Raw genomic sequence first — 109,472 nt, forward strand, 5'->3', positions numbered from 1 at the left:
CGCGCCAGCAGGATGTGCTCGCGCGTCTGCGGCATCGGGCCGTCGGCCGCCGAAACCACGAGGATCGCGCCGTCCATCTGCGCCGCACCCGTGATCATGTTCTTCACGTAGTCGGCGTGGCCGGGGCAGTCGACGTGCGCGTAGTGGCGCGCCGGCGTCTCGTATTCCACGTGCGCGGTCGAGATCGTGATCCCACGGGCGCGTTCTTCCGGCGCCGCGTCGATCATGTCATAGGCCTTGAACTCGCCGAAATACTTCGTGATCGCCGCCGTCAGCGTCGTCTTGCCGTGGTCAACGTGGCCGATCGTGCCGACGTTCACATGCGGCTTGTTGCGTTCGAATTTTGCCTTCGCCATCTTTCTTCTCCTATCGGGCGGTGCGTGAGAACACGCACCCTACTGGGTTGGGGGTAGGGTGCGCGCTCGCGCGCGCACCGACCGTTATGCGTATTTCTTCTGGATCTCGTCCGAGATGTTCTGCGGAACCGCGTCGTAGTGGTCGAACTGCATGGTGAAGACCGCGCGGCCCGACGACATCGAACGCAGGTTGTTGATGTAGCCGAACATGTTGGCGAGCGGCACCATCGCCGTGATGACGTTGGCATTGCCACGGCTGTCCTGGCCCTGAACCATGCCGCGACGGCTGGTCAGGTCGCCGATGATGCCACCGGTGTATTCTTCCGGCGTCACCACTTCCACCTTCATGATCGGCTCCAGCAGCTTCGCGCCGGCCTTCTTCAGGCCCTCGCGCATACCTGCACGGGAGGCGATCTCGAAGGCCAGGACCGACGAGTCGACGTCGTGGAAGGCACCGTCGACCAGCGCCACCTTGAAGTCGATCACCGGGAAGCCCGCCAGCGGACCGGAGTCCATGACCGACTTGATCCCCTTCTCGACGCCGGGGATGTATTCCTTCGGCACCGCGCCGCCGACGATCTTGGACTCGAAGGAATAGCCTTCGCCCGGTTCCGTCGGGGTGATGATCAGCTTGACGCGGGCGAACTGGCCCGTGCCGCCGGTCTGCTTCTTGTGGGTGTAGTCGATCTCGGCTTCGCGCGAGATGGTCTCGCGATAGGCCACCTGCGGCGCACCGATGTTCGCCTCAACCTTGAACTCCCGCTTCATGCGGTCGACCAGGATGTCGAGGTGAAGTTCGCCCATGCCCTTCATGATCGTCTGGCCCGATTCGAAGTCGGTCTCGACGCGGAAGGACGGGTCTTCGGCGGCCAGGCGGGCGAGCGCGAGGCCCATCTTCTCCTGGTCAGCCTTCGACTTCGGTTCCACCGCGATCTCGATGACCGGATCGGGGAAGGTCATGGTTTCCAGAACCACCGGCTTGGCGGGATCGCAGAGCGTGTCACCCGTGGTGGTTTCCTTCAGACCCGCCAGCGCGATGATGTCACCCGCGAAGGCCTCTTCGATTTCCTCGCGGTTGATGGCGTGCATCATCATCATCCGGCCGACGCGCTCGCGCTTGCCCTTCGTGGAGTTCATCATCTGGTCGCCCTTCTTCAGGACGCCGGAATAGATCCGCGTGAAGGTGAGCGAGCCGACGAACGGGTCGTTCATGATCTTGAACGCGAGCGCCGAGAACGGCTGCGCGTCATCGGCAGACCGCTCGATGTTCCGGGTTTCCGTCTCGTCGCCCGGCAGGAAGCCCATGTAGGGCTTCACGTCCAGCGGCGACGGCAGGTAGTCGATCACCGCGTTGAGCAGCGGCTGGACACCCTTGTTCTTGAACGCGGAGCCCGCGGTGACCGGAACGAAGGTCAGCGACAGCGTGCCCTTGCGGATCAGCCCGTGCAGCGTCTCCACGTCGGGCTCGGTGCCTTCCAGGTAGGCTTCCATCGCCTCGTCGTCCTGCTCCACGGCAAGCTCGACCAGGTTGTGGCGCCACTCGTCGGCCAGTTCCTTCAGCTCCGGACGGATCGCCTGACGGGTCCAGGAGGCGCCGAGGTCCTCGCCCTTCCAGGTCCACTCTTCCATCGTGACGAGGTCGATCAGGCCTTCCAGCTTGTCCTCGGCGCCGATCGGCAGGGCGATCGGGCACGGGGTCGCGCCGGTACGGTCCTTGATCATCTTCACACAGTTGAAGAAGTCGGCGCCGATCTTGTCCATCTTGTTGACGAACACGATCCGCGGGACGTGGTAGCGGTCGGCCTGGCGCCAGACGGTCTCGGTCTGCGGCTCGACACCGGCGTTGGCGTCGAGAAGGCAGACGGCACCGTCGAGCACGGCGAGCGAACGCTCGACTTCGATGGTGAAGTCGACGTGGCCGGGGGTGTCGATGATGTTGAAGCGGTACTTGGTATCAGAGGTCCCCTCGGCGGTCGGATCTTCCTGGCGCTGCCAGAAGGTCGTCGTCGCGGCCGAGGTGATGGTGATCCCGCGTTCCTGCTCCTGCTCCATCCAGTCCATCGTGGCGGCGCCGTCATGGACTTCGCCGATCTTGTGGGACTTGCCGGTGTAGTAGAGGATCCGCTCCGTCGTCGTGGTCTTGCCCGCGTCGATGTGGGCCATGATCCCGAAGTTGCGGTATCGCTTAAGTTGGTAGTCGCGTGCCATCAGAATTGCCTCACCAGCGGTAGTGGCTGAACGCCTTGTTAGCGTCGGCCATCTTGTGGGTGTCTTCGCGCTTCTTCACCGCGGTGCCGCGGTTGTTCACCGCATCGGACAGCTCGGCAGCCAGACGCTCTTCCATGGTGTTCTCGTTGCGCTTGCGGGCGGCGATGATCAGCCAGCGGATGGCCAGAGCCTCGCGGCGCTCGGGGCGCACTTCGACCGGCACCTGGTAGGTGGCGCCGCCGACCCGGCGGGAACGCACCTCGACCGAGGGCTTCACGTTGTCGAGGGCTTCGTGGAAGCACTCGATCGGCTCGCGCTTGAGACGGGTCTGAACCCGGTCCAGCGCGTCGTAGACGATCCGCTCGGCAGTCGACTTCTTGCCGTCGATCATCAGGTTGTTCATGAATTTCGTCAGAACCCGATCGCCGAACTTGGCATCGGGCAGGACTTCGCGCTTCTCGGCGGCGTGACGACGGGACATGCTCTATCTCCTCACTTCGGCCGCTTCGCGCCGTACTTCGAACGCCGCTGACGGCGATCCTTCACGCCCTGGGTATCCAGAACGCCGCGCAGAATGTGATAGCGCACGCCCGGAAGGTCCTTCACCCGGCCGCCGCGGATGAGCACGACGGAGTGCTCCTGCAGGTTGTGCTTTTCGCCGGGGATGTAGCTGATCACTTCGTAGCCGTTGGTCAGGCGGACCTTGGCCACCTTACGCATGGCCGAGTTCGGCTTCTTCGGCGTCGTGGTGTAGACACGGGTGCAGACGCCGCGCTTTTGCGGGCACTGCTCCAGGTGCTGCGACTTGGATTTCCGGACGTTCGGCTGCCGCGGCTTGCGGATCAGCTGCTGAATAGTTGGCATACACTTTCCTCGTGTTAAGCCTGTCAATACTCACCCCCGGTCGGGGATGCCGCTTCTCGACATGCTCCGCGGCCTATCCGCAAAGCACCAAAACCGCATTCACCCCCTTCGCGAGGGCGACGCGGTGGAATTCCAGAGGATCGGGGCAAAGGCCCGGATCTTGACCACTTCCGTTCGTGACATGCAGGCAGGGAGGGTCCCCTCGCTGCCCGAAGTGCGCGCCGTATATGGGGAGTCGGGGGGGATGTCAACAGCCGGGGCGGGGGCGGGGCCTTTAGAGCAAGGGCGAAACCCCGCCGGCCATTCCCGACCCGAAACAGGGGGATACAACCCGGCCGAGGCTTCCGCCACCCCGGCCCGAAACAGCGGTGCGCAGCACCACCGGGCCAGCGGCCGTCCGCCCTCAAGGGCGGGCGCGCCTTGGGCCTCACCGCAAGACCCGTAGGGTGCGCATTCATTGCGCACCCTACGGCCTCAGATCATCCGCTTGATCGCCGCCACATGCTCCGCCTTGGCGCCGAGCGCATCGGCCGCCAGCGCCTCCACCTCGGCGTCCAGCGCCGCCTTCGGCACCAGCCGGTCGACGAGGCCCCAGCCCAGGGCCTCTTCCATCGTCACCCGCGCGCCAGCCATCAGGATCAGCTTCGCCCGCGCCGGCCCTATCAGCGCCGCCAGCCGCCCGGGGTCCGAGGGCTGCGGCAGGAACCCCAGCTTCATCACCGGGTAGAAGATCTTCCCGCTCTCCGCCGCTGCCACCCGCAGGTCGGCCGCAAGCACCATCCCCAGCGCGCCCCCGGCGACAGAGCCGTTAAGCGCCGCCACCGTCAGCCCCGGAAACCCCGCCACGGCGGCCGAGAGCCGTTCCCAGATGGGATCGGTGGCAAGCCCCGCCCGCGCCTCGTCCAGATCCGCCCCGGCGGAAAAGACGCTGTCGGTCCCGGTCAGCACCAGCACCCGGGCCCCGGCGGCGCGGGCGGCAGCGACGCCCTCCTCCAGCGCCACCAGCATGGCGCGGGTCAGCGAATTGGCCTTCTCCGGACGCATGATCCGGAGCCGCCAGATGCCATCCCGCGCCTCGGTGACGATCATGCCGGCAGGCCCAGCCGGGCGCGAATCGCAGCGTCGCGCAGCTGGATCTCCTGGCCGCGGAAGGCATCGGCATCGGCGGTAAACATCCAGACCAGCGCCTTCGCCGGCCAGTCGGCGGGAACATGCGCATTCGGGTCAAGGCGGCTGACCGGGTTGATCCCGCTGGCCTTGATCTTCACCTGCATCTCGGTCGCCACCGTTCCCGGCGAAAGCCCCATGACGCGGACGCCGGCAGGCCCGGCCTCGACATGGGCCACGCGGGTCAGCATCGCCGCACCCGCCTTGGCGGCGCAATAGGCGCTCCACCCCTCCAGCGGGTTGTGCGCGGCGCCCGAGCTGACGGTGATGATCGTGCCGGAATGCCGCGCCATCATCCCCGGCAGCACCGCGCGCATGCCGTTGAAGACGCCCTTCAGGTTCACGTCGATATTGCGGCCCCAGGCCTCGGCATCGGTCTCTGCAATATGGCCGATCGGGTCGATCATGCCGGCGTTGTTGATCAGCACGTCGACCGGGCCGAAGGCCGCCTCGACCGCCTCCAGCGCGGCGGCGACCGCCGCAGGGTCGGCCACGTCGCAGGCCACCGCGTGGCCGCCCGTCTCCTCGGCCAGCGCCGCGATCGCGTCCGCGTCGCGCGCCAGAAGCCCGACCTTCGCGCCCTCTGCCGCGAACTCCCGCGCCGCCGCCGCGCCGATCCCCCGGCTCGCCCCGGTGATCACAACGACCTTGCCTGCCAGTTCCGCCATAACACCCTCCGTCCTGCTGCTTTCGGGGCCTGTTAGCCCGTCCCGCGGGCCGAGGGAATCCCTTGACCGGCGCCCCGCCCCGCAAGATGCTGAGGAGAGATCCCTTAATGTATATCCGGAGAGGTTTATTATGAAGTCTTTGCGCCTGCTCGGCGCGGCCACGGTTGCGGCCGCCCTCCTGTCCGGCAGCGCCGCAGCCGCGCTGACGGCAGATGCCGTATGGTCCGCGCTGCAATCCCGCATCGAAGCCCAGGGCAGCAAGATCGCCGTCGGATCGAGGTCGAGCGCCGGCGGCACGTTGCAGCTGAAGGACGTGACGCTCACCACGGCCCATGGGCCGACCACCAGCACGGTCTCGCTGCCCGAGCTCGACCTCGCCGAGGGCGCGGACGGCAAGGTCACCGTCACCGCTGCGCCCGGCGCGACGGTGGCGATTCATGCCGCGCCCGAGCCTGGCAAGAAGGGCCAGGACCGCTCCGCCGACGTCACGCTGAAGCTGAGCCAATCCGGGCTGAAGACCGTGGTCTCCGGCACCACGGACGACCTGACGCTGCAGAGCAGCGCCGCCAGCGTCGGCCTCGCCATCGGCTCGATCGTCGCAGACGGCAAGCCGGTCGACGCCAAGGGCGGGATCACCTTCACCGGGATGGAGAGCACGGCGCATATCACCGGCACGGACCCGGCGATCACCGATGCAAGCGGCTCGGTACAGTCGTTCAAGCTCGCGCTCGACGTCGCAAACCCCGAGAAAAAGGGATCCGCCCATGTCGAGGCGGAGGTCGCAGACCTCAAGGGCACCAGCCATGCCGTGCTCCCGAAGGGCGTCGACATCCAGGCCGACATGGCCAAGGCGCTGGCGGCGGGCTACAGCCTGTCGAGCGCGCTGACCCACGGGCCCGCCAGCCTCAAGGTCGCCTATGTCTCGCCCAAGGGGCCCGGCACGATCACCGGAAGCACCGGCACCGGCACGCTCACCGTCGACATGAGCAAGGACCACCTGCGCTACGGCGCGCAGGACAATGACAGCGAGCTGACCCTGCAGGTGCCCGACCTCCCCCTGCCGGAGGTCAAGATTAGCCAGAAGTCGGGAGAGTTCCAGCTGACCGTGCCGATTGCGAAATCCGACACCCCGCAGGACTTCAGCCTGCTGACCCGGATCATCGGCCTCAGCGTGAACAAGGAGGTCTGGGGCCTCTTCGATCCGACCGGCGCACTGCCCCACACCCCCGCGACCCTGATCGTCGACCTCGCCGGCCAGGGCAAGCTGGGGATGGACCTGCTCGACCCGAAGCTGGCAGAGCATCCGCCGATGGATCCGGGCCAGTTGCAGTCGCTGAAGCTGAACCAGCTTCAGCTGACCGCGCTCGGAGCAGAGTTGACCGGCAAGGGCGCCGTCACCTTCGACAACTCCGGCCCGGCGCCGCGCCCCGTGGGCGATGTCGAGCTGAAGCTCACCGGCGGCAACGCGCTGATGGAGAAGCTGACGCAGATGGGCCTCCTGCCCGAGAACCAGGCGGCAGGGGTGCGGATGATGCTCGGCATGTTCACCGAGCCCGCCGGCGACGACGTGCTGAAGACCAAGATCGAGTTCAAGCAGGACGGCGCCATCCTCGCCAACGGCCAGCGCATCCAGTAGCGGGTTTGGGCGCAAGGAACAAAAGGGCCGCCCCGGGCAACCGGGGCGGCCTTCGCCATCTCAGGCCGCATCTCAGGCCGCAGCCCCGCCCGTCAGCGCCATGCGGAACAGTCCGCCGTCGCGCGCCACCGGCTCGAAACCGCAGGCCCGGTAGACGGTTTGGGCATGCCAGTTCCCGCTCGCCGTGCCGACGGTAAGGAAGCTGCACCCCGCCGCCCCCGCCCGCGCCGCCGCCGCCCGGATCAGCCGCCGGCCAAGACCCTTTCCGCGCGCCACCGGCGCCACGTAGAGGTGATGCAGGTCCATCCCCCGCAGCCCGAACTGCAGCTGCGCCCGCGGACAGAGCGCGGCATAGCCCAGTAGCCCGGTCTCCCCCTCCGCCACCAGCACCTGGAGCCAGGGCGCGGGCCCCAGCACGTCGCGTGCCAGCGCCGCGACATCCGCCCGCGCCGTGTCGCCGTGATGCGCGGCAAGCGCCGCCACCATTGCCGCCAGTGCCGGCAGGTCCCCCGCCGCCACCGCGCGGATCCGCACGCCAGCCCCCGCGTCGTCTTCAGTTTCGATATCGCCTTCCATCTTCCTCTCCATCCTCGGGTTCTGCCCGCCATGGTTCGGAAGAAAAGGCCGCCCCATGGCGGCCTTCGATCACATGCGAAAAGACCACCGCCGCTATCTGCGACGGCCGTAAAAGAGCCCGGTGGTCTGCTGCATCGTGGTCATGGCGGCGATCCTTCGGGCAATCGGGCGCGCTGTCAAGCGCGCCGCGCCCTCGCTCCCCTGCCCTCCTCGCCCTCGAAAGCGCCCGCGGGCGGGTCAGCGCCCCATCCACCCCTCGCGCAGGATTGCCCCATCGGTGCTTGCAGTCCGGGCCCGGCCCCACTAGGTCCGAATGGTCCGAACCGAAAGGCCTGGCCATGCCCGATACGCTTGAATCCCTTGCCCATGCGCTGCTCGAGGCAGCCACGAAGGCAGGCGCCGATGCCGCCGACGCGCTCGCCGTCGAGGGCCGCTCGATCTCGGTCGAAACCCGGGCGGGCAAGCTCGAACAGGCCGAACGCTCCGAGGGCGTTGACATCGGCCTGCGGGTGCTGATCGGCCAGCGCCAGGCCTGCGTCTCCGCCTCCGACACGCGGGCCGAGACCATGGCCGCAATGGCCGAACGCGCCGTCGCAATGGCGCGCGAGGCGCCGGAGGATCCCAACATCGGCCTCGCCGACCCGTCCGAGATCGCGCGGGACTGGGATCTCGCCGCGCTCGACCTCGCCGACCCGGCCGCCGAGCCCGCCGCCGCCGCGCTGGAGGAAGACGCGCTCCGCGCCGAGGCCGCCGCCCGCGCGGTGAAGGGCGTGAGCCAGGTCGACGGGGCGGGTGCCGGCTATGGGCGAAGCGCGCTGCACATCGCGCTGTCGAACGGCTTTTCGGGCGGGTTCGCGCAGACCTCCCGCTCGCTCTCCTGCGTCGCGATCACTGGCACCGGCACGGGGATGGAGCGGGACTGGTACGCCGACGCCCGCACCTACCAGGCCGACCTGATGGATGCAGAAGAGATCGGCCGCCGCGCCGGCGAGCGCGCGGTTTCCCGCGCCGGGGCCCGGAAGCCCAAGACCGGCGCCTATCCCGTCGTCTATGACGAGCGTGTGGCCGGCTCGCTGATCGGCCACCTGATCGGTGCGATCAACGGCAGCGCCATCGCCCGCGGCTCCTCCTGGCTGCGCGACGCCCTGGGCGAACAGGTGCTCCCCACCGGCCTGACACTGACCGAGGATCCGCACCGCCCCCGCGTCAGCGGCTCCCGCCCCTTCGATGCCGAGGGCCTGCCGACCCACGCCCGCAGGATCGTCGATGCCGGCGTGCTGACCGGCTGGACGCTCGACCTCGCCACCGCCCGCAAGCTCGGCCTCAAGAGCACCGCGAACGCCAGCCGCTCCACCTCTGCCCCGCCCTCGCCCGGGACCTCGAACCTCCTCCTCACCCAGGGGACGCAGACCCAGGCGGAGCTGCTGGCCGAGATGGGCACGGGGCTTCTGATCACCTCGCTCATGGGCTCCTCGATCAACCCGACGACGGGGGACTATTCGCGCGGCGCCTCCGGTTTCTGGGTCGAGAAGGGCGAGATTGCCTACCCTGTCAACGAATGCACCGTCGCCGGAAACCTGCGGGACATGCTTAAGACGCTGACCCCGGCCAATGACGGTCGCGACTGGCTGTCTCTCGTCTGCCCGTCGCTCCGCGTCGAGGGGCTGACCCTTGCCGGAGAGTGACCTCCAGCTCCTGACCCGCGCCGCGCGCGAGGCGGGCCAGATCGCCATGGCCCATTGGCGGCATTCGCCGGAGGTCTGGCAGAAGCCCGACGGCGCCGGCCCCGTCACCACCGCGGATATCGAGGCCGACCGCCTGATCGCTACCGTCCTGCGCTCCGCCCGCCCCGACTACGGCTGGCTTTCCGAGGAAACGGAGGACACCAAGGCCCGGCTCGATACCAAGCGCATCTTCATCGTCGACCCGATCGACGGCACGCGGGCCTTCATCCAGGGCGAGGCGGGCTTCGCCCATTCCATCGCGGTCGCCGAAGCCGGCGAGATCACCGCCGCCGTGGTCTTCCTTCCCGCGCTGGAGCTTCTCTACACCGCCTCCATCGACACCCCGGCAGAGCTGAACGGCGCGCCCCTGACCCCTTCGGCCGTGCATCGGGCCGAGGGCGCAAGCGTGCTGACCAGCGGCGGCGCACTGGCGGCAGAAAACTGGCCCGGCGGCGTGCCGGACCTGAAGCGCGCCTTCCGGCCGTCGCTCGCCTGGCGGCTCTGCCTCGTGGCGGAGGGTCAGCACGACGGCCTCGTCACCTTCCGCGACACCTGGGAATGGGACATTGCCGCCGGCGCGCTGATCTGCGCCCGCGCGGGGGTGACGGTGACCGACGGCACCGGCCAGCCCTTGCGTTTCAACCGGGACTCGCCGCTCGGCCCCGGTGTTCTGGCCGCGCCGCCCGCGCTTCACGCCGATCTGCTGTCCCGCCGCCTCGGCCACTGACACGCGCGACCAGCCCCACGCCCAGCACCGTCCCCCGCGCGCTCCGCAAGCCCCCACGCCCCTGCCGCCCTCGTCTTGACCCGGGGCCGCTTTTGGCTAGGGTCGCGGCCAGATCCCCCAAGGAGCAGAACAATGGCCCAGCGTCTCCATCTCGTCTTCGGCGGCGAACTCGCCGACCCGTCCAAGAACGTCTTCAAGGACGTCTCGCAGATCCACATCGTCGGCATGTTCCCCGATTACCAGAGCGCCCATGCCGCCTGGAAAGCCGAGGCCCAGCGGACCGTGGACGACGCCCACATGCGCTACTTCATCGCCCATATCCACCGGCTGCGGGACGAGGAACAGGCCGCCGGCCCGACCGAGGAACTCGGGGCCTGACCCCGACCACCATGCCGCGCCCGGCAGGCCTTTCGCTCTACCTCGCGCTGACCGCCCGGCGCCGGCGCGCCGCGCGGGCCGAGGACGCGGAGCCGGCCCGTCCGCGCGGGCCGCTGATCTGGCTGCACGTGCCGCGGGCCGAGGGGCTTTCGGCAGCGATGGAGCTGGTCCGCCGCCTGTCCGAGGAACGCGCGCGGCTGACGATCCTGCTCACCTGCCCCGCCGATCCGCCCGCCCTGCCGCGGCGCGTGCTCCACCGCCCGCCCCCGGTCGAGGATCCGGCCCGGCTCGCCGCCTTCCTCACCCACTGGCAGCCCGAGGCGATCGCCCAGGTTGGCGGCCCGCTTTCGCCGGTGCTGCTCGCCGGCGCCGGGGCGCAGCGGCCCTTTCACCTGATCCAGCCAGACCTGCCCGCGCCGATGCTGCTGCGGCTGATCCCCGGCCTTTCGCGCGGGTTGATGGGGCCCCTGGCGCGCATCCTCGCCCCCCATGCCCAGGACGCCCGCCGCCTGCGCCGCCTCGCCGGCCCCGGCGCCGCGATCGAGACGCTGGCGCCGCTGGAGCCGGTGCCGGAGGCGCTCCCCTGCAACGACGCCGAGCGCGAGGCGATGACAGCCCAGCTCGCCGCCCGCCCGATCTGGCTCGTCGCCGGCCTGCCGGAGGCGGAGCTGCCCGCCGTCATCACCGCCCATCGCGCCGCGCTCCGGCTGGCGCACCGGCTGCTGCTGATCGTGGTGCCCGAGAACCCCGCCGACGGCCCCCGTTTCGCAAGGGCGCTGGCGGAACCCGAAGGCTGGCTGACCGCCCTGCGCTCCATCGACGAGGAGCTGGGCGAGGAGACCCAGGTCTACGTCGCCGATACCGAGGGGGAGATGGGCCTCTGGTACCGCCTCGCGCCGATGAGCTTCCTTGGCGGCAGCCTTGCCGGGACGGGCAGCCTGCGCTCGCCCTACGAACCGGCCGCGCTCGGCTCCGCCATCCTGCATGGCCCCCGGCACGGCGGGCACGACCCGGCCTTCGCGCTGCTCGCCCGGGCGCACGCCACGCGCGAGGTTCGCTCCGCCGCCGAACTGGGCGAGGCGGTGGGCGATCTTCTCGCCGCCGACCGCGCCGCGGCGCTGGCGCATGACGCCTGGGCCGCAACCACGGCCGGGGCAGAGGTGACGGACCGCGTTGCCCGGCTCCTCCTTGGCGCGGTGGAGCCGCCGAAGGACGCGCAATGACGCCGCCCGGCTTCTGGCAGAACCCGCCCTCCGCGCCGGGCTGGCAGGCCCGGGTGCTGGCGCCTCTCGGCACGCTCTATGCAATGGGGACCGCCCGGCGGCTGCGGCAGGGGCCGGGGGAACGCGTCGGCCCGCCGGTGATCTGCGTCGGCAACCTCAACGCCGGCGGCACAGGCAAGACGCCGACCGCCATCGCGATCGTCGAGCGGCTGAAGGCCCGTGGCCTGACCCCGCATGTCGTGTCCCGGGGCTACGGCGGCAGCCTCACCGGCCCGACCCGTGTCGACCCCCGCCGCCATCGCGCCGCGGAAACCGGGGACGAGCCACTGCTGCTGGCCGGCTTCACGCCCTGCTGGATCGCCCGCGACCGCGCCGCCGGCGCCCGTGCAGCGGCGGCCGGAGGGGCAGACATCATCCTGCTCGACGACGGCTTCCAGAATCCCGGCCTCGCCAAGGACCTGTCGCTCGTCGTCGCCGATGCCGCGCTCGGCTTCGGCAACGGCCGCTGCCTTCCCGCCGGCCCGCTGAGAGAGCCCGTCGCCACAGGCCTCGCCCGCGCCGACCTGATGCTGACGATCGGCGGACCCGAAGCGCAGGACCGCTTCACCCGAACCTGGGGCGCCGCCACCGCCACGCTCCCCCGCCTCACCGGCGCGCTGGCGCCGCTGGAGATGGGGATCGACTGGCAGGACCACCCCGTCATGGCCTTCGCCGGCATCGGCCATCCGGAAAAGTTCTTCGCCACGCTCCGCAGCCTCGGCGCCCGGCTTCTTCGGACCGAGGCGCTGGCCGATCACCAGCCCCTCTCCGAAGGCCTGATGCGCCGCCTCGACGCCGAGGCCCGAGCGGCGGGCGCCCAGCTCGTCACCACCGAGAAGGACGCCGTGCGCCTGCCCGAAAGCTTCCGGATGCGCGTCCTCGCCCTGCCGGTACGGCTTCAGCTTGACGACTGGGCGCCCCTCGACGCGGCATTGGACCGCATCCTGCCGATCCGCTGAGGCCGCACCCGCCGCGGGGGACGACCGGGACCGGGTGCATCGGAAACGCCGCGCAACGTCATCAGGTCAGGGAAAGGTCCCCCGCCTCTCAGTTCAGCTGGAACTGCAGCGGGTAACGGCCGTCCTGAAAATCGCCGAACAGCTCGGGCAGGTCGGGGTGGTCGACCGGCTCGCCGGTCTCGTCCGGCACCAGGTTCTGCTCCGAGACATAGGCCACGTAGTAGCTCTGATCGTTCTCGGCCAGCAGGTGGTAGAACGGCTGGTCCTTGGAGGGGCGGCTTTCTTCCGGGATGGCCTGGTACCAGTCCTCGGTATTGGCGAACATGGCGTCCACATCGAAGACGACCCCCCGGAAGGGGTGCTTGCGGTGGCGCAGAACCTGGCCGATATGATACTTCGCTTGCGTGGCCAACATCATGAACTTCGTCCCCTGAACTGGTTTACTAATCCTCACGCGTATTCCTGTCCATCCGGCGAAGTTGAAAAAACCAACGCCGATTGTGGTACGAAACCCGACAGTTACCCTCCTGCCGCCTCATCCGGGTCAGCATTTGACCCGGTCATTGACCAAGAATTCGCCCCACGTCCGCGACGCGGGCATTCCCTTGCCACCTCATTTTCGTTATTCTTAACACAAAATAAGAATGTGAGAGGCAGATGGGCAAGTTCTTGCGGGCAGCGCTGCTGCTCACCATTTTGGCATCCTGCGGCTACCGGGCACCGCCGCAGAATCAGGACGACGCCTGCGCGATCGCGCGGGAAAGGCCAGGATACATGCGCGACATGATGGCAACGGAACGCCGCTGGGGCGTGCCCGTCGCGGTGCAGATGGCCACGATCTACCAGGAATCCGGCTTCAGGCGCGGCGCGCGCACGCCCTACCGCTGGGCGCTCGGGATCATCCCGATGGGCCGGGCGTCCTCGGCGCTCGGCTATGCCCAGGTGCTGAATTCCACGTGGGACGACTACCGATCGCAGACCGGCCGCTACGGCGCCAGCCGCAAGAACTTCCGCGACGCGTCGGATTTCATCGGCTGGTACATGGACCGCTCCTACCGCCAGGCGGGCATCCCGAAATCCGATGCGCGGGACCAATACCTGGCCTACCACGAGGGCATCGGCGGTTACCTGTCGCGCAGCTACCGCTCCAAGGGCTGGCTGATCGGGGTGGCAAACCGGGTGGAATCCCGCGCCAAGCTGTACAACACCCAGCTTCTGTCCTGCGGCTGGTACTGAGGGCCCGCCGCAGCCTTCCTCCTTCGCCAACCCGCCGGGCGCGGCGCTAGCGGCCCAGCCGCTTCTGCGTCTCGGCGCGGATGTCGAACAGGCTGTCGGGCAGCGTCATCCCGGTCTTCAGCGCCGAAAGCTGCACCTCGGTCCGCCCGCCGGAGGCATCGGTGATGATCCAGCCCTTCAGCGTGATCGGATCGGCAGCGAAGTAGAGCGCGATCTGCCCGTCGTCGGGATGCGCCGGATCCTGCGCCACCACCTCGGTCAGCCCCCCCGGCGTCTCGCGATGCGACACGACCATCTTCGCCTCCCCCAGGTCGATCCGCGGCGCCAGGATCAGCGCCAGCGGCGTGCGGCCCAGCGGGTACTGCTCCGGCGGCTGGTTCGACTTCGGATCGAAGACCGCAACCGATCCCGCCCCCGCGATTACCAGCGCCTTGTTCGGCGGGTCGTACTGGAAACGCATCCGGTAGGGCCGGTGGATGAACAGCTCGCCGTTGGAGACGGTCCCGTCGGAATTCTTCTGGGCGAAGGTCGCCTTGGCGGTGTCGAGCGCGTTGAGATAGGCCGAAATCGCAGGCAGCGGGATCTCGGCGGCGCCTGCCGCGGCGGGGCTTGCCAGCAGGGCGCAAAACAGGGCCACGGCACAGGCACGAAGGGAACGGAGCATGGTCATGGCCTCGATCTAGGGGCGGGGGCGGTCACAATCCATCCCCCACCGGTCACGGCCTGCGGAACACGCGGCTGGATGGGCGGCGATCCGCCCTATTGCTCCGGCACCAGGATCTCGCGCTTACCGACATGGTTCGCCGGCGTCACCAGCCCCTGTTCCTCCATCTGCTCGACCAGGCGCGCGGCCTTGTTGTAGCCGATGCCCAGCTTGCGCTGGATGTAGGAGGTGGAGCACTTGCGGTCCTTCAGAACCACCTGCACCGCCTGATCGTAAAGCGCATCCTCGCCGTCGGTGTTGCCGCCGAGGCCGAGAACCAGGTCGATGTCGTCGGCCTTGTCGTCCTCCGGCCCGTCGACCACGCCCGACATGTATTCCGGCGGGCCGAAGCTCTTCAGATGGGTCACGATCTCCTCGACCTCCTCGTCAGAAACGAAGGGGCCGTGGATCCGGGTGATCCGCGCGCCGCCGGCCATGTAGAGCATGTCGCCCATGCCGAGAAGCTGCTCGGCCCCCTGCTCGCCAAGGATGGTGCGGCTGTCGATCTTCGACGTCACCTGGAACGAGATCCGGGTGGGGAAGTTCGCCTTGATCGTGCCGGTGATGACGTCGACAGAGGGCCGCTGCGTCGCCATGATCAGGTGGATGCCCGAGGCCCGCGCCATCTGCGCCAGCCGCTGGATGCAGGCCTCGATCTCCTTGCCGGCGACCATCATCAGATCGGCCATCTCGTCGACGATGACGACGATATAGGGGATCGACTTCGGCTCGAACTCCTCGGTCTCGAACACCGGATCGCCCGTATCCTCGTCAAACCCCGTCTGGATCGTGCGCTTGAACATCTCGCCCTTGGCCAGCGCCTCGCGTACGCGGCCGTTGAAGCCCTCGATGTTGCGCACGCCCATCTTGGACATCTTGCGATAGCGTTCCTCCATCTCGCCGACGACCCATTTCAGGGCCACGACCGCCTTCTTCGGATCGGTCACGACGGGGGAGAGGAGATGCGGGATACCGTCATAGACGGAAAGCTCCAGCATCTTCGGGTCGATCATGATCAGCCGGCATTCCTCGGGCGAAAGCTTGTAGAGGAGGCTGAGGATCATGGTGTTGATGGCGACCGACTTGCCCGAGCCGGTGGTACCGGCAATCAGCAGGTGGGGCATCTTGGCGAGGTTGGCGACGACCGGATCGCCGCCGATGTCCTTGCCGAGCGCCAGCGGCAGCTTCATATGGCTGTCGCCGAAGTCGCGCGCGGCGAGGATCTCGCGCAGCACCACCTTCTCGCGGCTGGCGTTCGGCAGTTCGATCCCGATGACCGAGCGGCCCGGCACGGTCGAGACCCGCGCCGACAGCGCCGACATCGAACGGGCGATGTCATCGGCCAGCCCGATCACGCGGCTGGCCTTCAGCCCCGGTGCCGGTTCCAGCTCGTATTGGGTAACGACCGGGCCCGGGCGGACCGAGACGATCTCGCCCTTCACGCCGTAGTCGTCCAGCACGCTTTCCAGCATCCGCGCGTTTTCCTCCAGCGCCTCCTGGGAAAGGTAGTGGCGGGTCACGTCGGCGGGGTTGGTCAGAAGGTTGAGCGGCGGCGCCTCGTACGCGATCCCCTCCGGCGCATCGAAGCGCAGCGCGGGCTGGGCCTCGGCGCGGGCCTGGCGCGAAGGCTGGGCGGGCTTGGCCGCCGGGGCCTGCACAACACGCCGGGGCTCGGCCTGGGAGGGCAGGAAGCGCGGCGTCTCCTCATAGTCCGGATCAACGTCGTAGGGGTCGAGCGGCTCGAGCATCTCGTCGGCCGGTTCCTCGGCGAAAAGCGTCGGCTGGGCGGGCGCCTCGCCCGCGGTCACCCGCGGCTGCGGCGGCAGGCCGGTGCCGGGCCCGCCCCGGCCCATCACGGGCGGCTCCATCCGCGCGGCGGCGGCGGCCGGCGCAGGCGACAGGACGAGCGGCTTCGGTCCGCGGAAGCGCGGCGCGGTCGGCTCGACCGGCGCCGGGGCCGGGCGGCCGCGGGCGCTGATCGCATGAGCGATGCGGGCGCGGATGCGGTCCTCGCTCGGCGCATCGGACCATTCGTCCTCGGCGAAGGTCGGCGCCACCTGCTCCGGCTCCGGCGCCGGGCGGCGCTTGAGCGGCGACATGCGGCTGAGGAACGAACCGCGCGCGGGCTGCGGCGCCGGCGCGGGGGCCGGGGCGGCGGCATAGGCCGGGGCCTCCGCCATCGGCACGGCATGGCGGCGCGCGATCAGCGGCTCGGGCCGGCCATAGCCGTCCTCCTCGCCACGTCCCAGCGCCGCGTCCATCATCTCGGCCTCGCGCCGCGCGGCCTGCCGGTCGCGGATCGCCGCGGCGGCCTTGACCGAGCCCACCGCCCCGGCCTGGGCCGCGCGATAGGACCCCGCGGCGCCGTGGCGGGTCATCCGCAGGATCATGTCATAGGTCCGGATCGTGCCGACCAGCAGGAACCGCCCCACCACGCCCAGTTCCGCCAGATCGAAGCCCAGAACGAAAAGGCTCATGCCGATGAACCCCGCGCCGACCAGGACGGACAGCAGCTTCAGCGACAGCCCCACGCCGAAGGGCAGCATCCCGATCAGCGTGCCAAGCACGGTGTCGCCGAACAGCCCGCCAAGGCCGAAGGCATGGCCCCAGTCCGCCGCCGGCGTATAGGTCGAGGCGAAGATCGAGGTCAGCGCCACCGCGATCGGCGCGAAGATCACCCGGTTCATCGCCCGGTCCTCGCCGCGATGGGTGACCAGCCGCGCGCCCCAGGTCAGCAGCGCCACCGGCACACCCCAGGCACCCATCCCCGCGATGACGACAAGCGGCGAGGCGACGGTGGCGCCCAGCGTGCCCAGAAGGTTCTTCGTCGGCGCATGTGTGTCCGACATCCAGCCCGGATCGCCCGGCGCGTAGGACCCGAGCAGGATCACCGCCAGCACCCCGAGCGCCAGCAGCGCGAGGCCGATCAGCTCCTTGCCGCGCCGTTCCAGCAATGCCTGGGTGTCCTGATCCAGAAGCGGATCGCGCTGCCTCATCTGATAGGATGCCATGCCGTGCCTCGTCCTCACTTGTATAGACAGTCGCGAAGCTGGATCAGCCCGCGGCGCATCTCGTCTCTCGGGGCGACCATTGCGACGCGAATGTAGCCCCGCCCCGGATTGCCCCCCTCGACCTCGCGGCCGAGATAGGCCCCCGGCAGCACCCTGACCCCGGTCTGACGCCAGAGCTTCAGGGCCGCCTGTTCCCCATCTTCCACCGGCAGCCAGAGGAAAAAGCCCCCCTCCGGCGCCTGGTAGGCCTGAAGACCGCCGAAGACCTCGTCGGCGATCCGGTATTTTTCCTGGTAGAGCGCGCGGTTCTCCACCACATGCGCCTCGTCGGACCAGACCCGCTCCGCCACCCGCTGCAACGGCAGCGGCAGCGGCGCTCCGGCATAGGCCCGAAGCTGCCGGATCCGCGCCATGCCGCGCGGGCCGCCGGCCACGAAGCCCGAGCGCAGCCCCGGCAGGTTCGACCGCTTGGAAAGCGAGTGGAACACATAGACGCGCTCCGGATTCGCGCCGATCTCGGCCGCGACCTCAAGCGCGCCGGTCGGCGGCGCATCGCGGTAGATCTCGGAATAGCATTCATCGGCGAAGATGATGAAATCGTGCTTTTCCGCCAGCCCGATCAGCTCGGCGAGGTATTCCTTCGAGGCCACGGCCCCCTGCGGGTTCGAGGGCGAGCAGAGATAGGCCACCGCCACCCGGTCCAGCACCTCGGCAGGCAGCCCGGCATAATCCGGCAGGAACCCGGTCGCCGCCGTCGCGGGCACGAAGACCGGCTCGGCATCGATCGCGATCGCGGCCACGGCGTAGACCTGGTAGAACGGGTTCGGCACGAGGACGAGCGGCCGCCGCCCGGCCTTCGCTTCCGGGCAGAGCGCGATGAGCGCGCCGAAAAGGCCCTCGCGCGTGCCGTTCAGCGCCATGATGCCCTCGGCCGGAACATCGGCCCCGAAGCGCCGCTTCACCCAGGCCGAGATCGCCGCCAGCAGCTCCGGCGTGCCGTCGTTTGGCGGGTACTTGCCGAAGCCACCAAGGTTCGCCGCCAGGACCTCGCCCACGAAGCCCGGCGGGGCATGCTGCGGCTCGCCGATCGTCATCGCAATAGCCGGCCCGCCCGGCTCGTGATGATCGAGCAGGCTCCGCAGACGCGGAAACGCGTATTCTGGCAGGTTCGAAAACCGCTCTGGAAAGTTCATATCTGCCTCAAACCGGGATCGTGTCGCCCCGTGTCGCCCGAACGATACCGTCCGATCCGGCCCGCGTCCAGAAAGGGCTTTGCCTTCCGCCGCTTGTCAGGCGAAATTGTGGCTTTTCCGCCGGATACCCAGCGCAGCCTCGGCCGCAAGCCCCGTCCGCAGCAGGCTCTCCTCGCCCATCGGCGCCCCCATGAGCATGATCCCGGTCGAGGGGATTCCCGTCGGCAGGGTCAGCGCGGGAAGCCCCATGAGGTTCGCCACGCGCGTGTTGCGCAGCGTCAGCAGGTTCTCCGTCGTATAATGCTCCGCGTCCGTCAGAAGCCGGGCGGCCTTTGGCGGCAGGATCGCGCAGCTCGGCGCCAGGACGGCATCATATCCCGCCACCCGCGTGGCCCAGATGCGGCGCAGCGCGCGCAGCCGCCGCCACGCGGCGATGTGATCGGCGGCAGAGACGCTTGCGCCCCCTTCGAACCGCTCACGGATACGGTCGAACATCTTCTCCGGTGCCGCCCGGATCACGTCCCGCCAGATCGCCCAGGCCTCCGGCCCGAAGGTCGCCCCGGCAAACCCCATCGCCTCGTCGAGCTCCGGCACCGCGACCCTCTCGATCACCGCGCCCGCCTCGGCAAAGGCAGCGAGGGCCCGTTCGAACCCCTGCCGCGGCGCCTCGCGCAGATCGTCCAGCACCACGTTCTCCAGCACCATCAACCGCGCGCCCTTCAGGCTCGCACCCCCCAGATCGGCCGGCTTTGTGCCCTCCAGCACGGCCAGCAGCAGCCCCGCATCCTCGACCGAGCGGCAGAGCGGCCCGACCGTGTCGAAACTCTCCACCAGCGGCACGACACCGGCCGAGGAGACCCGGCCATGCGTCGTCTTCAGCCCGACGAGATCGTTCCAGGCCGAGGGCACCCGCACCGATCCCCCGGTGTCCGACCCGATCCCCGCCGGCGCCAGCCCGAAGGCCACCGAGGCCGCGGCGCCCGAGGAAGATCCCCCCGGCACCGCCTCGGCATCGTTCACGCAGGGCGGCGTCGCGGTCACGGGGTTGAGGCCGAGGCCGGAGAAGGCGAGCTCCGACATGTGCGTCTTGCCAAGACAGACCAGACCCGCCGCCGTGGCATTGCGAAGCACCTCCGCATCCGTCCCCGGCACCCGGCCCGCGAGCAGCGCCGAGCCCGCCTCCGTCGCGACGCCGGCGGTGTCGAAAAGGTCCTTCCAGCTGACCGGCACGCCGTCCAGAAGCCCGCGCCGCAGCCCGGCCTTCGCGCGCTCCGCCGCTGCGCTGGCCTCGGCCAGCGCCCGGTCCTCGGTCAGGCGGGCATAGATTCGGTCGCCCAGATCATGGGAACGGATCGCCTGCAGATAGGCCTCGGTCAGCGCCACAGGGTCGATCGCCCCGGCACCGATCCCGCGCCCCAGATCCGCCGCCGTCATCCACAGCCAATCCGCCGACATGCCCGCCTCCCGTTTCCGCCTGCCCCCTCTGCCTAAAGCGCAATCGCGGTAGGGGGAATAGGAGAAAAGCCACCGCCCCTTCGGCCCGAAACAGCGGGGCGCGAGCCCCGCCGGGCCAGCGCCCGTCCGCCCCCCCAAGGGCGGGCGCTTCTGCCCCTCCTCTCCGCGCAGGGTGCGCATTCATTGCGCACCGGCCCTCCGACACCCCCCTGCCCAAACCGACGCATGGACAATCCCGCGCAACTGCCCATATTGCCCCCCATGACAACGGACTGCGACGTGATCATCCTCGGCGGCGGCCTCAACGGCCCGCCCCTCGCCCTGGCCCTCGCCCAGGCCGGGCTCTCCGTCACGGTCATCGACGCCCTGCCCCAGGCGATCCGCGCCGACGACGCCTTCGACGGCCGCGCCTACGCGCTGGCGCTCGCCTCGCAGCGCCTTCTTGCCGCCGTGGGCGTCTGGCCCGCCGTCGCCGCCAAGGCCCAGCCCATCCTCGGCGTCCGCGCCTCCGACGGGCGGGTGGGCGAAGGGCCCTCGCCCTTCTTCCTCGACTTCGCAAATGGCGAGCTGGAGGAAGGCCCGATGGGCTTCATGCTGGAGGACCGCCACCTGCGGCAGGCCTTCCTCGCCGCGATGGGGACGACCCCGGGCATCACCCAGATCTCCGGCGATACCGTGGTCGCGCAGGAGACCGGCCCCGGCGGCATCACCGTGACGCTCGCCTCCGGCCGGACCCTTTCCGCCCGGCTCCTCGCCGGCTGTGACGGCCGCGCCTCCGGCACTGCGCGGCGCGCCGGCATCTCGCGCAGCGGCTGGGGCTACGGCCAGACCGCGCTGGTCTGCGCCATCGCGCATGAGAAACCGCACGAGGGCATCGCCCAGCAGTTCTTCACCCCCGCTGGCCCCCTCGCCATCCTGCCGCTGACCGGCAACCGCTCCGCCATCGTCTGGTCGGAGCGGGAGGAAACGGCGAGGGCGATCCAGGCGCTCGACGACGAGGGCTACCTCGCCGCGCTCCGCGAGCGGGTCGGCGACTACCTCGGCACGCTGCGCCTCGAGGGTAAGCGCTTCACCTACCCGCTGAACCTGACGCTGGCCAACAGTTTCGTGGCCGAGCGCGTCGCGCTCGTGGGCGACGCGGCGCATGGCGTCCACCCGATCGCCGGGCAGGGGCTGAACCTCGGGCTGCGCGACGTAGGGGCCCTGGCAGAGGTCGTCATCGAGGCCCAGCGCATCGGCGAGGATATCGGCGCGCTCGACGTGCTGGAGCGCTACCAGCGCTGGCGGCGGTTCGACTCGACGGCGCTGGCACTCGGGATGGATACGGTCAACCGGCTGTTCTCGAACGACAACCCGCTGCTGCGCGCCGCGCGGGACATCGGCATGGGAACGGTTAATGCCTTCCCGGGCCTGCGCCGCCGCTTCATCCGGGAGGCCGCCGGCCTGACCGGGGACCTCCCCAAGCTCCTGCAAGGCCGCGCGATCTGACACCCCTCCCCCGGCCCGAAACAGCGTCGCGCAGCGACGCCGGGCCTGCGCCCGTCCGCTCCGAAGGGCGGGCACCGGCTCTCCTCCCCACGTAGGGTGCGCATTCATTGCGCACCAAACCGCCCCCGCGTCACATGCCCAGCCGGTCCGCCAGCTCCCCCATCCCCGAGACGACGAAATCCCAATCCTCATCCGGCACCAGGTCCGTCACCTGCCCCGGCCCATGCTCCTCGGGCCGCAAGACAAACGCCGTCCGCATCCCGCACCCGCGCGCCGCCGCCAGGTCCCCGTTATGCGCCGCCACCATCAGCACGTCGGCACAATCGAGCCCCAGGGTCTCCGCCGCGCCGAGATAGACCTCCGGCGCCGGCTTGTAGGCCCGCGCCACCTCCGCCCCGAGGATCGCGTCCCAGGGCAGCCCCGCGCGCCGCGCCATGTTCACCATCATCCCGATGTTCCCGTTCGAGAGCGGCGCCACGATCATCCCAGTCTTCATCCGGGCGATCCCCGCCACCGCATCAGGCCAGGGATCGAGCCGGTGCCAGGCCTGGTTCAGGTCCTCCAGCTCCGCATCCGCGAACGCTCCGGGCGAGAGGCCGAACTCCACGAGGCTCGCCTCCAGGTTTTCCCGATGCAGCACGTCGAGCCGCACGAAGCCGCGCCTTCCGGAACCGATCTCCGCCATCGCCGGCCCGTAGCGCCGCCGCCAGGCATCGGCGAAGGCGAAGGCATCGACCCCCTGCACGCCGTGGCGGGCCAGGAAGGCGGCCACATCCCGCGCCACGCCGGAACGCCAGTCGACCACTGTCCCGAACACATCGAAAATCGCAGCCTTCATCCCGGCTCCCTCTCCCGTTCCCGGCGTGGAGCTTAACGCCTGCAACGTCGGTAGGATACGGTGGCCATGCGGTGCGGTTACGGTGCGATTGCGGTATGGTTTAACGGTTGAACCAGTTTGGCCCCACCGAAGGTCCCGCGGACCACCCCCGGCCCCCTTCTTCTGTCCGCAAATATCGTCCGGGAGCGCGAGGGGCAGACAGCCCCTCGCCCCCGGCACCTCCGCCTCACGGGCGAAAGGGTTCAGTCACAGAATTCGGTGTAAAGCGTGCCGATCACCCGCCGCGTCCGCTCGCCCTTCAACGAATATGTGATCGAGCGGCCATCGCGGCGGAATTCAACAAGGTCGTCGTCCCGCAGCCGCGCCAGCTGCTTCGAGACGGCCGATTGCGGCAGGTCGAGGAAGGCCTCCAGCTCGCCCACAGTCAGCGGCCCTTCGGCGAGCTTGCACAGGATCACCAGCCGCGCCGGATGCGACAGCGCCTTGAGGAAATCCGTGGTCCGCTGCGCATTTGCCAGCATGTGGCTGGCGGTGTGAGGCGGGGCGACCGGTGCCGTGGTCTCGCCCTGGAATTCGGTCAGGCTCATACAGTCCTCCTTCCGATGACAGGGACCGATGGCTCCGCTCTAATCTTTTCTCGCGCTTGCAGCAACATAACAAACGTTAATGGCCGGCTGCCGTCCGGCTCAGACCGCCAGGCGGGTGAGGCTGAGAAGCGCCGCCACCCCGGCGAACCCTGCCCCCAGCGCCAGCGCCAGGTCGGTGCCGACCATGCCCATCCGGCCCAGAAGAAGCGCCACCAGCGCCGCGCCGATCGACTGGCCGGTAAGCCGTGCGGTGCCCAGCATTCCGTTGGCCGCGCCGCTGCGCGCCTTGGGGGCAGACCCGATCAGGATGCGGTTGTTTGGCGCCTGGAACATGCCGAAGCCAAAGCCGCAGACCGCCATCCGCCAGGCGATGTCCCATTGCACCGGATGGCTCGGCAGCATCGCCAGCAGCGTCAGCCCGATGCAGAGCGCCACCAGCCCGATCCCGCCCAGGATCGCCGGCGAATGCCGGTCGGCCAGCCAGCCAGCCACCGGCGCCGTCACGGCAAGCACAAGCGGCCAGGGCATCATCAGGATCCCCACCATCTCCGGCGGATAGCCCGCGACGGTCTGGAAGGCGAAGGGCAGCGACACGAAGGCCAGCATCTGCGCCGTGAACGCGGCGGTTGAGGCGAAGATGGACAGGCTGAAGATCGGCCGTGAGATCAGGTCGAGCGGCAGCATCGGCCGGGCCGAGCGGCGCGAGCGATGGACCAGCGCCCAGCCGGCCAGCACCATGCCCAGCGCCTGCGGCAGAAGCTCCGCCAGGCCAATCTCGTGGCCGAGCGAGTCGATTGTGGTGATCAGAAGCCCGATCGCCGCGGCGGAACAGATCGCGCTCAGCCAGTCGAACGGATGATCCGTCCGGTCGCTCTCCGGCAGGTTCTTCCAGCCAAGCGCGATGGTCAGAAGCCCCAGAGGAATGTTCAGCGCGAAAAGCCAGCGCCAGCTCGCCACCGACAGGATCACCCCGGCGATCACCGGCCCGGCGGTTGCGGCAGAGGCGACGACAAGGCCGTTGATCCCGATCGCCACGCCGAATTTCGCCTGCGGCACCGTGTAGCGCAGCACGGCCGCGTTCACCGCCATCAGACCCGCCGCGCCGAGCCCCTGCACGATCCGCGCCGCGGTCAGCATGCCGAGCGAGGTCGCTTCCATGCAGAAGAACGATGACAGGGTGAAGAGTGCGATTCCGGTCAGGTAGACCCGGCGGTAGCCGAACTTCTCGCCCAGCGACGAAAGCGGCAGCAGCACCATGACGATGGCAAGCTGGTAGCCGTTCACGATCCAGATCGAGGTCGACGCAGGGGCATTGAACTCCTGCGCGATGGTCGGCAGCGCCACGTTGGCGATCGTCCCGTCGAGCACCGCAAGCGTCAGCCCGACGATGATGGTCGCCCAGGCCAGCGCGCGGCGGGGCATCGGCAGGCCATCCGCTTCCACCGGGCGCCGCCCCTTCCGGGCCGCTGTTGCATCCTGTTCCACCACGCGATCCATGCCCGTTCCCTCGTGCAAGCCGGCGGCCCCGGCACCGACGACTCGTGCGCAACATATTCCCGGCCGCGCCAAGGTCCAGCCCTCTTGCCGGATTTCCGGAGGCGACCTCCGCATCCCTTGGCGCCTGTTGTGCGGGCCCGCGTCCGGAGGCTGGACCTGCCGCGCAGGCCCGCTTAGGCTCCGCGTCGGAAAGGGGGGCCGATGCTGAGCTTCGTGCTGTCGCGCCTGGGATCGCTTGCGCTCAGCCTGGTCGTCGCCAGCCTGGTGATATTTGCCGTCGTGCAGATCATCCCGGGCGACCCCGCGACTTTCATGATGGGGCTGAACGCGACACCGGCGTCGGTGGAGACCCTGCGCAAGGCCCTGGGGCTGACGGGGTCGCTGCCGGTCCGCTACCTGCATTGGGTGGGCGGCATGCTGAGCGGTGATCTCGGCACCTCCTATACCTACCGCGTCCCGGTCGCGGGTCTGGTGCTGCAACGGCTTCAGGTCTCGCTGCCACTGACGCTCTTTGCGCTCTTCCTGTCCCTTGCGCTGGCGCTACCGGCCGGGATCCTCGCCGCCGCACGGCGGGGGCGCGGGGCGGACCTCACCGTCATGGGCTTCACCCAGCTCGGCATCGCGGTGCCGAACTTCTGGTTCGCCATGCTGCTGGCGCTGCTTTTCGCGCTGAAGCTGCACTGGCTGCCCGCCGGGGGCTTTCCCGGCTGGAAGGCGGGGGTCCTTCCCGTGCTCCGCTCGCTCACGCTTCCGGCCATCGCGCTTGCCCTGCCGCAGGCGGCCATCCTCGCGCGGGTGATGCGCTCCTCGCTGATCGACACGCTGGGGCAGGATTTCATCCGCACCGCCCGCGCAAAGGGGCTCTCGAGCGGGCAGGCCGTGCGCCGCCATGCGGTCAGGAATGCGCTGATCCCGGTCCTGACGATCCTAGGGCTGCAGTTCTCCTTCCTCCTCGCCGGCGGGATCATCATCGAGAACGTGTTCTACCTGCCCGGCCTCGGCCGGCTGATCTTCCAGGGCATCACCCAGCGCGACCTGATCGTGGTGCAATCGGTGGTGATGCTTCTGGTCGCCGCCGTGATCGTGGTGAATTTCGTCGTCGAGATCGCCTATGCGCTGATCGACCCGCGGCTGAGGCGGCAGGCATGAGGTCCGGCGCATGAGGGGAAGGGGACGCGCCACGCTCTGGATCGGCGCCTGCCTCGCCGGGTTCTTCCTGGCGCTGGCAATTCTGTCCTATGTCTGGACGCCCTATCCCTATGCCGCGATGGACATCGCGCAGAAATTCCGCCCGCCGGGGCCGCTGCACTGGCTCGGCACCGACCAGTTCGGGCGCGACGTCGCCTCCCAGCTGATGGTCGGCGCCCGCACGTCGATCGCCGTCGCCGTCGTCGCCGTGGCAATCGGCATGGCCGGGGGCGTGCCGCTCGGCCTCTGGGCTGCCGCCCGCCGCGGCAGCCTGACCGACGAGGTGATCCAGCGCGGCGGCGACCTGGTCTTCGCCTTCCCGGCCATCGTCATCGCCATCCTGATCACCTCGGTCTTCGGGCCCTCGGCGCTGAACGCGATCCTCGCCATCGGGATCTTCAACATCCCGGTTTTCGCCCGCGTCACCCGGGCCGGCGCGCTGAGCCTCTGGACGCTCGACTACATCCGCGCGGCGCAGGTGGCGGGCAAGCGCCGGGCCCGGATCTCGGTGGAGCATATCCTGCCGAACGTGGCGAACCTCCTGATCGTGCAGGGCACCATCCAGTTCTCCCTCGGCATCCTCGCCGAGGCGGGGCTGAGCTATGTCGGCCTCGGCGCGCAGCCACCCACGCCCTCCTGGGGCAGGATGCTGGCCGACAGCCAGACGATGATGGCCTTCGCGCCGCAGCTCGCCATCTTCCCCGGCCTCGCCATCGTGCTGACGGTGCTGGGGCTGAACCTGATGGGCGACGGGCTGCGCGACCTCCTCGACCCACGGCTGAGGCGCCGGTCATGACGCTCCTCTCCGTCCGCGATCTTCAGCTTTCGATCCACCGCGCCCCGATCCTGCACGGCCTCGACTTCGACATCCGCGCGGGGGAGGTCTTCGGCCTTGTCGGCGAGTCGGGCTCCGGCAAGTCGATGACGGCGCTGGCCCTGATGCAGCTCCTCCCCTACGGCGGGACAAGCACGGGACGGGCTGCGATGGGGGGCGAGAACCTCCTCGCCCTCTCGGAACGCCGGATGTGCGCGCTTCGAGGCCGTGAAATCGGCATGATCTTCCAAGAGCCGATGACAGCGCTGAACCCGGTCAAGACCATCGGCGACCAGGTGGCGGAGACGCTGATGATCCACGGCGCCGCCAGCCGCCGCGCGGCGCTGGAGGTGGCGCGGGAACGCCTCGACCGCGTCGGGCTCTTCGAGGAACGCTTCCCGCTCGACCGTTTCCCGCATGAGCTTTCGGGCGGCCAGCGCCAGCGCGTCTGCATCGCCATGGCGGTTGCCCTCCGCCCGAAGCTGCTGATCGCCGACGAACCGACGACGGCCCTCGACGTGACGACGCAGGCGCAGATCCTCGACCTGCTCAAGGGGCTGGTGGAGGAGGAGGACATGGCGCTGATGCTGATCACCCATGACCTCGCCGTGGTGGCTGGCATGGCCGACCATGTCGCCGTGATGCAGGCCGGCCGGATCGTGGAGGCCGGGCCGACCGAGGCCCTTTTCCGCACCCGGGCGCATGACTACACCCGCCGGCTTTTCGCCGCCTCCGACCACGCCCCTGCGCGGCAGGTGACGCGGACGGAAAAGCCGCTTCTCGAGGTCGCGGGCGCAGAGCGCGCCTACACCCTGCCCCGCACCCGCCCCTTCGGGCCGCAGTCCCATTTCCGCGCGGTGAAGGGGGTGAGCTTCACGCTCCACGAGGGCGAGAGCCTCGGCCTTGTCGGTGAGTCCGGCTGCGGCAAGTCCACCCTCGCCCGCGCCATCCTCGGCCTCGACGTCCTGCAAGGCGGCACGATCCGGCTGGGGGGGGAGGCGGTCCGCGCCGGCCACCACATGCACCGGACGATGCGCGCCAAGATGCAGGCGGTGTTCCAGGACCCCTACGGCAGTTTCAACCCGCGCTGGACCGTCGCACGCCTCGTGGCCGAGCCGCTGCACCTGCTGCATGAGCCGCCGGCCGACCCCGCCGCGCGGGTAGCCAGCGCGCTGGAGGAGGTCGGCCTCGTCCCCGCCGATGCCCGGAAGTACATCCACGAGTTCTCCGGCGGCCAGCGCCAGCGCATCGCCATCGCCCGCGCGCTGATCCTTCGCCCCAGGCTGATCGTGCTGGACGAGGCGGTCTCCGCCCTCGACGTGCGGGTCCGCGCGCAGGTGCTGGACCTGCTGGCCGAATTGCAGTCGCGCCACGGCCTCGCCTATCTCTTCATCAGCCACGACCTTGCGGTGGTCCGTGCGATCACCGACCGTGTTCTGGTTATGCAGGCGGGCGAGATCGTGGAGGAAGGCGAGACGGGCCGTGTCTTCGACGCCCCCGCCCATGCTTATACGAAGACCCTGGTGGCGGCCTCGCCGCGCCTGCCGCCCGACTGGAGGGAAGACGATGCCGCTCGACAGACTGTGGTTTGACCCCGCGCAGATGTTCATCGGCGGGCGCTGGATTGCCGCCGCCGCGACCCTGCCGCTGGAGGATCCCTCCACCGGCCTCGGCATTGGCACCATCGCCCGGGGCGGCAGGGACGAGATCGACGCCGCCGTTGCGGCCGCCGAGGGCGCGCTTCTGGGCGACTGGGGCCGGATGAGCGCGGCCGAACGTGGGCGCATCCTCGCCCGCATCGGGCAGCTGGTGCTGGCGCGGGTGGACGACCTCGCCGTGCTAGAGGCCACCGATGTCGGCAAGCCGCTGAAACAGGCCAGGGCCGACGCGCTGGCGCTGGCGCGCTACATGGAGTTCTACGCCGGCGCCGCGGACAAGGTGATGGGCGAGACGATCCCCTATCTCGACGGCTACACCGTCTACACGCTGCGCGAGCCGCATGGGGTGACGGGCCATATCATCCCCTGGAACTACCCGATGCAGATCATCGGCCGCTCGGTCGGCGCGGCGCTCGCCATGGGCAATGCCTGCGTGCTGAAACCCGCCGAGGAGGCGTGCCTCACCGCCCTCGCCTTCGCCCGGCTGGCGGAGGAGGCGGGCCTGCCCGCCGGCGCGCTGAACGTCGTCCCGGGCCTGGGCGAAGAGGCGGGCGCGGCGCTTTCCGCCCATCCCGGCGTGCGTCATCTGAGCTTCACCGGCTCCGTCGCGGTGGGTCAGCTGGTGCAGGAGGCTGCCGCGCGCAACGTCGTGCCGGTGACGCTCGAACTCGGCGGCAAGTCCCCCCAGGTGGTCTTCGCCGATGCCGATCTCGACAAGGCCCTGCCCTTCCTCGTCAACGCCGGGATCCAGAACGCGGGGCAGACCTGCTCGGCCTCCTCCCGCATCCTGGTGGAGCGCGCCCGCTACGCCGAGGTGGTGGAGCGCATGGCCGCCCGCTATGCCGCGCTCCGCGTCGGCCCGGCAATGGCGGATCTCGACGTCGGCCCGCTGATCTCCGCCCGGCAGAAGGAGATCGTGGAGGGCTTCCTCGCCCTCTCCTCCGACCTCACCGTCGCCGCGCGCGGCAGGATCGTGGAAGACGCCCCCGCGGGCGGCCATTACGTCGCCCCCATACTGCTGGCCGATGTCCGCCCCGACCACCGGCTGGCGCAGGACGAGATCTTCGGCCCGGCGCAGGTCGTCATCCCTTTCGAGGGCGAGGAAGAGGCCGTGGCGATCGCCAATGGCACCGGCTACGGCCTCGTCGCCAGCTGCTGGAGCGAGAACGGCGGCCGCGCGATGCGGATGGCGCGGCGGCTCCGCGCCGGGCAGGTGTTTCTGAACAACTACGGCGCCGGCGGTGGGGTGGAGCTGCCCTTCGGCGGCATCGGCAAGTCCGGCCATGGCCGCGAGAAGGGGTTCGAGGCGCTCTACGGCTTCTCGACACTGAAGACCGTGGCGGCGCATCACGGCTGAGAGGCGCAGGACAGAGGAAACCGCAGGGGAGGCAAGGATGCGGCTGGAGGGAAAGACGGCAATCGTGACGGGCGGCGGCTCGGGCTTCGGGGCGGGTATCGCGCGCGCCTTCGCGGCAGAGGGCGCGCGGGTCATGGTGGCCGATATCAACGCCGAAGCCGCCCGGGCCGTTGCGGCGGACATCGGCGGGCTCGGCCAAGTGGTAGACGTGAGCCAGGACGCCTCGGTCCGCGCCATGGGCGAGGCGGCGATGGCGGCGTTCGGCAAGATCGACATCCTGGTGAACAACGCCGGCGTCACCCATCTCCCTGCGCCGATGGAGGAGGTGAGCGAGGCGGATTTCGACCGCGTCCTCGCCGTCAACACCAAGTCCGTATACCTCGCCGCCCGCCATATCGTGCCGCGGATGAAGGCGGCCAATGCCGGGGCGATCCTCAACGTCGCCTCCACCGCCGGGCTGTCGCCCCGGCCGCGGCTGAGCTGGTACAACGCCTCGAAGGGCTGGATGATCACAGCCACGAAGTCCATGGCGGTGGAGCTGGCGCCGTTCGGCGTGCGGGTGAACGCGATCTGCCCGGTGGCGGGGGAGACGCCGCTTCTGAAAAGCTTCATGGGAGAGGATACGCCCGAGATGCGGGCGAAGTTCCTCGCCACCATCCCGATCGGGCGCTTCTCGACCCCGGCAGACATGGGTGCGGCGGCGCTCTATCTCTGCTCGGACGAGGCCTCTATGGTGACGGGGGTCGCGCTTGAAGTCGACGGCGGGCGGTGTATCTGACGGGTCCCGCCAGGGGCGCCGCCCCCTGACCCGCGGAACATTCTTGCCAGGATGAAAGACAGGGCCGATGCGCCCGAGGGAGAGAGCAATGCCGATCACCGTCCAGTTCGCCGCCGGGCCCGACCTCTGGCCGGCATACCGCGCGCCGCTGGCAGAAGCCTTCGCCGAGGCCGGGCTGGACGTGGAGATGGCCGAGAAGATCGCACCGGAGCAGGTCGACTATATCGTCTTCGCCCCGGGCGGCACGATCTCGGATTTCGCGCCCTACACCCGCTGCAAGGCGGTGCTGAACCTCTGGGCGGGGGTGGAGAAGATCGTGGGCCTACCGGGGCTGACGATGCCGCTCTGCCGCATGGTCGACCCGGCGCTGACCGAGGGGATGGTGGAATATGTCGTGGGCAACGTGCTGCGCCACCACCTGGGCCTCGATACCCATGTGCTGAACCAGGACGGCATCTGGCGCCACAACCTGATCCCGCCGGTAGCGCGCGAGCGGAAGGTGACGATGCTCGGGCTTGGCGCGCTGGGGGCGGCCTGCGGCCAGGCCCTCGCCGCGCTGAACTTCCCCGTCACGGGGTGGAGCCGGACGCCGAAGGAGGTGCCGGGCCTCACCTGCCTCAGCGGGCCGGAGGGGCTGGCCCGGGCGCTCACGGGAGCGGAGATCGTGGTGCTGCTGCTGCCGCTGACGGCGGAGACGACGAACCTGATCGATGCCGGGCGCCTCGCGCTTCTCGCGCCAGGGGCCGCGCTGATCAACCCCGGCCGCGGGCCGCTGATCGACGACGCGGCGCTTCTGGCCGCGCTCGACGCGGGCCGGCTCGGCCATGCCACGCTCGACGTCTTCCGCACCGAGCCGCTACCGCCGGAGCATCCGTTCTGGGCCCACCCCCGCGTCACCGTCACGCCCCATATCGCCGCCGACACGCGCCCCGCCAGCGCCTCGCGCGTGATCGCCGAGAACATCCGCCGCGGCGAGGCGGGCGTGCCCTTCCTCCACCGCGTCGACCGCGCCCGGGGCTACTGAGCCGCCGGAACCCCGGCGGGCCGCGCGATCCCGCTTGACAGGGCTCGGGCCGAGCGGGCAGCCTCGGCGCAAAGGTCCGCGGGATCTCCCGCTGCCGCTCTGCGGGTCGGTCCTCTCCCCTGTTGCCGCTGCCGCGAGGGCCCCGGCGCGGACGAAGCCAGGCGACATCCGGGAACGGCCAGCCGGGCGGTCAGCCGCCGGACGCAAGCGCGCAAGGGGGAATGACATGGCCGGCAATCTGAGCTTCGAGGATCTGAAGGCGGAGGCGGCCGCGGGCCGGATCGACACCGTCGTACTCTGCATGGTGGACATGCAGGGCCGCCTGATGGGCAAGCGCTTCCACGCCAGCCACTTCATCGAAAGCGCCCATGAAGAGACGCATTGCTGCAACTACCTGCTGACCGTCGACATGGATATGGTCCCGGTGCCCGGCTATGCCTCCGCCTCCTGGGCGGGCGGCTACGGCGACTACACGCTGAAGCCCGACATGAAGACGCTGCACCGCGTGCCCTGGCTCGAGGGTACGGCGATGGTCCTCGGAGACGTCTTCGACCACGAGACGCACGAGGAGGTTGCCCAGTCCCCCCGCGCGATCCTGAAGAAGCAGGTCGCCCGCGCCAAGGCGATGGGGTTCGACGCGATGATGGCGACGGAGCTGGAGTTCTTCCTCTTCGAGCAGAGCTACGCCCAGCTCCGCGACGCGAACTGGCGCGACCCGAAGACGCTCGGCGCCCATAACATCGACTATTCCATCTTCGGCACCACGAAGGAGGAAGAGGTGATGCGCGCCGTCCGCAACGGGCTTTTCGGCGCCGGCATCCCGGTCGAATGCTCCAAGGGCGAGGCCGAAGTCGGCCAGGAGGAGATCAACGTCAAGTATTCCGACGCGCTCGACACCGCCGACAACCACGCCATCGTCAAGAACGCGGTGAAGGAGATCGCCTTCGCCAGGGGCCGCTCTGTCACCTTCATGGCGAAATACGATCACGCCCGGGCGGGATCCTCCTCGCATGTCCACCAGTCGCTCTGGAAGGACGGCAAGCCCGCCTTCCGCGACCCGGACGGCCCGCATGGCATGTCGAAGGTGATGGAGCACTACCTCGCCGGGCTTCTCGCCCATGCCGAGGAGATCACCTATTTCCTCGCCCCCTACGTCAACAGCTACAAGCGCTTCGTCGTAGGCATGTTCGCGCCGACCAAGGCCGTCTGGAGCTTCGACAACCGCACCGCGGGGTTCCGCATCTGCGGCGAGAACACCAAGGCGATCCGCGTCGAATGCCGCATCGGCGGGTCGGACCTGAACCCCTATCTGGCGCTCGCCGCCATGCTCGCCGCCGGCCTCGACGGCATCGAGCGCAAGCTGGAGCTGGAGCCGATGGCCTCCGGCGACGCCTACCACGCCGCGAACGTGCGCGAGATCCCGAAGACGCTGCGCGCCGCGGCCGAGCGGCTGCATGGCTCGAAGATGCTCCGCGCCGCCTTCGGCGACGGGGTGGTGGAGCACTACACCCGCGCCGCCACCTGGGAGATCGAGGAGATGGACCGCGTGGTGACGGATTTCGAGCTTCAGCGGGGGCTGGAGCGGGCCTGAGATGATCGAGGCGATCGACCACCTGGTCCTGACCGTGCGCGACCCGGACGCCGCGGCGCGCTTCTACGCCCGGGTGCTGGACATGGAGCCTGTGACATTCGGCGACGGCCGCCGCGCCTTGCGCTTCGGCGCGCAGAAGATCAACCTGCAGAGGCTTGGTCAGGAGACCCGCAACCATGCCTGCATCGGCTCGGGCGATCTCTGCCTTCTCACCCGCTGGGCGCCGCAAGCGGTACTCGACCGGCTCGGCGCGGAAGGCGTTGTGGTCGCCGAGGGCCCGGTGCAGAAATCCGGGGCAAGAGGGCCGATCACCTCGATCTATTTCAACGACCCGGACGGGAACCTGATCGAAGTCAGCAGCTACGGCTGATCCCGGCCCGGACCAAATGAGGACACCATGACCAAGACGATCGAACTGATCTCGCCCGTGGACGGGCGGGTCTATGCCGAGCGGCAGACGCTTTCGCACGAGGATGCGCAGGCGGCGGTGGACCGCGCCCGCGCGGCGCAGCCGGACTGGGCGGCGCTGCCGCTGGCGGAGCGGGTCGCGAAGGTGAAGGCCGGCATCGCCGCGCTCACCGCGATGAAGGACGCCGCGGTCGAGGAACTCGCCTGGCAGATGGGCCGTCCGGTCCGCTTCGGCGGCGAATTCGGCGGCGTGAACGAACGCGCCGACTACATGGCGAGCATCGCCGAGACCGCGCTCGCCCCCACCGTGGTCGAGGCCTCCGACCGGTTCGAGCGGCGGATCGAGCGCGAGCCGCTGGGCGTGGTCCTCGTCCTCGCGCCCTGGAACTACCCCTATCTCACCGCGATCAACACCGTCGTCCCGGCGCTGATCGCCGGCAACGCCGTGATCCTGAAGCACGCGAGCCAGACGCTGCTCGTCGGCGAGCGCCTCGCGCAGGCGCTGCACGAAGGCGGCGTTCCGGCCGATGTCTTCCAGAACGTCATCCTCGACCACGCCACGACCGAGGATCTGATTGCCGACCGCGCGTTCGACTTCGTGAACTTCACCGGCTCGGTCGCGGGCGGGCAGGCGATCGAACGCGCCGCGGCGGGCACCTTCACGCCCTTGGGGCTGGAACTCGGCGGCAAGGACCCGGGTTACGTGATGGACGACGCCGACCTCGACGCCGCCGTCGACGGGCTGATGGACGGCGCGATGTTCAACGCCGGCCAGTGCTGCTGCGGGATCGAGCGGATCTACGTCCACCAGAGCCTCTACAGCGCCTTCGTCGAAAAGGCGGTGGAGTGGGTGAAGAAGCTCCACCTCGGCCATCCGATGGACGAGGCGACGACGCTTGGCCCGATGGCGCACACCCGCTTCGCCCATGTCGTGCGCAGCCAGATCGCCGATGCGCTGGCCGAGGGCGCGACCGCGCTGATCGACCCGCACCTCTTCCCCGCCGACGACGGCGGCGCCTACCTCGCCCCCCAGATCCTCATCAACGTGAACCACGAGATGCGGGTGATGCGCGAGGAAAGCTTCGGCCCGGTCGTAGGCATCATGCCAGTGAAGAACGATGACGAGGCGGTGGCGGTGATGAACGACTCGCCCTACGGCCTGACCGCCTCGCTCTGGACCTCGGACCCGGAACGCGCCGCCGCGGTGGGCGCCCAGATCCAGACCGGCACCGTCTACATGAACCGCTGCGACTACCTCGACCCGGCCTTGTGCTGGACGGGCTGCAAGGATACCGGCCGGGGCGCCTCGCTCTCCGCGCTCGGCTACATGGCGGTGACGCGCCCGAAATCCTACCATCTGAAGAAGGTGACGAAATGACCCCGCCCACCGCCAACTGGTCCTATCCCACCGCCGTCAAGTTCGGCCCCGGCCGGATCCAGGAGCTTGCCCATTTCTGCAAGGAAGCGGGGCTGAAAAGGCCGCTCCTGGTGACCGACCGCGCGCTGGCCGCCCTGCCCATCACCGCCCAGGCGCTCGGGATCATGGAGGCCGCCGGCCTCGGCCGCGGCATGTTCTGCGAGGTCGATCCGAACCCGACCGAGGCCAACATGAAGGCCGGCATAGCCGCCTTCAAGGCCGGCGGGCATGACGGGGTGATCTGCTTCGGCGGCGGCTCCGCGCTCGACCTCGGCAAGATGATCGCGCTGATGCATGCCCAGACCGTCAGCGTCTGGGACCTCGAAGATGTCGGCGACTGGTGGACCCGCGCCGACGCCGCCAGGATCGCCCCCATCGTCGCCGTGCCCACCACCGCCGGCACCGGATCGGAGGTCGGCCGCGCCGGCGTGCTGACCAACACCGAGACCCACAAGAAGAAGATCATCTTCCACCCGAAGCTCATGCCCGCGGTGACGATCTGCGACCCGGAGCTGACTGTCGGCATGCCGAAGGCGATCACCGCCGGAACCGGCATGGACGCGCTGGCCCACTGCCTGGAGGCCTACTGCTCGCCGCATTACCACCCGATGAGCCAGGGCATCGCCCTCGAAGGCATGCGGCTGGTGTTCGAGAACCTGCCCAAGGCCTATGCCAGCCCGGATGACCTCGAAGCCCGCGCCCATATGATGAGCGCGGCCGCGATGGGGGCCGTGGCCTTCCAGAAGGGTCTCGGCGCGATCCACTCGCTCTCGCACCCGGTCGGCGCGGTCTACGGCACGCATCACGGCACCACCAATGCCGTGGTGATGCCGATGGTGCTGGAGTTCAACCGCCCCGCGATCGAGGAGCGGATCGCCCGCGCGTCCGCCTATCTCGGCATCCCCGGCGGCTTCGGCGGCTTCCACGAGGCGGTGCTGGAACTGCGCGCCACCCTCTCCATCCCGGAAAACCTCTCGGCCATGGGCGTGGAATATTCCCGTCTCGACGAGCTGACCGAGATGGCGCTGGAGGATCCCTCCTGCGGCGGCAACCCGGTCACGATGACGCGCGAGAACACCCGCGCCCTCTTCGACGCCTGCATGTAAGCCATGGCCGCGCGGGAGGCAGAAGTCGCAATCGTCGGGGCCGGCGTGGTCGGCCTCACCCTCGCGCTCCGGCTCGCCCGGGCGGGGCGGGAGGTCGTTCTGATCGACCCGAACCCGCCCGGTTCGGGTGCGAGCTTCGGCAATGCCGGCACCATCGCGGATTACGCCGTGATGCCGGTCGGCACGCCCGATGTGCTGAAATCCCTGCCCTCGCTCCTGTTCGACCGGAACTCGCCGCTCGCGATCCGCAAGGCGGCGCTGCCGACGCTCGCCCCCTGGCTACTGCGCTTCGCGGCGCAGTCGCTCCCCGGCCCGGCCCGCCGCAATTCGGCCGTGCTGGCCCGGCTGCTCTCGGACGCGGGCGCCCGCTGGCGCGATCTCGCGGCAGAGGTCGGCGCGGCAGAGGGCCTCGGGCAGACCGGCAACCTCTACCTCTACGACACGCCCCGCGACGTCGAGGCCGCCAAGGCCGACCTCGCCCACCGCCGCACCCTCGGCGTAACGGTGGAAATCCTTACGGCCGACGAGCTTGGCCAGCTGGAGCCGAACCTGCCACGCCGCTTCGCCGGCGCCGCCTTCTTCCCCAACACCTGGTTTCTCTCCGACCCGGGCCGCACCGTCACGGCGATCGCAACGGCCGCCCAGGCCGCCGGCGCCCGCATCGTCACCGCCGAGGCTCGGGCGCTGCGCCGGGAGGGCGGCGGCGTCACCATCGAAACGCAGGGCCCCGAAGGCCCCCGCACCCTCGGCGCCGCCCGCGCCGTCATCGCCGCCGGCGCCCGCTCCCGCGCGCTCGCGCGCTCGGCAGGCGACCGCATCCCGCTCGACACCGAACGCGGCTACCATGTCGAATGGGACATGGCAGAGGCCCCCGTCGCCCGCCCCAGCTGCCCGGTTTCCCGCGGCTTCTACTTCTGCCCGATGTCGGGGCGCCTGCGCGCCGCCGGCACGGTGGAACTCGGCGGGCTGAATGCCCCGCCTTCTCCCCATCGCATCGCGCGGATCATCGAGGGCAGCCGCGCGGTCTTCCCCGACCTGCCGGCGCCCTCGCGCACCTGGCTCGGCTTCCGCCCCTCGATGCCGGATTCCCTTCCGGTCATCGGCCCGTCGAAGGCCGGCCCCGAGATCCTCCTCGCCTTCGGCCACGGTCATATCGGCCTGACCCTCGCCCCCCGCACCGCCGCGCTGATCGAGGGGCACCTCGCCGGCACCCCGCCCGACCCGGCCCTCGCCGGTGTCCTTCCCGCCCGGTTCTGACCGGCCCTTTTTCCTGGCGCAAATACTCTCGCCGGGGGCGCGGCGGACGGGCCGGGCGCCCGGCGGGAGTATTTCGACCAGGCAAAAGCCCAGGCCCCCGGCTTGACCCCGGCCCGCCCGCGCCTAAGGTGGCCGCGCTTTCCAGGGAGGCCCAGATGACCCGCACCGCCCTCGTCACCGGCTCGGCCGGGTTCATCGGCTACCACCTCTGCGCGCGTCTGCTGGCCGAGGGGTTCGAGGTCACCGGCTTCGACGGCATGACCGATTACTACGACCCCGCGCTGAAGCGCCGGCGGCACGAGATGCTGGCAGAGAACCCCGCCTTCCGCCCCGTCGAGGCGATGCTGGAGGAGCCCGGCCGCCTCCGCGCCCTGATGGCGGAAGTCAGGCCCCAGGTCGTCGTCCACCTCGCTGCCCAGGCGGGCGTGCGCTACTCGATCGAGGCGCCGCAATCCTACGTGACCGCCAACCTGCAGGGCACATTCGAACTGCTGGAGGCCGCCCGCGCCCATCCGCCCGCCCATATGCTGATGGCTTCCACCTCCTCGGTCTACGGCGCCAATACCGAGATGCCGTATCGCGAGACCGACAAGGCCGATGCCCAGATGTCCTTCTACGCCGCGACCAAGAAGGCGAACGAGGCGATGGCCCATTCCTACGCCCATCTCTACGGCCTGCCGGTGACGATGTTCCGCTTCTTCACCGTCTACGGGCCGTGGGGGCGCCCGGACATGGCGCTTTTCAAGTTCACCCGGGCGATCCTCGAAGGCCAGCCGATCGACATCTACAACCACGGCGAGATGATGCGCGATTTCACCTATGTCGACGACCTCGTCGAGGGCATCCACCGCCTGATCGGCGCCATCCCCGGCGCGGGCGCGCCAGTGGCCGGCGACAGCCTTTCGCCCGTCGCGCCCTGGCGGGTGGTCAACATTGGCAACGGCGCGCCGGTGAAACTGCTGGATTTCGTCGCCGCCGTAGAGGCCGCCCTCGGCCAGCCCGCGCAGCGCAACTACCTTCCGATGCAGCCCGGCGACGTGCCCGCCACCTGGGCCTCGACCGACCTGCTGGAAGGCCTGGTGGGCGCGCTCCCCAAGACAGACATCCGAGAGGGCGTGCAGAAATTCGTCGACTGGTACCGCGGCTTCTACGCGGTCTGATCCGCCTCAACCGGCGAACATCTGCGATAGATAGAACGTCCCGCAGAAGCTCCCCCGCCGGTCGAACCCGAACCCTGTCCCGCTCCACCGGAAGGCCGGGTTGAGGATGTTGCGCCGGTGGCCGGGAGAGGCCATCCAGTTCGCCACCACCTCGGCGGCGAGACTTGCGTAGCTCTGCCGCGGGATCGCGTGGCCATTCATATCGCGGAAGTCGCAGGCCCCCGGCCCCAGCCGGATCCGCCGGTTGTCGATCCGGTAGGCCGAGACGGTGGCGATGTTCTCACCCCCCGTCCGGTATTCGATCCGGCTCGCCGCCAGCCGGGCGCGCAGGCTCGTGAGCCCCGGCGGCCCGCCGTTATGCGTCAGCCGCTGCCGGATCGCCATCCAGCGCCCCTGCGCCATGGCCACCTGCCGCAGCGACGGCGCAGGCCCCAGCGCGGCCACACCCGCCCGGCAGCGCGCGTAATTCACCTGCATCAGGATCGCCAGATCCAGCCGCGCCGCGTCGATCGCCGCCGCCTCCGGCAGTTGGGCCGCGGCCCCCGAGACAGGCACAAGCCGGCAGGTCGCCGCCAGCGCCGGCCCCGGCAGGGCCAGCAACACCACGATCAGCAGGCGGCACATCCGCAGCATCGAACGCCTCCCCGGCGGCGGGATTCGCCCCGCCTCCCGGCGCGGCGATTGACAGCCTACACCGGATCGCGCAGGACCGGTACGACTTGGCCTGAGGAGTGTTTCATGAAGATTGCGATGATCGGGACGGGCTACGTGGGCCTGGTGTCCGGGGTGTGTTTCTCCGATTTCGGCCATGAGGTGACCTGCGTCGACAAGGACCCCCGCAAGATCGAGATGCTGGAGGCGGGCGAGGTGCCGATCTACGAGCCCGGGCTCGACGAGGTCATGGCCCGCAACGTCGCCGCCGGGCGGCTCTCGTTCACCACCGCCCTTGCCTCTGCCGTCGCCGGGGCCGATGCCGTCTTCATCGCTGTCGGCACGCCGACCCGGCGCGGCGACGGCCACGCGGACCTCACCTACGTCATGGCCGCGGCAGAGGACATCGCGAAGGCGCTGACCGGCTACGCCGTCGTCGTCACCAAATCGACCGTCCCCGTCGGCACCAACGCGAAGGTGGCCGAGGTCATCCGCGCCGCCAACCCGCGGGCGGACTTCGACGTCGCCTCCAACCCCGAGTTCCTGCGCGAAGGCGCCGCGATCGACGATTTCATGCGCCCCGACCGCGTGGTCGTCGGCGTCGAGACGCCGCGGGCTCGGGAGGTGATGGCTGAGGTGTACCGCCCGCTCTTCCTGCGCGAATTCCCGATCGTCTACACCGACCTCGAGTCGGCGGAGATGATCAAATACGCCGCCAACGCCTTCCTCGCGACCAAGATCACCTTCATCAACGAGATCGCCGCGCTCTGCGAACGCGTCGGCGCGGACGTGAAGGACGTGGCCCGCGGCATGGGGCTCGACGGGCGGATCGGCAACAAGTTCCTGCACGCCGGCCCCGGCTACGGCGGCTCCTGCTTCCCGAAGGACACCCGCGCGCTGGCCCGCATCGGCCAGGAATATGCCGTGCCAATGCAGATCACCGAGACGGTTATCAAGGTCAACGACGAGATCAAGCGGCGCATGATCGACCGGATCATCGACCTCTGCGACGGCACGGTGAACGGCAAGACGGTGGCCGTCCTCGGCGTCACCTTCAAGCCCAACACCGACGACATGCGCGAGGCGCCGTCGCTCACCATCGTGCCGGCGCTGGTCGGCGGCGGCGCGCGGGTCCGCGTGGTCGATCCCCAGGGCCGCAAGGAGGGCGAGGCGCTGCTGCCCGGCGTCACCTGGGAGGAGGACGCCTATGCCGCCGCCAAAGGCGCCGATGTCCTCGTCATCCTGACCGAGTGGAACGAATTCCGCGCGCTCGACCTCTCCCGCATCGCCAGGGGGATGACACGCCCGGCCATGGCCGACCTGCGCAACATCTATTCCGCCAAGGATGCGGAGAAGGCCGGCTTTACCGCCTACGTCAGCGTCGGCCGGTAAGCGCCACAGCGCCCTATCCGGCCCGCCGCAAAGCCGACGCTACGGCCGAGACCGCGAAGATCCCCGCCGCCACCGCGACGATCGAGGGCCCGGCCGGCGTGTCGAACTGCAGCGAGGCGCCCAGCCCGCCCAGCGCGGAGATGGCCGCCACCCCCATCGCGCCCACCGCCATCGCCTCAGGCGTCCGGGCCAGGCCGCGCGCGGCGGCGGCCGGTATGATCAGCATCGCCGCGATCAGGAGCGCCCCCACCACCTTGATCGCGACCGCGACCACGACGGCGAGCGCCAGCGTCAGCACCAGCCGCTCCCGTCCCGGGCTGACCCCGGAGGCCTGGGCGAGGTCCTCCGACAGCGTCGCGGTCAGAAGCGCCGACCAGCGCAAGCCGATCAGCACCGCCACCAGCGCCGCGCCGGACCAGATCACCACCAGATCGGATTTCGAGACGGCGAGGATATCGCCGAAAAGATAGGCCTCCAGGTCCACCCGCACGCCATGCACGAAGCTGATCGCGATCAGCCCCAGCGCCAGCGCCGAATGCGCCAGCACCCCCAGCGTCGTATCCACCGCCCAGCCGCGCCCGGCCAGCGTGGAGACCAGAAGCGCCATCAGCAGCGCCGCCCCCAGCGTCCCCGCGAAGATCGAGGCCGCGAAGGCCAGCGACAGCGCAACGCCCAGGATCGCCGCATGCGCCGTCGCATCGCCGAAGAAGGCCATCCGCCGCCAGACGACGAAGCAGCCCAAAGGCCCCGCCGCCAGAGCAAGACCCAGCCCCGCAAGCGCGGCGCGGACAAGGAAATCGTCAAGCATCCTGGCCCCCTTCGGCGTGATGCGGATGGGCGTGATCGTGGCCGTGGCCGTGATCATGCTCGTGGTCGTGGTCATGCGCGTGCCGGTAAAGCGCCAGCGCCCCCTGCGTTCCCAGCCCGAAGAGCGCGCGGTATTCCGGCGCGTTGGACACGACCTGCGGCGTCCCCTCGCAGCAGACATGCCCGTTGAGGCAGATCACCCGGTCCGAGGCCGCCATCACCACATGCAGGTCATGGCTCACCATCAGCACGGCGCAGCCCATCTCTCGGCGGACCTCGTCGATCAGCCGGTAGAACCCAGCCTCGCCCGGCTGGTCGAGGCCCTGTGTCGGCTCGTCGAGGATCAGGATCTCTGGCGCCATGAGAAGCGCGCGCGCCAGCAGCACCCGCTGGAACTGCCCGCCGGAAAGATCGGCCATCGCCCGCGCCTCGGCGCCCGGCAGCCCGACCCGCGCCAGCGCCGCCGCCACCTCTGCCGCACCGCGCCGCCGCGGCAGCGACAGGAATCGCCCGACCGGCATCGGCAGGCCCCGGTCGATATGCAGCCTTTGCGGCACATAGCCGATCCGGAGCCCGGGCTTGCGTCTCACCTCCCCGGTCGAGGGCACGATACCCAGAAGCGCCCGCAGCAGCGTCGACTTGCCCGACCCGTTCGGCCCGACCACGGTGACGATCTCCCCCGGCTCGACGGCGAAATTCACCGCCTCCAGCACCGTGGCCCCGCCAAAGCGGACCGTAAGGCCCTTCGCCTCGATCAGCTTCATGCCGCTGCCGCCTCCCGGCAGGACGGGCAGAGGCCCAGCGCCTCCACCGTCGCGCGCTCCACCTGGAAACCGACCGCGCCGGCCGCCGCCTCCAGCGCCACGCGGACCGGGTCGGCCTCGGCCTCCGCAACCGCGTGGCAGGCGCGGCAGATCAGGAAGGCCGCGGAATGCGCCTCGCCCGGGTGAACACAGGCCGTGAAGGCGTTGAGCCGCGCGATCCGATGCGCCAGCCCCTGCTCCACGAGGAAATCGAGCGCCCGGTAGGCCACCGGCGGCTGCTTGCCGAAGCCCTCGGCCGACAGCCGGTCGAGCACCTCATAGGCCCCCATCGCCCGGTGCGCCTCCAGCAGGATCTCCAGCGCACGGCGGCGTACCGGCGTCAGCCGCGCGCCGCGTGCGGCACTCACCGCCTCGGCCCGGGCCAGCACCTCTCCGGCGCAGGCCTCATGGTCATGCGCCGAGAAGGCCCGCGCGGCGGCGCTGTCGGTCGTCTCGGGCGTGTCGCGATCGGTCATCTCACCCTCGCACGTTATAGAATAACATATCTTGACATGTTATCTCGTAACGTATTTGAGGGAAGCCCGAACAGCAAGCCCCATCCGCAGCCCCCGGAGGCCCCAATGCGCCGCTTCGCCCTCGCCCTCTCCGCCCTGCTCCTTGCCGGACCCGCCTGCGCCGCTGTGCCGAGGGTCGTCACCGATTTCGCGCCGATCCAGTCGCTCACCCTGCAGGTGATGGGCAATCTCGGCACGCCCGTCATGCTCAACAGGGTCGGCGGCGACCCGCATGACTTCCAGCTGCGCCCCTCGCAGGCAGAAGCGCTGGCGCGTGCCGACGTGGTGTTCTGGGACGGGCCGGAACTGATGCCCGGCCTCGCCAAGGCCCTGAAAACGCTGGGCGCCAGGGCGCAGTCGGTGCCGCTTCTCCATGACGGCGGCGGTCATGTCCGCCAGCTCGACGGCGGCGGCGGCACCGACCCGCACGCCTGGCTCGACCCGACCAATGCCGAGGCCTGGCTCGGCACCATCGCGGCGACGCTGGGCAGGCTCGACCCGGCACATGCCACCACCTACAACGCCAATGCCAAGGCCGCGCAGGCCAGGCTCCAGGCCCTCGACGCGAAGCTCATGGTCCAGCTGGCCCCCGCCCGCGGCAAGCCCATCGTCGAGTTCCACGACGCCTTCGGCTATTTCGCCGATCACTACCACCTGACCGTCGTCGGAACGATCGAGCTTGGCGATGCCGCAGCACCATCCGCCGCCCGCCTCGCCGCCATCCGCAAGGTGATCCGCGACGGCAAGGCCGTCTGCGTCTTCCCCGAGGTCGGCCGCGACCCGCGCTACATCGCCGCCGTGACCGAGGGCACGGGCGTGAAGATCGGCGCCGGCCAGGATTTCGCCGGCACCGCGGCGGCGGACGTACCCTCCCCCGGCCTCTACGCCCGGCTCCTCACCAACCTCGCGAAGACGGTTGCCGACTGCGTGACCGGCTAGGGTATGCCGGCCCCGCCCCCGCCCCTTGAACTCCCCGGCGCGCCCGCCCATTGTCGCCGCCGGAGGGTTCCAAGCATGTCTCACGTCCCGTTTCACCGCCCCTGCGCCGAGCCGCGCGCATGAGCGCCCCGCTCGCCCCCGCACCCGTCCGCCCCGACTGGATCGCCGTCGACTGGGGCACCTCGCGGCTGCGCGCCTGGGCGCTCGACGCCGAGGGCGGCATCGCGGCCGAGGCCAGCTCCGACGCGGGGATGAGCCGAATGGAACCCGGCGGGTTCGAGGCCGCCCTTCTGGCCCTGATCGGCGACTGGCTGCCCCCGGGTCGGGTGACGCCGGTCCTCGCCTGCGGCATGGTCGGCTCCCGTCAGGGCTGGGTCCAGGCGCCGTATCGTGCGGTGCCCTGCACGCCGCTCGTCGCCGGCAGCTTCGCCGAAGCGCCGGTGCAGGATCCGCGCCTCGCCGTCCACATCCTGCCCGGCCTGAGCCAGCCCGTGCCCGCCGACGTGATGCGCGGGGAAGAGACGCAGATCGCGGGCTTCCTGGCCGGCACTCCCGATTTCGACGGCGTCCTCTGCCTGCCCGGCACACATACCAAGTGGGTCCGCATCAGCGCGGGCGAGGTGGTGAGCTTCCAGACCTTCATGACCGGCGAGCTTTTCGCACTGCTCGCCAACCAGTCCGTCCTGCGCCATTCGGTGAAGACCGCGGGCTGGAGCGATGACGCCTTCGCCATGGCCGTGGACGATGCCCTCTCCCGCCCGGACCGGCTGGCCGCCCGGCTCTTCGCGCTGCGGGCGGAGGGGCTTCTGGACGATCTCCCGCCGGAAACCGCCCGCGCCCGCCTCTCGGGTGCCCTGATCGGGGCGGAACTGGCCGCCGCCAAGCCCTACTGGCTGGGGCAGGAGATCGTCATCATCGGCGCCGAGGAGGTGAGCGAGGCCTATGCCGCCGCCCTCACCCGCCAGGGCCTCGCGCCGCAATGGGTGTCAGGCGACACCGCCGCGCTGGCCGGCCTCGCCGCCGCCCGCGGCCTGCTGAGGCAGGGCAAATGACCCGGAACACCCCCCGCACAAAGGCCCGGACATGAGCGAGATCTTCGACGCCACCCCCTGCGAGCTGGGCGAGGGTCCGCTCTGGCATCCGGAACGTGAACAACTGTTCTGGTTCGACATCCTGAACAACCGCCTGCTGACCCGTGAGCAGGGCGAGACCCGCCACTGGGCCTTCGACGAACGCGTGTCCGCCGCCGGCTGGATCTCCCGCGACAGCCTGCTGGTCGCCTCCGAGACGGCGCTGTTCCGGTTCGACCTCGCCACCGGCGCCCGCCGCAATGTCTGCGCGCTGGAGGCCGACAACCCGGCCACCCGCTCCAACGACGGGCGCGCCGACCCGCTCGGCGGCTTCTGGATCGGCACCATGGGCAAGAAGGCCGAGGCCGGCGCCGGCGCGATCTACCGCTACCACAAGGGCGAGCTTCGCCGCCTTGTCCCCGGCCTCTCCATCCCGAACGCCATCAGCTTCGCGCCGGATGGCAAGTCGGCCTGCTTCTCCGACACCGCGATCGGCAAGGTCTGGCGCGTCGCGCTGGATGCAGAGGGCTGGCCCGCGGCGGAGCCGGAGCTGTTCCTCGACCTCTCCCCCGAGGGCCTCAACCCCGACGGGGCGACCTTCGATGCCGAGGGCAACCTCTGGCTCGCCGAATGGGGCGCCTCCCGCGTCGCCGTCCACGCGCCGGACGGCAGCTTCCTGCGCGCCGTCACCTTCGGCGCGCCGCAGACCTCCTGCCCCGCCTTCGGCGGCCCCGACCTCTCCACGCTCTTCTGCACCTCCGCGCGCGAGGGGATGTCGGCCAGGGCACTGGCCGCCCATCCACTCAGTGGCAGCACCTTCACCGCCCCCGCGGGCGCGCGCGGCCTGCCCGCGCCGCGGGTCCTATTGTAAACATTTATTCGGAAATCCGCTCATGGCATCGACCCGCTCCTTCGGCACCACCGCTTCCGGCGACAGGATCGAGGCGATCCGCCTGGCCGCGGGCGAGCTTTCCGCCACGATCCTGACCCGCGGCGCGATCCTGCAGGACCTGCGGCTCGCCGGCGTGCCCTACAGCCTGACGCTCGGCTCCGGCACGCTCGCGGCCTATGAAGGCCCGCTGGCCTATGCCGGTGCCGTGGTCGGCCCGGTCGCGAACCGGATCGGCGGCGCGCAGGCGCAGATCGGCGGGAAAAACTTCCGCTTCGAGGCAAACGAGGGCCCGAACCTCCTCCACTCCGGCGCCACGGGCACCCATGCCCGCACCTGGCGCATCGTGGAGGCCACCGGGGCCGGGGCGACGCTCGCGCTCACCCTGCCGGACGGGCTCGGCGGTTTCCCGGGCACCCGAGAGATCTCGGCCCGCTTCGCCCTCGACGGCCGGGCGCTGACGCTCGAGCTGACCGCCACGACCGACGCGCCGACGCTGATGAACCTCGCCAACCACAGCTACTGGGCGCTCGACGGCCGCGCCGACATCGGGGGCCACCGGCTCCGCGTCGCGGCGGACAGCTACCTGCCCGTCGACGCCGCCCTGCTGCCGCTCGGCGCCCCCGCCCCGGTGTCCGGCGCCTTCGACCTGCGCACGGGCCGGGTGCTGGACCTGAGCGAAGGGTTCGACCACAACTTCTGCCTTGCCTCCGCCCGCCGCCCCCTCGCCTTCGCGGCAGAGCTGACGGGCCGAAGCGGCGTCACCATGACAATCGAAACGACCGAGCCGGGCCTTCAGGTCTACGACGGCGCGGGCCTGAAGACCGCTCCCTACCTCGGCCATTCGGGCCAGCCCTACGGCCACCACGCCGGCATCGCGATGGAGGCCCAGGGCTGGCCCGACGCGGCCGCGCATGACAGCTTTCCCCCGGTCACGCTGGCGCCGGGCGAAACCTACCGCCAGACCACGCGCTGGACCTTCGGGCGCGCCTAGAGGCGGGGGCCGCAGGCGCTCAGATCAGCGCGTCCCAGATCAGCTTGCCGCCGGTGGCGACCAGCAGCACGTAGGTCAGCGCGAAGAACACCTTCTCGGGCACCGCGTGATGCGCCTTGACCCCCAGCCATGCGCCGATCAGCGCCACGGGGGCCAGCATCAGGTCCGCCAGCAGTGTCTGATGCGTGGCGATGCCCAGGCTCAGGAACGGGATGAACTTGATCAGGTTCACGATCCAGAAGACGATCACGTTGGTCGCCTGGTACTCGGTCTTCGTGACGCCCTTCAGCAGCAGGTAGACCGCCGCCGGCGGGCTGCCCGCATTGGCGACGAAGCTGGTGAACCCGGTCCCGAAGCCCGAGACGAGCCCCGCCCGCGGCCCCACGCCATGCCCCTCCAGCCGCAGAAGGCCGGTGGAGCGCGCCATCTGGAAGGCGACGAACCCGATCGAGATCGCCCCGATGAGCAGCTTGAAGACATTGGGATTGGTCAGATGGTAGATCGCGGCGCCAAGCGCGATGCCGGGCAGCGCGCCGATCAGCAGCAGCTTCGCCGCGGTGCCGTCCCACTTGCCCCAATAGGGCTTCAGGGTGGCCACATCCATCATCATGAGAAGCGGCAGCATCAGGCCCACGGCGTGGCCGGGCGCGATCACAAGCGCCAGAATCGGCGTCGACGCAAAGGCCCCGCCACCGGCAAAACCGCCCTTGGAGACACCCGCGAACAGGACCGCGGGCACCGCCACGGCGAAGAACAGAAGATCGAAATGCATGCCCCCCCGCCTCGTGCCGCCCGGGGATTTGCCCAGCGGGCCTTGCGGCTTTAGCGCAAACATGACGGGCCCGCCAGCCCGGCCCCGTTTCGCCGCGCCGCGGCGCACTTGCGCGGACCTTCCGATGGGTCTACCCATCGCGCGTCATCAACCGACCGGAGGTTTCCCATGGCCAGACCCAAGATCGCGCTCATCGGCGCCGGCCAGATCGGCGGCACGCTCGCCCATCTCGCCGCGACCAAGGAGCTGGGCGACGTCGTCCTGTTCGACATCGCCGAAGGCACGCCGCAGGGCAAGGCGCTCGACATCGCGGAATCGGGCCCGATCGGAAAGTTCGACGTCACCCTCAAGGGCGCCAACGACTACGCTGACATCGCCGGTGCCGATGTCTGCATCGTCACCGCCGGTGTGCCCCGCAAGCCGGGCATGAGCCGCGACGATCTGCTGGGCATCAACCTCAAGGTCATGAAGGCCGTCGGCGAAGGCCTCAAGGCCCATGCCCCGGACGCCTTCGTCATCTGCATCACCAACCCGCTAGACGCGATGGTCTGGGCGCTGCGCGAATTCTCCGGCCTGCCGCACGAGAAGGTCGTCGGCATGGCCGGCGTGCTGGACAGCGGCCGCTTCCGGCACTTCCTCAGCGTCGAATTCGGCGTCTCGATGCGCGACGTCACCGCCTTCGTGCTCGGCGGCCACGGCGACACGATGGTGCCGCTCGCCCGCTATTCGACGGTCGCCGGCATCCCGCTGCCGGATCTGGTCAAGATGGGCTGGACCACGCAGGAAAAGCTCGACGCCATCGTCCAGCGCACCCGTGACGGCGGTGCCGAGATCGTGGGCCTGCTGAAGACCGGCTCCGCCTTCTACGCCCCGGCGGCGTCGGCGATCGAGATGGCCGAAGCCTACCTGAAGGACCAGAAGCGCGTCCTGCCCTGCGCGGCCTACGTGAAGGGCGCCCTCGGCCTCGACGGTCTCTATGTCGGCGCGCCTGTCGTGCTGGGGGCCGGCGGTGTCGAACGTATCGTCGACATCAAGCTGAACCCGGACGAGAACGAGATGTTCCAGAAGTCGGTCAGCGCCGTGAAGGGTCTCGTCGAAGCCTGCAAGGGCATCGAGCCGAGCCTGGCCTGAGCAGGCCGCCGCGCGCCGGGCGAAGGCCCGGGGCACGCCGCACCGCCTGCTTTCCTTAAGAATTGATGCAAACGAATCAGCGCCCTCGCGGCGCTGATTTCTTTTGTGATCACACTTTTTCAGACCGTGATCACAAAATCCGCTATTTTCCCCCGAAACCCGCTCATCGCGTCGAATTGCGTTTATGGCCCCGGCCCGTTGTGCCAAGCCTCCGCCAAACTTCACCAGACGGGACGGTTTCATGAACATTCACGAATACCAGGCGAAGGCGCTCCTGCGCGAATTCGGCGCCCCGGTCTCCGACGGCCGGGTGGTACTCAGGGCCGACGAGGCCAAGACGGCTGCCAGCGCATTGGAAGGCCCGCTCTGGGTGGTGAAGGCACAGATCCACGCCGGCGGGCGCGGCAAGGGCCACTTCAAGGAGGCCGCGGCCGGCGAGAAGGGCGGCGTCCGCCTCGCCAAATCGGTCGAGGAAGCCACCGAGATGGCGCATCAGATGCTCGGCCGCACGCTGGTCACGCATCAGACGGGCCCGGCTGGCAAGCAGGTCAACCGGATCTATATCGAGGATGGCTCCGACATCGAGAAGGAGTTCTACCTCGCCCTCCTGATCGACCGCGTCACCTCGCGCATCTCCATCGTCGCCTCGACCGAGGGCGGGATGGACATCGAGGAAGTCGCGGCCAAGACGCCGGAGAAGATCCTGTCCTTCTCCATCGACCCGGCCACCGGCTTCCAGCCCTACCACGGCCGCCGCGTCGCCTTCTCGCTGGGCCTCACCGGCAAGTCGGTCGGCAAATGCGTCGACCTGGTGAGCAAGCTCTACACCCTCTTCGTCGAGAAGGACGCGGAGATGGTCGAGATCAACCCGCTCATCCTGATGCCGGGCGGCGATCTGAAATGCCTCGATGCCAAGGTCGGCTTCGACAACAACGCGCTGTTCCGCCACGCCGACATCCTCGCGCTGCGCGACGAGACGGAGGAGGATCCGAAGGAACTCGCCGCCTCGAAGTTCGACCTGAACTACATCGCGCTCGACGGCGAGATCGGCTGCATGGTCAACGGCGCGGGCCTTGCCATGGCGACGATGGACATCATCAAGCTCTACGGCGCGGAACCCGCCAACTTCCTGGACGTCGGCGGCGGCGCCACGAAGGACAAGGTGACCGAGGCCTTCAAGATCATCACCTCCGACCCGAACGTGAAGGGCATCCTGGTGAACATCTTCGGCGGCATCATGCGCTGCGACATCATCGCCGAGGGCGTGATCGCCGCGGTGAAGGAAGTCGGCCTGAAGGTGCCGCTGGTCGTCCGGCTCGAGGGCACCAACGTGGAAAAGGGCAAGGAGATCATCCAGAACTCCGGCCTCAACGTGATCGCTGCGGACAATCTCTCCGATGCCGCCGAAAAGATCGTCAAAGCGGTGAAGGGATAAATCTGATGGCCATTCTCGTCGACGAAACGACCCGCGTCATCTGCCAGGGCCTCACCGGCTCGCAGGGCACCTTCCACTCCGAACAGGCCATCGCCTATGGCACCAAGATGGTTGGCGGCGTGACGCCCGGGAAGGGCGGCACCGAACACCTCGGCCTGCCGGTCTTCAACTCTGTGCACGAGGCCCGCGCCGTGACCGGCGCCAACGCCTCCGTCATCTACGTGCCGCCGCCCTATGCCGCCGACTCGATCCTCGAGGCGATCGACGCGGAGATGGAGCTGATCGTCTGTATCACCGAAGGCATCCCGGTTCTGGACATGATGAAGGTGAAGCGCGCGCTCGACGGCTCCGCTTCGCGCCTGATCGGGCCGAACTGCCCGGGCGTCATCACGCCCGACGCCTGCAAGATCGGCATCATGCCCGGCCACATCCACAAGCGCGGCAGCGTCGGCGTCGTCAGCCGCTCCGGCACGCTCACCTACGAGGCCGTGAAGCAGACCACCGACATGGGCCTCGGCCAGTCGACCGCGGTCGGCATCGGCGGCGACCCGATCAAGGGGACCGAGCATATCGACGTGCTCGAGATGTTCCTCGCCGACCCGGAAACCACCTCGCTGATCATGATCGGCGAGATCGGCGGTTCGGCCGAAGAGGAAGCCGCCCAGTTCCTCAAGGACGAGGCGAAGCGCGGCCGGGCCAAGCCCTGCGCAGGCTTCATCGCGGGCCGCACCGCGCCGAAGGGCCGCCGCATGGGTCACGCGGGCGCCATCGTCGCCGGCGGCAAGGGCGATGCGGAGAGTAAGATCGAGGCGATGCGTTCCGCCGGCATCGTCGTGGCCGACAGCCCGGCGACGCTGGGCGAGGCCGTCATGAAGGCGATCAAGGGGTAGCCGGGGCCATGCAGCCGGGCGCGATGCCAGAGCCGGAGCTTGGGCGACAGGGCCGTTGGGCCTCTGCCGCGCTGGCCCTCGGCTTGGCCATCGCGCCTCAGGCCCCGGCCCAGCCGCTGCCCGACAGCGCGGCCAAGTCCCCGCCCAGCCTGCAGGCGGTCCTGGCCGCCTGCACCGCGCCCGACGCGCGCTATGACACGACGGTAAAGGCCGTCGCTGCGATGGGCTGGCAGCCCGTCACCCCGCCTGCCAAGCCGCCAAGCCAGGACGGGCGCTTCATGGCGCTGGCGAAGTCCGTTGGCCTCTACATCGCCCAGACGAAGACCGCGGCCGAGATCGGGGCCTTGTCCACGCCGCAGGGCGTGGCCCTCGCCCTCGGGCTTCAGGCGCTGCAGAGCATGGCCTTCCCCGGCACCAAGGCGGCCCCTGCCGCGGCCCGCTCGGTCTCCTTCTCCGGCCCCGGCGTCTCCATCAGCGTCGCCCGCCCGTCGGAGCGGACGGCGAACCTCATCCGCCGCTATTTCGAACCGCAGCACTACCTGCCCGCCTCCGCCGGGGTCGCCTGCACCCTCGCCCTGGCCCCGGCCGACGAGGCGCTGCTGACCGGCCTGCCGGGCCTCGTCCGCGACCCGGGCGCCGCCAGCGGCGCCGTGCTCGGCGCCGGCCGGTTCGAGGCCGCGGCCGGCCGCTCCTCGCTGCAGGGCAGCTACTATCTCTACGATCTCCCGGGTCTCTGGAAAGTGGCGGGCGCCGATCCGCAGTCGCCGCCGCCCCCGACCCTTCTCATCCTCAAAACCAGCTCAATTCGCGCGAACCGGTAGGGTATCCCCATGACCGAACACTCCCCCAACGACGCCTTCCACGCCTCCTCCTTCCTGCAGGGGGCGAATGCCGAATACGTGGCCCAGCTCGAGGCGCGATACGCCGCCGATCCGGCCTCCGTCGACGCGCAATGGGCGGAATTCTTCGCCGCGCTCGGCGACAGCGAGGCCGAGGCCCGCCGCCAGGCCGCAGGCCCCTCCTGGGCCCGCACCGACTGGCCGCCCGTCCCGACCGACGAGCTGACCGCCGCGATGACCGGCGAATGGCCGATGATCCCGGCCAAGGACGTGAAGGCCGCCGGCGACAAGATCGCCGCCAAGGCCGCCGAGAAGGGCGTCAGCCTCTCCGACGCCCAGCTGCAGCGCGCCGTGCTCGATTCGATCCGCGCGCTGATGATCATCCGCGCCTACCGGATCCGCGGCCATCTCGTCGCCGATCTCGACCCGCTGCGCATCTCCGACAAGGGCACCCATCCGGAGCTGGAGCCCAAGTCCTACGGCTTCGCCGAGGCCGACATGGACCGGCCGATCTTCATCGACAACGTGCTGGGGCTGCAGACCGCCTCCATGCGCCAGATCCTGGAGATCGTGAAGCGCACCTACTGCGGCACCTTCGCGCTGCAGTACATGCACATCTCCGACCCCGAGGAAGCCGCCTGGCTGAAGGAGCGGATCGAGGGCTACGGCAAGGAAATCAGCTTCACCCGCGAAGGCCGCCGGGCCATCCTGAACAAGCTGGTCGAGGCCGAGGGCTTCGAGAAGTTCCTCCACGTCAAGTACATGGGCACCAAGCGCTTCGGCCTCGACGGCGGCGAAAGCCTGATCCCGGCGATGGAGCAGATCGTCAAGCGCGGCGGCGCGCTGGGGGTGAAGGAGATCGTGATCGGCATGCCGCACCGCGGCCGCCTCTCGGTCCTCGCCAATGTGATGCAGAAGCCCTACCGCGCGATCTTCAACGAATTCCAGGGCGGCAGCTTCAAGCCCGAGGACGTCGACGGCTCGGGCGACGTGAAATACCACCTCGGCGCCTCGTCCGATCGCAGCTTCGACGGCAACACCGTCCACCTGTCGCTCACCGCCAACCCCTCGCACCTGGAAGCCGTGAACCCGGTCGTGCTCGGCAAGGCCCGCGCCAAGCAGGACCAGCGCGCCGACACCGACCGCCACCAGATCCTGCCGATCCTGCTGCATGGCGACGCGGCCTTCGCGGGCCAGGGCGTCGTCGCGGAATGCTTCGGGCTTTCCGGGCTGAAGGGCCACCGCACCGGCGGCACCATCCATATCGTGGTGAACAACCAGATCGGCTTCACCACCGCACCCAGCTTCTCGCGCTCCTCGCCGTACCCGACCGACATCGCCCTGATGGTCGAGGCGCCGATCTTCCACGTCAACGGCGACGACCCGGAGGCCGTGGTCCACGCCGCTAAGGTCGCCACCGAGTTCCGCCAGAAGTTCCACAAGGACGTGGTGATCGACATCTTCTGCTACCGCCGCTTCGGCCACAACGAGGGGGATGAACCGATGTTCACCAACCCCCTCATGTACAACCGGATCAAGAAGCAGAAGACCACGCTCCAGCTCTACACCGAGCGGCTCGTCAAGGACGGGCTGATCCCGGAGGGCGAGATCGAGGACATGAAGGCCGCCTTCCAGTCCCACCTCAACGAAGAGTTCGAGGCTGGCAAGGACTACCGCCCGAACAAGGCCGACTGGCTGGACGGGCGCTGGTCCGGCATGGGCCGCGAGGGCGAGGAATACCAGCCCGGCCAGACCGCGATCGCCCCCGAGACGCTGAAGGAGGTCGGCGCGGCGCTTACCCGCGTGCCGCAGGGCTTCGACCTGCACAAGACCGTCGGCCGCCTGCTCGAGGCCAAGGCCAAGATGGTCGAGACCCGGCAGGGCTTCGACTGGGCCACGGCCGAGGCGCTCGCCTTCGGCAGCCTGCTGACCGAGGGTTTCCCGGTCCGCCTGTCCGGACAGGACTGCACCCGCGGCACCTTCTCGCAGCGCCATTCCGGCTTCGTCGACCAGTCGACCGAGGAACGCTACTACCCGCTCAACAACATCCGCAACGGCCAGTCGCGCTACGAGGTCATCGACTCGATGCTCTCCGAATACGCGGTGCTCGGGTTCGAATACGGCTACTCGATGGCAGAGCCCAACGCGCTGACGATGTGGGAAGCCCAGTTCGGCGACTTCGCCAACGGCGCGCAGATCATGTTCGACCAGTTCATCTCCTCGGGCGAGTCGAAGTGGCTGCGGATGTCAGGCCTCGTGATGCTCCTGCCGCACGGCTACGAGGGTCAGGGCCCCGAGCACTCCTCGGCCCGGCTGGAACGCTGGCTGCAGCTCTGCGCCCAGGACAACTGGATCGTCGCCAACTGCTCGACGCCGGCGAACTACTTCCACATCCTGCGCCGCCAGATCCACCGCAGCTTCCGCAAGCCGCTGGTGCTGATGACGCCGAAGTCTCTGCTGCGCCACCCGCTGGCGATCTCGGATGCCGCCGATTTCACCACCGGCTCCGCCTTCCACCGCGTCCTCTGGGACGACGCGCAGAAGGGGCATTCGGACACGACGCTGGTCGCCGACGCCAAGATCAAGCGCGTGGTGCTCTGCTCCGGCAAGGTCTACTACGACCTGCTGGCCGAGCGCGACAAGCGCGGCATCGACGACGTCTACCTGATGCGGATCGAGCAGTTCTACCCCTTCCCGGCGATGGCGCTGTCGAAGGAACTCGACCGCTTCAAGCAGGCGGAAATCGTCTGGTGCCAGGAAGAGCCGAAAAACCAGGGCGCCTGGACCTTCATCGAGCCGAACATCGAATGGGTGCTGACGCGCCTCGGCTCGAAGCACCAGCGCCCGCGCTACGTCGGCCGCGCCGCCTCGGCCTCGCCCGCCACTGGCCTCATGAGCCAGCACAAGAGCCAGCAGGAGACGCTCGTTAACGAAGCGTTGACCATCGGAGAATGAGCATGACGACGGAAGTCCGGGTTCCGACCCTTGGGGAAAGCGTGTCGGAGGCGACGGTCGCCACCTGGTTCAGGAAGGTGGGCGACAACGTTGCCGAAGACGAGATCCTCTGCGAGCTGGAAACCGACAAGGTGACGGTGGAAGTCCACGCCCCGTCCGCCGGCAAGCTGATCGAGATCGTGGCGCCGGAAGGCGCCACGGTAGGCATATCCGCCCTTCTGGCCCAGCTCGGGGCCGCAGAGGAAGGCGCGAAGGACAATCAACCGCCAAAGGCGGCCGCGAAGGCCCGGGCCAATGGCGCAGGAGAGGCGAAGATGATCGACGTGATGGTGCCGACCCTCGGCGAAAGCGTGACCGAGGCAACCGTTGCCAGCTGGTTCAAGAAGCCCGGCGACCATGTCGCGCAGGACGAGATGCTGTGCGAACTGGAAACCGACAAGGTCTCGGTCGAGGTTCCCGCCCCCGCCTCGGGCGTGCTGAAGGAAATCATCGCCGAGGAGGGCGCGACCGTCGCCGCCTCCGCCAGGCTCGCCGTGATCGCCGAGGGCGAAGCGGGCGACGCGCCCGCCGCCGACACCGCTTCGGCCCCCGCCCCGGCCAGGGCCGAGGAGGCCCCGGCCCCCGCCGCAGCGCCCGCGCGCTCTGACGTGGAAGACGCGCCCTCGGCCAAGAAGGCCATGGCCGACGCCGGCCTCGACCGCGCGCAGGTCCAGGGCACCGGCCGCGACGGCCGCGTGATGAAGGAAGACGTGGCCCGCGCCGTCTCGGCGACGAAATCCGCCCCGCCGCCGCCCGCCGCCGAGGCCCCGGCCCTGCCGCGCGGCCCGGTCTCTGCCGATGACGCCGCCCGCGAGGAACGCGTGAAGATGACCCGCCTGCGCCAGACCATCGCGCGCCGGCTGAAGGACGCGCAGAACTCCGCGGCGATGCTGACGACCTACAACGAGGTCGACATGTCCGCGATCATGGAACTGCGCAACGAATACAAAGGCGTCTTCGAGAAGAAGCACGGCGTGAAGCTCGGCTTCATGTCCTTCTTCGTGAAGGCCTGCTGCCATGCCCTGAAGGAAGTGCCCGACGTCAACGCCGAGATCGACGGCACCGAGGTGATCTACAAGAACTACGTCCACATGGGCGTGGCCGTGGGCACCCCCTCGGGCCTCGTCGTCCCGGTGGTGCGCGACGCCGACCAGATGGGCTTCGCCGCGATCGAGAAGAAGATCGCCGAACTGGGCACCCGCGCTCGCGACGGCAAGCTCTCGATGGCCGAGATGCAGGGCGGCTCCTTCACCATCTCCAACGGCGGCGTCTACGGCTCGCTGATGTCCTCGCCGATCCTCAACCCGCCGCAGTCGGGCATCCTCGGGATGCACAAGATCCAGGACCGCCCGGTCGTGGTCGGCGGCCAGATCGTCATCCGCCCGATGATGTATCTCGCGCTCAGCTACGACCACCGCATCGTCGACGGCAAGGGCGCGGTGACCTTCCTCGTCCGCGTCAAGGAAGCGCTCGAGGATCCGCGCCGCCTGCTGATGGATCTGTGAGGCGGCCATGCTCGCCAGGCTGACCGCGAACTGGGTCTATGGTGGCGCGATGGCGGGGATCCTGCTCCTCGTCCTCGCGCCGCTTCTCACCCGCGCACTCGGCCCGGCGGGCACGCTCTGCTATCTCGCCCTGCCGGTCTACATGCTCCACCAGTGGGAGGAGCATGACGGCGACCGCTTCCGCCTCTACATCAACGGAACCGTGGCGAAGGGCCGGGCCGGGCTGACCCACGGCGACGTCTTCATCGTCAACATCGTCGCCGTCTGGGCCCTTTTCGCCGCCGCGCTCTGGCTGACCGAGGACGCCGGCCCCGGCTGGGCCCTCGTTCCCATCTGGCTGATCCTGGTCAACGGCGTCATCCATCTCCTGCCCGCGGCGTTCAGGCGCCGTTACAACCCCGGGGCCTGGACCGCGCTCGTCCTCTTCCTGCCCTTCGGCCTCTGGAGCCTCGCGCGGCTCGCGCCGCAGGCCGGCGCCGGGGCCGAGGCCGGCGCACTGGCCCTTGCCCTCGCCATTCATCTCGCCATCATGGCCCGGGCAATGCGCCCCGTTGCGGCGCGCCCCTAGACGGAGCCCAAAGATGCTCACCCACGAAATGACCATCCTCGCCCTCTACGGCCTCCTGGTCGCCCTCACCCTTCTCGGGCAGGCCACGGGCGCCGCGACCCAGCTCGACATGGGCTACCTGCTTTCCTCCCGCGACGAGAAGCGGACGCTGGAGGGCATGGCCGGCCGCTTCGACCGCGCGCTGAACAACTCCGTCGTCGCCATGGCGCTCTTCGCCCCGGCAATCCTGATCCTGAACGCGAACGACGCCTTCAGCCCCGACACGCTGATCCTCGCCCAGCTCTTCCTCGGCGCCCGCGTGCTCTACCTGCCGGCCTATGTCTTCAACCTCGTCGGCTTCCGCACCCTTTTCTGGCTGATCGGCTTCGCCTCCACCGTCCTGCTGCTGCTCCTCGCCCTCTGAGCCGATGACGCGACAGCCGCACAACACCGCTTTTTCTTGGCACAAATACTCCGGGGGTCCGGGGGCAGAGCCCCCGGCCCCGACACAGAAAGGACCCCTCCCATGGCCAGCTATGATGTGATCGTGATCGGTTCCGGACCGGGGGGCTACGTCTGCGCGATCCGCTGCGCCCAGCTCGGCCTCAAGACCGCCTGCGTCGAGGGCCGCGAGACGCTCGGCGGCACCTGCCTCAACATCGGCTGCATCCCCTCGAAGGCGCTGCTGCACGCCTCGCACATGGTCCACGAGGCCGAAACCAGCTTCGCCGAGATGGGCGTGAAGGTCTCCGCCCCCAAGGTCGACTGGGCCAAGATGCAGGCCTTCAAGGAAGACGTCGTCTCCCAGAACACCAAGGGTGTGGAGTTCCTGTTCAAGAAGAACAAGATCGACCGGCTCACCGGCTGGGCCTCGATCCCCGCCGCGGGCAAGGTGAAAATCGGCGACGAGGTCCACGAGGCGAAGCACATCGTCATCGCCTCCGGCTCCGAAGCCTCCAGCCTGCCCGGCGTGACGGTGGACGAGGAGAGCGTCGTCACCTCCACCGGCGCGCTCAGCCTGCCGAAGATTCCCAAGACCATGGTTGTGATCGGCGGCGGCGTCATCGGGCTGGAACTCGGCTCGGTCTACTCCCGCCTCGGCACCAAGGTGACCGTCGTGGAATTCCTCGACACGCTGATCCCGGGCTCGGACGCAGAGGTCCAGCGCACCTTCGCGCGACTCCTGAAGAAACAGGGGCTGGAGATCATCACCGGCGCCGCGGTCCAGAAGGTCGAGAGCACCAAGACCAAGTCCAAGGTCAGCTACAAGATGCGCAAGGACGGCAAGGAGGCGGTGATCGAGGCAGAGACCGTGCTCGTCGCCACCGGCCGGCGCGCCTACACCAAGGGCCTCGGGCTGGAGGCGCTGGGCGTGACCCTGACCGAGCGCGGCCAGATCGCGACCGACAAGAGCTGGCGCACCAACGTGCCGGGCGTCTACGCCATCGGCGACGCCATCGCCGGCCCGATGCTCGCCCACAAGGCCGAGGACGAGGGCATGGCCGTGGCAGAGGTCATCGCCGGCCAGCATGGCCATGTGAACTACGGCGTCATCCCCGGCGTCATCTACACCTCGCCCGAGGTCGCATCCGTCGGCGAGACCGAGGAAAGCCTTAAGGCCGCGGGCCGCGCCTACAAGGCCGGCAAGTTCTCCTTCATGGGCAACGGCCGGGCGCGGGCGACCTTCTCCGCCGAGGGCTTCGTGAAGATCCTCGCCGACAAGGAGACGGACCGCATCCTCGGCGCCCATATCATCGGCCCGGCGGCGGGAGAGCTGATTGCCGAGATCTGCGTCGCCATGGAATTCGGCGCCGCGGCAGAAGACGTCGCCCGCACCTGCCACGCCCACCCGACCTATTCGGAAGCGGTGCGCGAGGCGGCGCTCGCCTGCGGCGACGGCGCCATCCACGCCTGATCGGCCGGGGACGGCCGGCTCGCCGAAGGGTGCGCATTCATTGCGCACCACCCCACCGTAACGCCCCGCCCCCCTTTCCATGGGGGGCGCAGCCCCCCGCCCGATAAGGCGGCGCTACCGCCCGCCGAACCGCCGCCAGAACCCCTTGGCCCGGTCGTCTGCTTCGTCCAGCACATCGGCCACATCCGCCAGCACCGGCGCCACCCGCCGCCGCTGGAACCGGATCCACCAGCGCCGGATGAACAGCAGCAGCAGCGCCAGAAGCGCCAGCACGATCACGCTGGTCCAGGGAAAGACCGTCACATCGGGGCCAGAGACCTTCCGGATGCTCAGCGCATTGGGAAAGATCGTCAGCAGCTGGCTGCGCCAGCCGTAGAAGGTCACCATCGCCCAGACCGGCTGGTCGGTCTTGGAGACCAGCTCCTGCGCCCGCGTCTGCAGGTTGAACGTGTCGAATTTGAAATAGGGCGGCCAGCCCCAGCCGGTATCCTCGTTGCGGAACACCATTGGCTCGCCGTTCGGCTTCACCGTCTGGATGAACTTGATGTCGCGCCCCTGCCCCGGCGCGTTCGAGCCCTTCGTCCCCGCGTCGGGAGAGGCGAAGAACCAGCCGTTGATCCCCATGTCGATCCGCTGGCTGGTGACGCCCACGACGCGGACGACCTGGTGGCTCGGCAGGGTGTAATCGAGGAACGCGATGACGATCAGCGCCAGCCCGAGCAGGAAACCCCATTTCACATATCGCATCGCACCCTCGGTCTGCCCGGTTCCGGCCATCTCGGCCCTGCCCCAATCTAGGCACCATGCGGCAGCGCGGCAATCACCTCCGCCGCGCGGGCGAGATCAGCGAGACGACAAGCACCGGCGCCCAGACCAGCCCCGCCATCCCGCCCAGCCCCGCGAAGTGCCGGAACGCCGCGCCCGGCTCCGCCCGCGCGAAGGTCAGCACGCGCGGGTCCTGCAACGTGTAGAGGAGCAGGAAATAGCCCCCCGCCAGCGCCACCAGCAGAACGGCCGAGGCCGCGGCATTCACCGCAAGCGCCCAGGGCCGCCGCCCCAGCCGCCGCTCGATCAGCCGCGGCAGAAGCGCGGCCACCACCACCAGCACCGCAAGCGGCAGGATCATCCCGGCAATCAACGCGGCCATCACAGCCCTCCCGGCCGCCACCCTCCCCGCCCGGGCAGCCCGGCGCAAGCCCCGTTGCAGGACGCCCGGCGCCGGTCTACCGTCGCGCCATGCTGAGCGCTGACACCCGCCTTGCCGCCGAGATCGCCGCCCGCCGCGCGCGGCTTATCGCGCTGACCCAGGGCCTCATCCGCATCCCCACGCTGAACCCGCCCGGCCGGAAGTACCGCGAAATCTGCGACTACCTCGCCGCCGAGCTCGCGCCCGCCGGCTTCACCTGCCAGTTCCTCCGCGCCCGGGGCGCCATCGCCGACAGCGATACCTACCCGCGCTGGAACCTCCTCGCCCGGCGCGAGGGCACGCGCCCGGGCGAGACGGTGCATTTCAACGGCCACCACGATGTTGTCGCCGTCGGCCACGGCTGGACCACCGATCCCTTCGGCGGCGAGCTGAAGGACGGGAAGATCTACGGCCGCGGCGCCTGCGACATGAAAGGCGGCATCGCCAGCGCCGTCGTCGCGGCAGAGGCCTTCCTCGCCGCCTTCCCCGACTTCTCCGGCGCGATCGAGATCTCGGCCACCGCGGACGAGGAATCCGGCGGCTACGGCGGCGTCGCCTGGCTCGCCGAACAGGGCCATTTCGCCCCCGAGCGGGTCCAGCACGTCATCATCCCCGAGCCGCTTAACAAGGACCGCATCTGCCTCGGCCATCGCGGCGTCTGGTGGGCGGAGATCGAGACCAGGGGCCGCATCGCCCACGGCTCCATGCCCTTCCTCGGCGACAGCGCCATCCGCCATATGGGCGCCGTGCTGGCCGAGATGGAGGAGACGCTCTACCCCCTGCTCGCCACCCGCACCACCGCCATGCCCGTGGTTCCCGAGGGTGCCCGCTCCTCCACGCTCAACGTCAACTCCGTCCACGGCGGCGAGCCGGAGCAGGACGAGGATTACACTGGCCTGCCCGCCGCCTGCGTCGCCGACCGCTGCACCATCACCATCGACCGCCGCTTCCTGATCGAGGAGGACATCGGCGCGGTGAAAGCCGAGATCGCCGCGCTGATGGAGCGGGTGAAGGCGCGCCGGCCGAGCTTCGCCTACGAGATCCGCGATCTCTTCGAGGTCCAGCCGACCATGACCGACCGCGCCGCGCCGGTCGTCCGCTCCACCGCCGCCGCGATCGAGACGGTGCTGGCCCGCCAGCCCGATTACGTCGTCTCGCCGGGCACCTACGACCAGAAGCACATCGACCGGATCGGAAAGCTCAGGAACTGCATCGCCTACGGCCCCGGCATCCTGGACCTCGCCCACCAGCCCGACGAATGGATCGGGGTCGACGACATGGCGGATGCGGCCCGCGTCATGGCGCTGGTTCTGGCCGAGCTGCTGATTGACGCGCCGCATTGACCGCGCCGGCCGGCCCCGGCACCGTCGGGGGCAGGAGGTATCCGCCATGATCGACCATCTCGGCTTCCCCGTCGCCGATTATGCCCTCTCCCGAACCTTCTACGAACGCGCGCTGGCGCCCCTGTCGCTCTCCGTCGTGATGGAGGTCACGCCCGAGCAGACCGGCGGCGAGCGCTTCTGCGGCTTCGGCGCCGAACACCGCCCGTTCTTCTGGATCGGCACCGGCAAGCGCCCCGGCTCCGGCATGCACGTGGCCTTCGCCGCGAAGACCCGGGCCGAGGTCGACGCCTTCCACAAGGCGGCGCTGGCCGCCGGCGGCCGCGACAACGGCGCCCCGGGCCTGCGCCCGCAGTATCACCCGAGCTACTACGGCGCCTTCGTCCTCGACCCCGACGGCAACAACGTCGAGGCCGTCTGCCACGCCGAGGAATAGCCACTCCTCCCCGTAGGGTGCGCATTCATTGCGCACCGCCGCACGCTCAACCCGTTGCGCAAACCGCCACACCACCGTCCCGAAAGACGGTACATTACGGTGCGAAAGCGGTGCCAAATCGGTGTTGAATCGGCACCCCGATTTTCCGGCCCCGCCAGGGCTTTGCCGATCCCGCGGCAGCCCTCCCCCGGTTTAACTTGATTGGCCGCCCCATCCCGTGGAACATGCCCGGGCCGCAGCCCGGCCAGGATCCAGGGAGAGCCTCATGTTGAAACGCCTCATGCTCGCCGCGGCCGCCGTGGCGCTCACGGCCGGCGCCGCCTTCGCCGTGAAGGACACCATCACCATCGGCATGCAGCTCGAACCGCCGATCCTCGATCCCACGGCCGGCGCCGCCGCCGCGATCAAGGAGGTGACCTACGCCAACATCTTCCAGGGCCTCACAAAAGTCACCGAGAACGGCTCCATCGCCCCCGACCTCGCCAAGAGCTGGGACGTGACCGACGGCGGCAAGGTCTGGACCTTCCACCTCCACTCCGGCGTCACCTTCCAGGACGGCACGCCGTTTTCCGCCTCGGATGTGAAGTTCAGCTTCGACCGCGCCCGCGGCCCCGACAGCCCCAATGCCCAGAAGCCGAAATACGAGGATATTGAAAGCGTTACGGTGGTCGACCCGACGACGGTGCGCTTCACCCTGAAGAACCCCGACGGCAATTTCATCTTCCTCACCGCGCTCGGCGACTCGGTCATCGTCTCTCCCAAGACGGTCGCGGAGGACAAGACCCACCCGATCGGCACCGGCCCGTTCGAGTTCGTAGACTGGGTGAAGGGTGACCACATCGACCTGAAGCGCTACCCCGGCTACTGGGGCAAGAAGCCCGCGCTGGCCAAGGCCACCTTCAAGTTCGTCTCGGACCCCAACGCCGCCTTCGCCGCCGTCATGTCCGGCCAGATCGACGCCTATCCCGCCTTCCCGGCGCCCGAGACGCTGCAGCAGTTCAAGTCGAACCCGGAGTTCAAGGTCATCGTCGGCACCACCCAGGGCGAGACGATCATGGCGATGAACAACCGCAACCCCCCGCTGAGCAACATTAAAGTCCGCGAGGCGATCGCCCATGCGATCAACCGCAAGGACATCATCGACGGCGCGATGTTCGGCTACGGCACGCCCATCGGCACCCATTTCCCGCCGACCGATCCGAACTACGTCGACCTCACGGGTCTGTCGAAATACGACCCCGCGCTGTCGAAGAAGCTCCTCGCCGAGGCCGGGGTGAAACTGCCGCTGAAGCTCCGCCTTGCCCTGCCGCCCCCCTCCTACGCGCGCCGCTCGGGCGAGATCATCCAGAACGAGCTGAAGGCCGTCGGCATCGACGTGACCATCACCGACATGGAATGGGCGCAATGGCTGGACCAGGTCTTCAAGCGGCATGATTTCGATCTGTCGATCGTCAGCCACACCGAGGCGAACGACATCGATATCTATGCCCGTCCGAACTATTATTTCGGCTATAACAACCCGAAATTCCAGAAACTGATCAAGACCTTGCAGGCCACCTCCGACCCGGCCGAGCGCGGCAAGCTCCTGAAGGAAGCGCAGACGATCATCGCCAAGGATTACGTTAACGCCTACCTCTTCCAATATCCCAAGCTCGGGGTGGCGAACGTGCATATCCACGGTCTCTGGGCCAACCAGCCGAACCAGTCGAACGACCTGACCGGCGTCTATTGGGACCAGTGAGGCCAGCATGCCCCACGCCTACCGCCTGAGCCGCGAGGGCTGCGCGCCGGAAACCTCGCGGCCCGATCCGGCAAGGCTTCTCTCCGGCGATCCGGTCCACACGACCTGGAACGTGGAGGAGCGCGAGGGCCTCTTCGCCGGGCTCTGGCAAAGCACGCCGGGCGCCTGGCGGGTGGAGTATACCGAGTGGGAATACTGCCGGATCCTCTCCGGCCGGTCCGTGCTCAGCGAGGATGGCGGGGAACCGCTGCTCCTCGGCCCGGGCGACGCGGTGGTGATCTGGCCGGGGTTCCGCGGGGTCTGGGAAGTGGTCGAGACGACCTTGAAAGATTACGTCATCCGGGTCTGAACCGGGGTTATGGGAGAGAATGAATGGCAATCATCGTCATGCTGATCGTGGGCGCGGTCGCAGGCTGGCTCGCCGGCAAGATCGTCGACGGCTACGGCTTCGGGCTGATCGGCAACATCGTCGTCGGCATTCTCGGCGCGCTCGTCGCGGGCTTCGTGCTGCCTGCGATCGGGCTCGGCATCGGCGGCGGGCTGATCGCGGCGATCATCCGTGCCACGATCGGCGCGGTGATCCTGCTGTTCCTTATCAAGCTCGTCAAACGCGCCTGACCGGCACCGGGGCCGCCCTGGCGGACGACCCCGGCCCGCCTCTCACCCGACGACGTTGAACGCCGGCCCGTAGGGATAGCCGGTGATGTCCTCCGCGCCGTCCTCGGTGATCACCAGGATATCGTGCTCGCGATACCCGCCCGCGCCGGGCTGGCCGGCGGGAAGGGTCAGCATCGGTTCCATCGAGACGACCATGCCCGGCTCCAGCACCGTGTCGATATCCTCGCGCAGTTCCAGCCCCGCCTCGCGCCCGTAGTAATGCGACAGCACGCCGAAGGAATGGCCATAGCCGAATGTGCGGTATTGCAGCAGGTCGCGCTCCTCGAGGAAGGCGTTGATCTGCGCCGTCACCTCGGCGCAGCTCACCCCCGGCCGCAGCAGGCTCATCCCGTATTCATGCGTCTCCACGTTGGCCTGCCAGATCGAAAGCGACGCCGCATCGACCTCGCCCACGAACATCGTCCGCTCCAGCGCGGTGTAGTATCCCGAGATCATCGGGAAGCAGTTGAGGCTCAGGATGTCGCCCTGCTTCAGCTTGCGCCCCGTCACCGGGTTATGCGCCCCGTCGGTGTTGACCCCGGACTGGAACCAGACCCAGGTGTCGCGGTACTCGGCCTCGGGGAAGCGCTTGGCGATCTCCGCCTCCATCGCGTCGCGGCCGGCCATGGCGATGTCGATCTCGCGTGCACCCGCGCGCACCGCGTCGCGGATCGCGTGGCCGCCGTGGTCCGCCACCGCGGCCCCGGCACGGATCAGCGCGATCTCGGCATCCGATTTCAGCATCCGCTGCTGCATCGTGGCGGGCGCGATATCCATGCCCCGCGCGGGTTTCAGGAACGCGCCGAGCTTTTCCGACTGCACCAGCGTCAGGTGGTCGGCCTCCACCCCCACGGCCTTGCCCTCGCCCACGACATGGGCGACCGCGCGCCAGAAGTTGTCGCGCTGCCAGTCGGAATAGGTGAGGTTGTCACCCACCGACCGCCGCCACGGCTGGCCCGCATCGATCCCGGCGCTGATCGTCACACAATCCTCGCGCGTCACGACACAGGCATAGGGCCGCCCGAAGCTGCAGTAGAGGAAGCCCGAGTAATAGGCGATGTTGTGCATCGAGGTCAGCACCGCCGCGTCGAGCGAATGCATCTCGAGGATGTCGCGCAGCCCGGCCAGGCGCTCCTCGTATTCCTCCACGGCGAAGGGAAGGGTAGCCTTCTCGCCGTTGTGGATGCGGTAGAAATCAGGGCGTTGCGTTGCCATGTCAGACCTCCGGTCAAGGGGTCCCCGCGGACCCCGAAAGATCCCGGCGTGCAGGACGATGGCGGATGATCCGCGAGCACGGGCCAAGGGCCCTGTGGCGACGCCATCGCCACGGCTCGGCCGCATCCTGCGCCAAGCGCCGCGCCAAGGCAAGCACTGGAAGCGTCAGGCGGAAAGGCGCAGCACGGCCATGAAGAAGCCGTCGATCCCGCCGGTCTCCGCCCAGTGATCCGGCCTCGTGCGGATGCCGCCGCCGGGCGCGCGCCACCCCTCGGGCACACCGGGGGAAAGGGTGTCTTCCACCCCCAGCCCGGGATGGCGGGCAAGCGCGGCGGCAAGCTGGCCCTCGCCCTCTTCCGGCAGGATCGAGCAGGTGCAGAAGACAAGCCGCCCGCCGGGTTTCAGCATCGCCACCGCCCGGTCGATCAGCCGGGATTGCAGGTCGACCAGCCCGGCAAGCTCCGTCCCGTCCTTCACGAAGGGCAGGTCGGGATGCCGCCGGATCGTGCCCGTGGCCGAGCACGGCGCGTCGAGCAGGATCGCGTCGAACGGGTCAGCCGTCTCCCAGTCGAGCGCATCGGCAACCACCACGTCGGCGGCGAGGCCCGTACGGGCCAGGTTCTCGCGCACCCGCTCGATCCGGTGCGGCGAGACATCGAGCGCCGTCACCCGCGCCCCCGCAGCGGCAAGCTGCAGCGTCTTGCCTCCGGGCGCCGCGCAGAGGTCGAGCACGCGCTCGCCGGGCTGGGGGGCCAGCATCCGCGCCGGCAGCGCGGCGGCGGCGTCCTGCACCCACCAGGCGCCAGCCTCGTAGCCCTCGAGCGCGCTCACCTGCCCGCCCGCGGCGCGGCGCAGGCTGCCGGTGGGCAGCACCTCCGCCTCCAGCCGCGCGGCCCAACCGGCGGGGTCCTCGCCCGCGCGCAGTGTCAGGTCGAGCGGTGGCACGCCGGCCTGAACGGCCTCGATCGCCGCCACGACCTCGCGACCCCAGAGATGGACGAGCGGCTGGCGCAGCCAGCGCGGCAGCCGCTGCGGCGGGAGCTTCGCGAAAGCGTCCCCCGCCTCGGCGACCTTCCGCAGAACGGCATTGGCGAGGCCTGCAAGCGCCGCCGTCCGCCGCCCGGCGCGCAGGATCTCGACCGCCGAGCTTACCGCCGCATGGGGCGGCGTGCCCTCCACCAGCATCTCGACCGCGGCGAGCCGCAGCACATGCAGCGCCGTGCCCGGCGGGGGCTTGCGGAGGTATTCCTGCAAGATCCGGTCCACCGGCTCGACATGGCGCAGCACCGACAGCGCCAGCCGCTGCGCCCGCGCCCGCTCGGCCGGCGAAAGCGCGGCGAGCGGACCCTCGCCCGCCACCAGCTCCGAGAGCATCCGCCCCTCGTCGATCACCCCTTCGACCAGCGCCACCGCCGCCTGCCGCGTCTTGTCCGCCCTCGCCATCCCGCCTCCGGCCTGTCGCTTCCGCGCGCCCTCGCCTATATCAGGGTCAGAGATCGCACAAGGAAGCCGAGAGGACCGGGGATGACCGAGACGCCGAAGACCGAGCTGCCGCCCGCCGCCCAGCGTGCCCTGGCGGAGGCCGAAGCCCGCCGAAAGGCCGCCGCGAAAGAGGCAGGCCTGCCGACCGAGTTCGGCGGCCGCGACGGGCCGGAGCCGGTCCGCTACGGCGACTGGGAGAAGAAGGGCCTCGCCATCGACTTCTGAGGCCCCGTTTCTGAGGCCCGGCGACCGGCCTCAGCCGAAGCGCACCGCGTCGGTATTGGCGCCGCAGACGAGAACGGCCACGCGCTCGCCCTTCGCCGGGCGGTACTTGCCGGAGGCGAGCGCCGCGAAGGCCGCAGCGCCCCCCGGTTCCGCCACCACCCGCGCCTCGGACCAGAGCCGCGCCTGCGCCGCCCGTATATCATCGTCCGAGACCAGCACCACCGGCCCGGCATGGTCGCGCGCCAGCGGGAAGGTCATCTGCCCGATCTGCCGCGGGGCAAGAGAATCGGCGGCCACCCCCTCGGTCGGCGCATCGACCGGATGGCCTGCCGCCAGCGCCATGGCGAGCGATGGCGCGCCCTCCGGCTCCACCGGCACAATCTTCTTCGCGCCCTGGAACCAGGCCGAGATACCGCCGATCAGCCCGCCGCCGCCCACCGCGACGAGGAGCGTGTCGAAATCCGGCCGGTCGCCCGCGATCTCGCGCCCAAGCGTCCCCTGGCCCAGCAGCGTCTCGAGCTGGTCATAGGCATGGATCTCGGTCGCGCCGCTTTCGGCCACGAAGGCGCGGCTCGCTTCCAGTGCGTCCGAATAGCGCGCCCCGCCCACCACCAGCCGCGCGCCATAGCTGCGGATGCGGTCGAGCTTGGCGGGAGAGGCCACCTCCGGCACGAAGATCGAGGCCGGGATGCCGAGCTTCTGCGCCGCATAGGCCACCGCCGCCCCGTGATTGCCGCCGGAGGCCGCAACCACGCCGGCCGCAGAGATCTCGCGCGTCAGCAGGTTGGCGAAGGCGCCGCGCACCTTGAATGACCCGGAGTGCTGAAGAAGCTCAAGCTTCAGCGCCACCGGATGGTCGAGCCCCTCGAAGCCTGCCGCGTCAAGCTCCAGCCAGGGCGTGTGGCGCACATGCGGCGCGATCAGCTCCGCGACGCGGGCGATCTCGGCAGGGGCAAGCGGGTCGGTGGTCATGGCGGTCTCCGGCAGTCTGACTGAGACCTGCCTAGAGCGCGCGGGGGACCGCCGCAAGGGAGCGTTCGGCGGAACGCCAGGCCCGCCGGGCTGGTGGCGCTCAGAGCCCCAGCACGTCCATCATGTCGTACTGTCCGGGCTTCTTGTCCTGCCCCCAGAGCGCCGCCTTCAGCGCGCCGCGGGCGAAGATCGCGCGGTCGGTCGCGACATGGCGCAGCACCACGCGCTCGCCGTCGGCGGCGAAGATCACGTCATGCTCTCCCACCACGTCGCCGCCGCGGATCGAGGCGAAGCCGATATGCCCCCGCTCGCGCGCGCCCGTGATCCCGTCGCGACCCCGGTCGGCCACATCCGCCAGCGCCACGCTCCGGCCCTTCGCCGCAGCCTCGCCCAGCATCAAGGCGGTGCCGGAGGGCGCGTCGACCTTCATGCGGTGATGCGCCTCCACCACCTCGATATCGAAATCGGCGTCGAGCGCGGCGGCGACCTTTTCGGTCAGCCGCACCAGAAGGTTGACGCCAAGGCTCATGTTCCCGGCCCGCACGATCACCGCATGACGCGCGGCGGGTTCCAGCGCCGCGATCTGTTCGTCCGAGAACCCCGTGGTGCCGATCACATGCACCGCGCGCGCCTGTGCCGCCAGCGCCGCGAAGCCCAGCGTCGCCTCGGGCGCGGTGAAGTCCAGCACCGCCTGCGCCCTGGAGAATGCCTCAAGCGCGTCGTCGGTCACCGTCACGCCGAGGGGCGCCCCGCCCATCGCCTCGCCGATATCGCGTCCGATCCAGGGATGGCCGGTCCGTTCGACGCAGGAGACGAGCCGCGCCCTGTCGCTTGCCGTCACCACCTGCACCAGCATCTGCCCCATGCGCCCCGAGGCGCCCGTGACCACGATCCCCGGACCTTCCGCCATATCACCACTCCCTGACTGTCGGCCTTCCATAGCCGACCCGCTGGCCTGGGCAAAGCCCCGGTTGCGGGCGGCGCCGTCCTGCCCTATCTCAGCCGGCATGGCACGCCACCACACCACCTCGGCCCATGGCCCCTCTCAACGTCAGCTTCGCGTCGGCGAGCTGATCCGCCGCAAGCTGTCTGAGGTACTCTTGCGCGCCGAGGTTCACGACCCGGATCTCAACCGGATCCCGATCACCGTTGGCGAGGTGCGCTGCTCTCCCGACCTGCGGCACGCGACCGCCTTCATCATGCCGCTCGGCGGCGGGCAGCGGCAGGAGGCACTGACGCTCCTGCGCCGCCACAGCCGCGAGCTGCGCCACCTTGTCTCGCAGGACCTGACGCTGAAATACGCCCCCGATCTGCGCTTCGAGCTGGACGAGACCTTCGACCGGATGGACGAGACCCGGCGCCTGCTGAACGAGGACACCGTGCGCCGCGACATCGTCGGCGATGACGGGGCCGATGAAGAGGCGGATGACTGAGGGGATCGCCGCGCGCGCCGCGCTCGGCCTCACCCTGTTCCTGGCGCTGCCCGCCTCCGCCGATCCCGGCCCAGCCTGCCGCGACCTGACCTTCGACGGCACGCCCTATACCGTCTGCGAGACCCGCTTCAGCCAGGACGAGCTGAGGATCTGGCAGGACGGGCCGGACGGCGCCCTGATCGGCACCTTCGGTCGCCTTTCCGCCCTTCTGGCGCAGACCGGAAAACACGTCGGATTCGCGATGAACGCCGGGATGTACGCGCCCGACCGCCGCCCGCTCGGCCTTGCCATCATCGACGGGCGGCAGATCGCGCCCATAGTCACCCGCGAAGGGCCGGGGAACTTCGGCCTTCTGCCGAACGGCGTCTTCTGCATCGGGCCCGAGGGCTATTCGATCACCGAAAGCCGCGCCTTCGCAGCCCAGCCGCCCGCCTGCCGCTATGCCACCCAATCCGGACCGATGCTGGTGATCCACGGCAAGCTGCATCCGCATTTCCTGCCGGGTTCACCCTCCGTCCACATCCGCAACGGCGTCGGCGTCTCGGCGGACGGGCGGCGCGCCGTCTTCGCCATCTCCGACGCTCCGGTGAACTTCGATGCCTTTGCGCGGCTCTTCCGCGACGCCCTGCACCTGCCCGAGGCGCTCTACCTCGACGGCAGCATCTCGCGCCTCGACGCGCCGGGGATCGGCCGGGCGGACGGCGGCCTGCCGATGGGGCCGATCATCGGTACGGCGGTTGACGGGGCGGGGCCTTCGCAGTAGCAGGCGGGCCTCGCAACTTCGGGACGGACGATGGGACGCAAGCGCAAGGGCCGCGCGATTTCGGGATGGCTGGTGGTCGACAAGCCCGCCGGGGTGACCTCGACGGCGGTGGTCAACAAGGTCCGCTGGGCCTTCGACGCGCAGAAGGCGGGCCACGCCGGCACGCTCGACCCGGCCGCGACCGGCGTTCTCGCCGTCGCCCTCGGCGAGGCGACAAAGACCGTCCCCTACATCACCGAGGCGCTGAAGTGCTACCGCTTCTCGGCCACGCTCGGCGCGGCCACCACCACCGACGATGCCGAGGGCGAGGTGATCGAGACCTCCGCCGCCCGCCCGAGCGATGCCGAGATCGCGGCCGCCCTGGCCCCCTTCCGCGGCGAGATCCAGCAGGTCCCGCCGCAGTTCTCCGCCGTGAAGGTCGACGGCGAGCGCGCCTATGACCTTGCCCGCGAAGGCGAGCGGCTGGACCTCGCGCCGCGCCCGCTCTGGGTCGAGAGCCTCGAGCTCGTCGCCCGCCCCGATGCCGACCATGTCGAGCTGGAGATGGTCTGCGGCAAGGGCGGCTATGTCCGCTCCATCGCCCGCGACCTCGGCCGCGCGCTCGGCTGTCTCGGCCATGTCCAGTGGCTGCGCCGGGTCTGGTCCGGCCCGTTCGAGGCAGAGGAGGGCGTGAGCCTGGAGCTGATCGATGCGCTGGCGAAGACCGAGGCCCTCGACGCCCATCTGAAGCCGCTGGCGCTCGGCCTCGCCGACCTGCCAGAGCTGAAGGCCACGCCAGAGGGCGCCGCACGGTTGAAGAACGGCAACCCCGGCATGGTGATCGCCTCCGACGTGGAATACGGCGAGGAGGCCTGGGCCAGCTACCAGGGCCAGCCCATCGCCGTCGGTCACTACCGGTCGGGAGAGCTGCACCCTTCCCGCGTCTTCAACCTCTGAGCGCGGCGCGGGCCGAAAGGCCGCATGAGTATTTCAGCGAGGAAGAAGCCCCCGCGCATCGCGTGGGCCCCTTCACCCTGATTCAGGAATCCCCGCCAGAGGCGCCTTCAGCCCCAGTCGAGCACGACCTTGCCGGACCTGCCCGAACGCATCGCCTCGAACCCCTCACGGAAGTCCTCGGCCGGGAAGCGGTGGGTGATAACCTTGCGGATATCGAGGCCGTTCTGAAGCATGGCGATCATCTTGTACCAGGTCTCGAAGATCTCGCGGCCGTAGACGCCCTTGATGGTGATCGCCTTGAACACGATCCGGGACCAGTCGACCGGAGACTTCCCCGGAGGGATGCCGAGAAGCGCGATGCGCCCGCCCATCACCAGGGCCTCGACCATCTGGTCCATCGCCGCCTGGCTGCCCGACATCTCAAGACCCACGTCGAAGCCCTGCCGCATCTTCAGCCGGGCGATGACGTCCTTCAGATCCTCCTCGGCCACGTTGACCGGCACCACGTCCGCCACCTCGGCGGCCAGCGCAAGCCGCGCCGGGTTCACATCGGTGATCACCACGTGCCGGGCGCCGACATGCCGCGCCACCGCCGCCGCCATGATCCCGATCGGACCGGCGCCGGTGATCAGCACGTCCTCGCCCACGAGATCGAAGGACAGCGCGGTATGGACGGCGTTGCCCAGCGGATCGAGGATCGCGCCGATCTCGTCGTCGATCTCGTCGGGCAGCGGCACCACGTTGAAGGCGGGAAGCCGCAGGTAGCCGGCGAAGGCGCCCTGCTCGTTCACGCCGATGCCGCGCGTCTCGGGGTCGAGGTGAAACTTCCCCGCCCGCGCCTGGCGGGAGAGATGCCCGATCAGATGCCCCTCGCCCGAGCAGCGCTGCCCGATGGCAAGCCCCTCGACATCGCGCCCCATGTCGACGATCTCGCCGGCGAACTCATGGCCCGTGACAAGGCCCAGGGGCACGGTCCGCGCGGCCCATTCGTCCCAGTTCCAGATATGCACGTCGGTGCCGCAGATGCCGGTCTTGCGGATGCGGATCAGCACGTCGTCCGGCCCGATCTCGGGCACCGGCCGATGCTCCAGCCACAGCCCCGGCTCGGGTTTCGCCTTCACCAGCGCCTTCATCTCGTTGGTCATAGCGCGCCAACCTCCCTGCCGGCCTCGGCAAAGGCCGAGAGCGCGAAATCCAGATCCTCCCGGCTCAGCGCCGCGTTCATCTGCGTGCGGATCCGGGCGCGGCCCTTCGGCACCACGGGGAAGAAGAACCCGGCGACATAGACCCCGCGGGCGTAAAGCGCCGCCGCCATCTCCTGCGCCAGCCTTGCCTCGCCCAGCATGACGGGCACGATCGGGTGCTCGCCCTCCAGCAGGTCGAACCCCGCCGCCTTAAGCCCTGCCCGCCAATAGGCGGCATTGTCGAAAAGCTTCGCGCGCAGATCGTCCGCCGCCTCGACCAGGTCGAGCGCCGCCAGCGCGGCGCCGACCACTGCGGGCGGCAGCGCGTTGGAGAAGAGATAGGGCCGCGCGCGCTGGCGCAGCAGGTCGATCACCGGCTGCGGCCCGGCGATATATCCCCCCAGCGCGCCGCCAAGCGCCTTGCCGAGCGTGCCGGTGAGGATATCGATCTTCACCCCGTGATGGGCGGGTGTCCCGCGCCCCTGCGGCCCCATGAACCCGGTCGCGTGGCAATCGTCCACCATGGTCAGCGCCCCGTATGTCTCGGCCAGCGCTGCGATCTCCGGCAGCTTGGCGAGATAGCCATCCATCGAAAAGACACCGTCGGTCGCGATCAGGATGTGCCGTGCGCCATCGGCCCGGGCGGCCTTCAGCTGCGCCTCCAGATCGCCCATGTCGGAATTGGCGTAGCGGTAGCGCTTCGCCTTGCAGAGCCGGATCCCGTCGATGATCGAGGCATGGTTCAGCGCATCCGAGATCACCGCGTCCTCGGGCCCCAGAAGCGGCTCGAAGAGCCCGCCGTTGGCGTCGAAACAGGCGGCGAAGAGGATCGAGTCGTCCGTGCCCAGGAACCCTGCCAGCCGGGTTTCCAGCTGCCGGTGCAGGTCCTGCGTGCCGCAGATGAAACGGACCGAGGCCATGCCGTAGCCGTGGTCGTCCATCGCCTGCTTGGCGGCGGCGATCAGGGCCGGATGATCGGCGAGGCCGAGGTAGTTGTTGGCGCAGAGGTTCACCATGCGCCCGGCACGGCCCTCCACCGAAACCCACCCGCCCTGCGGCGAGGTGATCAGCCGCTCGCGCTTCATCAGCCCCTCGGCCTCGATCCCGGCGAGTTCGGTTTCGAGATGGGCGAGGAAGGATGCCCGGTTCGCCATGGATGATATTTCCGCCATAAAAGATGTGCCTCCGCTTTGGCGGACAGACTGCCCGCAGATCCGCGATCAGTCAAGATGGCGGAACGAGCATCCGCCAAAGCGGACGCTCAGCCGTTCTTCACCACCAGGATCGCCCGCGCCGCGCCGCCCTCGGCGCGGATCTCGTGCGGCCGGTCGGCGGCATAGCGCGCCGTGTCGCCGGGGCCGAGCCGCTCGCTCTCGCCACCGGAGGAGACCAGCAGCGTGCCCTCCAGAACGGTCAGCTGCTCCTGGCAGCCCGGCCCGTGTGGGTCGCTGACCAGCGCGCCGCCGGCAGACAGGTCGAGATCGTAGACCTCATGGGCTCCCGCCTCCTCCGGTGGGCTGAGAATGCGGATGCGCACGCCGTTGCCCCGCCCCTCGATCAGCGGCGCGGCGCCGGCGCGCATCACCTCTATCCCCGGCGCGGTCCGACCCTCCCAGAGCCCGGCGAAATCGACATGCAGCGCCTGGGTCAGGTTCCAGAGGGTAGAAATCGTCGGACTCGATTCGCCCCTCTCGATCTGGCTGACCATCGAGCGGCTGACGCCAGAGAGCTTTGCCACCGCATCGAGGCTCAGCCCCTTGGAGCGGCGCGCGGCCTTCAGGCTGGCGGCAAGACGGTCGTGGATGTCTGGGCGGTGGTTCATCGTGCCAGAACCTGAAGCCCCCGCGGCCAGGATGTCAACGCCCCGCCCCTCGCCGAAGCCCGGCCCTTCCGGCTTCTTCTTGGCCCAAATACTCCAGCGGCCCCTCCGGCCCACCTCCGCCCCCAGGCCCCTTGCGCGCCGCGCCGCCGCGCGGCAAGCCTGCCGCATGATCGCACGCCATCATCGCCGGGGGGAGGTCGCCTCCTCCGCGCTCTACTCGCCCTGCGAGGCCTATCGCTACGCGCTGACGCGGGAATGGCAACCGGGCGGCGGGCGGCTCCTCTACATCCTCCTGAACCCTTCCACGGCGACCGAGGAGCGCAACGACCCGACGGTCGAACGCTGCGAGCGCCGGGCTCGGGCACTCGGCTACGGCGGCTTCAGGGTCTGCAACCTCTTCGCCTGGCGCGCGACCGACCCGCGAGACCTGAAGCGCGCGGCATTGCCCATCGGCCCGGCCAATGACGCGGCGCTTCTGGAGGGCGCGGCCTGGGCCGACCGGGTGATCTGCGGCTGGGGCACGCATGGCGCGCATCTCGACCGCGGCGCGGCGGTGGAGGCGCTGATGCGCTCCGCCGGCGCGTCGCTCTGGCACCTGGGGCTGACCCGCGCCGGCGCGCCGCGGCATCCGCTCTACATCGGTTACGCCCGCCAGCCGGAGCCCTGGGCCCTTCTCGCCTGATGCCGGGGGCCACCGTGGCCCGCCCCGGCCCGCCCCTTGCCCAAGGGGATTTCCGCTTTCCTTATCGGAGAAATTCCCCTATACGCCCGCATCCGCCCCGTGTGGAACCTCCAAGGGCCCTGCTGGACGACATCCCGGCTTGCGCCATCACCCTCAACCAGGAGACCCCGATGTCGATCACTGCCGAAGAAAAGACCCGCCTGATCAAGGAATACGGCACCAAGGAAGGCGACACCGGTTCGCCGGAAGTCCAGGTGGCAATCCTCAGCTCGCGCATCGCCACGCTCACCGAGCACTTCAAATCCCACAAGAAGGACAACCATTCCCGCCGTGGGCTTCTGATGATGGTGGCGCAGCGCCGCAAGCTGCTGGACTACCTCAAGAAGACGGACGTGTCGCGCTACCAGTCGCTGATCGAGCGTCTCGGCCTGCGCCGCTGATCCTGTCCAGACGGACGACCGGACGCCCGCCCCGAAAGGAGCGGGCGTTTCGCTATTCCGGGGCCACCAGATGCCGATGCAAGGCCACCGCCTGCAATCCCGCTTCCCAAACCGCCGCGTTTCCTGTATGGCCCCCGCCATCTGAGACGTGACGCCTTCGGCCCCCGGGCGCGTGCGAGAGGATTGGGGGCGGCGGCAATGGGGCCGCCATTCAAACGGGAGACCCGGCAGGGGCCGGGAGCGCTCCCAAGAGGATACGCTAGATGTTCCATGAAGTGAAAAAATCCATCCAGTGGGGCGAAGAAACGCTCACGCTGGAAACCGGCAAGGTTGCCCGTCAGGCCGACGGCTCTGTCATCGCCACGCTCGGCGAGACCTCCGTCATGGCCAACGTGACCTTCGCCAAGGAACCGAAGCCGGGGCAGGACTTCTTCCCCCTGACGGTCCACTACCAAGAGAAATACTACGCCGCCGGCAAGGTCCCGGGCGGCTTCTTCAAGCGCGAGGCCCGGCCTTCCGAAAAGGAAACGCTGACCGCGCGCCTGATCGACCGTCCGTGCCGCCCGCTGTTCGTCCCCGGCTTCAAGCATGAAGTGCTGGTGATGTGCACGGTGCTGAGCCATGACCTCGTCAACGAGCCCGACATCGTCGCGATGATCGCGGCTTCGGCGGCTCTGACGATCTCCGGCGTGCCCTTCATGGGCCCGATCGGCGCGGCGCGCGTGGGCTTCTCGGGCGGCAAATACGTGCTGAACCCGGCGGTCGACGACCTGCAAGGCCTGCGCAACAACCCCGACCAGCGCCTCGACCTGGTCGTCGCCGGCACCAAGGACGCCGTTATGATGGTCGAATCGGAAGCCTACGAGCTTTCCGAGGCCGAGATGCTGGGCGCCGTGAAGTTCGGCCACGAGGCGATGCAGCCGGTGATCGACCTGATCATCTCGCTGGCCGAAATGGCCGCCAAGGAACCCTTCGACTTCACCCCGCCGGATTACTCCGAGCTCTACGGCAAGGTGAAGGCCGCGGGCGAAGCGCAGATGCGCGCCGCCTTCGCGATCAAGGACAAGCAGGAGCGCACCAACGCCATCTCCGCCGCGCGCGACGCCATCAAGGCCGCGCTGTCGGAAGAGGACCTGGCCGATGCGAACCTCGGCTCTGCCTTCAAGAAGCTGGAAAGCTCGATCCTGCGTGGCGACATCATCTCGGGCGGTGCCCGGATCGATGGCCGCGACACCAAGACGGTCCGCCCGATCGTCTCGGAAGTGGGCCTGCTGCCGCGCACCCATGGCTCGTCCCTCTTCACCCGGGGCGAAACTCAGGCGCTGGTCGTGACCACGCTGGGCACCGGCGAGGATGAGCAGATCATCGACGCCCTGCACGGCAACTTCCGCTCGAACTTCCTGCTGCATTACAACTTCCCGCCCTATTCGGTCGGCGAGGTTGGTCGCGTGGGTTCGCCCGGCCGTCGCGAGATCGGCCACGGCAAGCTGGCCTGGCGCGCGCTGCAGGCGGTTCTGCCGCCGGCGACCGACTTCCCCTACACGATCCGCATCGTGTCGGAGATCACCGAGTCGAACGGGTCGTCTTCCATGGCCACGGTCTGCGGTTCGTCGCTGTCGATGATGGACGCGGGCGTGCCGCTGAAGGCGCCGGTCGCCGGTGTCGCCATGGGCCTCATCCTCGAGGATGATGGCAAATGGGCGGTGCTGACCGACATCCTCGGCGACGAGGATCACCTCGGCGACATGGACTTCAAGGTCGCGGGCACCGAAAGCGGCATCACCTCGCTGCAGATGGACATCAAGGTCGCCGGCATCACGCCCGCGATCATGGAGCAGGCCCTCGCCCAGGCGAAGGACGGCCGGATGCACATCCTCGGCGAGATGGCCAAGGCGCTGACCGAGGGCCGGAGCGAGTTCTCCGCCCACGCGCCGCGCATCGAGACCATGCAGATCCCGACCGACAAGATCCGTGAAGTGATCGGCTCGGGCGGCAAGGTGATCCGCGAGATCGTGGAAACCTCGGGCGCCAAGGTCGACATCAACGACGACGGCATCATCAAGATCGCCTCGGCCAATGCCGAAGCGATCAAGAAGGCCTATGACATGATCTACTCGATCGTGGCGGAGCCCGAGGAAGGCCGGATCTACACCGGCAAGGTCGTGAAGCTCGTCGACTTCGGCGCCTTCGTGAACTTTTTCGGCAAGCGCGACGGGCTGGTTCATGTCAGCCAGATCGCCAACAAGCGCCTGACCCATCCTTCGGAAGTCCTGAAGGAAGGCCAGGAAGTGAAGGTGAAGCTCCTCGGCTTCGACGACCGCGGCAAGGTCCGGCTCGGCATGAAGATGGTCGACCAGGAAACCGGCGCCGAGATCGTCGAGAAGAAGAACGAAGAGGACGCGGAGGCCTGAGGCCTTCCCTTCCCGCACGAAATCGAAAGGCCCCGGCGTAACCGCCGGGGCCTTTTGCTGTCAGGATCTGGGGCATGCCCGCCGTCAACGGCGGCTTGATGATCTGACGCTGCCCTTAAGGCCCGTCGATAGCGGGACCCGGGACGGACAGGCCGCTGGGCCCCGGCCGGGACCCAGCGACCGGCCCGATCAGACCGGCGACTTCGCGAAGCGCAGGTAGGGCAGCTTGATGTCGAGGTTGCCGTATTTCTCCTGCGCCTGGTCGTTGTTCAGGCTGGTGGCCACCACCACGTCCTGCCCCGGCACCCAGTTCGCGGGCGTCGCCAGCGGCACGCCGTCGGTGATCCGGACCGCGTCGAGCGCCCGCAGGATCTCGGCGAAGTTGCGGCCGACCGACATCGGATAGGTCATCGTCAGCCGCACCTTCTTGTCCGGCCCGATGATGTAGACGGTGCGCACCGTGGCCGTATGGGCGGGCGTGCGGCCGTCGGGCAGCACCGCCTCTGCCGGCAGCATGTCATAGGCCTTGGCGACGGTCAGCGAGCTGTCGTCGATGATCGGGAAGTCGGCCGAGGTGCCGGCGAAGGCCTCGATATCGCGCTTCCACTTCTTGTGGTCGTCGACGCTGTCCACCGAGACGCCGATCACCTTGGTCTTCCGCTTCGCGAATTCCCCCGCGAGCTGCGCGACGGCCCCGAATTCGGTGGTGCAGATCGGGGTGAAATCCTTCGGATGGCTGAACAGGATCGCGTAGCCGTCGCCGATCCAGTCATGGAACCGGATTGTCCCCTCGGTCGACTCGGCGGTGAAGTCGGGGGCGATGTCGTTGATACGCAGACCCATGGGGTGTCCCTTTCATGGTAAGGATGTCTTCCGGCAGACATAAGCCGCCCGGGCCGCGATGGCGAGTCCCCCGCCCGGCCGGACCGCGGCGGCCCGCCCGAAAACGACGCGCATCGCCGCCCGCATGTCGCACCGGGCCCGGGCAGGCGGGCGGGGGCGGCCCTACGATCGGGTCAGACCGCCCGTCGGAACGCCAGCCCGGGAGCCCGCCGATGTCCGCCACCCATCCTCATCTCCTCTCCCCGATCAGCCTGCGCGGCCAGACCCTGCGCAACCGCGTGGTCTTTGGCGCCCATACCGCCAACATGGCAGAGGCGGGCCTGCCCGGCCCCCGCTTCGGCGCCTATCTCCTTGAACGCGCGCTCGGCGGGGCGGGGATGATCGTCGCCGAACCGATGCCGGTCCACCGCACCGCCGTCTTGACCCGCGGCAACTTCCTGCCCGGCACGGACAAGGTGATCCCGCATTTCCGAAAGATCACCGAGCCGGTGAAGGAAGCGGGCGCGGTGATCCTGCAGCAGCTCTATTCCGTCGGCCAGCACGCCGACCAGGACCTTAGCTTTGCCCCCGGCTGGGGTCCTTCCGGCCTTCCCTCCTACCACGACAGCGACGGCTCCCACGCCATGAGCGAGACGGAGATCGAGGAGATCATCGACGCCCACACCGCCGCCGCGCTGCGCGCCCAGGCCTCCGGCTTCCAGGGGGTGGAGGTCTGGGCCGCCTACCATTCGCTGCTCGACCAATTCTGGACCCCTTGGTCCAACCGGCGGGACGACAAGTGGGGCGGCAGCCTGGAGAATCGTACCCGGCTTTCCAGGACGATCATTCATAATATCCGGCGCGCCTGCGGTGACGATTTCATCATCGGCCTCGCGATCTCGCTGTCCGACGCCTATGACGTGCTGCTCTCGCGCGAGGCGCTGGCAGAGATCGTCGCCCTCCACGACGCCACCGGCGAGGTCGATTACGTCACCTGCGGCCATGGCGGCTATCTGGATTTCGAGCGGCTGATGCCGACCTTCCTCTACGGCGAAAAGCTCACCGCCCCCTTCACGGAAGAGCTCAAGGCGATCGTGAAACACGCCCGCATCACCTCCGAGGCGCATGTGCGCACCCCGGAGAATGCCGAGGCGATCATCGCCTCCGGCCAGGCCGATCTCGTCTCCATCGTCCGCGGCCAGATCGCAGACCCGCACCTGGCCCGCAAGACCGCCGAGGGCCGGGCCGAAGACGTGCGCGGCTGCATATCCTGCAACCAGATGTGCTGGGGCCGCCGGGCGCGGGATTACTGGATCTCCTGCCTCATCAACCCCTCGGCGGGGCGGGAGTTCGAATGGGGCGGCGACCGCTTCACCCGCGCCAAAACGCCAAAGCGCGTGCTCGTCGTCGGCGCCGGGCCCGCGGGGCTGGAAGCCGCCCGCGCCGCGGCCGAGCGCGGGCATCAGGTGGAAATCGCCGAGGCCTCTGCCCGCATCGGCGGCCAGTTCCGGCTGGCCGGAGAGCAGCCGCGCCGGGGCCAGATCCTCGACCTGCTCGACTGGTACGAACGCCAATTCGCGAAGCTGCAGGTGAAGCTGAGCCTCAACGCCTACCTGGAGGCAGAGGACATCCGCGCCCGCGCGCCCGATGTCGTCCTCCTCGCCACCGGCTCGCTGCCCGATCCCGACTTCACCCAGCGGTGGCTGCCGCAGGCCGCCGAACTGCCGGGCCTTGCCCGCGGCCAGGTCTTCGCGCCGGAGGAGGTGATGCGCCGCGAGGCGAAGATCGGCGGGACGGTGATCCTATACGACGAGGGCGGCCACTGGCGCGGGCTCGGCACCGCCTGGCATCTCGCCGAGCAGGGCAAGCAGGTCACCATCGTCACGCCGGAACCCTACCTGGGCAAGGAGCTGACCCGGACCTCGGCCGACATCCCGCTGCGCCACCGTCTCGCCCGTCTCGGCGCACGCAGCCTGACGGAGCATGTTATCACCGAATGGCACGGCGACGGCGCCACGGTGCGCTCCATGCTCACCGGCGCGGAGGAACGGATCGCCGCCTCCGCGCTCGTCATGTCGACCACCAACCGCGCCTTCGATCCGCTCTCGGCCGACCTCTCCGATCTCGACATCCGCCTGATCGGCGACGCCGCCGCCCCCCGCCTTGCCCCCTTCGCCTTCCACGAGGGGCGCAAGGCCGCGCTGGAGATCTGAGGGGCGCGCTTCTTCCTGGACGAAACACTCCCGCCGGAGGCCCCCGGCCCAACCGCCCGCCGCCTCCGGCGGGAGTATTTTCACCAAGAAGAAATCAGAACGGCGCCGGGGCCGAGAAGGCGAGCCCGCGACCGCCGTCGGGGTGGTTGATCTTCAGGCTCTCGGCATGAAGCATCAGCCGGGGAAAGTCGCGGGCCGGGCCTTCCGCGTAGAACGGGTCGCCGAGGATCGGGTGTCCGATTTCCTTCATATGCACACGAAGCTGATGGCTGCGGCCGGTCTTCGGCATCAGCCGGACGCGGGTGGTGCCGTCTTCGTGCCGCACCACCCGCCAGTCGGTCACGGCGGGCCGGCCGGTCTCGAAATTCACATGCTGCAGCGGGCGGTTCGGCCAGTCGACGATCAGCGGCAGGTCCACGGTGCCGGTCCTCGGCTCTAGTTCGCCCCAGAGCCGGGCGAGATAGACCTTCTTCACCCGCCGCTTCTCGAACTCGAGGCTCAGGAACCTCTGCGCCGCCTTCGTCAGCGCAAAGACGATCACGCCCGAAGTGTCGCGGTCGAGCCGGTGAACCAGCAGCGCCTCGGGGTAGACCCGCTGCGCGCGGGCGATCAGGCAGTCGGCCAGATGTTCGCCCTTGCCCGGCACCGACAGCAGGCCGGAGGGCTTGTCGAGCACCAGGATATGCGCATCGGCATGCAGGATGCGCATCGGCTCGTCCGGGGGGGCGTATTCGTCCATGCCGCCGTGGCTAGGCGTGCCGGGCAGGGGCGTCAAGGCCCGCGCGCCGCAGGGCTCAGTCGACGATCAGCCGCAGCGCCAGCCCGCCGAACATCAGCGCCGCGATCCGGTTCAGCAGGGCCATGCGACGGCCGAGCGCGTGGCGGACATGGCCGGCGAGAATGCCATAGCCCATCGTCACCAGCGTGCCGGTGAAGGCGAAAATTCCCCCCAGAAGCACGATCTGCTGCCAGACCGGGCCGAGCGCGGGGTCGGTGAACTGCGGCAGGAACGCGATCATGAACAGCATCGGCTTGGGGTTCGTCGCATTCGACAGGAAACCGCGGCGCACCGCCTGCCAGCCGCCGCCCGCGCCGCGCCCCTCGGGCAGCGTGCCGCTCGCCCGCCAGGACTTCCAGGCGAGAAAGACAAGGTAGACTGCGCCGATCCAGCGGATCGCGCTCAGCGCCTCGGGCCAGGCGGCGATCGCGGCAGAGAGGCCGAGCGCCGCCAGCGTCACGTGCCAGATCGCGCCGATCCCCACCCCGAGCCCCGCCAGCGCCCCGATCCGCGGGCCGCCCCGGATGCCAGAGGCAGTGGCGAAGATCACGTCCGCCCCGGGCGCGAAGTTCAGCACCAGCCCCCCGGCGATGAAGGCGGCGAGGTGACCGGGTGGAAAGGCAAAGAGGAGATGCAGCATCGAAACGGGCTCCGAACCTGCGGCCATCTAGACGCGCGGGCCCCCATCGCGCAAGCTGCCGCGCACAGGGCGCGACGGCGAGGGGGCAGGGATGGATTACGACAGGGTGGATGCGGTCACCTTCGGCCAGGCGCTCACCGGGCTGACGGTAAACCTGCTAGTGCCCTCCGTGGCGCGCGAGGCGGAATTCCTTGCCGGCGTCTTCGGCCTGGCGCTGCACCAGCCGAGCGGCGATTTCGCGATCGTCCGCTATGGCGCCCAGACCTTCCAGCTGCATGCAGACGGAACCTATGCAACCCACCCGCTCCATGCGCTTCTGCCGGCCCCGCCCCGCGGGCTGGGCATCGAGCTGCGCCTGCACGAGACCGACCCCGACGCCGCCGTGGCGCGCCTGCCCGATTATCCGGACGCGGTCCTCCTCCAGCCGCCGACGGACAAGACCGCCCACGGGCTGCGCGAGGCGGTGATCCTTTCTCCCGCGGGCTATGCCTGGGTGCCGAGCCGGCGCCTCTGAGCTCCCCCTCAGGCGCCCGGCGTCTGCGGCAACCCGTCGTCAATCGCGTAGTAATCGCCCTTCCCGGCCGTGAAGATATGGCCCGCGAGCCGCCCTCCCGTGGCCCCCTCGACGCAGCCGCCCTCCACCGAGAAACTGCCATCCGGCGCGCGGAACCAGAGGCTCGACCCGCAGGCGCCGCAGAATCCGCGCTCCGCCCCGCCCGGAGTGCGGCAGGTCCGTAGCGTCTCCCGCGCCAGCCAGTCGACCGCCGCCTCCGCGACATCGAAGGAGGCCGCGTAATGCCCCGAGAGCTTGCGACACTGGCTGCAATGGCAGGCCGTGGCAGGGCCAAGCGGCAGCGGCAGGCTGAAGCGGCAGGCACCGCAGATGCAGGACGCCGCGGCCCGGCCACGGACCTCGGCCGCAGGCGGTGGCGGGCCCTCGGGGCTGTAATAGTCACCCGCTTCCTCCGGCAGGAGGTGCTGGATCACGGCGAGCCCGGTCACCCCGTCCAGACTGCCGGCGGCGAAGGACATCCGCTCCTCTCCGTCCGGCTTCCAGAAAAGGCTCGCCCCGCACGCGCCGCAGAACCCGCGCCGCGCGGCGGGCGAGCTGCGGTACCAGGCCAGCCCCTTCTGCCGTGTCAGCCGGAAGTGCGAAAGCGGGGCCGAGGTGGCAGCGAAAACATGGCCCGACCAGGCCCGGCACAGGCGGCAATGGCAGACGATGACCGGGCGGAGTGGCCCTTCCACCTCATAGGCGACGGCGCCGCAGAGGCAGCTGCCCCGATGCGTCTGCGTAGCCGGATCAGCCACCGCGCACGCCCGCGAAGGCGTCGTCGAGGATCGCGGCGAGGGCCGAGGCATCCTCGGCCGTGAAGGCCGCCGGGCGGTCGCTGTCGATATCCAGCACGCCGATCAGCGCGCCGTCGCCGCCGCGCACCGGCAGCACGATCTCGGACCGGGTCGAGGCGGCGCAGGCGATATGACCCGGGAAGGCCTCCACATCGTCGACAAGCTGGGTTTCGCCCGTGCGCGCGGCGGCGCCGCAGACGCCTTTGGAGAAGGGGATGACGAGGCAGCCATGCCCGCCCTGGTAGGGGCCGATCTTCAGAAGCTCGGGACCCACGACCCGATAGAAACCGGTCCAGTCGAAGCGGTCGTCCGCGGCGTGGATCTCGCAGGCGAGCGTGGCCATGATGGCAACCGCATCGGTCTCGCCCTCGGTCAGGGCCTGGATGCGGGCGGCAAGGGCGGGATAGTCGGTCATCGTCGGGCTTTCTTGGTGGGGAGGAAGGAGGCCGTCTGCCCCCTCGCCGCTGGCGCGGCTCACCCCCGAGGATATTTCGGGACGGAAAGTGGGCAAGGGGTCAGACGCGCTCGATGGCGATGGCGGTGCCCTCGCCGCCCCCGATGCAGATCGCGGCGATGCCGCGCGTCAGGCCGCGGGTCTCGAGCGCGTTCAGAAGCGTCACCATGATCCGTGCGCCGGAGGCGCCGATCGGATGGCCGAGCGCGCAGGCCCCGCCGTTGACGTTCAACCGGTCGAGGCTGACGCCGGTCTCGCGCGCAAAGGCCATGGGGACGACGGCGAAGGCTTCGTTCACTTCCCAGAGGTCGACATCGCCGACCGACCAGCCGAGCTTTTCCAGAAGCTTCCGCGCCGCCGGGATCGGAGCGGTCGGAAAATCGGCCGGCGCCTGGGCGTGGCTGGCATGGCCGAGGATGCGGGCGCGGATGGGCAACCCCTCCGCCTTCGCAAGATCGGCCGAGGCGAGCACCAGCGCCGCCGCCCCGTCCGAGATCGAGGAGGAATTCGCCGCCGTCACCGTGCCCCCTTCGCGGAAGGCGGGCTTGAGCTGCGGGATCTTCTCCGGCCGGGCGGTAAGCGGCTGCTCGTCCTGGCCGACCTCGGAGACGCCCGCACGGGTCTTCACCGTGACCGGCACGATCTCCCGCCCGAAGGCGCCGGAGGATTGCGCGGCCAGCGCGCGCGACAGCGAGGAAAGGGCGTAGTCGTCCTGCTGGCCCCGGGTGAACTGGAAGGCCGCGGCGCAATCCTCGGCGAAGGTGCCCATCAGGCGGCCCTTGTCATAGGCATCCTCCAGCCCGTCGAGGAACATGTGGTCCACCGCCTGCGCATGGCCGAGCCGCGCGCCGGCGCGCATCTTCGGCAGCAGGTAGGGCGCGTTCGTCATGCTCTCCATGCCGCCCGCGACGACAAGCCCGGCGGCGCCGAGCGCGACCTGATCGAAGCCCAGCATCGCCGCCTTCATGCCGGAACCGCACATCTTGTTCAGCGTGGTCGCGGGCACGGACTCTGGCAGGCCCGCCTTGAAGCCCGCCTGCCGTGCGGGCGCCTGTCCCTGGCCCGCCGGCAGAACGCAGCCCATAAGCAGCTCCTCCACCCGCGCGGTCGCGATGCCGGCCTGCGCCAGCGCGCCGGCGATTGCCGCACCGCCGAGCGTGGCCGCGTCGAGCCCCGACAGAGCGCCCTGGAACCCGCCCATCGGCGTCCGCGCCGCCCCTGCGATCACCACTTCCGGCATCCGCCGCCTCCCGTGAAATCCGATGTCCACCGAATCGTAAGGATCGCGGCCTAGCCTGCCCAGCGCAAGACCGGAAGGAGGGGCCGATGGACCTGCGGCTGGAAGAACGCGGAACCACGCTGATCGCGCAGGTGGCAGATCCCCGCATCGACGCTGCCGCGGCGATCCAGTTCAAGGAGGCGATGCGCGCCGCCATCGCCCGGCCGTCGGCGCGGGTGATCCTCGATCTCTCCCGCGTCGAGTTCCTCGATTCGAGCGGGCTCGGCGTCGTGGTGGCGGTCATGAAGCTGCTGCCGCCCGACCGCCCGCTGGAACTGTCGGGCCTGACGCCCACAGTGGCGAAGGTCTTTAGGCTGACCCGGATGGACAGTGTCTTCACCATCCACGCCACCCTGCCGGAGATGGATACGGAGATGGAGGCGCCCGGCCGCGCCCATGCCGTCTGATCCCCCCACCCAGCGCCCGGTGCTGCTGACCCGGCCCGGGGCGGAGGCGCGGGGCACAATTGATACGGAGGCGCCTTCCCGCGTCCTCCACCGCCGCTTCCGGGGAGAGGCGCTGGCCGTGCGCGCCGCGCTGCGCGAAAGCCTCGCCGCGCTCGCCCCTCACCTGCCCTCGGCCGAGCTGCGCGGCACGGTTGAGATCGTGCTTGCCGAGGTCCTGAACAACATCGTGGAACACGCCTATGGCAACACCCCCGGGCCGGTGGAGCTGCAGCTTCGGCCCGGCCCCCGCGGCCTCGAGGTCTTCGTCGCCGACGAGGGGCGACCCTTCCCGCAGGGCCATCCGCCCCGGCCCGACACCCGCACCACGGGCGACGCTCTGCCCGAGGGGGGATTCGGCTGGCCACTGATTCACAGCCTGACCCGGGACATCGCCTACCGCCGCCACGCGGGGCGAAACGAGCTTCGATTCCGCCTTTCCGCCATCCAATCAGGCGCCTTTGACTGAACCGTTCCCGCACCGGAAACACTGCCCCGAGAATGCCCCACATTCAGCAAATCGCCGCCGCAGGGCAGGTCGAAACAGGGTCTCGTAGCTTAAACGGCTTCCCTCGGCGCCGCAGCCAACAGCCCCCACCCAGTTTGCGGCGCCGAGGACTTACCCCCCTTCACATCGCCCGACCCCCAGCCTAGTCTCCCGTCGCTTCACGCGAGGGGGGATGCGATGCGCGACTTTCAGAAACCGGGCCGGTCAGAGGTCTATGCCCAGAACGGCATGGCCGCGACCTCGCATCCGCTGGCCGCCCGCGTGGCGGTGGAACTGCTGCAAGCCGGCGGCAACGCGGTCGACGCCGCCATCGGCGCGGCGGTGCTGCTGGGGATCTGCGAGCCCGGGATGACCGGCCTCGGCGGCGATTGCTTCGTGCTGCTGAAACCGGCCGGGGAAGAGCGCATCGTCGCCCTCAACGGCTCCGGCCGCGCACCCGCCGGGCTTTCGGCCGCCGAGATGCGCGGCCGCGGCCTGTCCAGCGTGCCGCTCCACGGTCCGGAGGCGGTGACCGTCCCCGGCGCGGTCGACGCCTTCTGCCGGCTCTCGGCCGACTGGGGCCGCCTTGGCCTCGCCGCCAGCCTCGCCCCGGCGATCCGCTACGCGGAGGAGGGCGTGCCCGTCGGCCCCCGCACCGCCTTCGACTGGGCAGAGGGCGAGGAGGTGCTGAAGGGCGACGCCCGCCGCTTCTACCTGCTCGACGGCAAGGCCCCGAAGGCCGGCCAGGTCTTCCGCGCCCCCGGCCAGGCAGAGGTGCTGCGCCGCATCGCCCGCGACGGCCGCGCCGGCTTCTACGAGGGCGAGGTGGCAGAGGATCTCGTCGCCTCCCTCCAGGCCCTCGGCGGCACCCATACGCTGGCGGATTTCGCCGCCACCGCCTGCGATTACGCCGACCCGGTCTCGGGCCATTACGGGCCCGTGGAACTGGTCGAGCATCCGCCAAACGGCCAGGGCGCGACGGCGATCCTGATGCTGAACATCCTCAAGCACTTCGACCTCGCTAGCCTTGACCCGTTCGGCGCCCGCCGCGCGCATCTGGAGGCCGAGGCCGCGAAGCTCGCCTATGACGCCCGCAACCGCTTCATCGCCGATCCCGACCGCACCACCCGCCTGGCCCATATGCTCGCCCCCGAAACGGCGGAGCGTCTCGCCGCGCTGATCGACCCGGGCCGCGCTATGGCAGACCCCGCGAAGCTGGCCGAGGCGGTGCATCGCGAGACGGTCTACCTGACGGTGGTGGATCGCGACCGCATGGCCGTGTCGATGATCTACTCGATCTTCCACGGCTTCGGCTCCGGCCTCGCCTCGGCGCGCTTCGGGATCAATTTCCAGAACCGCGGCGCAGGCTTCACCCTGGCCGAGGGCCACCCGAACGAGGCCACGGGCGGCCGCCGTCCGATGCATACGATCATACCCGCGATGCTGCGACGCGCCGGGACGGTGGAGATGCCCTTCGGCGTCATGGGCGGCGCCTACCAGCCCAATGGCCACGCCCGCGTCGTCACCAACCTCGTCGATTACGGCATGGATCTTCAGGAGGCGCTCGACGCCCCGCGCAGCTTCTCCGGTGCCGAGGGGATGGAGGTGGAACGCGGCTATGGCGACGCGATCCGCGCCGAGCTGGCCGAGATGGGGCACAAGGTGCATGTGCCGAAGACGCCGATCGGCGGCGCACAGGCGATCCGGATCCTCGACAGCGGTGTGCTGGAAGCCGCCTCCGATCCCCGCAAGGACGGCTGCGCGCTCGGCTACTGACCGGGGAAACTCCCCTTCCCTTTCCGTCCGGAAATATCCCGGGGGTGCGGGGGCAGCGCCCCCGCTATTCCTGTGCCCGAAGGATCCGCGCCGGCCGCGCCGAGAGCGGCCTTAAAGCAAAGAGCGCGCCTGCCGCCAGAACCGCGAGCACGCCGCCCAGAACAATGGCGATGGCAGAGCCCGCCTCGAACACATAGGGCGCCTTCATCACAAAGCGCATGACCGCCCAGCCGGCGATACCGCCTGCAAGGATCGCCACCACACCCGCCGCGGCGCCGAGGATCGCGGCGCGAAGCGCGAAGCTCGCGAGGATCCGCCCCCGCGTCGCGCCGAGCGTCTTCAGCACCGCCGCCTCGTAAAGCCGCCCGCGCTCCCCCGCCGCCGCCGCGCCGATCAGGACCACGAAGCCCGTCAGCAGCGTCGCCGCCGCCGCCCAGGCCGTGGCCGAAGCGATGGCGGAAAGCGCCTGGCTCACCTCCGCGATCACGTCGCGCACCCGGATGGCGGTGATGTTCGGATATTTCGTGGCCAGATCGCGCAGCAGCGGCGCCTCCGCCGCGGGGGTGCAATAGACCGTGGCGATATCGGTATGCGGCGCCCCCGCCAGCGCCGCCGGATCCATCGACAGGATGAACCCCATCCCGGCGCTGCGGAAGTTCACGTCGCGGAACGAGGTGATGGTGCCGGTGATATCCCGCCCGAGGATATTCACCGTCATCGTATCGCCGAGCTTCAGGCCCATCTCCTTCGCCTCGTCGGCGGCAAAGCTGATCTGCGGCGGCCCGGCGTAATCCGGTGGCCACCACTTGCCCGCGACGACCTTGGTATTCGACGGCGGCGTGGCCGACATCGTGACCCCCCGGTCGCCCTTGAGCACCCAGTGATTGCCCGCCACCTCCTTCGCCGGGCGGCCATTGATCCGGGTGATGATCCCGCGCAGCATCGGCGCGGTCTCGACCCGGCTCACGCCCGGATCATTCTGCACCCGGTTCAGGAACCCCGGCAGCTCGTCCGGCTGGATATCGACGAAGTAATAGGACGGCGCGCGCTGCGGCAGGTCGGTCCTGATCGCCGCCCGCAGGTTGCCGTCGATCTGCCCCACCGCCGCCAGCACGGCCAGCCCGAGGCCGAGCGACAGGATGACCGAGGCCGCCTCCTCCCCCGGCCCGCCGATGGCGCCGAGCGCGAGGCGCAGCGCCGTGCGCCCCTGCATGATCCGCGCCCGCGCCAGCAGCCGGGCAAGACGGCGCAGCGCGGCGGCGGCCAGCACTAGCACGCCCAGCGCCGCCAGAACGCCCGCCGCCGACCAGAGCGCCAGCTTCACCTCGCCCGAAAACCACGCCGCCCCGCCGATCAGCACCGCGGTCAGCGCGCCCAGCGCCAGCAGGTATCGCGCCCGTGGCCGGCGCCCGCCGGTCCCGCCTTCGCGGTAAAGCGCCGCCGCGCGCACCGTCTCTGTCCGCGCCAGCGGCCAGAGCGTGAAGATCAGCGCGGTGAGGGCCCCGTAAAGCGCGGCCTCCGCCAGCGGGCCCGGGTAGGCCGCGAAGGCCACCGGGAAAGGCACCAGCCCCGCGATCACCGGCGCCAGTGCCGCCACGGCCCCGGCCCCCAGCGCCACGCCCAACGCCACCCCCACGACCGTCAGCACCCCGATCTGGATCAGGTAGGTCAGGAAGATCGTCCCCCCTTCGGCCCCAAGCACCTTAAGCGTGGCGATGGTCGCGGTCTTCCGCTCAAGATAGGCCCGCACCGCCGCCGAGACGCCGACCCCCCCCACCGCCAGCCCGGCAAGGCCGACCAGCACCAGGAACGATCCCATCCGCGCCACGAATTGCGAGATCCCCGGCGCCGCGTCGCGCTTGTCGGTCCAGCGCAGGCCGGTGTCGCGAAAGGCCGCCAGCGCCGCCGCCTTCAGACGCGGCAGGCTCTCGCCGGGTTTCAGCAACAGCCGGTATTTGCTGTCGAAGAGCGTGCCCGCCCGCAGCAGCCCCGACGAGGCAAGCGCCGCCTTCCGAACGATCGTTCGCGGCCCGAAGGAAAACCCGGCAGAGGCGCTGTCGGGCTCCTTCACCAGCACCGCCGAAAGCCGGAACGCCTGCGTGCCCAGCCGGAAGGTATCGCCCGGCTTCAACCCCAGCCGCGCACTCAGCACCCCGTCCATCACGGCGCCGGGAAGGCCGCCCTTCCTGGCCAGCGCCGCCCTGATCGGCATCGCGGGCTTCAGGGCCACATGGCCGGTCAGCGGGTAAAGATCGTCGACCGCCTTCACGTCGGTCAGCGCCCGCTCCGCCGACGCGCCCTGCCCCACCACGGCCATGGAGCGGAAGGTGACGACCTCCGACACCTTCGTGGCATGCGCGGCCATGAAGGCCCGCTCCTTCGCATTGGCCTCGCGATAGGTGAACTGCATCTGCGCATCGCCACCAAGGATCACGGCGCCCTGCGCCCTCAGCCCCGCGCCGATCGAGGCCTTGACCAGCCCCACCGCCGCGATCGCCGCCACTCCCAGCGCGAGGCAGGCGAGGAAGACCCGGAAGCCCGCGATCCCGCCCCTCAGCTCCCGCCGGGCGATCCGCGCCGCGAGTGCCAGCCTCATGGCCCGGCCCGCCGCGCCGCCGCGCCCGCGGCCGGGCCGTCTGCCGTCTCGCCGCCCTCGATCCTCCCGTCGGCGAGTTGCACGACGCGGTCGCAGCGCTCCGCCAGCTCCGGCGCATGGGTGACGAGCACAAGCGTCGCCCCATGCCGGTCCCGCAGCCCGAAAAGCAGGTCCATGATCGCCGCCCCGTTGCCGCTGTCGAGGTTGCCGGTCGGCTCATCGGCCAGAAGGATCGCGGGCTCCGGCACTGTCGCGCGCGCAAGCGCCACGCGCTGCTGCTCGCCGCCCGAAAGCTGGCCCGGGTAATGCCGGGCCCGCGCGGCAAGACCCACGGCCTCCAGAGCCGCCTCCGCCCGGGCGAAGGCATCGGCCGCGCCCGCCAGTTCCAGCGGCAGCGCCACGTTCTCCAGCGCGGTCATCGTCGGAATCAGGTGGAAGGACTGGAACACCACCCCCATATTCCTTCTGCGGAACCGCGCCAGCGCGTCCTCGTCCATCGCCGTCAGGTCATGGCCGAGCGCGCGGACGCTGCCGCCGGTGGCGCGTTCCAGCCCGCCCATCAGCATGAGGAGCGACGACTTGCCAGACCCCGACGGCCCGACCAGCCCCAGGCTCTCGCCCCGCGCGACGTCAAGCGTGATGCCGCGCAGGATTTCCACCATGCCGGCGTTTCCCCGCAGGCTCAGGCGCGCCGCGTCTAGGGACAGGACGGGGTCGGTCATTGCGCGCCTCCTCAGGATCCTTTCATGGGCATATGGGACATTCGCGGGCCGGGGCAACAGAACTCTCGCCAGCGTGCTTGCGCTGGCGCTTCTGGCGCTTCCTGCCGCCGCCGCGCCGCAGAAGCTCATCGCCTTCGGCGACAGCCTGACACAGGGCCATGGCCTCGCCCCCGATCAGGGGTTCACCGCGCAGCTGCAGGACTGGCTCAGGGCGCACGGCCATGACGTGACCGTGGAAAACGCCGGCGTCTCCGGCGACACCTCGGCCGGCGGCGCCTCGCGCATCGCCTGGACCCTCGCGGGCGGCGGCGATGCCATCATCGTGGAGCTTGGCGGCAACGACATGCTGCGCGGCATCGACCCGGCCACGACGAAGGCCAACCTGAACACGATCCTCAAGGCTGTAGCGGCAAAGGGTCTGCCGGTCATGCTCATCGGCATCCCCGCGCCGCCGAACTACGGCGCCGGCTACCAGAGCGCCTTCGACGCGATCTACCCCACGCTCGCCGCCCGCTACCACGCGACGCTTGTGCCCGATTTCTTCGCCCCCCTCCTCGGCACCGGGGAAACCCGCACCCAGGCGATGGAGGCCTTCATGCAACCCGACGGCATCCACCCCAATGCCGCCGGGGTGAAGCGCATCGTCGCCTCCCTCGGCCCGAAGGTCGTGGCGCTGCTCGCCCGTGCCGCCGCGCCCGGAACCAACTGAGCCCGCTTGCGCCCCCCGGGCCGCCATGGAAAGCTCCGCCCGCGAGGGAGGGAGTGACCATGGATCTGATCGCGGAACTGAAGGCGCTGCTGGGCGATGGCCAGGTCCTCACCGGCAAGGAGGTGGCCGACCGCGGCCAGGACCACGACGCCACCGGCAAGCGCCGCTGGGCACCGCTCGCCGTCGCCCGCCCGGCCGATACCGCGGGCGTGGCAGAGGTGATGAAGCGCGCCAGCCGCGCCGGCGTGCCCGTCGTGCCGGTCTGCGGCAACACAGGCCTCGCGGGCGGCACCCTGGCCGAGGGCGCGCTGATGCTCTCGCTCGAGCGGCTGAACAGGATCCGCGAGATCCGGCCCGAGGCCCGCGTCGCCGTGGTGGAGGCCGGGGTGATCCTCTCGCGCCTGCATGACGCGGCGGATGCAAAGGGTCTGTACTTCCCGCTCTGGTTCGGCGCGCGCGGCTCGGCGATGATCGGCGGCGCGCTTTCCACCAACGCCGGCGGTTCCAACGTACTGCGCTACGGCAATACCCGCGCGCTCTGCCTCGGGCTGGAGGTGGTGCTGGCCGACGGCCGGGTGATGAATCTGATGGGCGCGCTGCACAAGGACAACTCCGGCTACGACCTGAAGGACCTCGTCATCGGCGCCGAAGGCACGCTGGGCATCATCACCGCCGCCACGCTGAAGCTCGTCCCGAAACCGGCGGCCCATGCCACGGCGATGGTCGCAGCCCCCTCGCTGCCCGCCGCGCTGGACCTCCTGAACCGCTTGCAGAGCGCCTCCGGCGGCGCGGTCGAGGCTTTCGAGTACATGCCCCGCAGCTACATGGAGCGTTACCGGATCTGCCACCCGGACGAACGCCCGCCCTTCGAGACCACGCATGACGTGACCCTCCTGGTCGAACTTGGCGCAACCGCCCCGCGCGACGCGACGCCCGGCCCCGACGGCCAGCCCCCGGTGGTGACCCTGCTGGAGGAGACGCTGGCAGCGATGATGGAGGAAGGCCTCGTCCTCGACGCGCTGGTCGCCCGTTCCGAGGCGCAGCGGATGGAAATGTGGGCCCGGCGAGAGGCCGCGGCAGAAATCACCTTCTCCCGCCAGCCGCTGGTCGACAACGACATCGCCGTGCCGCTCGACCGGGTGGAAAGCTTCGTCACCCGTATGGCCGAGCGCCTGCCCCGGATCGACCCGGGGGCGGAGGAGATCACCGTTGCCCATCTGGGCGACGGCAACCTGCATTACACCGTCTGGCCGACCGCGGCCGACCCCGCCCTGCATGACCGGATCCGCGAGGGGGTGGAGGATGTCGTGGCAGAGCTCGGCGGCAGCTTCTCGGCCGAACACGGCGTCGGCGTCTCGAAACTGCCGACGATGTCGCGGCGGAAGGACCCCGTTGCGCTTGCCGTGATGCGCTCGATCAAGCAGGCGCTCGACCCGCAGGGCCTGCTGAACCCCGGCAAGGTCATCCCCGGAGGAGGCGCGGCTTAGACCTCGGTCCAGACCCCGCCGGCCTTTGAAGACCGCACCGCCGCCTCGATGAAACGCATGCCGTCCAGCCCGTCCCGCACGGTGGGATAGACGACATCCGCCGGCACCGGCTCCCCCGCGCGCGCCGCCAGGATCGCCGACGCCGCCTCGGAGTAGATATTGCCAAAGCCTTCCAGGTAGCCCTCCGGATGCCCTGCCGGCACCCGCGTCAGCCGCGCCGCCTCCGGCCCCGATCCGGCCCCGCCGCGGGTGATCCGCCGCGCCGGCTCCCCGAAGGGGCTGTAGGTCAGGACGTTCGGATCCTCCTGGTGCCAGTCGAGCCCGCCCTTGGTGCCGTAGACCCGCAGCCTTAGCCCGTTCTCGTTCCCCGGCGCGACCTGGCTCGCCCAGAGCATCCCCTTCGCCCCGCCCTCGTAGCGGATCAGGATCTGCACGTCGTCGTCGAGCTTCCGCCCCTGAACGAAACTTGTCAGCTCGGCACAGAGCTGCCTTGGTCTCAGGCCGGAAACGAAGCTCGCAAGGTTCATCGCATGGGTGCCGATGTCCCCGATCGCCCCGCCTGCGCCAGAGCGTGCCGGATCGGTCCGCCATTCGGCCTGCTTCGATCCCTCCGCCTCGGCCCGCTCAGTCAGCCAGTCCTGCGGATATTCCGCCTGCACCAGCCGGATCTCGCCCAGCACCCCGTCGCGCACCATCGCGCGCGCCTGCCGGATCATCGGATAGCCGGTGTAGTTATGCGTCAGCACGAAAAGCTTGCCGCTGGTCTCGACCAGCTCCACCAGCCCCTCCGCCTCGGCGACCGAAAGTGTCATCGGCTTGTCGCAGATCACGTGGATCCCGGCGTTCAGGAAGGCCGCCGCCGCTGCCGCGTGGACGTGGTTCGGCGTGACGATCGCCACCGCCTCGATCCCGTCCTCGCGCGCGGCCTCCGCCGCGGCCATCTCGGCGAAGCTGGCATAGGCGCGCTCCGGCGCCAGGCCTAGCTCTGCCGCCGAGGCGCGCGCGCGCTCCGGCGTGGAGGAGAGCGCGCCGGCCACCAGATCGTACCGCCCGTCGATCCTCGCGGCGAGGCGGTGGACGGCGCCGATGAAGGCGCCCTGCCCGCCACCGACCATGCCCAGGCGGATGCGATTGGAGTGCGCGGATCCTGTCATGTTTCCCTCCGGATCAGTCGAGGCCGAGGATTCGGCGGTTGGCGCTTTCATCCGTACCCGATCCAGCGAAATCGTCGAAGGCATGCTCGGTCACCCGGATGATATGGGCGGCGATGAATTCCGCCCCCTCCCTTGCGCCGTCCTCGGGGTGTTTCAGCGCGCATTCCCATTCCAGCACCGCCCAGCCGTCGAAATCATGCGCCGTCAGCTGCGAGAAGATGCGCTTGAAATCCACCTGCCCGTCGCCAAGCGAGCGGAACCGCCCGGCCCGGTCCACCCAGCTCTGGTAGCCGCCATAGACGCCCTGCCGGCCCGAGGGGACGAACTCGGCATCCTTCACGTGGAAGGCGCGGATCCGCTCGTGGTAGATCTCGATGTAATCGAGGTAGTCGAGCTGCTGCAGCACGAAATGCGAGGGATCGTAAAGCAGGTTCGCCCGCGCATGGTTGCCCACGCGGTCAAGGAACATCTCGTAGCTTGCCCCGTCGTGCAGGTCCTCGCCGGGGTGGATCTCGTAGCAGAGATCGACGCCGTTCTCCTCGCAGGTATCGAGGATCGGGCGCCAGCGGCGGGCCAACTCGTCAAAGGCGGTCTCGACCAGCCCCGCGGGCCGCTGCGGGAACGGGTAGAGAAACGGCCAGGCCAAAGCGCCCGAGAAGGTCGGAAGCGCCGAAAGGCCCATCCGGCGCGAGGCGCGCGCCGCCCGGCTCACCTGGTCCACCGCCCATTCCTGCCGCGCCTTCGGATTGCCATGCAGCCGCTTCGGCGCAAAGCCGTCCAGAAGCTCGTCATAGACCGGATGCGCCGCCACGAGCTGGCCCTGCAGGTGGGTCGAAAGCTCGGTCACGGCCAGCCCATGCTTTGCCGCTGTCCCGGTGATCTCGTCGCAGTAATCCTGCGAGTCGGAGGCCTTCTCGAGGTCGATGAACCGGCTGTCCCAGCTCGGGATCTGCACGCCCTTGTAGCCGAGCCCCGCGGCCCAGCCGCAGATCCCGTCAAGGGTGTCGAACGGCGCCGCATCGCCCGCGAACTGGGCAAGGAAGATGGCGGGGCCCTTGATCGTTTTCATGCAAATTCTCCATCGGTATCAGGTTGACGGGCGCGGCCGGGACCGGACCCGCGCGTCTCAGGCGACCGGCCGCAACAGGGCCGAGGCCGCCTCGATCCCCAGCGCTTCGGGCCGGGTGCAGGTGGTGGTCAGGTCGATGAACCGCCCCTCTTCGCCGGACCTGAGGATCGAGGTCATGATGTCGACACCGTGCAGCGCCCGGTCGATCGAACAGCGCGCCTCGCGCCCTTCGATCAGGGCCAGCACCATGTCTGCAAGGCCCGCGGTGCGGTAGTTCGCCATCATGCCCTGCTTGTGCTGCTGGTTCGGAATGCCAAGCGGGTGGCTCCAGTCGGGCAGCGCCCCGATCGGCCCGTCGCGGCGGCTCATCTCCACCTTGCCGCCGAAGAAGTTCGGATCCGGCAGGAAAAGCGATCCTTCCGTGCCGTAAAGCTCCATCGGCACGTGGCGGTGGGCCCAGACGTCCCAGCTCGCCGACAGCGTGACGCTCGCGCCCTGCTCGAACTCCAGCAGCGCCTGGATCGTCGTCGGCGTCTCGACCGGGATCACCTCGCCCTTGCGCGGCTCGGACAGGATCGTCCGCGTCGGCGTCGCCATGGAGGTCAGCGCGCCCACCCGCTTCACCGGCCCGATCAGGTTGATCAGCCCGGCAATGTAATAGGGCCCCAGGTCGAGGATCGGCCCTGCCCCCGGCTGGAAGAAGAAATCCGGGTTCGGGTGCCAGTGCTCCATCCCGTGGCTCATCACATGCGCGGTGCCGGCGGTGATCGTGCCGATATCGCCCGCATCCACCACGGCCCGCGCATGCTGCCAGGCGCCGCCAAGGAAGGTGTCGGGCGCGCTCCCGACCGAAAGCCCCTTCGACTTCGCCAGATCCCGCAGCGCCTTGCCGTCCTCCAGCGAGATCACCAGCGGCTTCTCGGTATAGACGTGCTTGCCCGCCTCCAGCGCCGCCTTGGTCACGCCGTAATGCGCCGCCGGGACGGTCAGGTTGATCACCACGTCCACTGCCGGGTTGGCGAGCAGTTCCTCGACACTCTGCGCCGTCACGCCGTATTCGGCCGCCCGCGCCTCGGCGGCAGCAGCCGAGATATCGGCACATGCGACCAGGTTCAGGCCCTTAAACAGCGGCGCGAAGGTGAAATAGGTGGTCGAGATATTGCCGCAGCCGACGATCCCGACGCCAAGTTCCTTGCTCATGATGATCCTCAGTACTTGCTGGCAGCAGCGATCGAGGCGCGCGCGAAGCGGCCGTCATCGCTGGGCTTGTCGTGTTCCATGACGAAATGCTTCGCGGGCGTCGCCCGCAGCGCTTTCATCAGATCCGGCCAGGGCAGCACGCCGGTGCCGACATCGGCCCAGCCGTCCTCATCCGCCTTCTCGCCCGCGGGAGCGATGTCCTTGACATGGACGGCGGTGATCCGCGGCCCGAAGCGCTCGATGAAGGCGAAGGGATCTGCCCCGCCGCGCGCGACCCAGGCGATGTCCGCCTCCCAGGACAGGTCGGGCGCCGCCTCGAACATGTGCTCGATCGGCAGCGACCCGTCGGCAAGCGGCTTGAATTCGAAATCATGGTTGTGCCAGCCGAAGGCGAGCCCCGCGTCGAGAAGCGGCCTCCCCGCCTCGTGAACCCGGCGGCCGAAGGCCGCCCAGCCCGCCGCGTCTGCTGGCCGATCCGCCGGCATCAGGAAGGGCGCGTAGACCGCGCTTACACCCAGCGCCTTGGCGATGGCGATGGTGCGGACCGGATCGGTCTCGATCAGGTCGAGCCCGAAATGCCCCGTCGGCATCGAAAGGCCAAGGGCGTCGAGATCGGCCCGCAGGCGGGCAAGGTCGTCGGCGCCAAGCCTGTCGTAAAGCGCGCCGAAGCCCTCCACGCCGGCATAGCCGGCCGCCGCCAGCATCTTCAGGGTCTCCGGCAGCGGCCCGTGGTTGCGCGAGCAGTAAAGCTGGTAGTTAAACGCGGTCATCTTCCTATCCTTGGTCTGGCGCCCCTCCAGGGCGCTTCGGTTGGTCGGTCGGCCCCCGCCCGCCCCGGGCGCGGGCCCGGGTGTCAGAGACGGTGCTGCCCGTCTGCGTCGAACAGCGAGGCGCGTGTCATGTCGAAGGCCAGCGGCACCCGGTCCCCGGGGTGGTAGCGCTTGCCGGAGGAGCAGCGCACCGACATCTGGCCCTCGCCGAGCGCCAGCCAGACGAGGCTGTCGGCACCCATCGGCTCCTCCAGCTCGACCCGGCCCTCCACCGCGCCCGGCCGCCCGGCCGCCGCCTCGGCAAAGGGCACATGCTCGGGGCGCACCCCGAGGATCACCTTCTGTCCCGCGGCCAGCGGGCCGGAGGTCTCGTAGCCATCGACCGGAACCTCCAGCCCCTGCCCCTTGAAGGCAAGGCCGCCACCGGCCTCGACCAGCGCGCCGTGGAAGAAGTTCATCGCGGGCGAGCCGATGAAGCCCGCCACGAACAGGTTCTTCGGCCGGTTGTAGATGGTCAGCGGATCGTCGAGCTGCTGGATCGCGCCGCCCTGCATCACCGCGATCCGGTCGGCGAGCGTCAGCGCCTCGATCTGGTCGTGGGTGACATAGACCATGGTGTTCTCGAGCCGCTGGTGAAGCCGCTTGATCTCCACCCGCAGATCCACCCGCAGCTTCGCGTCGAGGTTCGAAAGCGGCTCGTCGAACAGATAAACCTGCGCATCCCTGACCAGCGCCCGGCCGATGGCCACCCGCTGCCGCTGCCCGCCGGACAGGTGCGAGGGCTTGCGCTTCAGAAGCGGCTCGATCTGCAGGATCTCCGCCGCCCGCGCCACGCGCTTGGCGATGTCGTCCTTCGGATGGCCCGAGACGCGCAGCCCGAAGCTCAGGTTCCGCTCCACCGACATCTGCGGATAAAGCGCGTAGGACTGGAACACCATGCCGATGCCGCGGTCCTTCGGCTCCGCCCAGGTCACGTTCTTGCCCGAGATCCAGACCTCGCCGTCGGAGACGTCGATCAGCCCGGCGATGGCGTTCAGAAGCGTGGACTTGCCGCAGCCCGAGGGGCCAAGCAGGACAAGGAACTCCCCGGGCTGGATGTCGAGCTGCAGATCGCGCATGACGTCCAGCGCGCCGTAGCTGATGCGAAGGTCACGGATGCTGACGGAAGGTTCCATGGGCCTATCCTTTCACGGCGCCGGCGGCGATGCCGCGGACGAACCAGCGGCCAGAGACGAAGTAGACGATCAGCGGAACCATGGCCGTGAGGATCGTGGCGGCCATGTTCACGTCGTAGGCCTTCGTGCCGGTCGTGGTGTTGACGATGTTGTTCAGCTCGACGGTCATCGGCAGGTTGTCCCGGCCGGCGAAGATCAGCCCGAACAGGAAGTCGTTCCAGATCCCCGTCACCTGCAGGATCGCGGCGACGACGAGGATCGGCCCCGACATCGGGATCATCAGCCGGAAGAAGATGGTCCAGAACCCGCCCCCGTCGACCCGCGCCGCCTTGAAGAGGTCGATCGGCACCGCAACGTAGTAGTTGCGGAACAGCAGCGTCATCACCGGCAGCCCGAAGATGGTATGGACCGCGATGATCCCCGGCAGGGTGTTGTAAAGCCCGACCTGCGAAAGCATCCGCACCAGCGGGTAGAGGTACACCTGGTAGGGGATGAACGCGCCCAGAAGGAGGATGGCGAAGATCACGTTGCCCCCCTTCGGCCGCCAGAAGCTCAGCGCGTAGCCGTTGATCGCGCCCAGCAGGATCGACACGAAGGTGGACGGGATCATGATCTTGAAGGAGTTGATGACGCCGACCCGGATCCCGTCGCAGTTGACCCCGGTGCAAGCCTTGGCCCAGGCGATCACCCAGGGCTCGAAGGTGGGCTTTTCCGGCAGGGCGAAGATATTGCCCTTCAGGATCTCCGGCATACCCTTCAGCGAGGTCACGACCATCACGTAGAAGGGCAGCAGGAAGAAGGCCGCGGCGATCACGAGGAAGGCATAGATGCCGATCCGGCTCGACGTCAGGCGCTTCGGCTTCGGGCCACGGGCGTTTTCCTGATGGCTCATTGCGCGCCCCTCCCCTTGCGGAAGTACTGGCTGTAGAGCCAGGGTCCGAGCACGACGAGCACCGCCACGAACATGACCGAGGCCGCCGCGGTGGCCAGCGCGATGTTCTGGCGGTTGAAGAGATAGTCGATGACGAATTTCGCCGGCACCTCGGTCGAGATCCCGGGCCCGCCGCCCGTCATCGCCACCACCAGGTCGTAGAGCTTCACCACCGCGATGGCGAGAAGCACTATCGCGGTCACGAACATGCTCGACAGCATCGGGATGACGATCGAAAGGTAGACGCGCCAGGCCGGGATCCCGTCGACCCGCGCGGCCTTCCAGATGTCCTCGTCGACGCCCCTGAGGCCGGCGAGCAGAATCGCCATGACAAGCCCCGCCGCCTGCCAGACCCCGGCGATCACCAGAAGGTAGATCGCCCGGTCCCCGCGCGACAGCCAGTTGAAGGTGAAGGAGGTCCAGCCCCAGTTCTCCACCGCCCGCTGGATGCCGAGCGTCGGGTTCATGATCCAGGCCCAGACCAGGCCGGTGACGATGAAGGACATCGCGTAGGGGTAAAGGAAGATGGTGCGGAACCAGCTCTCCCCCTTGATCCGCTGGTCGAGGAAGACTGCCAGCAGGAAACCCAGCACAAGGCAGCCGACGATGAACAGCACGCCGAAGATCGCGAGGTTCTCGACCGAGATCGACCAGCGCTGGCTGTGGAACAGACGGTCGTATTGCTTCCAGCCGACGAAGTCGTAGCGCGGCAGGATGCCGGAATTGGTGAACGAGATGCGGATCGTCCAGACGATCGTGCCGATATAGGCGAAGATGACGATCGCCCATGTCGGGATCAGCGCGACCTGCGGGGTCAGATTGCGCAAGCGAAGGGGCTTCACGGGCGTCCTCCTGCTCGTGGGACCGGATGAAAGGGTGCGCGGGACCAGCCCGGGCGCCCCTTTCGGGGGCGCTCGGGTCGGGGGCCGGGGCGTCCGGGCAGGCGGGGAGAGATGCCCGCCCGGGCCCCGGACCGGCCTCAGCCGCCGATGATGCTCGCGAACTTGTCGGCGAACTGCTGCGGCGTCTGGCTCTTGTCGGTGAAGAACGAGGCCACGAGGTCGGTGATCGAACCGGTCACGTCCGGCGAGATCAGGATATCCGAGCTCGGCACGTAATCCCCCTTCTGCAGAAGCGCGATCCCCTGCTGCGCGCAGGCGTCCATGCCCGCGGTCGACACGTCGGTACGCACCGGCACGGAGCCCTTCTTGTCGTTGAAGGCAACCTGAACCTTCGGCTCCAGCATCACCTTGGCCAGCAGGTCCTGCGCCGACTGCTCGGCCTTGCTCTTCACCTTCGGGAAGACGAAGACGTCGCCGCCGATCCAGTAGACGTGATGGCCAAGCCCGGCGATGCAGCCGACATCCTTGCCCGGCACCTTGCCGTCATGGGTGATCTCGCCCTTGGCCCAGTCGCCCATGAAGTTGAAGCCGGCCTTGTTGTTGATCACCAGCGCGATCGCCTGGTTCCACTGCCGACCCTGCATGCCGTTGTCGACGTAATTGCGCAGCTTGCCGAAGGTCTCGGCCACCTTAAGGAACTCCGGCGACTTCACCGCGGCCACGTCGCGGTCCTTGATCACCTTCAGGTAAAGGTCCTTGCCGCCCTCGCCGACCAGCACGTTGAAGAAGGTCAGAACCTGGGTCCAGGCGTCACCGGACTGCGCCAGCGGGATCAGCCCCTGCTTCTTCAGCGCGTCCATGTCGGTGAACAGGTCGTCCCAGGTCTTCGGCGGCTCCACCCCGGCCTTCTTCAGCGCCTCGTTGGAGTACCACAGCCAGGTATTCGAATGGATGTTCACCGGCACCGCGTACATGTGGCCGTTGCGGGTCACCGCGCTCAGCACGACCGGGTTGATAACCTTCTTCCAGCCGTATTTCGCGGCCAGCGGGTCGAGGTTGCGCAAGAGCCCGTTGGAGACTAACTCGTCGAACTGCTTTCCGGTGTTGAACTGCATCGCGGTCGGCGGGTTACCCCCGATGATGCGGTTGATGCCGTCGGTGCGGGCCGCGTCGCCGCCGCCCCCGGCCACCGCCGCGTCGACCCACTTGCCGCCCTGGGCGTCGAAGGCCTTCTCGAATTGCATGACGGCGGCATGCTCGCCGCCCGACGTCCACCAATGGATCACTTCCGCCTTCTTCGCGGCGCTCGCCGGGCCCGCAGCCGCAGCGGCGAGCACAATGCCGGCGATGCCGGCAACACGCCGGCCTGCAAGAGATTTCATGTAATCCTCCCTGAGTTTTTGGTAGTCCCTCGATTGCCTCCTCACTTGCAATCGATTGCAGAAGTTATAGCCTCAGAAGCAATCGATTGCAACCTTTTCGTGTCCTGCCCTATACCGGCTCGTCCCCGCGACCGGGGCTTCCCGGCCGGGGCAGGCGGCGATAGGAACGGCCGGACGGCCGGAAAGGCGAGTGACATGAAGGACAAGGCGGCAAAGCCGGGCGGCCGGGCGGCACCGGCACAAAAGCGCCCCGCGCATCGCCTGACCATGGCCGACGTGGCCCGCCGCGCGGGCGTGTCGACGGCCACGGTCTCGCGCGCGCTGACCCGTCCCGACCAGGTCAACGAAAAGACCCGCGACCTCGTCCGCGGCATCGCCGAGGAACTCGGCTTCCGCCCCAACCTGATCGGCCGCCAGCTCCGCGTCCGGGCGGCGACCTCGCTCCTTATCCTCGTGCAGGACCTCGACAATCCGTTCTATGCCGAGCTGATCAAGGGCGCCGAGGCCGTGGCCCGCGCAAACCATCTGTCAGTGATGGTCGGCGGCACCGACGGCCTGGAAGAGGTCGAGCAGCTCTATTCCGAACAGTTCCTCGGCCGCCGCGTCGACGGGCTGGTGATTCTCTTCGGCCACCTGCCCGCCGGGATCTCGCCCAAGATGGCCGAGCACAGCCCGATCGTTCTGGTGTCGGAGGACAACCCCGCCCTGAACCTCTCCTCGGTCCTCGTCGACAACGTCGGCTGGGCAGAGCGGGCCATGGGCTACCTGATGGAGCGCGGCCACCGCCGCATTGCCCATATCACCGGGCCTCTGGCGCGAATCATCAGCCGCCAGCGGCAGGAGGGCTACTGGAACGCCCTCGCCAAGGCGGGCCTGCCGCAGGATCCGGCGCTGGAGGCGCTCGGCGATTTCAGCTTCGAGCGGGGCCGCGCCGCCGCGCGCGAACTGCTCTCGCTGCCCGACCGCCCCACCGCGATCTTCTGCGCCAATGACGAGGCCGCCGTCGGCGCCATCCTCGGCGCGGCCGATCTCGGGCTATCGGTGCCGAGCGATGTCTCCCTCATCGGCTTCGATGACATCATGCTGGCCCAGATCTCGCAGCCGCCGCTCACCACCATCCGCCAGCCGCGCCAGCAGATGGGGGCCGCCGCGGCCCAGCTCCTGATCGACATGATCGAGCATGGGCCGGGCAAGCGCGCGCACAAACAACTGGATTGCGAACTGATCGAGCGGAGCTCGGTGCGCTCGATCTGAAAGGCCGGCTCAGCCCAGGAACCCCTCCGGCGCCCGCGCCAGCAGCCGCGCCGCCAGGTCCCGGCCCAGCGCCTCGGCATCCGCCAGAGGCGCCCGGCCCTCGTCGGCGATCCGTTCCGACCCGTCCGGCCGCAGGATCTCGCCCCTGAGCCAGATCTCGCCATCCTCGATCAGCGCGAGCCCGGCGATCGGCGTCTCGCAAGAGCCGTCGAGCCGCGCGAGAAAGGCCCGCTCCGCCGCCAGCCGCAGCGTCGTCGGCGCGTCGTTGATCGCGGCCAGAAGCGCCGCCGTCTCGCTGTCGTCGGCGCGGCGTTCCACTCCGATCGCGCCCTGCGCCACCGCCGGAAGCATCTCCTCCGGCGCGATGGCGGCGCGGGCGACATGGTCGAGCCCCAGACGGTTCAGCCCGGCCATCGCGAGGAAGGTCGCCGCCGCCACCCCTTCGTCCAGCTTCTTCATCCGGGTCTGCAGGTTGCCGCGGAACTCCACCACCTGCAGGTCCGGCCGCGCCAGCTTCAGCTGCGCCCGCCGCCGCAGGCTGGAGGTGCCGACCACGGCCCCTTCCGGCAGATCCGCCAGCCGCTCCGCCACCGGCGAGACGAAGGCATCCCGCACATCTTCGCGCGGCAGGAAGCAGTCCAGCGCCAGCCCCTCGGGCTGCAGCGTCGGCATGTCCTTCATCGAATGCACCGCGATGTCGATCGCGCCGGAGGCCAGCGCCTCCTCGATCTCCCTGGTGAACAGGCCCTTGCCGCCGAGTTCGCGAAGCGAGCGGTCCTGCACCCGGTCGCCAGTGGTGCGGATGATGACGATCTCGAAGGCATCCTCCGACATCCCATGCGTCACCCGCAGCCGCTCGCGCGTCTCGTTGGCCTGGGCCAGCGCCAGCGGCGAGCCGCGGGTGCCGATGCGGAGCGGGATCTTGCGCAAGGGTATCATGGCCCAGCCATAGGCGGAGCCGCGGGCCGTTTCAATGCCCCGTCACTCGGTCAGAAGCGGCCAGAGCGAAGCCAGCAGCAGAAGCGCCATGGCGATGTTGAAAAGCCGCAGGTGCCACTCCGCCTTCAGAAAGCGCGAGACGGTCCGCCCGGCCAGCACCCAGGTCCCGGCAGAGCAGAGGCCGAAGGCCATGAACACCGCCGCCGCCAGCCCGACACCGGCCAGCCCCGGCACCGGCAGGTAGGCCGAGGTCGCCACGGTCGCCATCGCCCAGGCCTTCGGGTTCACCCACTGGAAGCCGACCGCGTCGACGAAGCGCAGCGGCCGCTGCCCGGCCTCCGCCCCCTTCGGCGCGCCGGCATTGGCGATCTTCCACGCCAGCCACAGCATGAAGACCACCGCCAGCGCCTTCAGCACCAGGTGCAGGATCGGAAGGATCTCGAACACCTGCGCCAGCCCGGCCCCGATGGCCGCCAGCATCAGCGGAAAGCCCATCGCGACGCCCAGCATATGCGGCAGCGTGCGGCGGAAGCCGAAATTCAGGCCCGAGGCCATGAGCATCAGGTTGTTCGGCCCCGGCGTGAACAGCGTCACGACGGCAAAGCCGAAAAGCGCGGTAAGCAGGTTCATGTTCATGGACGCAAGATTATGCGGATACGGCAACAATCGGCTTGCCATATGCGGCGATTCACTGCGAAATTCGCAATCCATGACCGATATTGACGCCACCAACGCCCGGATCTTGCGCGAGCTTTCGCGCAATGGCCGCCTGCCCAACCAGGACCTCGCCGAGCGCGTCGGCCTCTCCCCCTCCGCCTGCCTCCGCCGGGTGCAGGAGCTGGAACGGCGCGGCATCATCAAGGGCTACCGCGCGGTGATCGACCCGGGCGCGCTCGGCGGCGGCTTCACCGCCTATGTCGCGGTGGGCCTGTCCGAGCACACCAAGGCGGCGCAGAAGGCGTTCGAGCGGGCGATGGCCCTCTCCCCCCATGTCCGGGAATGCCACAACATCACTGGCACGATCGAATACCTGCTGCGCGTGGAGGTGCCCGACATCGCCGCCTACAAGCATTTCCATGCCGAGACGCTGGGCACCCTTCCGCAGGTCACCTCGATCACCACCTATGTCGTGATGGATTCGCCCAAGGACGAGCGCGCCTGACCGGTCACGCCCATTCCACCGTCAGCTCCGGCCAAAGCGCGTGGCACCGCCGCGCCTTGGCGTCATGGCTCGGCCCGTTCGGCAGCAGCCGGTTGGGGCGCAGGTACATCGCGAAGATATCGCGCAGGCCATAGGGCGCGGCGATCTCCACCCGCCCGTCCGCGTCCAGCCGCGCCGCCACCGCATGGGTGGTGGAGGCATAGCGCTCCGGCGCCTGAAGCGAAGAGGCGAGCGGCGGCACCTTGAAGCCGAACCGATCCTCGAACCACAGATGCACCCGGGCCTGGTTGCGCAGCTCCAGCTCCAGCCCAAGGTCCGCGCCAAGCGCCGCCGCGCGGCGGATCACCCGGTCCTCCGCCTCCCAGCTCAGGTCCGCGTCGTCGAAATAGATCAGGTCGTAATCCTTCACCCCATGGCCCGGCGGCCGCCCGGTGATCGCGTTCCAGACATTCTGGTAGATCGCCCCGGAGACGAGCCAGCCGTCCGGCAGCTCCAGGTCCCGCAGAAGCCGCAGCACCGGCATCAGCTGCGGATGCCCCTCGATGAATCCGGCGAGCGCCGCCGCCTGCCGGGAAAGCGGCGCATTGGCCAGCGCTCTGAGATCCTCTGCCATCGCCCCTCCCCCTTGCGCAGGACCAGAGCCTATCCGCCCCGGGCGCCGGCGTGAATCCCCGCCTTGACTTGCGCGCGCCCCGACCCCAGCCTGCGTCGTCCTCCGGGAGATCGCCATGACCCTCGCCTCGCTTCTCATCTTCGCCTCGACGCTGGCCGTGGTGGCCGCCGCCCCCGGCCCCTCCATCGCCGCCCTCGTCGCCCGCACCGTCTCGCGCGGCCCGCGCGAGGTGCTGCCCTTCGTCGCGGCGATGTGGGTGGGAGAGGCGATCTGGATCTCCTGCACCGTCTGGGGGCTGACCGCGCTGGCCCATCACTTCCAGACCGCCTTCCTGGTGCTCAAGTGGGCCGGGGCGGCCTATCTCCTCGTCCTCGCCTGGAAGATGTGGCACGCGCCGACCGAACTGGGGACCGAGGCGCTGCCCGAGCGCGCGCGGCCGCTGCGCATGTTCGCCGCCGGCCTCGCGGTGACGCTGGGCAACCCCAAGATCATGGTCTTCTACCTCGCCCTCGTGCCGACGCTGATCGACCTGTCGCATGTCGGACTCGGCGGCTGGGCGGCGCTGACGACGACGGCGGTCTCGGTGCTGGTGGCGGTCGACCTCAGCTGGCTGGCGCTGGCGACCCGGGCCCGACGCCTGCTGAGGAACCCGCGCGCGCTCAAGGTGGCGAACCGGATGAGCGCCGGGATCATGGCCGGCGCCGCCGGGCTGATCGCCGCGCGCTGAGGGCGCTGCCCCCGAAGTGCAAAAGGCCCCGCCGGAGCGGGGCCTCGAAAGCAGGGCCGGGGCGGCGCGGGTCAAGGGGCCGCGCCGCCCCGCCGGCCTTACATCGGCTCGAGGTGGGCCCCGTTCGAATCTTGCACCAGGCGCACGTGCTGGCCGACATAGAGGTTGTTGGAATTCTGGATCACGGCGACCGAGCCGCCACCGTCCAGCCGCACCGTCCACTGCCGCGACAGCTGCGGGCGGGCCATGTTGTTGGCCATCTGCTGACCCAGCAGGGCGCCGCCGATGGCACCCGCGCCGGTCATCAGCGCATTGCCCGAGCCCTTGCCGAACTGATTCCCGATCACGGCGCCAGCAAGGCCGCCCGCGATCGCGCCGCCGGCGGTGCTGTTCGCCCCGGCCACCTGGACCGTGCGCACGCCGACAATCACACCCGTTTCCGCCTGCTGCACGGCGGGCGTGCTGGAATAGCTCGGCCCCGCCATGTTGTCGCAGCCTGCCAGCCCGATCAGGCAAAGCGGCGCGATGAGCAAGAGTTTCTTCATAGATCGTACTCCTCTGACGTGCCGAAGGGCACCGATTGCGCGAATCTTGACGTTACCTGCGCAGAATGCAAATCGCGGCGTAGCGATCGGCAATCTCCTGCCATTGAGCATACTTGAGTCGGCGTGATCGCGTCACCGTCTTAGGGCCATTTCGCCACCGGCGGCAGGCTCATCAGCACCGCATTCGCGTCATGCCCCGTCGCAAGCCCGAATTTCGTGCCCCGATCGTAGACGAGGTTGTATTCGGCATAAAGCCCGCGGTGGATCAGCTGCGCCTCGCGGTCGGCCTCGTCCCAGGCCATGTCCCGCCGCCGCTTCGTCACGCCAAGGAAGGCCGGCAGGAACGCGCGGCCCACATCCTGGGTGAAGGCGAAATCCGCCTCCCAGTCGCCGGTATTGAGGTCGTCGTAAAAGATCCCGCCCACACCCCGCGCCCGGCCACGGTGGGGGACGAAGAAATACTCGTCCGCCCAGGCCTTGAAGCGGGGGTAGTACTCGGCCGAATGCATCTCGCAATGGTCCCGCAGCACACGGTGGAAGAAGGCGGTGTCATCGGCATATTCGATGCAGGGGTTCAGGTCAGACCCGCCGCCGAACCACCAGGCAGACGGCGTCCAGAACATCCGCGTGTTCATGTGGACCGCCGGCGTATGCGGGTTCTGCATATGCGCGACCAGGCTGATGCCAGAGGCCCAGAACCGCGGATCCTCCGCCATCCCCGGCACGCCCCGCGCCGCCATCGCCGTCTGCGCCGCCGCGCCCAGCCGGCCATGCACGGTGGAGACGTTGACGCCGATCTTCTCGAACACCCGCCCGCCGCGCATCACGCTCATCAGCCCGCCCCCGGCATCCGATCCGTCGTCAGAGGCGCGGCGGGTTTCGGTCACCTCGAACCGGCCCGCGGGCAGGCCGGCGAAGGGCCCGCTGGCCTGGCTCTCCTCCAGCCCCTCGAAGGCGGCCACGATCTCGTCCCTGAGCGCCCGGAACCAGTCCGAGGCCCGCGCCTTCCGCTCGTCGAATTCCTCCGCCATTCCGGCCCCTTCGCTTTCGTCCGGCGGCATCCTCCCGCCGCCGGCGACAGGCCGCAAGGCCCGAATTCACTTGGCGGCCGCCCCGCGCCGGGCGAGAATGCAGGCATATCCGGAGGATCCCATGCGCCGCCTCGCTCTGCTGCTGCCCGTTCTCGCGCTTGCCGCCTGCGCCACCCCGCGCGAGCGCTGCATCGCCGACGCCACCCACGACCTGACCGTGGTCAACCAACTGATCGCGCAGCTTGAGGGCGACCTCGACCGCGGCTACGCGCTGAAGGAACACCAGACCATCGTGCCGCTGTGGCGGCCCTGCTTCCCGCCGCCGCGCCGCGGTTTCCACGGCCGCGACGGCTGGCACGACGAACCCGGCCCGACCATGTGCTGGCAGGACACGGTGCAGACCACCACCCATCCCGTCGCCATCGACCTCGCGCAGACCAAAAGGACCCTCGCGGGCCTCAAGGCAAAACGGGCAGAGCTGAACCGCAGGGCCGGCCCGGCCATCGCCGCCTGCCAGGCCACCTATCCGGAGTAATCGGGGCCGGAACGGTCAGCGCTTCTGGGGACGCGCCGCGCGCAGCACCCGGAAGCGGGTGTCGCCGGCGACCTCCTCGACCTCGCGGAACGCCTCGCGCAGCGCCGCTTCGTAGGGCAGGTGCCGGTTCGCCACCATCCACAGCGTGCCCGAGGGCGTCAGCGCATGCGCCGCCGCGCGGATGAAGGCCAGGCCCAGCGCCGGATCGGCCGACCGCCCGTTGTGGAAGGGCGGGTTCATCACCACCGCGTCGAACGGCCCCGGCCGCCCCTGCGTCGCATCGGCCCAGGTGAAGCGCGCCCGGGGATCGGTGACATTGGCCCGGGCGCAGTCCAGCGCGTCGGCCTCCGCCTCGATCAGCTCGAGGCTCTCGACGCCCTCGCGCGCCAGCACCGCCCGGGCCAGGTATCCCCAGCCCGCGCCAAGATCGCCCACCCGGCGCGGCAGCTTCGCGGGCAAGGCGGCGGCCAGCATGGCGGAGGCCGGATCGACCCCGTCGGCCGAGAAGACGCCCGGCAGCGTCCGGAACCCTTCGGGCAATTCCAGCGGCGCGGCGGCCCAGTCGGAAAAAGCCTCGGGCCCCGGCGCGGCGACGACGGCCAGCTTGCCATGGGCCTTGGCCTCTGCCTCTCCCACCTCGGCCCGGCCGCGCAGCTCGCGCAGCATGGCGTCGACTCCGTCGGTCTTCTGCCCGTCGACGATCAGCGGGGCGCCCTTCGGCAGATGCGCGGCCGCCGCCGCGATCAGCGCCCGCGCCTCGGCCCGCGCGCGGGGCAGGCAGACCAGCGCCGCGGCATAGCTGCCCTCCGGCGCCACCGCCACGGCATAGCCGCGCACGGCGAAGCTGTCGTAATCGGGCTTGAAGCCGGTGATCACCCGGACCCGCTCGCGCCCGAGGGCGGAAAGGTCATCGGACGCCTGCGGCCGGAACACGGCCACGGGTCCCTCGGGCAGGGTAAGCGCGCCGGTGGAAAGCGCATGGGAAAGACGGGCGGAACGCATGAGCGCCTGCTACCCCGCCCGTGGCGCTGCCGCAAGCGGCATGGGCGGCGGGCGGGCCTGCGGGCCCGATTCCCTATCCCC

108 protein-coding genes are annotated in these 109,472 nt (G+C 69.4%); 57 read left to right on the plus strand and 51 right to left on the minus strand.

Features of this window, described 5'->3' with window-relative positions:
* The 6 genes from EIP85_RS08560 to EIP85_RS08585 all read right to left on the minus strand — a co-directional run.
* A partial coding sequence (locus EIP85_RS08560; protein WP_206615486.1) for a GTP-binding protein occupies positions 1–356 on the minus strand: 356 nt, incomplete at its 3' end.
* 84 nt (positions 357–440) lie between these two features.
* On the minus strand, positions 441–2,564 hold the full coding sequence (gene fusA / locus EIP85_RS08565; protein ID WP_127901767.1) for an elongation factor G: 2,124 nt from the start codon (positions 2,562–2,564) through the stop codon (positions 441–443).
* 10 nt (positions 2,565–2,574) lie between these two features.
* On the minus strand, positions 2,575–3,045 hold the full coding sequence (rpsG, locus tag EIP85_RS08570) for a 30S ribosomal protein S7 (RefSeq protein WP_127901768.1): 471 nt from the start codon (positions 3,043–3,045) through the stop codon (positions 2,575–2,577).
* 11 nt (positions 3,046–3,056) lie between these two features.
* Positions 3,057–3,428, minus strand: a complete 372-nt coding sequence (gene rpsL / locus EIP85_RS08575; protein ID WP_127901769.1) for a 30S ribosomal protein S12 — start codon at positions 3,426–3,428, stop codon at positions 3,057–3,059.
* 474 nt (positions 3,429–3,902) lie between these two features.
* Complete coding sequence (locus EIP85_RS08580; protein ID WP_127901770.1) at positions 3,903–4,517, minus strand: enoyl-CoA hydratase/isomerase family protein; 615 nt, start codon at positions 4,515–4,517, stop codon at positions 3,903–3,905.
* A complete protein-coding gene (locus EIP85_RS08585) occupies positions 4,514–5,263 on the minus strand; it encodes an SDR family oxidoreductase (RefSeq protein WP_127901771.1) in 750 nt (249 codons plus the stop codon). The genes EIP85_RS08580 and EIP85_RS08585 overlap by 4 nt, the downstream gene beginning before the upstream one ends.
* Before the next feature lie 130 nt (positions 5,264–5,393).
* Between EIP85_RS08585 and EIP85_RS08590 the strand changes: the two genes are divergently transcribed.
* Positions 5,394–6,899 carry a DUF2125 domain-containing protein gene (locus EIP85_RS08590; protein WP_127901772.1) on the plus strand — a complete coding sequence of 502 codons (1,506 nt, stop codon included), beginning with the start codon at positions 5,394–5,396 and terminating at the stop codon, positions 6,897–6,899.
* A 72-nt stretch (positions 6,900–6,971) separates the two neighbouring features.
* Here the strand turns inward: EIP85_RS08590 and EIP85_RS08595 are convergent, their stop codons facing one another.
* Positions 6,972–7,475 carry a GNAT family N-acetyltransferase gene (locus tag EIP85_RS08595; RefSeq protein ID WP_164871680.1) on the minus strand — a complete coding sequence of 168 codons (504 nt, stop codon included), beginning with the start codon at positions 7,473–7,475 and terminating at the stop codon, positions 6,972–6,974.
* A gap of 338 nt (positions 7,476–7,813) precedes the next feature.
* On the opposite strand from EIP85_RS08595, the gene EIP85_RS08600 reads away from it, so the two are divergent.
* The 5 genes from EIP85_RS08600 (at position 7,814) to lpxK (ending at position 12,525) form a co-directional block, all read left to right on the plus strand.
* A complete protein-coding gene (locus EIP85_RS08600) occupies positions 7,814–9,160 on the plus strand; it encodes a TldD/PmbA family protein (RefSeq protein WP_127901774.1) in 1,347 nt (448 codons plus the stop codon).
* Positions 9,147–9,926: a 3'(2'),5'-bisphosphate nucleotidase CysQ gene (locus EIP85_RS08605; RefSeq protein ID WP_127901775.1), complete on the plus strand. Its 780-nt coding sequence runs from the start codon at positions 9,147–9,149 to the stop codon at positions 9,924–9,926. The genes EIP85_RS08600 and EIP85_RS08605 overlap by 14 nt, the downstream gene beginning before the upstream one ends.
* A gap of 132 nt (positions 9,927–10,058) precedes the next feature.
* Positions 10,059–10,304: a DUF4170 domain-containing protein gene (locus EIP85_RS08610; protein ID WP_127901776.1), complete on the plus strand. Its 246-nt coding sequence runs from the start codon at positions 10,059–10,061 to the stop codon at positions 10,302–10,304.
* Positions 10,305–10,315: 11 nt separating this feature from the next.
* Entirely contained in the window at positions 10,316–11,527 is a 1,212-nt protein-coding gene (locus tag EIP85_RS08615; protein WP_127901777.1) for a 3-deoxy-D-manno-octulosonic acid transferase, read from the plus strand.
* Entirely contained in the window at positions 11,524–12,525 is a 1,002-nt protein-coding gene (gene lpxK, locus EIP85_RS08620) for a tetraacyldisaccharide 4'-kinase (protein ID WP_127901778.1), read from the plus strand. Before EIP85_RS08615 ends, lpxK begins: the two co-directional genes overlap by 4 nt.
* A gap of 88 nt (positions 12,526–12,613) precedes the next feature.
* Here lpxK and hspQ read toward each other — a convergent pair whose 3' ends face one another.
* The gene (hspQ, locus tag EIP85_RS08625) at positions 12,614–12,940 is read right to left on the minus strand and encodes a heat shock protein HspQ (protein WP_127901779.1); all 327 of its coding nucleotides are present in this window, start codon (positions 12,938–12,940) and stop codon (positions 12,614–12,616) included.
* A 242-nt stretch (positions 12,941–13,182) separates the two neighbouring features.
* On the opposite strand from hspQ, the gene EIP85_RS08630 reads away from it, so the two are divergent.
* Positions 13,183–13,761, plus strand: coding sequence for a transglycosylase SLT domain-containing protein (locus EIP85_RS08630; RefSeq protein WP_127901780.1), 579 nt, complete (start codon positions 13,183–13,185; stop codon positions 13,759–13,761).
* A 46-nt stretch (positions 13,762–13,807) separates the two neighbouring features.
* On the opposite strand, the gene EIP85_RS08635 is transcribed toward EIP85_RS08630, so the two are convergent.
* The 4 genes from EIP85_RS08635 to EIP85_RS08650 all read right to left on the minus strand — a co-directional run bounded on the left by EIP85_RS08635 (position 13,808) and on the right by EIP85_RS08650 (position 20,123).
* Positions 13,808–14,425, minus strand: a complete 618-nt coding sequence (locus tag EIP85_RS08635; RefSeq protein WP_127901781.1) for a LolA family protein — start codon at positions 14,423–14,425, stop codon at positions 13,808–13,810.
* Positions 14,426–14,520: 95 nt separating this feature from the next.
* Positions 14,521–17,475 (minus strand): DNA translocase FtsK, encoded by a 2,955-nt coding sequence (locus tag EIP85_RS08640; protein WP_127901782.1) that lies wholly within the window; start codon positions 17,473–17,475, stop codon positions 14,521–14,523.
* 14 nt (positions 17,476–17,489) lie between these two features.
* The gene (locus EIP85_RS08645; RefSeq protein ID WP_127901783.1) at positions 17,490–18,668 is read right to left on the minus strand and encodes an aminotransferase class I/II-fold pyridoxal phosphate-dependent enzyme; all 1,179 of its coding nucleotides are present in this window, start codon (positions 18,666–18,668) and stop codon (positions 17,490–17,492) included.
* A 96-nt stretch (positions 18,669–18,764) separates the two neighbouring features.
* Positions 18,765–20,123, minus strand: coding sequence for an amidase (locus EIP85_RS08650; protein ID WP_127901784.1), 1,359 nt, complete (start codon positions 20,121–20,123; stop codon positions 18,765–18,767).
* A 261-nt stretch (positions 20,124–20,384) separates the two neighbouring features.
* Here EIP85_RS08650 and EIP85_RS08655 point away from each other — a divergent pair, with 261 nt between their 5' ends.
* Positions 20,385–21,611, plus strand: coding sequence for an FAD-dependent monooxygenase (locus tag EIP85_RS08655; protein ID WP_422067210.1), 1,227 nt, complete (start codon positions 20,385–20,387; stop codon positions 21,609–21,611).
* A 130-nt stretch (positions 21,612–21,741) separates the two neighbouring features.
* On the opposite strand, the gene EIP85_RS08660 is transcribed toward EIP85_RS08655, so the two are convergent.
* The 3 genes from EIP85_RS08660 to EIP85_RS08670 form a co-directional block, all read right to left on the minus strand.
* Positions 21,742–22,449, minus strand: a complete 708-nt coding sequence (locus tag EIP85_RS08660) for a haloacid dehalogenase type II (protein WP_127901786.1) — start codon at positions 22,447–22,449, stop codon at positions 21,742–21,744.
* A gap of 242 nt (positions 22,450–22,691) precedes the next feature.
* Entirely contained in the window at positions 22,692–23,036 is a 345-nt protein-coding gene (locus tag EIP85_RS08665) for a metalloregulator ArsR/SmtB family transcription factor (RefSeq protein WP_127901787.1), read from the minus strand.
* A 99-nt stretch (positions 23,037–23,135) separates the two neighbouring features.
* On the minus strand, positions 23,136–24,533 hold the full coding sequence (locus tag EIP85_RS08670; RefSeq protein ID WP_127901788.1) for an MFS transporter: 1,398 nt from the start codon (positions 24,531–24,533) through the stop codon (positions 23,136–23,138).
* A gap of 201 nt (positions 24,534–24,734) precedes the next feature.
* Here EIP85_RS08670 and EIP85_RS08675 point away from each other — a divergent pair, with 201 nt between their 5' ends.
* From EIP85_RS08675 to EIP85_RS08730, 12 genes are all read left to right on the plus strand, one after another.
* Positions 24,735–25,682 carry an ABC transporter permease gene (locus tag EIP85_RS08675; RefSeq protein ID WP_127901789.1) on the plus strand — a complete coding sequence of 316 codons (948 nt, stop codon included), beginning with the start codon at positions 24,735–24,737 and terminating at the stop codon, positions 25,680–25,682.
* Positions 25,683–25,692: 10 nt separating this feature from the next.
* Complete coding sequence (locus EIP85_RS08680) at positions 25,693–26,517, plus strand: ABC transporter permease (RefSeq protein WP_127901790.1); 825 nt, start codon at positions 25,693–25,695, stop codon at positions 26,515–26,517.
* The gene (locus EIP85_RS08685; protein ID WP_127901791.1) at positions 26,514–28,127 is read left to right on the plus strand and encodes an ABC transporter ATP-binding protein; all 1,614 of its coding nucleotides are present in this window, start codon (positions 26,514–26,516) and stop codon (positions 28,125–28,127) included. The genes EIP85_RS08680 and EIP85_RS08685 overlap by 4 nt, the downstream gene beginning before the upstream one ends.
* Positions 28,102–29,550 (plus strand): aldehyde dehydrogenase family protein, encoded by a 1,449-nt coding sequence (locus EIP85_RS08690; RefSeq protein ID WP_127901792.1) that lies wholly within the window; start codon positions 28,102–28,104, stop codon positions 29,548–29,550. The genes EIP85_RS08685 and EIP85_RS08690 overlap by 26 nt, the downstream gene beginning before the upstream one ends.
* 37 nt (positions 29,551–29,587) lie before the next feature.
* Positions 29,588–30,328 carry a glucose 1-dehydrogenase gene (locus EIP85_RS08695; RefSeq protein WP_127901793.1) on the plus strand — a complete coding sequence of 247 codons (741 nt, stop codon included), beginning with the start codon at positions 29,588–29,590 and terminating at the stop codon, positions 30,326–30,328.
* A gap of 88 nt (positions 30,329–30,416) precedes the next feature.
* Positions 30,417–31,352, plus strand: coding sequence for a 2-hydroxyacid dehydrogenase (locus tag EIP85_RS08700; protein ID WP_127901794.1), 936 nt, complete (start codon positions 30,417–30,419; stop codon positions 31,350–31,352).
* A 226-nt stretch (positions 31,353–31,578) separates the two neighbouring features.
* Positions 31,579–32,943: a glutamine synthetase family protein gene (locus tag EIP85_RS08705; protein ID WP_127901795.1), complete on the plus strand. Its 1,365-nt coding sequence runs from the start codon at positions 31,579–31,581 to the stop codon at positions 32,941–32,943.
* Between the two features lies 1 nt (position 32,944).
* A complete protein-coding gene (locus EIP85_RS08710; protein ID WP_127901796.1) occupies positions 32,945–33,313 on the plus strand; it encodes a VOC family protein in 369 nt (122 codons plus the stop codon).
* A 27-nt stretch (positions 33,314–33,340) separates the two neighbouring features.
* On the plus strand, positions 33,341–34,729 hold the full coding sequence (locus EIP85_RS08715; RefSeq protein ID WP_127901797.1) for an aldehyde dehydrogenase family protein: 1,389 nt from the start codon (positions 33,341–33,343) through the stop codon (positions 34,727–34,729).
* Positions 34,726–35,874, plus strand: a complete 1,149-nt coding sequence (locus EIP85_RS08720) for an iron-containing alcohol dehydrogenase (RefSeq protein ID WP_127901798.1) — start codon at positions 34,726–34,728, stop codon at positions 35,872–35,874. Before EIP85_RS08715 ends, EIP85_RS08720 begins: the two co-directional genes overlap by 4 nt.
* Before the next feature lie 3 nt (positions 35,875–35,877).
* Positions 35,878–37,131, plus strand: coding sequence for an NAD(P)/FAD-dependent oxidoreductase (locus EIP85_RS08725; RefSeq protein WP_127901799.1), 1,254 nt, complete (start codon positions 35,878–35,880; stop codon positions 37,129–37,131).
* A gap of 155 nt (positions 37,132–37,286) precedes the next feature.
* Positions 37,287–38,291 (plus strand): SDR family NAD(P)-dependent oxidoreductase, encoded by a 1,005-nt coding sequence (locus EIP85_RS08730; protein ID WP_127901800.1) that lies wholly within the window; start codon positions 37,287–37,289, stop codon positions 38,289–38,291.
* Positions 38,292–38,297: 6 nt separating this feature from the next.
* On the opposite strand, the gene EIP85_RS08735 is transcribed toward EIP85_RS08730, so the two are convergent.
* Complete coding sequence (locus EIP85_RS08735) at positions 38,298–38,924, minus strand: CAP domain-containing protein (RefSeq protein ID WP_164871681.1); 627 nt, start codon at positions 38,922–38,924, stop codon at positions 38,298–38,300.
* 105 nt (positions 38,925–39,029) lie between these two features.
* On the opposite strand from EIP85_RS08735, the gene EIP85_RS08740 reads away from it, so the two are divergent.
* Positions 39,030–40,334: a UDP-glucose dehydrogenase family protein gene (locus tag EIP85_RS08740; RefSeq protein WP_127901802.1), complete on the plus strand. Its 1,305-nt coding sequence runs from the start codon at positions 39,030–39,032 to the stop codon at positions 40,332–40,334.
* A gap of 13 nt (positions 40,335–40,347) precedes the next feature.
* Here EIP85_RS08740 and EIP85_RS08745 read toward each other — a convergent pair whose 3' ends face one another.
* From EIP85_RS08745 to EIP85_RS08755, 3 genes are read right to left on the minus strand one after another with little or no spacing between them, the layout of a single operon-like run.
* Positions 40,348–41,142: a metal ABC transporter permease gene (locus EIP85_RS08745; RefSeq protein WP_127901803.1), complete on the minus strand. Its 795-nt coding sequence runs from the start codon at positions 41,140–41,142 to the stop codon at positions 40,348–40,350.
* Complete coding sequence (locus tag EIP85_RS08750) at positions 41,135–41,905, minus strand: metal ABC transporter ATP-binding protein (RefSeq protein ID WP_127901804.1); 771 nt, start codon at positions 41,903–41,905, stop codon at positions 41,135–41,137. The genes EIP85_RS08745 and EIP85_RS08750 overlap by 8 nt, the downstream gene beginning before the upstream one ends.
* Positions 41,902–42,420, minus strand: a complete 519-nt coding sequence (locus EIP85_RS08755) for a Fur family transcriptional regulator (protein WP_127901805.1) — start codon at positions 42,418–42,420, stop codon at positions 41,902–41,904. Before EIP85_RS08755 ends, EIP85_RS08750 begins: the two co-directional genes overlap by 4 nt.
* 105 nt (positions 42,421–42,525) lie before the next feature.
* Here EIP85_RS08755 and EIP85_RS08760 point away from each other — a divergent pair, with 105 nt between their 5' ends.
* From EIP85_RS08760 to EIP85_RS08775, 4 genes are all read left to right on the plus strand, one after another.
* Positions 42,526–43,398 (plus strand): zinc ABC transporter substrate-binding protein, encoded by an 873-nt coding sequence (locus tag EIP85_RS08760; protein WP_127901806.1) that lies wholly within the window; start codon positions 42,526–42,528, stop codon positions 43,396–43,398.
* 119 nt (positions 43,399–43,517) lie between these two features.
* Entirely contained in the window at positions 43,518–44,450 is a 933-nt protein-coding gene (locus tag EIP85_RS08765; RefSeq protein WP_127901807.1) for a 2-dehydro-3-deoxygalactonokinase, read from the plus strand.
* A gap of 31 nt (positions 44,451–44,481) precedes the next feature.
* Positions 44,482–45,339, plus strand: a complete 858-nt coding sequence (locus tag EIP85_RS08770; RefSeq protein ID WP_127901808.1) for an SMP-30/gluconolactonase/LRE family protein — start codon at positions 44,482–44,484, stop codon at positions 45,337–45,339.
* A gap of 22 nt (positions 45,340–45,361) precedes the next feature.
* Positions 45,362–46,351, plus strand: a complete 990-nt coding sequence (locus EIP85_RS08775) for an aldose epimerase family protein (protein WP_127901809.1) — start codon at positions 45,362–45,364, stop codon at positions 46,349–46,351.
* Positions 46,352–46,370: 19 nt separating this feature from the next.
* On the opposite strand, the gene EIP85_RS08780 is transcribed toward EIP85_RS08775, so the two are convergent.
* Positions 46,371–47,123 (minus strand): sulfite exporter TauE/SafE family protein, encoded by a 753-nt coding sequence (locus tag EIP85_RS08780; protein ID WP_127901810.1) that lies wholly within the window; start codon positions 47,121–47,123, stop codon positions 46,371–46,373.
* Positions 47,124–47,291: 168 nt separating this feature from the next.
* On the opposite strand from EIP85_RS08780, the gene mdh reads away from it, so the two are divergent.
* From mdh to lpdA, 9 genes are all read left to right on the plus strand, one after another.
* On the plus strand, positions 47,292–48,254 hold the full coding sequence (gene mdh, locus EIP85_RS08785) for a malate dehydrogenase (protein ID WP_127901811.1): 963 nt from the start codon (positions 47,292–47,294) through the stop codon (positions 48,252–48,254).
* Between the two features lie 241 nt (positions 48,255–48,495).
* A complete protein-coding gene (gene sucC / locus EIP85_RS08790) occupies positions 48,496–49,689 on the plus strand; it encodes an ADP-forming succinate--CoA ligase subunit beta (RefSeq protein ID WP_127901812.1) in 1,194 nt (397 codons plus the stop codon).
* 5 nt (positions 49,690–49,694) lie between these two features.
* A complete protein-coding gene (gene sucD / locus EIP85_RS08795; RefSeq protein WP_127901813.1) occupies positions 49,695–50,579 on the plus strand; it encodes a succinate--CoA ligase subunit alpha in 885 nt (294 codons plus the stop codon).
* 8 nt (positions 50,580–50,587) lie between these two features.
* On the plus strand, positions 50,588–51,400 hold the full coding sequence (locus tag EIP85_RS08800; RefSeq protein WP_127901814.1) for a hypothetical protein: 813 nt from the start codon (positions 50,588–50,590) through the stop codon (positions 51,398–51,400).
* Between the two features lie 9 nt (positions 51,401–51,409).
* Positions 51,410–54,373, plus strand: coding sequence for a 2-oxoglutarate dehydrogenase E1 component (locus EIP85_RS08805; RefSeq protein WP_127901815.1), 2,964 nt, complete (start codon positions 51,410–51,412; stop codon positions 54,371–54,373).
* A gap of 2 nt (positions 54,374–54,375) precedes the next feature.
* Positions 54,376–55,917, plus strand: coding sequence for a 2-oxoglutarate dehydrogenase complex dihydrolipoyllysine-residue succinyltransferase (gene odhB / locus EIP85_RS08810; RefSeq protein ID WP_127901816.1), 1,542 nt, complete (start codon positions 54,376–54,378; stop codon positions 55,915–55,917).
* 7 nt (positions 55,918–55,924) lie between these two features.
* Complete coding sequence (locus EIP85_RS08815; RefSeq protein WP_127901817.1) at positions 55,925–56,485, plus strand: HXXEE domain-containing protein; 561 nt, start codon at positions 55,925–55,927, stop codon at positions 56,483–56,485.
* A 13-nt stretch (positions 56,486–56,498) separates the two neighbouring features.
* The gene (locus tag EIP85_RS08820; RefSeq protein ID WP_127901818.1) at positions 56,499–56,888 is read left to right on the plus strand and encodes an MAPEG family protein; all 390 of its coding nucleotides are present in this window, start codon (positions 56,499–56,501) and stop codon (positions 56,886–56,888) included.
* Between the two features lie 102 nt (positions 56,889–56,990).
* Positions 56,991–58,379: a dihydrolipoyl dehydrogenase gene (lpdA, locus tag EIP85_RS08825; RefSeq protein WP_127901819.1), complete on the plus strand. Its 1,389-nt coding sequence runs from the start codon at positions 56,991–56,993 to the stop codon at positions 58,377–58,379.
* A gap of 114 nt (positions 58,380–58,493) precedes the next feature.
* Here lpdA and EIP85_RS08830 read toward each other — a convergent pair whose 3' ends face one another.
* Positions 58,494–59,156 carry a DUF1523 family protein gene (locus EIP85_RS08830; RefSeq protein ID WP_241559933.1) on the minus strand — a complete coding sequence of 221 codons (663 nt, stop codon included), beginning with the start codon at positions 59,154–59,156 and terminating at the stop codon, positions 58,494–58,496.
* A 43-nt stretch (positions 59,157–59,199) separates the two neighbouring features.
* The gene (locus EIP85_RS08835; RefSeq protein WP_127901820.1) at positions 59,200–59,526 is read right to left on the minus strand and encodes a hypothetical protein; all 327 of its coding nucleotides are present in this window, start codon (positions 59,524–59,526) and stop codon (positions 59,200–59,202) included.
* Positions 59,527–59,615: 89 nt separating this feature from the next.
* Here EIP85_RS08835 and EIP85_RS08840 point away from each other — a divergent pair, with 89 nt between their 5' ends.
* The 5 genes from EIP85_RS08840 (at position 59,616) to EIP85_RS08860 (ending at position 63,700) form a co-directional block, all read left to right on the plus strand.
* Positions 59,616–60,908, plus strand: a complete 1,293-nt coding sequence (locus tag EIP85_RS08840; RefSeq protein WP_127901821.1) for an acetylornithine deacetylase/succinyl-diaminopimelate desuccinylase family protein — start codon at positions 59,616–59,618, stop codon at positions 60,906–60,908.
* A gap of 46 nt (positions 60,909–60,954) precedes the next feature.
* Complete coding sequence (locus EIP85_RS08845) at positions 60,955–61,341, plus strand: VOC family protein (RefSeq protein ID WP_127901822.1); 387 nt, start codon at positions 60,955–60,957, stop codon at positions 61,339–61,341.
* Between the two features lie 265 nt (positions 61,342–61,606).
* Positions 61,607–63,082, plus strand: coding sequence for an ABC transporter substrate-binding protein (locus EIP85_RS08850; protein WP_127901823.1), 1,476 nt, complete (start codon positions 61,607–61,609; stop codon positions 63,080–63,082).
* Between the two features lie 7 nt (positions 63,083–63,089).
* Positions 63,090–63,431: a cupin domain-containing protein gene (locus EIP85_RS08855; protein WP_127901824.1), complete on the plus strand. Its 342-nt coding sequence runs from the start codon at positions 63,090–63,092 to the stop codon at positions 63,429–63,431.
* Between the two features lie 23 nt (positions 63,432–63,454).
* Positions 63,455–63,700 carry a GlsB/YeaQ/YmgE family stress response membrane protein gene (locus tag EIP85_RS08860; protein WP_127901825.1) on the plus strand — a complete coding sequence of 82 codons (246 nt, stop codon included), beginning with the start codon at positions 63,455–63,457 and terminating at the stop codon, positions 63,698–63,700.
* Between the two features lie 42 nt (positions 63,701–63,742).
* On the opposite strand, the gene EIP85_RS08865 is transcribed toward EIP85_RS08860, so the two are convergent.
* The gene (locus EIP85_RS08865) at positions 63,743–64,954 is read right to left on the minus strand and encodes an aminopeptidase P family protein (protein ID WP_127901826.1); all 1,212 of its coding nucleotides are present in this window, start codon (positions 64,952–64,954) and stop codon (positions 63,743–63,745) included.
* A 165-nt stretch (positions 64,955–65,119) separates the two neighbouring features.
* Entirely contained in the window at positions 65,120–66,397 is a 1,278-nt protein-coding gene (locus EIP85_RS08870; RefSeq protein ID WP_127901827.1) for an RsmB/NOP family class I SAM-dependent RNA methyltransferase, read from the minus strand.
* Positions 66,398–66,478: 81 nt separating this feature from the next.
* On the opposite strand from EIP85_RS08870, the gene EIP85_RS08875 reads away from it, so the two are divergent.
* Complete coding sequence (locus EIP85_RS08875) at positions 66,479–66,661, plus strand: DUF1674 domain-containing protein (RefSeq protein WP_127901828.1); 183 nt, start codon at positions 66,479–66,481, stop codon at positions 66,659–66,661.
* 30 nt (positions 66,662–66,691) lie between these two features.
* On the opposite strand, the gene EIP85_RS08880 is transcribed toward EIP85_RS08875, so the two are convergent.
* Both EIP85_RS08880 and dapB read right to left on the minus strand, forming a co-directional pair.
* Positions 66,692–67,633, minus strand: a complete 942-nt coding sequence (locus EIP85_RS08880) for a threonine/serine dehydratase (RefSeq protein WP_127901829.1) — start codon at positions 67,631–67,633, stop codon at positions 66,692–66,694.
* 100 nt (positions 67,634–67,733) lie between these two features.
* On the minus strand, positions 67,734–68,543 hold the full coding sequence (gene dapB, locus EIP85_RS08885; protein ID WP_127901830.1) for a 4-hydroxy-tetrahydrodipicolinate reductase: 810 nt from the start codon (positions 68,541–68,543) through the stop codon (positions 67,734–67,736).
* 97 nt (positions 68,544–68,640) lie between these two features.
* Here dapB and rbfA point away from each other — a divergent pair, with 97 nt between their 5' ends.
* Genes rbfA through truB form a run of 3 tightly spaced genes read left to right on the plus strand, consistent with a single transcriptional unit; the run spans position 68,641 to position 70,765 of the window.
* Positions 68,641–69,066, plus strand: a complete 426-nt coding sequence (rbfA, locus tag EIP85_RS08890; protein ID WP_127901831.1) for a 30S ribosome-binding factor RbfA — start codon at positions 68,641–68,643, stop codon at positions 69,064–69,066.
* Complete coding sequence (locus tag EIP85_RS08895; protein WP_127901832.1) at positions 69,059–69,829, plus strand: phosphodiester glycosidase family protein; 771 nt, start codon at positions 69,059–69,061, stop codon at positions 69,827–69,829. Before rbfA ends, EIP85_RS08895 begins: the two co-directional genes overlap by 8 nt.
* A 30-nt stretch (positions 69,830–69,859) precedes the next feature.
* Entirely contained in the window at positions 69,860–70,765 is a 906-nt protein-coding gene (gene truB / locus EIP85_RS08900) for a tRNA pseudouridine(55) synthase TruB (RefSeq protein ID WP_127901833.1), read from the plus strand.
* 107 nt (positions 70,766–70,872) lie between these two features.
* Here the strand turns inward: truB and tdh are convergent, their stop codons facing one another.
* From tdh to EIP85_RS08915, 3 genes are all read right to left on the minus strand, one after another.
* Positions 70,873–71,898, minus strand: a complete 1,026-nt coding sequence (gene tdh, locus EIP85_RS08905; RefSeq protein ID WP_127901885.1) for an L-threonine 3-dehydrogenase — start codon at positions 71,896–71,898, stop codon at positions 70,873–70,875.
* A gap of 8 nt (positions 71,899–71,906) precedes the next feature.
* A complete protein-coding gene (locus EIP85_RS08910; RefSeq protein ID WP_127901834.1) occupies positions 71,907–73,103 on the minus strand; it encodes a glycine C-acetyltransferase in 1,197 nt (398 codons plus the stop codon).
* Positions 73,104–73,210: 107 nt separating this feature from the next.
* A complete protein-coding gene (locus EIP85_RS08915) occupies positions 73,211–73,771 on the minus strand; it encodes a helix-turn-helix domain-containing protein (RefSeq protein WP_127901835.1) in 561 nt (186 codons plus the stop codon).
* A 166-nt stretch (positions 73,772–73,937) separates the two neighbouring features.
* On the opposite strand from EIP85_RS08915, the gene EIP85_RS08920 reads away from it, so the two are divergent.
* From EIP85_RS08920 to pnp, 3 genes are all read left to right on the plus strand, one after another.
* The gene (locus EIP85_RS08920) at positions 73,938–74,453 is read left to right on the plus strand and encodes a DUF1643 domain-containing protein (protein ID WP_127901836.1); all 516 of its coding nucleotides are present in this window, start codon (positions 73,938–73,940) and stop codon (positions 74,451–74,453) included.
* A 170-nt stretch (positions 74,454–74,623) separates the two neighbouring features.
* Positions 74,624–74,893 (plus strand): 30S ribosomal protein S15, encoded by a 270-nt coding sequence (gene rpsO, locus EIP85_RS08925; RefSeq protein WP_127901837.1) that lies wholly within the window; start codon positions 74,624–74,626, stop codon positions 74,891–74,893.
* A gap of 263 nt (positions 74,894–75,156) precedes the next feature.
* Positions 75,157–77,304: a polyribonucleotide nucleotidyltransferase gene (gene pnp, locus EIP85_RS08930; protein WP_127901838.1), complete on the plus strand. Its 2,148-nt coding sequence runs from the start codon at positions 75,157–75,159 to the stop codon at positions 77,302–77,304.
* 189 nt (positions 77,305–77,493) lie between these two features.
* On the opposite strand, the gene EIP85_RS08935 is transcribed toward pnp, so the two are convergent.
* Positions 77,494–78,147: a peroxiredoxin gene (locus EIP85_RS08935; protein WP_127901839.1), complete on the minus strand. Its 654-nt coding sequence runs from the start codon at positions 78,145–78,147 to the stop codon at positions 77,494–77,496.
* A gap of 212 nt (positions 78,148–78,359) precedes the next feature.
* Between EIP85_RS08935 and EIP85_RS08940 the strand changes: the two genes are divergently transcribed.
* On the plus strand, positions 78,360–80,339 hold the full coding sequence (locus EIP85_RS08940) for an FAD-dependent oxidoreductase (RefSeq protein WP_127901840.1): 1,980 nt from the start codon (positions 78,360–78,362) through the stop codon (positions 80,337–80,339).
* A 94-nt stretch (positions 80,340–80,433) separates the two neighbouring features.
* Here the strand turns inward: EIP85_RS08940 and EIP85_RS08945 are convergent, their stop codons facing one another.
* Complete coding sequence (locus tag EIP85_RS08945; RefSeq protein ID WP_127901886.1) at positions 80,434–81,078, minus strand: pseudouridine synthase; 645 nt, start codon at positions 81,076–81,078, stop codon at positions 80,434–80,436.
* A 55-nt stretch (positions 81,079–81,133) separates the two neighbouring features.
* Complete coding sequence (locus EIP85_RS08950) at positions 81,134–81,757, minus strand: LysE family translocator (protein ID WP_127901841.1); 624 nt, start codon at positions 81,755–81,757, stop codon at positions 81,134–81,136.
* A gap of 91 nt (positions 81,758–81,848) precedes the next feature.
* On the opposite strand from EIP85_RS08950, the gene EIP85_RS08955 reads away from it, so the two are divergent.
* Positions 81,849–82,271, plus strand: coding sequence for a VOC family protein (locus EIP85_RS08955; RefSeq protein WP_127901842.1), 423 nt, complete (start codon positions 81,849–81,851; stop codon positions 82,269–82,271).
* 8 nt (positions 82,272–82,279) lie between these two features.
* Here EIP85_RS08955 and EIP85_RS23190 read toward each other — a convergent pair whose 3' ends face one another.
* The 3 genes from EIP85_RS23190 to EIP85_RS08970 form a co-directional block, all read right to left on the minus strand.
* The gene (locus tag EIP85_RS23190; protein ID WP_241559934.1) at positions 82,280–83,068 is read right to left on the minus strand and encodes a GFA family protein; all 789 of its coding nucleotides are present in this window, start codon (positions 83,066–83,068) and stop codon (positions 82,280–82,282) included.
* A complete protein-coding gene (locus tag EIP85_RS08965) occupies positions 83,061–83,522 on the minus strand; it encodes a GAF domain-containing protein (RefSeq protein WP_127901843.1) in 462 nt (153 codons plus the stop codon). Before EIP85_RS08965 ends, EIP85_RS23190 begins: the two co-directional genes overlap by 8 nt.
* A gap of 100 nt (positions 83,523–83,622) precedes the next feature.
* Positions 83,623–84,801 carry a thiolase family protein gene (locus tag EIP85_RS08970; RefSeq protein ID WP_127901844.1) on the minus strand — a complete coding sequence of 393 codons (1,179 nt, stop codon included), beginning with the start codon at positions 84,799–84,801 and terminating at the stop codon, positions 83,623–83,625.
* Positions 84,802–84,887: 86 nt separating this feature from the next.
* On the opposite strand from EIP85_RS08970, the gene EIP85_RS08975 reads away from it, so the two are divergent.
* The 3 genes from EIP85_RS08975 (at position 84,888) to EIP85_RS08985 (ending at position 87,546) form a co-directional block, all read left to right on the plus strand.
* Positions 84,888–85,247, plus strand: a complete 360-nt coding sequence (locus EIP85_RS08975) for an STAS domain-containing protein (RefSeq protein WP_127901845.1) — start codon at positions 84,888–84,890, stop codon at positions 85,245–85,247.
* Complete coding sequence (locus tag EIP85_RS08980) at positions 85,237–85,752, plus strand: ATP-binding protein (protein ID WP_127901846.1); 516 nt, start codon at positions 85,237–85,239, stop codon at positions 85,750–85,752. Before EIP85_RS08975 ends, EIP85_RS08980 begins: the two co-directional genes overlap by 11 nt.
* A 216-nt stretch (positions 85,753–85,968) precedes the next feature.
* Positions 85,969–87,546, plus strand: coding sequence for a gamma-glutamyltransferase family protein (locus EIP85_RS08985; protein ID WP_127901847.1), 1,578 nt, complete (start codon positions 85,969–85,971; stop codon positions 87,544–87,546).
* Positions 87,547–87,610: 64 nt separating this feature from the next.
* On the opposite strand, the gene EIP85_RS08990 is transcribed toward EIP85_RS08985, so the two are convergent.
* Both EIP85_RS08990 and EIP85_RS08995 read right to left on the minus strand, forming a co-directional pair.
* Entirely contained in the window at positions 87,611–90,142 is a 2,532-nt protein-coding gene (locus EIP85_RS08990; RefSeq protein WP_127901848.1) for an ABC transporter permease, read from the minus strand.
* Entirely contained in the window at positions 90,139–90,864 is a 726-nt protein-coding gene (locus EIP85_RS08995) for an ABC transporter ATP-binding protein (protein ID WP_127901849.1), read from the minus strand. Before EIP85_RS08995 ends, EIP85_RS08990 begins: the two co-directional genes overlap by 4 nt.
* Positions 90,865–90,937: 73 nt before the next feature.
* Here EIP85_RS08995 and EIP85_RS09000 point away from each other — a divergent pair, with 73 nt between their 5' ends.
* Entirely contained in the window at positions 90,938–91,573 is a 636-nt protein-coding gene (locus EIP85_RS09000; RefSeq protein WP_241559935.1) for an arylesterase, read from the plus strand.
* Between the two features lie 59 nt (positions 91,574–91,632).
* Complete coding sequence (locus EIP85_RS09005; RefSeq protein WP_127901851.1) at positions 91,633–93,060, plus strand: FAD-binding oxidoreductase; 1,428 nt, start codon at positions 91,633–91,635, stop codon at positions 93,058–93,060.
* On the opposite strand, the gene EIP85_RS09010 is transcribed toward EIP85_RS09005, so the two are convergent.
* From EIP85_RS09010 to EIP85_RS09045, 8 genes are all read right to left on the minus strand, one after another.
* The gene (locus EIP85_RS09010; protein WP_206615487.1) at positions 93,057–94,214 is read right to left on the minus strand and encodes a Gfo/Idh/MocA family protein; all 1,158 of its coding nucleotides are present in this window, start codon (positions 94,212–94,214) and stop codon (positions 93,057–93,059) included. The two genes, EIP85_RS09005 and EIP85_RS09010, sit on opposite strands and share 4 nt — an antisense overlap.
* 13 nt (positions 94,215–94,227) lie before the next feature.
* Positions 94,228–95,283 (minus strand): sugar phosphate isomerase/epimerase family protein, encoded by a 1,056-nt coding sequence (locus EIP85_RS09015; RefSeq protein WP_127901853.1) that lies wholly within the window; start codon positions 95,281–95,283, stop codon positions 94,228–94,230.
* Between the two features lie 57 nt (positions 95,284–95,340).
* Positions 95,341–96,483 (minus strand): Gfo/Idh/MocA family protein, encoded by a 1,143-nt coding sequence (locus EIP85_RS09020; protein ID WP_127901854.1) that lies wholly within the window; start codon positions 96,481–96,483, stop codon positions 95,341–95,343.
* Positions 96,484–96,491: 8 nt separating this feature from the next.
* Positions 96,492–97,253 (minus strand): sugar phosphate isomerase/epimerase family protein, encoded by a 762-nt coding sequence (locus EIP85_RS09025; RefSeq protein ID WP_127901855.1) that lies wholly within the window; start codon positions 97,251–97,253, stop codon positions 96,492–96,494.
* 83 nt (positions 97,254–97,336) lie between these two features.
* Positions 97,337–98,428, minus strand: a complete 1,092-nt coding sequence (locus EIP85_RS09030) for an ABC transporter ATP-binding protein (protein ID WP_127901856.1) — start codon at positions 98,426–98,428, stop codon at positions 97,337–97,339.
* 4 nt (positions 98,429–98,432) lie between these two features.
* Positions 98,433–99,320 carry a carbohydrate ABC transporter permease gene (locus EIP85_RS09035; protein WP_127901857.1) on the minus strand — a complete coding sequence of 296 codons (888 nt, stop codon included), beginning with the start codon at positions 99,318–99,320 and terminating at the stop codon, positions 98,433–98,435.
* Positions 99,317–100,201 carry a carbohydrate ABC transporter permease gene (locus EIP85_RS09040; protein ID WP_127901858.1) on the minus strand — a complete coding sequence of 295 codons (885 nt, stop codon included), beginning with the start codon at positions 100,199–100,201 and terminating at the stop codon, positions 99,317–99,319. Before EIP85_RS09040 ends, EIP85_RS09035 begins: the two co-directional genes overlap by 4 nt.
* A 137-nt stretch (positions 100,202–100,338) precedes the next feature.
* Entirely contained in the window at positions 100,339–101,583 is a 1,245-nt protein-coding gene (locus tag EIP85_RS09045; RefSeq protein ID WP_127901859.1) for an ABC transporter substrate-binding protein, read from the minus strand.
* A 195-nt stretch (positions 101,584–101,778) separates the two neighbouring features.
* On the opposite strand from EIP85_RS09045, the gene EIP85_RS09050 reads away from it, so the two are divergent.
* Positions 101,779–102,837, plus strand: a complete 1,059-nt coding sequence (locus EIP85_RS09050) for a LacI family DNA-binding transcriptional regulator (protein WP_164871683.1) — start codon at positions 101,779–101,781, stop codon at positions 102,835–102,837.
* Positions 102,838–102,846: 9 nt separating this feature from the next.
* On the opposite strand, the gene hemC is transcribed toward EIP85_RS09050, so the two are convergent.
* Together hemC and EIP85_RS09060 are read right to left on the minus strand one after the other, a co-directional pair.
* A complete protein-coding gene (gene hemC / locus EIP85_RS09055; RefSeq protein WP_127901861.1) occupies positions 102,847–103,776 on the minus strand; it encodes a hydroxymethylbilane synthase in 930 nt (309 codons plus the stop codon).
* Between the two features lie 42 nt (positions 103,777–103,818).
* Positions 103,819–104,412: a LysE family translocator gene (locus EIP85_RS09060; RefSeq protein ID WP_127901862.1), complete on the minus strand. Its 594-nt coding sequence runs from the start codon at positions 104,410–104,412 to the stop codon at positions 103,819–103,821.
* Between the two features lie 73 nt (positions 104,413–104,485).
* On the opposite strand from EIP85_RS09060, the gene EIP85_RS09065 reads away from it, so the two are divergent.
* On the plus strand, positions 104,486–104,938 hold the full coding sequence (locus tag EIP85_RS09065; protein ID WP_127901863.1) for an Lrp/AsnC family transcriptional regulator: 453 nt from the start codon (positions 104,486–104,488) through the stop codon (positions 104,936–104,938).
* Between the two features lie 4 nt (positions 104,939–104,942).
* Here EIP85_RS09065 and EIP85_RS09070 read toward each other — a convergent pair whose 3' ends face one another.
* Positions 104,943–105,551 (minus strand): nucleotidyltransferase family protein, encoded by a 609-nt coding sequence (locus EIP85_RS09070; RefSeq protein ID WP_127901864.1) that lies wholly within the window; start codon positions 105,549–105,551, stop codon positions 104,943–104,945.
* A 115-nt stretch (positions 105,552–105,666) separates the two neighbouring features.
* Between EIP85_RS09070 and EIP85_RS09075 the strand changes: the two genes are divergently transcribed.
* Entirely contained in the window at positions 105,667–106,278 is a 612-nt protein-coding gene (locus tag EIP85_RS09075) for a LysE family translocator (protein WP_127901865.1), read from the plus strand.
* Between the two features lie 98 nt (positions 106,279–106,376).
* Here EIP85_RS09075 and EIP85_RS09080 read toward each other — a convergent pair whose 3' ends face one another.
* On the minus strand, positions 106,377–106,811 hold the full coding sequence (locus tag EIP85_RS09080) for an outer membrane lipoprotein (protein ID WP_164871684.1): 435 nt from the start codon (positions 106,809–106,811) through the stop codon (positions 106,377–106,379).
* Positions 106,812–106,963: 152 nt separating this feature from the next.
* Positions 106,964–107,854, minus strand: coding sequence for an oxygen-dependent coproporphyrinogen oxidase (gene hemF / locus EIP85_RS09085; protein ID WP_127901867.1), 891 nt, complete (start codon positions 107,852–107,854; stop codon positions 106,964–106,966).
* Positions 107,855–107,975: 121 nt separating this feature from the next.
* On the opposite strand from hemF, the gene EIP85_RS09090 reads away from it, so the two are divergent.
* Positions 107,976–108,389 carry a hypothetical protein gene (locus EIP85_RS09090; protein ID WP_127901868.1) on the plus strand — a complete coding sequence of 138 codons (414 nt, stop codon included), beginning with the start codon at positions 107,976–107,978 and terminating at the stop codon, positions 108,387–108,389.
* 15 nt (positions 108,390–108,404) lie between these two features.
* Here the strand turns inward: EIP85_RS09090 and EIP85_RS09095 are convergent, their stop codons facing one another.
* Positions 108,405–109,391, minus strand: coding sequence for a class I SAM-dependent methyltransferase (locus tag EIP85_RS09095; RefSeq protein ID WP_127901869.1), 987 nt, complete (start codon positions 109,389–109,391; stop codon positions 108,405–108,407).
* Between the last annotated feature and the right edge of the window lie 81 nt (positions 109,392–109,472).

The organism is Solirhodobacter olei (assembly GCF_004010155.1).
In the GTDB taxonomy this organism is placed as follows: Bacteria; Pseudomonadota; Alphaproteobacteria; order Rhodobacterales; family Rhodobacteraceae; genus Solirhodobacter; species Solirhodobacter olei.

Excerpts from the sequence above, each read along its gene's own strand:
- fusA (WP_127901767.1), bottom strand. The coding sequence starts at position 2,564 with ATGGCACGCGACTACCAACTTAAGCGATACCGCAACTTCGGGATCATG.
- rpsG (WP_127901768.1), bottom strand. The coding sequence starts at position 3,045 with ATGTCCCGTCGTCACGCCGCCGAGAAGCGCGAAGTCCTGCCCGATGCC.
- rpsL (WP_127901769.1), bottom strand. The coding sequence starts at position 3,428 with ATGCCAACTATTCAGCAGCTGATCCGCAAGCCGCGGCAGCCGAACGTC.
- EIP85_RS08580 (WP_127901770.1), bottom strand. The coding sequence starts at position 4,517 with ATGATCGTCACCGAGGCGCGGGATGGCATCTGGCGGCTCCGGATCATG.
- EIP85_RS08585 (WP_127901771.1), bottom strand. The coding sequence starts at position 5,263 with ATGGCGGAACTGGCAGGCAAGGTCGTTGTGATCACCGGGGCGAGCCGG.
- EIP85_RS08590 (WP_127901772.1), top strand. The coding sequence starts at position 5,394 with ATGAAGTCTTTGCGCCTGCTCGGCGCGGCCACGGTTGCGGCCGCCCTC.
- EIP85_RS08595 (WP_164871680.1), bottom strand. The coding sequence starts at position 7,475 with ATGGAAGGCGATATCGAAACTGAAGACGACGCGGGGGCTGGCGTGCGG.
- EIP85_RS08600 (WP_127901774.1), top strand. The coding sequence starts at position 7,814 with ATGCCCGATACGCTTGAATCCCTTGCCCATGCGCTGCTCGAGGCAGCC.
- EIP85_RS08610 (WP_127901776.1), top strand. The coding sequence starts at position 10,059 with ATGGCCCAGCGTCTCCATCTCGTCTTCGGCGGCGAACTCGCCGACCCG.
- EIP85_RS08615 (WP_127901777.1), top strand. The coding sequence starts at position 10,316 with ATGCCGCGCCCGGCAGGCCTTTCGCTCTACCTCGCGCTGACCGCCCGG.
- lpxK (WP_127901778.1), top strand. The coding sequence starts at position 11,524 with ATGACGCCGCCCGGCTTCTGGCAGAACCCGCCCTCCGCGCCGGGCTGG.
- hspQ (WP_127901779.1), bottom strand. The coding sequence starts at position 12,940 with ATGTTGGCCACGCAAGCGAAGTATCATATCGGCCAGGTTCTGCGCCAC.
- EIP85_RS08630 (WP_127901780.1), top strand. The coding sequence starts at position 13,183 with ATGGGCAAGTTCTTGCGGGCAGCGCTGCTGCTCACCATTTTGGCATCC.
- EIP85_RS08635 (WP_127901781.1), bottom strand. The coding sequence starts at position 14,425 with ATGCTCCGTTCCCTTCGTGCCTGTGCCGTGGCCCTGTTTTGCGCCCTG.
- EIP85_RS08640 (WP_127901782.1), bottom strand. The coding sequence starts at position 17,475 with ATGGCATCCTATCAGATGAGGCAGCGCGATCCGCTTCTGGATCAGGAC.
- EIP85_RS08645 (WP_127901783.1), bottom strand. The coding sequence starts at position 18,668 with ATGAACTTTCCAGAGCGGTTTTCGAACCTGCCAGAATACGCGTTTCCG.
- EIP85_RS08650 (WP_127901784.1), bottom strand. The coding sequence starts at position 20,123 with ATGTCGGCGGATTGGCTGTGGATGACGGCGGCGGATCTGGGGCGCGGG.
- EIP85_RS08655 (WP_422067210.1), top strand. The coding sequence starts at position 20,385 with ATGACAACGGACTGCGACGTGATCATCCTCGGCGGCGGCCTCAACGGC.
- EIP85_RS08660 (WP_127901786.1), bottom strand. The coding sequence starts at position 22,449 with ATGAAGGCTGCGATTTTCGATGTGTTCGGGACAGTGGTCGACTGGCGT.
- EIP85_RS08665 (WP_127901787.1), bottom strand. The coding sequence starts at position 23,036 with ATGAGCCTGACCGAATTCCAGGGCGAGACCACGGCACCGGTCGCCCCG.
- EIP85_RS08670 (WP_127901788.1), bottom strand. The coding sequence starts at position 24,533 with ATGGATCGCGTGGTGGAACAGGATGCAACAGCGGCCCGGAAGGGGCGG.
- EIP85_RS08675 (WP_127901789.1), top strand. The coding sequence starts at position 24,735 with ATGCTGAGCTTCGTGCTGTCGCGCCTGGGATCGCTTGCGCTCAGCCTG.
- EIP85_RS08680 (WP_127901790.1), top strand. The coding sequence starts at position 25,693 with ATGAGGGGAAGGGGACGCGCCACGCTCTGGATCGGCGCCTGCCTCGCC.
- EIP85_RS08685 (WP_127901791.1), top strand. The coding sequence starts at position 26,514 with ATGACGCTCCTCTCCGTCCGCGATCTTCAGCTTTCGATCCACCGCGCC.
- EIP85_RS08690 (WP_127901792.1), top strand. The coding sequence starts at position 28,102 with ATGCCGCTCGACAGACTGTGGTTTGACCCCGCGCAGATGTTCATCGGC.
- EIP85_RS08695 (WP_127901793.1), top strand. The coding sequence starts at position 29,588 with ATGCGGCTGGAGGGAAAGACGGCAATCGTGACGGGCGGCGGCTCGGGC.
- EIP85_RS08700 (WP_127901794.1), top strand. The coding sequence starts at position 30,417 with ATGCCGATCACCGTCCAGTTCGCCGCCGGGCCCGACCTCTGGCCGGCA.
- EIP85_RS08705 (WP_127901795.1), top strand. The coding sequence starts at position 31,579 with ATGGCCGGCAATCTGAGCTTCGAGGATCTGAAGGCGGAGGCGGCCGCG.
- EIP85_RS08710 (WP_127901796.1), top strand. The coding sequence starts at position 32,945 with ATGATCGAGGCGATCGACCACCTGGTCCTGACCGTGCGCGACCCGGAC.
- EIP85_RS08715 (WP_127901797.1), top strand. The coding sequence starts at position 33,341 with ATGACCAAGACGATCGAACTGATCTCGCCCGTGGACGGGCGGGTCTAT.
- EIP85_RS08720 (WP_127901798.1), top strand. The coding sequence starts at position 34,726 with ATGACCCCGCCCACCGCCAACTGGTCCTATCCCACCGCCGTCAAGTTC.
- EIP85_RS08725 (WP_127901799.1), top strand. The coding sequence starts at position 35,878 with ATGGCCGCGCGGGAGGCAGAAGTCGCAATCGTCGGGGCCGGCGTGGTC.
- EIP85_RS08730 (WP_127901800.1), top strand. The coding sequence starts at position 37,287 with ATGACCCGCACCGCCCTCGTCACCGGCTCGGCCGGGTTCATCGGCTAC.
- EIP85_RS08735 (WP_164871681.1), bottom strand. The coding sequence starts at position 38,924 with ATGCTGCGGATGTGCCGCCTGCTGATCGTGGTGTTGCTGGCCCTGCCG.
- EIP85_RS08740 (WP_127901802.1), top strand. The coding sequence starts at position 39,030 with ATGAAGATTGCGATGATCGGGACGGGCTACGTGGGCCTGGTGTCCGGG.
- EIP85_RS08745 (WP_127901803.1), bottom strand. The coding sequence starts at position 41,142 with ATGCTTGACGATTTCCTTGTCCGCGCCGCGCTTGCGGGGCTGGGTCTT.
- EIP85_RS08750 (WP_127901804.1), bottom strand. The coding sequence starts at position 41,905 with ATGAAGCTGATCGAGGCGAAGGGCCTTACGGTCCGCTTTGGCGGGGCC.
- EIP85_RS08755 (WP_127901805.1), bottom strand. The coding sequence starts at position 42,420 with ATGACCGATCGCGACACGCCCGAGACGACCGACAGCGCCGCCGCGCGG.
- EIP85_RS08760 (WP_127901806.1), top strand. The coding sequence starts at position 42,526 with ATGCGCCGCTTCGCCCTCGCCCTCTCCGCCCTGCTCCTTGCCGGACCC.
- EIP85_RS08765 (WP_127901807.1), top strand. The coding sequence starts at position 43,518 with ATGAGCGCCCCGCTCGCCCCCGCACCCGTCCGCCCCGACTGGATCGCC.
- EIP85_RS08770 (WP_127901808.1), top strand. The coding sequence starts at position 44,482 with ATGAGCGAGATCTTCGACGCCACCCCCTGCGAGCTGGGCGAGGGTCCG.
- EIP85_RS08775 (WP_127901809.1), top strand. The coding sequence starts at position 45,362 with ATGGCATCGACCCGCTCCTTCGGCACCACCGCTTCCGGCGACAGGATC.
- EIP85_RS08780 (WP_127901810.1), bottom strand. The coding sequence starts at position 47,123 with ATGCATTTCGATCTTCTGTTCTTCGCCGTGGCGGTGCCCGCGGTCCTG.
- mdh (WP_127901811.1), top strand. The coding sequence starts at position 47,292 with ATGGCCAGACCCAAGATCGCGCTCATCGGCGCCGGCCAGATCGGCGGC.
- sucC (WP_127901812.1), top strand. The coding sequence starts at position 48,496 with ATGAACATTCACGAATACCAGGCGAAGGCGCTCCTGCGCGAATTCGGC.
- sucD (WP_127901813.1), top strand. The coding sequence starts at position 49,695 with ATGGCCATTCTCGTCGACGAAACGACCCGCGTCATCTGCCAGGGCCTC.
- EIP85_RS08800 (WP_127901814.1), top strand. The coding sequence starts at position 50,588 with ATGCAGCCGGGCGCGATGCCAGAGCCGGAGCTTGGGCGACAGGGCCGT.
- EIP85_RS08805 (WP_127901815.1), top strand. The coding sequence starts at position 51,410 with ATGACCGAACACTCCCCCAACGACGCCTTCCACGCCTCCTCCTTCCTG.
- odhB (WP_127901816.1), top strand. The coding sequence starts at position 54,376 with ATGACGACGGAAGTCCGGGTTCCGACCCTTGGGGAAAGCGTGTCGGAG.
- EIP85_RS08815 (WP_127901817.1), top strand. The coding sequence starts at position 55,925 with ATGCTCGCCAGGCTGACCGCGAACTGGGTCTATGGTGGCGCGATGGCG.
- EIP85_RS08820 (WP_127901818.1), top strand. The coding sequence starts at position 56,499 with ATGCTCACCCACGAAATGACCATCCTCGCCCTCTACGGCCTCCTGGTC.
- lpdA (WP_127901819.1), top strand. The coding sequence starts at position 56,991 with ATGGCCAGCTATGATGTGATCGTGATCGGTTCCGGACCGGGGGGCTAC.
- EIP85_RS08830 (WP_241559933.1), bottom strand. The coding sequence starts at position 59,156 with ATGGCCGGAACCGGGCAGACCGAGGGTGCGATGCGATATGTGAAATGG.
- EIP85_RS08835 (WP_127901820.1), bottom strand. The coding sequence starts at position 59,526 with ATGGCCGCGTTGATTGCCGGGATGATCCTGCCGCTTGCGGTGCTGGTG.
- EIP85_RS08840 (WP_127901821.1), top strand. The coding sequence starts at position 59,616 with ATGCTGAGCGCTGACACCCGCCTTGCCGCCGAGATCGCCGCCCGCCGC.
- EIP85_RS08845 (WP_127901822.1), top strand. The coding sequence starts at position 60,955 with ATGATCGACCATCTCGGCTTCCCCGTCGCCGATTATGCCCTCTCCCGA.
- EIP85_RS08850 (WP_127901823.1), top strand. The coding sequence starts at position 61,607 with ATGTTGAAACGCCTCATGCTCGCCGCGGCCGCCGTGGCGCTCACGGCC.
- EIP85_RS08855 (WP_127901824.1), top strand. The coding sequence starts at position 63,090 with ATGCCCCACGCCTACCGCCTGAGCCGCGAGGGCTGCGCGCCGGAAACC.
- EIP85_RS08860 (WP_127901825.1), top strand. The coding sequence starts at position 63,455 with ATGGCAATCATCGTCATGCTGATCGTGGGCGCGGTCGCAGGCTGGCTC.
- EIP85_RS08865 (WP_127901826.1), bottom strand. The coding sequence starts at position 64,954 with ATGGCAACGCAACGCCCTGATTTCTACCGCATCCACAACGGCGAGAAG.
- EIP85_RS08870 (WP_127901827.1), bottom strand. The coding sequence starts at position 66,397 with ATGGCGAGGGCGGACAAGACGCGGCAGGCGGCGGTGGCGCTGGTCGAA.
- EIP85_RS08875 (WP_127901828.1), top strand. The coding sequence starts at position 66,479 with ATGACCGAGACGCCGAAGACCGAGCTGCCGCCCGCCGCCCAGCGTGCC.
- EIP85_RS08880 (WP_127901829.1), bottom strand. The coding sequence starts at position 67,633 with ATGACCACCGACCCGCTTGCCCCTGCCGAGATCGCCCGCGTCGCGGAG.
- dapB (WP_127901830.1), bottom strand. The coding sequence starts at position 68,543 with ATGGCGGAAGGTCCGGGGATCGTGGTCACGGGCGCCTCGGGGCGCATG.
- rbfA (WP_127901831.1), top strand. The coding sequence starts at position 68,641 with ATGGCACGCCACCACACCACCTCGGCCCATGGCCCCTCTCAACGTCAG.
- EIP85_RS08895 (WP_127901832.1), top strand. The coding sequence starts at position 69,059 with ATGACTGAGGGGATCGCCGCGCGCGCCGCGCTCGGCCTCACCCTGTTC.
- truB (WP_127901833.1), top strand. The coding sequence starts at position 69,860 with ATGGGACGCAAGCGCAAGGGCCGCGCGATTTCGGGATGGCTGGTGGTC.
- tdh (WP_127901885.1), bottom strand. The coding sequence starts at position 71,898 with ATGAAGGCGCTGGTGAAGGCGAAACCCGAGCCGGGGCTGTGGCTGGAG.
- EIP85_RS08910 (WP_127901834.1), bottom strand. The coding sequence starts at position 73,103 with ATGGCGAACCGGGCATCCTTCCTCGCCCATCTCGAAACCGAACTCGCC.
- EIP85_RS08915 (WP_127901835.1), bottom strand. The coding sequence starts at position 73,771 with ATGAACCACCGCCCAGACATCCACGACCGTCTTGCCGCCAGCCTGAAG.
- EIP85_RS08920 (WP_127901836.1), top strand. The coding sequence starts at position 73,938 with ATGATCGCACGCCATCATCGCCGGGGGGAGGTCGCCTCCTCCGCGCTC.
- rpsO (WP_127901837.1), top strand. The coding sequence starts at position 74,624 with ATGTCGATCACTGCCGAAGAAAAGACCCGCCTGATCAAGGAATACGGC.
- pnp (WP_127901838.1), top strand. The coding sequence starts at position 75,157 with ATGTTCCATGAAGTGAAAAAATCCATCCAGTGGGGCGAAGAAACGCTC.
- EIP85_RS08935 (WP_127901839.1), bottom strand. The coding sequence starts at position 78,147 with ATGGGTCTGCGTATCAACGACATCGCCCCCGACTTCACCGCCGAGTCG.
- EIP85_RS08940 (WP_127901840.1), top strand. The coding sequence starts at position 78,360 with ATGTCCGCCACCCATCCTCATCTCCTCTCCCCGATCAGCCTGCGCGGC.
- EIP85_RS08945 (WP_127901886.1), bottom strand. The coding sequence starts at position 81,078 with ATGGACGAATACGCCCCCCCGGACGAGCCGATGCGCATCCTGCATGCC.
- EIP85_RS08950 (WP_127901841.1), bottom strand. The coding sequence starts at position 81,757 with ATGCTGCATCTCCTCTTTGCCTTTCCACCCGGTCACCTCGCCGCCTTC.
- EIP85_RS08955 (WP_127901842.1), top strand. The coding sequence starts at position 81,849 with ATGGATTACGACAGGGTGGATGCGGTCACCTTCGGCCAGGCGCTCACC.
- EIP85_RS08965 (WP_127901843.1), bottom strand. The coding sequence starts at position 83,522 with ATGACCGACTATCCCGCCCTTGCCGCCCGCATCCAGGCCCTGACCGAG.
- EIP85_RS08970 (WP_127901844.1), bottom strand. The coding sequence starts at position 84,801 with ATGCCGGAAGTGGTGATCGCAGGGGCGGCGCGGACGCCGATGGGCGGG.
- EIP85_RS08975 (WP_127901845.1), top strand. The coding sequence starts at position 84,888 with ATGGACCTGCGGCTGGAAGAACGCGGAACCACGCTGATCGCGCAGGTG.
- EIP85_RS08980 (WP_127901846.1), top strand. The coding sequence starts at position 85,237 with ATGCCGTCTGATCCCCCCACCCAGCGCCCGGTGCTGCTGACCCGGCCC.
- EIP85_RS08985 (WP_127901847.1), top strand. The coding sequence starts at position 85,969 with ATGCGCGACTTTCAGAAACCGGGCCGGTCAGAGGTCTATGCCCAGAAC.
- EIP85_RS08990 (WP_127901848.1), bottom strand. The coding sequence starts at position 90,142 with ATGAGGCTGGCACTCGCGGCGCGGATCGCCCGGCGGGAGCTGAGGGGC.
- EIP85_RS08995 (WP_127901849.1), bottom strand. The coding sequence starts at position 90,864 with ATGACCGACCCCGTCCTGTCCCTAGACGCGGCGCGCCTGAGCCTGCGG.
- EIP85_RS09005 (WP_127901851.1), top strand. The coding sequence starts at position 91,633 with ATGGATCTGATCGCGGAACTGAAGGCGCTGCTGGGCGATGGCCAGGTC.
- EIP85_RS09010 (WP_206615487.1), bottom strand. The coding sequence starts at position 94,214 with ATGACAGGATCCGCGCACTCCAATCGCATCCGCCTGGGCATGGTCGGT.
- EIP85_RS09015 (WP_127901853.1), bottom strand. The coding sequence starts at position 95,283 with ATGAAAACGATCAAGGGCCCCGCCATCTTCCTTGCCCAGTTCGCGGGC.
- EIP85_RS09020 (WP_127901854.1), bottom strand. The coding sequence starts at position 96,483 with ATGAGCAAGGAACTTGGCGTCGGGATCGTCGGCTGCGGCAATATCTCG.
- EIP85_RS09025 (WP_127901855.1), bottom strand. The coding sequence starts at position 97,253 with ATGACCGCGTTTAACTACCAGCTTTACTGCTCGCGCAACCACGGGCCG.
- EIP85_RS09030 (WP_127901856.1), bottom strand. The coding sequence starts at position 98,428 with ATGGAACCTTCCGTCAGCATCCGTGACCTTCGCATCAGCTACGGCGCG.
- EIP85_RS09035 (WP_127901857.1), bottom strand. The coding sequence starts at position 99,320 with ATGAGCCATCAGGAAAACGCCCGTGGCCCGAAGCCGAAGCGCCTGACG.
- EIP85_RS09045 (WP_127901859.1), bottom strand. The coding sequence starts at position 101,583 with ATGAAATCTCTTGCAGGCCGGCGTGTTGCCGGCATCGCCGGCATTGTG.
- EIP85_RS09050 (WP_164871683.1), top strand. The coding sequence starts at position 101,779 with ATGAAGGACAAGGCGGCAAAGCCGGGCGGCCGGGCGGCACCGGCACAA.
- hemC (WP_127901861.1), bottom strand. The coding sequence starts at position 103,776 with ATGATACCCTTGCGCAAGATCCCGCTCCGCATCGGCACCCGCGGCTCG.
- EIP85_RS09060 (WP_127901862.1), bottom strand. The coding sequence starts at position 104,412 with ATGAACATGAACCTGCTTACCGCGCTTTTCGGCTTTGCCGTCGTGACG.
- EIP85_RS09065 (WP_127901863.1), top strand. The coding sequence starts at position 104,486 with ATGACCGATATTGACGCCACCAACGCCCGGATCTTGCGCGAGCTTTCG.
- EIP85_RS09070 (WP_127901864.1), bottom strand. The coding sequence starts at position 105,551 with ATGGCAGAGGATCTCAGAGCGCTGGCCAATGCGCCGCTTTCCCGGCAG.
- EIP85_RS09075 (WP_127901865.1), top strand. The coding sequence starts at position 105,667 with ATGACCCTCGCCTCGCTTCTCATCTTCGCCTCGACGCTGGCCGTGGTG.
- hemF (WP_127901867.1), bottom strand. The coding sequence starts at position 107,854 with ATGGCGGAGGAATTCGACGAGCGGAAGGCGCGGGCCTCGGACTGGTTC.
- EIP85_RS09090 (WP_127901868.1), top strand. The coding sequence starts at position 107,976 with ATGCGCCGCCTCGCTCTGCTGCTGCCCGTTCTCGCGCTTGCCGCCTGC.
- EIP85_RS09095 (WP_127901869.1), bottom strand. The coding sequence starts at position 109,391 with ATGCGTTCCGCCCGTCTTTCCCATGCGCTTTCCACCGGCGCGCTTACC.